The sequence below is a fragment of the Caulobacter sp. GW821-FHT11E11 genome, assembly GCF_058808315.1.
This window is the reverse complement of record NZ_JBXARO010000001.1, coordinates 662209-774312: the sequence shown is the minus strand read 5'-3', so window position 1 is coordinate 774312 and position 112104 is coordinate 662209. Positions and strand designations below refer to the sequence as shown.

101 protein-coding genes and 3 pseudogenes (2 of these 104 cut by a window edge) are annotated in these 112104 nt (G+C 67.5%); 45 read left to right on the top strand and 59 right to left on the bottom strand.

All coding sequences use genetic code 11. The features are described from left to right. The 4 genes and pseudogenes from AC1RR5_RS03880 to AC1RR5_RS03865 form a co-directional block, all read right to left on the bottom strand. Positions 1-1004 carry the 5' end (the start) of a chemotaxis protein CheA gene (locus tag AC1RR5_RS03880; protein ID WP_492919767.1) on the bottom strand. The gene continues 1270 nt to the left of window position 1, outside the view, so the window shows 1004 of its 2274 coding nt (coding positions 1-1004); the start codon lies at positions 1002-1004; the stop codon falls past the left edge of the window. Positions 1005-1086: 82 nt separating this feature from the next. After that, on the bottom strand, positions 1087-1452 hold the full coding sequence (locus AC1RR5_RS03875) for a response regulator (RefSeq protein ID WP_099581620.1): 366 nt from the start codon (positions 1450-1452) through the stop codon (positions 1087-1089). Continuing rightward, positions 1449-1736, bottom strand: coding sequence for an STAS domain-containing protein (locus AC1RR5_RS03870; RefSeq protein ID WP_492858095.1), 288 nt, complete (start codon positions 1734-1736; stop codon positions 1449-1451). The genes AC1RR5_RS03875 and AC1RR5_RS03870 overlap by 4 nt, the downstream gene beginning before the upstream one ends. Then, positions 1736-3756, bottom strand: a pseudogene (locus AC1RR5_RS03865) (methyl-accepting chemotaxis protein). The gene AC1RR5_RS03870 and the pseudogene AC1RR5_RS03865 overlap by 1 nt, the downstream one beginning before the upstream one ends. Before the next feature lie 297 nt (positions 3757-4053). Between AC1RR5_RS03865 and AC1RR5_RS03860 the strand changes: the two are divergent. Beyond that, on the top strand, positions 4054-4365 hold the full coding sequence (locus AC1RR5_RS03860; protein ID WP_492919766.1) for a hypothetical protein: 312 nt from the start codon (positions 4054-4056) through the stop codon (positions 4363-4365). A 100-nt stretch (positions 4366-4465) separates the two neighbouring features. Here the strand turns inward: AC1RR5_RS03860 and AC1RR5_RS03855 are convergent, their stop codons facing one another. The 5 genes from AC1RR5_RS03855 to AC1RR5_RS03835 all read right to left on the bottom strand — a co-directional run bounded on the left by AC1RR5_RS03855 (position 4466) and on the right by AC1RR5_RS03835 (position 10264). After that, complete coding sequence (locus AC1RR5_RS03855) at positions 4466-6073, bottom strand: methyl-accepting chemotaxis protein (protein WP_492919765.1); 1608 nt, start codon at positions 6071-6073, stop codon at positions 4466-4468. Positions 6074-6302: 229 nt separating this feature from the next. Beyond that, entirely contained in the window at positions 6303-7451 is a 1149-nt protein-coding gene (locus AC1RR5_RS03850) for an acyl-CoA dehydrogenase family protein (RefSeq protein ID WP_492919764.1), read from the bottom strand. A gap of 66 nt (positions 7452-7517) precedes the next feature. Beyond that, a complete protein-coding gene (locus tag AC1RR5_RS03845) occupies positions 7518-8954 on the bottom strand; it encodes an amino acid permease (protein ID WP_492919763.1) in 1437 nt (478 codons plus the stop codon). A 66-nt stretch (positions 8955-9020) separates the two neighbouring features. After that, the gene (locus AC1RR5_RS03840; protein WP_492919762.1) at positions 9021-10022 is read right to left on the bottom strand and encodes a putative sulfate exporter family transporter; all 1002 of its coding nucleotides are present in this window, start codon (positions 10020-10022) and stop codon (positions 9021-9023) included. Then, entirely contained in the window at positions 10019-10264 is a 246-nt protein-coding gene (locus AC1RR5_RS03835; RefSeq protein WP_492919761.1) for a DUF6356 family protein, read from the bottom strand. Before AC1RR5_RS03835 ends, AC1RR5_RS03840 begins: the two co-directional genes overlap by 4 nt. A 122-nt stretch (positions 10265-10386) precedes the next feature. Here AC1RR5_RS03835 and AC1RR5_RS03830 point away from each other — a divergent pair, with 122 nt between their 5' ends. From AC1RR5_RS03830 to AC1RR5_RS03815, 4 genes are all read left to right on the top strand, one after another. Beyond that, the gene (locus AC1RR5_RS03830) at positions 10387-10854 is read left to right on the top strand and encodes an Lrp/AsnC family transcriptional regulator (protein ID WP_492919760.1); all 468 of its coding nucleotides are present in this window, start codon (positions 10387-10389) and stop codon (positions 10852-10854) included. Between the two features lie 63 nt (positions 10855-10917). Further along, the gene (locus AC1RR5_RS03825; protein WP_492919759.1) at positions 10918-12015 is read left to right on the top strand and encodes a pyridoxal phosphate-dependent aminotransferase; all 1098 of its coding nucleotides are present in this window, start codon (positions 10918-10920) and stop codon (positions 12013-12015) included. 84 nt (positions 12016-12099) lie between these two features. Next, positions 12100-13083 carry a cupin-like domain-containing protein gene (locus AC1RR5_RS03820; RefSeq protein WP_492919758.1) on the top strand — a complete coding sequence of 328 codons (984 nt, stop codon included), beginning with the start codon at positions 12100-12102 and terminating at the stop codon, positions 13081-13083. Between the two features lie 33 nt (positions 13084-13116). After that, complete coding sequence (locus tag AC1RR5_RS03815) at positions 13117-13692, top strand: hypothetical protein (protein ID WP_492919757.1); 576 nt, start codon at positions 13117-13119, stop codon at positions 13690-13692. 6 nt (positions 13693-13698) lie between these two features. Here AC1RR5_RS03815 and AC1RR5_RS03810 read toward each other — a convergent pair whose 3' ends face one another. Continuing rightward, complete coding sequence (locus tag AC1RR5_RS03810; protein WP_492919756.1) at positions 13699-14328, bottom strand: TetR/AcrR family transcriptional regulator; 630 nt, start codon at positions 14326-14328, stop codon at positions 13699-13701. A gap of 274 nt (positions 14329-14602) precedes the next feature. Between AC1RR5_RS03810 and AC1RR5_RS03805 the strand changes: the two genes are divergently transcribed. Both AC1RR5_RS03805 and AC1RR5_RS03800 read left to right on the top strand, forming a co-directional pair. Further along, positions 14603-15445, top strand: coding sequence for a UDP-2,3-diacylglucosamine diphosphatase (locus AC1RR5_RS03805; RefSeq protein WP_492919755.1), 843 nt, complete (start codon positions 14603-14605; stop codon positions 15443-15445). Next, on the top strand, positions 15445-16536 hold the full coding sequence (locus tag AC1RR5_RS03800) for a glycosyltransferase family 4 protein (RefSeq protein ID WP_492919754.1): 1092 nt from the start codon (positions 15445-15447) through the stop codon (positions 16534-16536). Before AC1RR5_RS03805 ends, AC1RR5_RS03800 begins: the two co-directional genes overlap by 1 nt. Here the strand turns inward: AC1RR5_RS03800 and AC1RR5_RS03795 are convergent. The 7 genes from AC1RR5_RS03795 to phnC all read right to left on the bottom strand — a co-directional run bounded on the left by AC1RR5_RS03795 (position 16533) and on the right by phnC (position 23637). Then, positions 16533-16850 carry a hypothetical protein gene (locus tag AC1RR5_RS03795; protein WP_492919753.1) on the bottom strand — a complete coding sequence of 106 codons (318 nt, stop codon included), beginning with the start codon at positions 16848-16850 and terminating at the stop codon, positions 16533-16535. The genes AC1RR5_RS03800 and AC1RR5_RS03795 overlap by 4 nt on opposite strands. Next, positions 16851-18164 carry a hemolysin family protein gene (locus AC1RR5_RS03790; protein ID WP_492919752.1) on the bottom strand — a complete coding sequence of 438 codons (1314 nt, stop codon included), beginning with the start codon at positions 18162-18164 and terminating at the stop codon, positions 16851-16853. Between the two features lie 145 nt (positions 18165-18309). Next, positions 18310-19353 carry a substrate-binding domain-containing protein gene (locus AC1RR5_RS03785; RefSeq protein ID WP_492919751.1) on the bottom strand — a complete coding sequence of 348 codons (1044 nt, stop codon included), beginning with the start codon at positions 19351-19353 and terminating at the stop codon, positions 18310-18312. Positions 19354-19428: 75 nt separating this feature from the next. Then, positions 19429-20688 (bottom strand): OprO/OprP family phosphate-selective porin, encoded by a 1260-nt coding sequence (locus tag AC1RR5_RS03780; protein ID WP_492919750.1) that lies wholly within the window; start codon positions 20686-20688, stop codon positions 19429-19431. Positions 20689-20966: 278 nt separating this feature from the next. After that, on the bottom strand, positions 20967-21782 hold the full coding sequence (phnE, locus tag AC1RR5_RS03775) for a phosphonate ABC transporter, permease protein PhnE (RefSeq protein WP_492919749.1): 816 nt from the start codon (positions 21780-21782) through the stop codon (positions 20967-20969). Between the two features lie 8 nt (positions 21783-21790). Then, entirely contained in the window at positions 21791-22831 is a 1041-nt protein-coding gene (gene phnD, locus AC1RR5_RS03770) for a phosphate/phosphite/phosphonate ABC transporter substrate-binding protein (RefSeq protein WP_492919748.1), read from the bottom strand. Beyond that, entirely contained in the window at positions 22828-23637 is an 810-nt protein-coding gene (gene phnC, locus AC1RR5_RS03765) for a phosphonate ABC transporter ATP-binding protein (protein WP_492919747.1), read from the bottom strand. The genes phnD and phnC overlap by 4 nt, the downstream gene beginning before the upstream one ends. Before the next feature lie 349 nt (positions 23638-23986). Between phnC and AC1RR5_RS03760 the strand changes: the two genes are divergently transcribed. From AC1RR5_RS03760 to AC1RR5_RS03725, 8 genes are all read left to right on the top strand, one after another. Then, on the top strand, positions 23987-25246 hold the full coding sequence (locus AC1RR5_RS03760) for a type III PLP-dependent enzyme (RefSeq protein ID WP_492919746.1): 1260 nt from the start codon (positions 23987-23989) through the stop codon (positions 25244-25246). A gap of 128 nt (positions 25247-25374) precedes the next feature. Then, complete coding sequence (locus tag AC1RR5_RS03755) at positions 25375-27102, top strand: hypothetical protein (RefSeq protein ID WP_492919745.1); 1728 nt, start codon at positions 25375-25377, stop codon at positions 27100-27102. Between the two features lie 90 nt (positions 27103-27192). Then, a complete protein-coding gene (locus tag AC1RR5_RS03750; protein ID WP_492919744.1) occupies positions 27193-28245 on the top strand; it encodes a 1,9-bis(guanidino)-5-aza-nonane synthase in 1053 nt (350 codons plus the stop codon). A 62-nt stretch (positions 28246-28307) separates the two neighbouring features. After that, on the top strand, positions 28308-29081 hold the full coding sequence (locus tag AC1RR5_RS03745; RefSeq protein ID WP_492919743.1) for an acid phosphatase: 774 nt from the start codon (positions 28308-28310) through the stop codon (positions 29079-29081). A gap of 20 nt (positions 29082-29101) precedes the next feature. Beyond that, positions 29102-29890, top strand: coding sequence for an acid phosphatase (locus AC1RR5_RS03740; RefSeq protein WP_492919742.1), 789 nt, complete (start codon positions 29102-29104; stop codon positions 29888-29890). A 35-nt stretch (positions 29891-29925) separates the two neighbouring features. Continuing rightward, on the top strand, positions 29926-30417 hold the full coding sequence (locus tag AC1RR5_RS03735) for a transcriptional repressor (protein WP_492919741.1): 492 nt from the start codon (positions 29926-29928) through the stop codon (positions 30415-30417). Positions 30418-30469: 52 nt separating this feature from the next. Then, the gene (locus AC1RR5_RS03730; protein ID WP_492919740.1) at positions 30470-30643 is read left to right on the top strand and encodes a hypothetical protein; all 174 of its coding nucleotides are present in this window, start codon (positions 30470-30472) and stop codon (positions 30641-30643) included. A 71-nt stretch (positions 30644-30714) separates the two neighbouring features. Next, a complete protein-coding gene (locus tag AC1RR5_RS03725) occupies positions 30715-31659 on the top strand; it encodes a thioesterase family protein (protein WP_492919739.1) in 945 nt (314 codons plus the stop codon). Here AC1RR5_RS03725 and AC1RR5_RS03720 read toward each other — a convergent pair. Further along, positions 31656-32546 (bottom strand): alpha/beta fold hydrolase, encoded by an 891-nt coding sequence (locus AC1RR5_RS03720; protein ID WP_492919738.1) that lies wholly within the window; start codon positions 32544-32546, stop codon positions 31656-31658. The genes AC1RR5_RS03725 and AC1RR5_RS03720 overlap by 4 nt on opposite strands. 70 nt (positions 32547-32616) lie before the next feature. Between AC1RR5_RS03720 and AC1RR5_RS03715 the strand changes: the two genes are divergently transcribed. After that, complete coding sequence (locus tag AC1RR5_RS03715; RefSeq protein WP_492919737.1) at positions 32617-33051, top strand: DUF488 domain-containing protein; 435 nt, start codon at positions 32617-32619, stop codon at positions 33049-33051. A 3-nt stretch (positions 33052-33054) separates the two neighbouring features. Here the strand turns inward: AC1RR5_RS03715 and AC1RR5_RS03710 are convergent, their stop codons facing one another. Continuing rightward, positions 33055-33843, bottom strand: coding sequence for an SH3 domain-containing protein (locus AC1RR5_RS03710; protein WP_492919736.1), 789 nt, complete (start codon positions 33841-33843; stop codon positions 33055-33057). Positions 33844-33931: 88 nt separating this feature from the next. Here AC1RR5_RS03710 and AC1RR5_RS03705 point away from each other — a divergent pair, with 88 nt between their 5' ends. Then, complete coding sequence (locus AC1RR5_RS03705) at positions 33932-34792, top strand: crotonase/enoyl-CoA hydratase family protein (protein ID WP_492919735.1); 861 nt, start codon at positions 33932-33934, stop codon at positions 34790-34792. Positions 34793-34986: 194 nt separating this feature from the next. Here AC1RR5_RS03705 and AC1RR5_RS03700 read toward each other — a convergent pair whose 3' ends face one another. The 6 genes from AC1RR5_RS03700 to AC1RR5_RS03675 all read right to left on the bottom strand — a co-directional run bounded on the left by AC1RR5_RS03700 (position 34987) and on the right by AC1RR5_RS03675 (position 41554). Continuing rightward, a complete protein-coding gene (locus AC1RR5_RS03700; protein ID WP_492919734.1) occupies positions 34987-36417 on the bottom strand; it encodes an alpha/beta hydrolase in 1431 nt (476 codons plus the stop codon). Between the two features lie 76 nt (positions 36418-36493). Beyond that, positions 36494-37255, bottom strand: a complete 762-nt coding sequence (locus AC1RR5_RS03695) for a MipA/OmpV family protein (RefSeq protein WP_492919733.1) — start codon at positions 37253-37255, stop codon at positions 36494-36496. Between the two features lie 67 nt (positions 37256-37322). Further along, on the bottom strand, positions 37323-38561 hold the full coding sequence (locus tag AC1RR5_RS03690) for a pentapeptide repeat-containing protein (RefSeq protein ID WP_492919732.1): 1239 nt from the start codon (positions 38559-38561) through the stop codon (positions 37323-37325). Positions 38562-38674: 113 nt separating this feature from the next. Next, entirely contained in the window at positions 38675-39634 is a 960-nt protein-coding gene (locus AC1RR5_RS03685; protein ID WP_492919731.1) for a magnesium transporter CorA family protein, read from the bottom strand. A 50-nt stretch (positions 39635-39684) separates the two neighbouring features. Then, positions 39685-40389, bottom strand: coding sequence for a CHAP domain-containing protein (locus tag AC1RR5_RS03680; protein WP_492919730.1), 705 nt, complete (start codon positions 40387-40389; stop codon positions 39685-39687). 67 nt (positions 40390-40456) lie between these two features. Next, positions 40457-41554 (bottom strand): acyltransferase family protein, encoded by a 1098-nt coding sequence (locus tag AC1RR5_RS03675; protein ID WP_492919729.1) that lies wholly within the window; start codon positions 41552-41554, stop codon positions 40457-40459. Between the two features lie 130 nt (positions 41555-41684). Here AC1RR5_RS03675 and AC1RR5_RS03670 point away from each other — a divergent pair, with 130 nt between their 5' ends. After that, positions 41685-42473 (top strand): TerC family protein, encoded by a 789-nt coding sequence (locus AC1RR5_RS03670; RefSeq protein WP_492919728.1) that lies wholly within the window; start codon positions 41685-41687, stop codon positions 42471-42473. Between the two features lie 65 nt (positions 42474-42538). Beyond that, positions 42539-44137 (top strand): MDR family MFS transporter, encoded by a 1599-nt coding sequence (locus AC1RR5_RS03665; protein ID WP_492919727.1) that lies wholly within the window; start codon positions 42539-42541, stop codon positions 44135-44137. Here the strand turns inward: AC1RR5_RS03665 and pstS are convergent, their stop codons facing one another. Both pstS and AC1RR5_RS03655 read right to left on the bottom strand, forming a co-directional pair. Further along, on the bottom strand, positions 44138-45139 hold the full coding sequence (pstS, locus tag AC1RR5_RS03660; RefSeq protein ID WP_492919726.1) for a phosphate ABC transporter substrate-binding protein PstS: 1002 nt from the start codon (positions 45137-45139) through the stop codon (positions 44138-44140). It abuts the gene before it with no gap. Between the two features lie 97 nt (positions 45140-45236). Then, positions 45237-47396: a primosomal protein N' gene (locus AC1RR5_RS03655; protein ID WP_492919725.1), complete on the bottom strand. Its 2160-nt coding sequence runs from the start codon at positions 47394-47396 to the stop codon at positions 45237-45239. A gap of 124 nt (positions 47397-47520) precedes the next feature. On the opposite strand from AC1RR5_RS03655, the gene AC1RR5_RS03650 reads away from it, so the two are divergent. The 5 genes from AC1RR5_RS03650 to AC1RR5_RS03630 all read left to right on the top strand — a co-directional run bounded on the left by AC1RR5_RS03650 (position 47521) and on the right by AC1RR5_RS03630 (position 54286). Further along, positions 47521-48198, top strand: coding sequence for a DUF484 family protein (locus AC1RR5_RS03650; protein WP_492919724.1), 678 nt, complete (start codon positions 47521-47523; stop codon positions 48196-48198). Continuing rightward, the gene (locus AC1RR5_RS03645) at positions 48195-49124 is read left to right on the top strand and encodes a tyrosine recombinase XerC (protein ID WP_492919723.1); all 930 of its coding nucleotides are present in this window, start codon (positions 48195-48197) and stop codon (positions 49122-49124) included. The genes AC1RR5_RS03650 and AC1RR5_RS03645 overlap by 4 nt, the downstream gene beginning before the upstream one ends. Before the next feature lie 459 nt (positions 49125-49583). Further along, entirely contained in the window at positions 49584-50102 is a 519-nt protein-coding gene (locus tag AC1RR5_RS03640) for a hypothetical protein (protein ID WP_492919722.1), read from the top strand. 26 nt (positions 50103-50128) lie between these two features. Further along, positions 50129-52138, top strand: a complete 2010-nt coding sequence (locus AC1RR5_RS03635) for a TonB-dependent receptor plug domain-containing protein (RefSeq protein ID WP_492919721.1) — start codon at positions 50129-50131, stop codon at positions 52136-52138. A gap of 153 nt (positions 52139-52291) precedes the next feature. Further along, positions 52292-54286 carry a methyl-accepting chemotaxis protein gene (locus tag AC1RR5_RS03630; RefSeq protein WP_492919720.1) on the top strand — a complete coding sequence of 665 codons (1995 nt, stop codon included), beginning with the start codon at positions 52292-52294 and terminating at the stop codon, positions 54284-54286. 170 nt (positions 54287-54456) lie between these two features. On the opposite strand, the gene AC1RR5_RS03625 is transcribed toward AC1RR5_RS03630, so the two are convergent. Continuing rightward, on the bottom strand, positions 54457-54861 hold the full coding sequence (locus AC1RR5_RS03625) for a hypothetical protein (RefSeq protein ID WP_492919719.1): 405 nt from the start codon (positions 54859-54861) through the stop codon (positions 54457-54459). 89 nt (positions 54862-54950) lie between these two features. After that, positions 54951-56351 carry a dihydrolipoyl dehydrogenase gene (gene lpdA / locus AC1RR5_RS03620; protein WP_492919718.1) on the bottom strand — a complete coding sequence of 467 codons (1401 nt, stop codon included), beginning with the start codon at positions 56349-56351 and terminating at the stop codon, positions 54951-54953. A gap of 240 nt (positions 56352-56591) precedes the next feature. Here lpdA and AC1RR5_RS03615 point away from each other — a divergent pair, with 240 nt between their 5' ends. Together AC1RR5_RS03615 and AC1RR5_RS03610 are read left to right on the top strand one after the other, a co-directional pair. Continuing rightward, entirely contained in the window at positions 56592-57428 is an 837-nt protein-coding gene (locus AC1RR5_RS03615; protein WP_492919717.1) for an alpha/beta hydrolase, read from the top strand. Positions 57429-57518: 90 nt separating this feature from the next. Next, positions 57519-58202 (top strand): AcvB/VirJ family lysyl-phosphatidylglycerol hydrolase, encoded by a 684-nt coding sequence (locus AC1RR5_RS03610; protein ID WP_492919716.1) that lies wholly within the window; start codon positions 57519-57521, stop codon positions 58200-58202. On the opposite strand, the gene AC1RR5_RS03605 is transcribed toward AC1RR5_RS03610, so the two are convergent. From AC1RR5_RS03605 to AC1RR5_RS03550, 12 genes are all read right to left on the bottom strand, one after another. After that, a complete protein-coding gene (locus AC1RR5_RS03605) occupies positions 58199-58660 on the bottom strand; it encodes a putative signal transducing protein (RefSeq protein WP_492919715.1) in 462 nt (153 codons plus the stop codon). The genes AC1RR5_RS03610 and AC1RR5_RS03605 overlap by 4 nt on opposite strands. Positions 58661-58690: 30 nt before the next feature. Next, complete coding sequence (locus AC1RR5_RS03600) at positions 58691-59035, bottom strand: DUF3088 family protein (protein ID WP_492919714.1); 345 nt, start codon at positions 59033-59035, stop codon at positions 58691-58693. Positions 59036-59105: 70 nt separating this feature from the next. Then, positions 59106-60347: a 2-oxoglutarate dehydrogenase complex dihydrolipoyllysine-residue succinyltransferase gene (gene odhB, locus AC1RR5_RS03595; RefSeq protein WP_492919713.1), complete on the bottom strand. Its 1242-nt coding sequence runs from the start codon at positions 60345-60347 to the stop codon at positions 59106-59108. A 57-nt stretch (positions 60348-60404) separates the two neighbouring features. Further along, positions 60405-63368 carry a 2-oxoglutarate dehydrogenase E1 component gene (locus AC1RR5_RS03590; protein WP_492919712.1) on the bottom strand — a complete coding sequence of 988 codons (2964 nt, stop codon included), beginning with the start codon at positions 63366-63368 and terminating at the stop codon, positions 60405-60407. Between the two features lie 176 nt (positions 63369-63544). After that, the gene (gene sucD / locus AC1RR5_RS03585) at positions 63545-64429 is read right to left on the bottom strand and encodes a succinate--CoA ligase subunit alpha (RefSeq protein WP_492919711.1); all 885 of its coding nucleotides are present in this window, start codon (positions 64427-64429) and stop codon (positions 63545-63547) included. Then, on the bottom strand, positions 64430-65629 hold the full coding sequence (sucC, locus tag AC1RR5_RS03580) for an ADP-forming succinate--CoA ligase subunit beta (RefSeq protein WP_492919710.1): 1200 nt from the start codon (positions 65627-65629) through the stop codon (positions 64430-64432). Between the two features lie 256 nt (positions 65630-65885). Next, a complete protein-coding gene (locus tag AC1RR5_RS03575; protein WP_492919709.1) occupies positions 65886-66572 on the bottom strand; it encodes a hypothetical protein in 687 nt (228 codons plus the stop codon). 62 nt (positions 66573-66634) lie between these two features. Further along, positions 66635-70003, bottom strand: coding sequence for a glycosyltransferase (locus AC1RR5_RS03570; protein WP_492919708.1), 3369 nt, complete (start codon positions 70001-70003; stop codon positions 66635-66637). Between the two features lie 88 nt (positions 70004-70091). After that, complete coding sequence (locus AC1RR5_RS03565) at positions 70092-71372, bottom strand: spinster family MFS transporter (protein ID WP_492919707.1); 1281 nt, start codon at positions 71370-71372, stop codon at positions 70092-70094. A gap of 86 nt (positions 71373-71458) precedes the next feature. Continuing rightward, a complete protein-coding gene (locus AC1RR5_RS03560; RefSeq protein ID WP_492919706.1) occupies positions 71459-73699 on the bottom strand; it encodes a TonB-dependent receptor in 2241 nt (746 codons plus the stop codon). A 185-nt stretch (positions 73700-73884) separates the two neighbouring features. After that, complete coding sequence (locus AC1RR5_RS03555) at positions 73885-74598, bottom strand: TetR/AcrR family transcriptional regulator (RefSeq protein WP_492919705.1); 714 nt, start codon at positions 74596-74598, stop codon at positions 73885-73887. 77 nt (positions 74599-74675) lie between these two features. Further along, positions 74676-75179, bottom strand: a complete 504-nt coding sequence (locus AC1RR5_RS03550) for a DUF2306 domain-containing protein (RefSeq protein WP_492919704.1) — start codon at positions 75177-75179, stop codon at positions 74676-74678. A 59-nt stretch (positions 75180-75238) separates the two neighbouring features. Between AC1RR5_RS03550 and AC1RR5_RS03545 the strand changes: the two genes are divergently transcribed. After that, positions 75239-76066: a LytTR family DNA-binding domain-containing protein gene (locus AC1RR5_RS03545; RefSeq protein WP_492919703.1), complete on the top strand. Its 828-nt coding sequence runs from the start codon at positions 75239-75241 to the stop codon at positions 76064-76066. Positions 76067-76071: 5 nt separating this feature from the next. Here AC1RR5_RS03545 and AC1RR5_RS03540 read toward each other — a convergent pair. The 7 genes and pseudogenes from AC1RR5_RS03540 to AC1RR5_RS03510 form a co-directional block, all read right to left on the bottom strand. Next, positions 76072-76722 (bottom strand): annotated as a pseudogene (locus AC1RR5_RS03540) (methyl-accepting chemotaxis protein); the annotation flags it as partial. A 441-nt stretch (positions 76723-77163) separates the two neighbouring features. Then, positions 77164-77868: pseudogene (locus AC1RR5_RS03535) on the bottom strand (Tar ligand binding domain-containing protein); the annotation flags it as partial. Between the two features lie 259 nt (positions 77869-78127). Next, entirely contained in the window at positions 78128-80293 is a 2166-nt protein-coding gene (locus AC1RR5_RS03530; RefSeq protein WP_492919702.1) for a hypothetical protein, read from the bottom strand. A gap of 114 nt (positions 80294-80407) precedes the next feature. Next, a complete protein-coding gene (locus AC1RR5_RS03525) occupies positions 80408-81817 on the bottom strand; it encodes an efflux transporter outer membrane subunit (RefSeq protein ID WP_492919701.1) in 1410 nt (469 codons plus the stop codon). Then, complete coding sequence (locus tag AC1RR5_RS03520; protein WP_492919700.1) at positions 81818-84994, bottom strand: efflux RND transporter permease subunit; 3177 nt, start codon at positions 84992-84994, stop codon at positions 81818-81820. 141 nt (positions 84995-85135) lie between these two features. Next, positions 85136-86317: an efflux RND transporter periplasmic adaptor subunit gene (locus AC1RR5_RS03515; RefSeq protein WP_492919699.1), complete on the bottom strand. Its 1182-nt coding sequence runs from the start codon at positions 86315-86317 to the stop codon at positions 85136-85138. Positions 86318-86370: 53 nt separating this feature from the next. After that, positions 86371-86547 carry a hypothetical protein gene (locus AC1RR5_RS03510; protein ID WP_492919698.1) on the bottom strand — a complete coding sequence of 59 codons (177 nt, stop codon included), beginning with the start codon at positions 86545-86547 and terminating at the stop codon, positions 86371-86373. Positions 86548-86715: 168 nt separating this feature from the next. On the opposite strand from AC1RR5_RS03510, the gene AC1RR5_RS03505 reads away from it, so the two are divergent. Beyond that, the gene (locus AC1RR5_RS03505; RefSeq protein ID WP_492919697.1) at positions 86716-87363 is read left to right on the top strand and encodes a TetR/AcrR family transcriptional regulator; all 648 of its coding nucleotides are present in this window, start codon (positions 86716-86718) and stop codon (positions 87361-87363) included. On the opposite strand, the gene AC1RR5_RS03500 is transcribed toward AC1RR5_RS03505, so the two are convergent. Continuing rightward, positions 87360-88106, bottom strand: coding sequence for a helix-turn-helix transcriptional regulator (locus tag AC1RR5_RS03500; protein WP_454718127.1), 747 nt, complete (start codon positions 88104-88106; stop codon positions 87360-87362). The two genes, AC1RR5_RS03505 and AC1RR5_RS03500, sit on opposite strands and share 4 nt — an antisense overlap. A 92-nt stretch (positions 88107-88198) precedes the next feature. Between AC1RR5_RS03500 and AC1RR5_RS03495 the strand changes: the two genes are divergently transcribed. Further along, positions 88199-89383, top strand: a complete 1185-nt coding sequence (locus AC1RR5_RS03495) for an acyl-CoA dehydrogenase family protein (protein ID WP_492919696.1) — start codon at positions 88199-88201, stop codon at positions 89381-89383. A gap of 119 nt (positions 89384-89502) precedes the next feature. Further along, the gene (locus tag AC1RR5_RS03490; protein WP_492919695.1) at positions 89503-91932 is read left to right on the top strand and encodes a TonB-dependent receptor; all 2430 of its coding nucleotides are present in this window, start codon (positions 89503-89505) and stop codon (positions 91930-91932) included. A gap of 54 nt (positions 91933-91986) precedes the next feature. On the opposite strand, the gene modB is transcribed toward AC1RR5_RS03490, so the two are convergent. Both modB and modA read right to left on the bottom strand, forming a co-directional pair. After that, positions 91987-92661 carry a molybdate ABC transporter permease subunit gene (gene modB, locus AC1RR5_RS03485; RefSeq protein WP_492919694.1) on the bottom strand — a complete coding sequence of 225 codons (675 nt, stop codon included), beginning with the start codon at positions 92659-92661 and terminating at the stop codon, positions 91987-91989. 3 nt (positions 92662-92664) lie between these two features. Then, the gene (modA, locus tag AC1RR5_RS03480) at positions 92665-93414 is read right to left on the bottom strand and encodes a molybdate ABC transporter substrate-binding protein (protein WP_492919693.1); all 750 of its coding nucleotides are present in this window, start codon (positions 93412-93414) and stop codon (positions 92665-92667) included. Positions 93415-93498: 84 nt separating this feature from the next. Between modA and AC1RR5_RS03475 the strand changes: the two genes are divergently transcribed. Beyond that, the gene (locus tag AC1RR5_RS03475) at positions 93499-94269 is read left to right on the top strand and encodes a TOBE domain-containing protein (protein ID WP_492919692.1); all 771 of its coding nucleotides are present in this window, start codon (positions 93499-93501) and stop codon (positions 94267-94269) included. Here AC1RR5_RS03475 and AC1RR5_RS03470 read toward each other — a convergent pair. After that, positions 94266-94715 carry a MarR family winged helix-turn-helix transcriptional regulator gene (locus tag AC1RR5_RS03470; RefSeq protein ID WP_492919691.1) on the bottom strand — a complete coding sequence of 150 codons (450 nt, stop codon included), beginning with the start codon at positions 94713-94715 and terminating at the stop codon, positions 94266-94268. The two genes, AC1RR5_RS03475 and AC1RR5_RS03470, sit on opposite strands and share 4 nt — an antisense overlap. Positions 94716-94814: 99 nt before the next feature. On the opposite strand from AC1RR5_RS03470, the gene AC1RR5_RS03465 reads away from it, so the two are divergent. After that, on the top strand, positions 94815-96254 hold the full coding sequence (locus AC1RR5_RS03465) for an FAD-dependent oxidoreductase (protein WP_492919690.1): 1440 nt from the start codon (positions 94815-94817) through the stop codon (positions 96252-96254). Here the strand turns inward: AC1RR5_RS03465 and AC1RR5_RS03460 are convergent. Further along, positions 96251-96694 (bottom strand): MarR family winged helix-turn-helix transcriptional regulator, encoded by a 444-nt coding sequence (locus AC1RR5_RS03460; RefSeq protein ID WP_492919689.1) that lies wholly within the window; start codon positions 96692-96694, stop codon positions 96251-96253. The genes AC1RR5_RS03465 and AC1RR5_RS03460 overlap by 4 nt on opposite strands. Before the next feature lie 64 nt (positions 96695-96758). Between AC1RR5_RS03460 and AC1RR5_RS03455 the strand changes: the two genes are divergently transcribed. Together AC1RR5_RS03455 and AC1RR5_RS03450 are read left to right on the top strand one after the other, a co-directional pair. Beyond that, a complete protein-coding gene (locus tag AC1RR5_RS03455) occupies positions 96759-97490 on the top strand; it encodes a DUF899 domain-containing protein (RefSeq protein ID WP_492919688.1) in 732 nt (243 codons plus the stop codon). A gap of 59 nt (positions 97491-97549) precedes the next feature. Further along, a complete protein-coding gene (locus tag AC1RR5_RS03450; RefSeq protein WP_492919687.1) occupies positions 97550-98296 on the top strand; it encodes a VOC family protein in 747 nt (248 codons plus the stop codon). Here AC1RR5_RS03450 and AC1RR5_RS03445 read toward each other — a convergent pair. After that, positions 98293-98838 carry a GNAT family N-acetyltransferase gene (locus tag AC1RR5_RS03445; RefSeq protein ID WP_492919686.1) on the bottom strand — a complete coding sequence of 182 codons (546 nt, stop codon included), beginning with the start codon at positions 98836-98838 and terminating at the stop codon, positions 98293-98295. The two genes, AC1RR5_RS03450 and AC1RR5_RS03445, sit on opposite strands and share 4 nt — an antisense overlap. A gap of 11 nt (positions 98839-98849) precedes the next feature. After that, a complete protein-coding gene (gene mtgA / locus AC1RR5_RS03440; protein ID WP_492919685.1) occupies positions 98850-99527 on the bottom strand; it encodes a monofunctional biosynthetic peptidoglycan transglycosylase in 678 nt (225 codons plus the stop codon). Positions 99528-99634: 107 nt separating this feature from the next. Here mtgA and AC1RR5_RS03435 point away from each other — a divergent pair, with 107 nt between their 5' ends. Then, complete coding sequence (locus AC1RR5_RS03435; protein ID WP_492919684.1) at positions 99635-100297, top strand: nitroreductase; 663 nt, start codon at positions 99635-99637, stop codon at positions 100295-100297. Here the strand turns inward: AC1RR5_RS03435 and AC1RR5_RS03430 are convergent. Then, positions 100294-101313, bottom strand: coding sequence for a WD40 repeat domain-containing protein (locus tag AC1RR5_RS03430; protein ID WP_492919683.1), 1020 nt, complete (start codon positions 101311-101313; stop codon positions 100294-100296). The genes AC1RR5_RS03435 and AC1RR5_RS03430 overlap by 4 nt on opposite strands. A gap of 262 nt (positions 101314-101575) precedes the next feature. Between AC1RR5_RS03430 and AC1RR5_RS03425 the strand changes: the two genes are divergently transcribed. Both AC1RR5_RS03425 and AC1RR5_RS03420 read left to right on the top strand, forming a co-directional pair. Then, entirely contained in the window at positions 101576-102022 is a 447-nt protein-coding gene (locus tag AC1RR5_RS03425; RefSeq protein WP_492919682.1) for a biopolymer transporter ExbD, read from the top strand. A 142-nt stretch (positions 102023-102164) separates the two neighbouring features. Continuing rightward, positions 102165-102599, top strand: coding sequence for an ExbD/TolR family protein (locus AC1RR5_RS03420; RefSeq protein ID WP_492919681.1), 435 nt, complete (start codon positions 102165-102167; stop codon positions 102597-102599). Between the two features lie 61 nt (positions 102600-102660). On the opposite strand, the gene AC1RR5_RS03415 is transcribed toward AC1RR5_RS03420, so the two are convergent. Further along, positions 102661-103773 (bottom strand): CobW family GTP-binding protein, encoded by a 1113-nt coding sequence (locus tag AC1RR5_RS03415; protein ID WP_492919680.1) that lies wholly within the window; start codon positions 103771-103773, stop codon positions 102661-102663. A gap of 57 nt (positions 103774-103830) precedes the next feature. Then, complete coding sequence (locus tag AC1RR5_RS03410; protein WP_492919679.1) at positions 103831-104460, bottom strand: hypothetical protein; 630 nt, start codon at positions 104458-104460, stop codon at positions 103831-103833. A gap of 202 nt (positions 104461-104662) precedes the next feature. Between AC1RR5_RS03410 and rplU the strand changes: the two genes are divergently transcribed. The 3 genes from rplU (at position 104663) to AC1RR5_RS03395 (ending at position 106254) form a co-directional block, all read left to right on the top strand. Then, on the top strand, positions 104663-105232 hold the full coding sequence (rplU, locus tag AC1RR5_RS03405; RefSeq protein ID WP_492085020.1) for a 50S ribosomal protein L21: 570 nt from the start codon (positions 104663-104665) through the stop codon (positions 105230-105232). Between the two features lie 31 nt (positions 105233-105263). Next, the gene (rpmA, locus tag AC1RR5_RS03400) at positions 105264-105533 is read left to right on the top strand and encodes a 50S ribosomal protein L27 (RefSeq protein WP_096052697.1); all 270 of its coding nucleotides are present in this window, start codon (positions 105264-105266) and stop codon (positions 105531-105533) included. Positions 105534-105720: 187 nt separating this feature from the next. Next, a complete protein-coding gene (locus AC1RR5_RS03395; RefSeq protein ID WP_492919678.1) occupies positions 105721-106254 on the top strand; it encodes a GNAT family N-acetyltransferase in 534 nt (177 codons plus the stop codon). Positions 106255-106261: 7 nt separating this feature from the next. Here AC1RR5_RS03395 and AC1RR5_RS03390 read toward each other — a convergent pair whose 3' ends face one another. Next, positions 106262-107188: a hypothetical protein gene (locus AC1RR5_RS03390; RefSeq protein WP_492919803.1), complete on the bottom strand. Its 927-nt coding sequence runs from the start codon at positions 107186-107188 to the stop codon at positions 106262-106264. 250 nt (positions 107189-107438) lie between these two features. Between AC1RR5_RS03390 and obgE the strand changes: the two genes are divergently transcribed. The 5 genes in view from obgE to AC1RR5_RS03365 are tightly spaced (at most 58 nt apart) and all read left to right on the top strand, a layout consistent with a single transcriptional unit that may run on beyond the window. After that, complete coding sequence (gene obgE / locus AC1RR5_RS03385) at positions 107439-108503, top strand: GTPase ObgE (RefSeq protein WP_492919677.1); 1065 nt, start codon at positions 107439-107441, stop codon at positions 108501-108503. Continuing rightward, a complete protein-coding gene (gene proB / locus AC1RR5_RS03380; protein WP_492919676.1) occupies positions 108500-109630 on the top strand; it encodes a glutamate 5-kinase in 1131 nt (376 codons plus the stop codon). The genes obgE and proB overlap by 4 nt, the downstream gene beginning before the upstream one ends. A gap of 13 nt (positions 109631-109643) precedes the next feature. Further along, complete coding sequence (locus AC1RR5_RS03375) at positions 109644-111173, top strand: UbiD family decarboxylase (protein WP_492919675.1); 1530 nt, start codon at positions 109644-109646, stop codon at positions 111171-111173. A gap of 47 nt (positions 111174-111220) precedes the next feature. Continuing rightward, complete coding sequence (locus AC1RR5_RS03370; RefSeq protein ID WP_492919674.1) at positions 111221-111787, top strand: hypothetical protein; 567 nt, start codon at positions 111221-111223, stop codon at positions 111785-111787. Between the two features lie 58 nt (positions 111788-111845). Continuing rightward, positions 111846-112104 carry the beginning of a M14 family metallopeptidase gene (locus AC1RR5_RS03365; protein ID WP_492919673.1) on the top strand. 1571 nt of this gene lie beyond the right edge of the window, so only the first 259 of its 1830 coding nucleotides appear in the window; it begins with the start codon at positions 111846-111848; its stop codon lies beyond the right edge, outside the window.

The window sequence follows — 112104 nt, the reverse complement described above, 5'->3', positions numbered from 1 at the left end:
GCGGCGGCGGGCTTGGTGGCCTCGACGACCGGCGCGGGGGCCGGAGCGACGGGCGCGACCTCGGCGACGGGCGCCGGAGCCAGAATTTCAATGACCGGAGCCGGGGCGGGCTCGACGGCTTCAACGACCGGCGCTTCGGCGACGGTCAGCAGCGAGGCCATGGCGTCGTTGACGCTGGCTTCGCCACGGGTGATTTCCAGGTCGCAGTCGCCGTCGACGAATTCGAAGACCTCGCGGATCGCGGCCTCGTCCTCGTCGGTTTCCAGGCGCACGCTCCAGGTGACGAAGGCGGCTTCCGGATCCAGGTTTTCCAGGGCCGGCAGGGCGCTGTCGTCCAGGGTCGCCTTGATCGGACCCAGGCGGTTCAGCTCGCGCAGCAGCAGGGCCGTCTCGTTGGCCTTGCGGTACAGGTCCGACTTCGGACGGATCGACACCGTCCAGACGTTGGAAGCGACCTCGTCGGCGTCGGCGGCCTGCGCCTCGACCGAGATGGTCTGGGGCACGAACACGAAACCGAGGTCGTCGTCATCCATCGCGTCGTCGACGACGGGCGCGGCGGTAACGCTAACGGGGGCGGCCAGGACCTCTTCGACCACGGGCGCGGCGGCGGGAGCCGCGTTCGGGTCGGTCCAGGTTTCCAGCTCGGCGGCCATGGCGGCCGAGGCCCCCATGTCGACATCGCCCAGGCCGCGAGCGGCGCTGACGTGGTCGGCCAGGATGTCCGAAGCGCGCAGCAGCACAGCGGCCAGTTCGACCGTGTTCGCCACGGCGCCAGAGCGCACGGCGTCCAGCAGGGTCTCGAACACGTGGGCGAAACGCACCAGCGGTTCCAGGCCGAAGGCGCCCGCGCCACCCTTGATCGAGTGGACGGCGCGGAACACGGCGTTGACCGTCTCGAGGTCGCCGGCCCCTTCTTCCATAGCCAGGAGACCGCCCTCGAGGTCGGCGAGGAGTTCCTCGCATTCCTGGAAGAAGGTGACCTTGATGGCCTCTAGCTCGTCCATATCCCGTACGTCCTAATTCGCGTCTAGCAACGGGTACTCAGTGAAACTCGGTACTGTCGTCGGGCGGTTTAGGCCCAAACCCTTAGGCAGCCACGCGACGGATCGCGTCGACCAGCTTTTCCGGGTTGAACGGCTTGACGATCCAGCCCGTCGCGCCGGCTTCGCGAGCCCGCTGCTTCTTGGCCGGGTCGCTTTCCGTGGTCAGCACCAGGATCGGGATGGCGCGATAGTCGTCGTCGACCCGCACCGCCTCGATGAAGCCGAAGCCGTCCAGCTTGGGCATGTTGATATCGGTGATGATGATGTCGGGGCGGTGGGCGGAGAGAACCTCCAGGCCATGCTCGCCGTCGACAGCTTCGACCACATTGAACCCGGCGCCGACCAGAGCCATGCGCAGCATGTCCCTCATGGTGCGGGAATCATCGACCGTGAGAACCGTACGCGTCACGATTCAGCTCCTTGGAATTCCGCCGAGAGGAGCGCCCTTTCGGCGCCGAAAAGACGGGTGGTTTCGACAAAGGCCTCGGAAGGCCCCTTAATGGAGAAGAGTTGGCCGTCCTGATCCCAGGCCTTGCGGGCGGCCAGCAGAACCTGCAGGCACAGACCACCGAGGCGACGGACCTGGTCGGCTTCCACGGTGATCGCCGCGCCGCGACGCTCCAGGAGGGCGGCCTTCAGAGGGGCCGCGGCCTTGAGATCCAGGGTTTCAGGCAGCGCGATCGCGGCGGCCATCAGAATTCCTCCCAACCATCCGTAGCGGGGGCTTGAGCGACCGCCGCCGAACCACTGCTCCGGCCCGGACGGGCGAAGGTGTTCAGGCGAGCCTGTTGCTCGGCCACCGGGTTGCGCGCCGGAGCGTGCTGACCCGCGTCGGCCATGGCCGGACGGGCGTAATTCGAAGCGCCGTTACCCACCTGGAAGCGGGCCATCAGGCGGACCAGTTCGCCGGTCTCACCCTTCAGCGAGTGCGTCGCGGCGGTCGATTGCTCGACCATGGCGGCGTTCTGCTGCGTGACCTGATCCATCTGGTTCACGGCGGTGTTCACTTCGTTCAGACCGGTCGCCTGCTCGGCGGCCGAGGCCGCGATCTCGGTGACCAGGGCGTCGATCTCACCAACCTTCGCCACGATCCGTTGCAGCGCCTCGCCCGTCTGGCCGACCAGGCTGACGCCTTGGCTGACCTGCTGGGTCGAGCTGGAGATCAGAGCCTTGATCTCCTTGGCCGCTTCGGCCGAACGCTGAGCCAGGGCGCGAACTTCCTGGGCGACGACCGCGAAGCCGCGGCCCGCTTCACCCGCACGCGCGGCTTCGACGCCAGCGTTCAGGGCCAGGAGGTTGGTCTGGAAGGCGATTTCGTCGATCACGCCGATAATCTGGCTGATCTGCTTGGACGAGTTTTCGATCTCGCCCATGGCCGACACTGCCTGATGAACGACCTGGCCGCTATGCGTCGCTTCGCCACGCGTCGTCGAGACCACGTCCGAGGCTTGGCGAGCGCCCGAGGCCGTGCGGCGCACGGTGGCGGTCAGCTCATCCAGGGCGGCGGCGGTCTCTTCCAGACTGGCGGCCTGTTGTTCCGTACGGCGCGACAGATCGTCCGAGGCGTGGGCGATTTCGTCGGCGCCGGTGCGCAGGCCGTCCGTCGAGGCGGCGATGACCTTCATCGTCTCCTGCAGCGAGCCCATGGCGCCGTTGAAGTCGGTCTTCAGCTTGGCGTAGTCGCCCGGGAAGTCGGCGGTGACGCGGAACGTCAGGTCGCCCGAGGCCAGCTTCTCCAGGCCCTCGGCCAGGCTGCTGACGACGGTCGAGGCTTCCTTGGCCGAGGCGGCCGCGGCGGCTTCCTTGGCGCGGCGTTCGTCGGCCGTGAGGGCGGCCGACTTTTCCTGCTCGGCGCGCAGCGTATCCAAGTGCAGCTGGTTGTCGCGGAAGACCTTCAGAGCCGAGACGATGGCGCCCAGCTCGTCGCCGCGCGTCAGCTTCTCCAGATCGATGGCGTTGTCGCCCTTCGACAGCTTGTCGGTGGCGCCGGCGATGTCGTTGATCGACTTGCGGGTCGTCATGACCGTGAACCAGGCCAGACCACCGACGGCGGCCAGGGTGATCAGCGACATGACGATCGTGACGCTCATCGCGGCCGTGGCTTCAGCCTGGCGCTTGGTCGTCTCGGTTTCGATCCGCTTGTTGGCGACGGCGACGACCTGGTCGAGCAGGCCGGTCATCTTCGCGTACTGTTCCTCGAACGGCGCGATGAAGCCGACGGCCATGCCGAAGTCGACGCCGATCATGCCCGACACGGTGTCGATGGCGCTGCGGCATTCTTCGAGCGACTTGATCAGCTCGGCGATCTTGGGTTGTTCGGCGGCGGGGAGCTTGGCCTTGAGCGCGGCCAGGTCCTTCTTCACCGAGTCGGTCTCTTTCAGGATCGCCGCCATGCGGGCGTCGTTCCCGCCCACATCGATGTTGCCCGCCTTGTGGGTCAGCACCGTGTAGAGCTCGCCGTTGATGTTCGAGATGCGCTTGGAGATCTTTTGGATCTCCATGTTCTGGCGCATGTCGCTTTCAACGACCTGTTTCAGAGCGGCCGACTGGCTCTTCTGAACAACGATGGCGCCGCCCGCCATCAAGGCCAGCATCAGCAATGCGAATGCCGGTGCGAAGCCGATCTTTATAATCAACGGCAAATCGACGAGACGAATCCGTTTCATCGCGAGGTCCCCTCCAACCAGCGCTCCGTCCCACGGATCGCCAACATGAGAGGGGATAATCCCCATAGAGTCCTAACAGACTCTGACTTGGTAAACGCCAATTCGACATAATAGTTCGAGGTGGTGTCGAACGGGTCGTTTCGTCGCAGGCCCGCGCGCGGCGAATCTATAAAGACAGGAGCACCTCGCGAGAGTCGGACGGCCGCTCGCGGATGGTTACCTGGCAGTAAACCTTCAATATTCTTCGCCGACTCAGATTCTCTTAACTTGAACCTGCGAAAAGGCTCCTGCGTCCGGTTGGCGCAGCGTCCACAGGACGGGACATCTTTACTAGGAGCAGCGGGATGAAATATCCGATCGCTATTGCCGCGGGAATCGCTGGCAGCTTTTTCGTCGTTCAGGCCGCTTCGGCCGCCGGCGGTTTCGAAGACCAAATGGGCCGTTGCCTGCAGCAGTTCGCGAACACCCGCGACGCCGCGCAGGTGATGCTGGAATGCAGCGCCGCCGACGGCAAGCTGTCGGACTGCAAGGTCGTCGACAACAGCGCCGCTGGTAAGGGCTTCGACAAGGCCGCCATGTGCATCGCCGAAAAGCTCCCGATGGGCGCGAAGACCGGCACCGTGAAGGTTCCGTTCCGCTTCCCGGGCGGCGCGTAAGCTTCTTCTCCGCTCAGGGGAAACAAAACGCCCTCGCCGACTCGGTCGGCGGGGGCGTTCTGCTGTCTGGAGACCGCCGAACACCTTCGCGCCCTATACTCTAGAACTCTTCCCACTCATCCTTGATCGCCACGGCGGCATTGCCGCGGGCGACCGGCGCAGAGGCGCCCGGACGAACGGTGGGACGGGCGGCGGGGCGAACCGGAGGCGCGGCGCGCGTGGGCTCGGGCCTGCTCACGGCGACGGCCTGGCTGGCGCCAGAAACCCGGAAACTGGCCACCTGCTTGATCAGTTCGGCGGTCTGACCCTTGAGGGAGTGGGTCGCGGCCGTCGTCTGCTCCACCATGGCGGCGTTCTGTTGCGTGACCTGGTCCATCTGATTGACGGCCGTGTTCACTTCATTGAGGCCCTGGGCCTGCTCCTGGGCCGAGGACGAGATCTGGACGATCAGCTCGTCGATCTCGGCCACCTTGGCGACGATGCCGCGCAGGGCTTCGCCGGTCTGACCCACCAGACCCACTCCGCGATCGACCTGGGCGGTCGAGTTGGCGATCAGGGTCTTGATCTCTTTGGCAGCGTCGGCCGAACGCTGGGCCAGGGCCCGGACTTCTTGCGCGACGACCGCGAAGCCGCGACCCGCTTCCCCCGCCCGCGCGGCTTCGACGCCCGCGTTCAGGGCCAGCAGGTTGGTCTGGAAGGCGATCTCGTCGATCACCCCGATGATGTTGCCGATCTCGCGCGAGCTCGTTTCGATCTCGCCCATGGCCGAGACGGCCTGGTCGACGACGACGCCCGAGCGCTCGGCCTCGGCCTTGGCGCCGGCGACGACGTCCTGGGCCTGCTTGGCGCCCGACGCCGTGCGGCGGACGGTCGAGGTGATCTCGTCGAGCGCCGCGGCGGTCTCTTCCAGGCTGGCGGCCTGCTGCTCGGTGCGGCGCGACAGGTCGTCGGCGGCGACGCCGATCTCGTCGGTGCCCGAGCGGATGCCGTTGGTGGCTTCCGACACCCGGCTCATCGCCTGCTCGAGAATGCCGACCGCGTTGTTGAAGTCGTCCTTCAGCTTCTGGAAGTCTGGCGTCACCTCGGCGCTCAGGCGGCCGACCAGGTCGCCCTGGGCCAGGCGGTCCAGCGCGTCGCCCAGGGCCTGGACAACGGCCTTCTGGCTGGCCTCGTTGGCCAGGCGCGTGCTTTCCAGACGCTGCCGCTCGGCCTCGATGGTCTCCAGATAGATCGAGATGGCGAAGTCCATGTCCAGCATAATCGCCTTGATCAGGCTGCTGACCGCGTCGCCGGCCTTGGCGGGGTCGCCCTTGGCCATGAAGCCCTTTGGCCACTGCTCGTCGATCACGGCGCGGATCAGGTGCTCGCTGACCGTCGCATAGCCGCCGATGTACCAGCGCGGCTCCAGGCCGATGCGGGCATGGGTCTGGCCGATGGTGCGCACGGCCTTGACGTAGGTCTCGTCGAACTCGGCGCGCGAGATCAGGTCCCAGTGCGACTGCTGGCGGCCCGAGGCGGCCTGCATGTGCTTCTCGTCGCCGAAGAACTTGCGGGTTTCCGGGGTCGAGCGGACCTTGGCGTAGAAGGCGTCCAGCGCCGGGCCGATGGTCTTGCGGATGACGGGCTGCAGATCACGCAAGGCGCCACGCGCCTTGTCGTCCAGGCCCATGAACGCCACTCGTTCGTTGATCGCGTGATCCTGGCTCAAGGCCGCCCCCGTTTCAAAATGCGGGAGCAGGCTCGTCTGGCATGCTTAATGCCAACTTAAATATTCGCGCCCGACTGGCGGCAAGGTGACGCACACGGTGTGGGGGCGAGCAGACACAACCAAATAGCGATGTTCTTGAAAACCTTTGCGTAGACTGAGGAATTCGTCCCCCCACGCGACATTCCAGCACGATTATGCTTGCGACATCCTGCCGCAGTGTCCGAGCGCCCTAGCCTCCCCGTTTCAGGGTTTCGCGGGCGATGACCAGTTGCTGGATCTGGCTGGTGCCCTCGTAGATCCGGAAAATCCGCACGTCGCGGTACAGCCGCTCGATTCCATAGTCGGCGACATAGCCGGCCCCGCCGAACACCTGCACCGCGCGATCGGCCACGCGGCCGACCATCTCCGAGGCGAACAGCTTGGAGGCCGCCGCCTCCAGGGTGACGCCGACGCCGGCGTCGCGCTTGCGGGCCGTGTCGAGGACCAGGGCCTTCGCAGCCAGCGCCTCGGTCTTGCTGTCGGCGATCATCGCCTGGATCAGCTGGAAGCTGGCGATCGGCTGGCCGAACTGCTTGCGCTCGCTGGCATAGGCCACGCAGTCGGCGATCAGCCGCTCGGCCACACCCACGCAGACGGCGGCGATGTGCAGGCGGCCGCGATCCAGCACCTGCATGGCGACCTTGAAGCCCTCGCCCTCCTCGCCCAGGCGGTTCTCGACCGGCACACGGACATTGTCGAAGGTGACGTCGTGGATGTGGGCGCCCTGCTGGCCCATCTTCTTCTCGGGCTTGCTCACGGAGAGCCCCGGTAGGCCGCTCGGCACCAGGAAGGCCGAGACCCCGCCCCCGCCCTTCACGTCGGGATTGGTGCGGGCCATCACCGTGAACAGCGAGGCCTTGCCGGCGTTGGTGATGTAGCGCTTGGCGCCGTTCAGGACGTAGTGGTCGCCTTCCAGCGTGGCGCGGGTCTGCACGGCGGCGCTGTCGGAGCCGGCTTCCGGCTCGGTCAGGGCGAAGGAGGTGATGGTCTCACCGGACGCTATGCCTTCCAGCCACTTGGCCTTCTGGGCGTCGTTGCCGAACATGACGAGGCCCTGGCTGCCGATGCCGACATTGGTGCCGAACACCGAGCGGAAGGCCGGCGAGGCGCGGCCCAGCTCGATGGCCACCAGCGCCTCTTCCTCCATGTTGAGGCCCAGGCCGCCGTATTCTTCGGGGATGGAGAGGCCGAAGAGGCCGAGGGCCTTCATCTCCTCGATCACGTCGGCCGGGACGGCGTCGTCCTCGGCGACCTTGGCCTCGATGGGGCGCAGGCGCTCGGCCACGAAGCGCGCCACCGTCTCGAGCAGTTGCTCGCGGGTTTCCAGATCGAGGGCCATGCGCTTCTCCCGGTCAAACACTTGTTTTGACCGGGACTGTAGCGACGGCTTCGGAGAATGGAAGCCTTACCCTGCGGCCTTCTCGGCTTGCGCCAGCACACTCTTGCGGACGCCATAGGCGAAGTAGACCACCGCCCCGATGATGTGGGCGTACAGGAAGTAGGTCTGGGTCTTCACCGGCAGGCTGTAGAACAGATACAGGCACCCCAGGATGCCCAGGGGCGCGACGACCTGCCAGATCGGCGTGGAGAACACCCGCGGACGGTTCGGCTCGCGCAGCCGCAGCACGATCACCGAGGCGCCGACGGCGATGAAGGCCGCCAGGGTGCCGGCATTGGCCAGCTCGGCGATGTCCTTCAGCGACAGGAAGCCCGACAGCACCGCCGACAGGGCGCCGGTCAGCAGGGTCATCAGCACCGGCGTGCCGGTCTTGGCGTTCACCCGCGACAGGGCGCGCGGCAGCAGGCCGTCGCGGGCCATGACGAAGAAGATCCGGCTCTGGCCGTACATGAAGGCCAGGATCACGGTCGGCAGGGCGACGACGGCGGCCAGGGCCACCAGCTGGGCCATCTTGCCGTGCTGCAGGCTCTCCAGGATGAAGACCAGCGGCGCTTCGCTCTTGGAGAACACCTCGGTGCGCGAGGCGCCGATCGAGGCGGCGGCGACGATCATGTAGATGGCCGTGCAGGCGGCCATCGAGCCGACGATGCCGATGGTCAGGTCGCGCTTGGGGTTCTTGGTCTCCTCGGCGGCGGTCGACACCGCGTCGAAGCCGTAGAAGGCGAAGAAGATCAGGCTGGCGGCGGCCATCACGCCGACCTTGGCGGCGTCCGGGCCCGCGCCGGCGGGGACATGGGCCTGGAAGCCGCTCGGCATGAACGGGGTGAAGTGGCTGGCGTCGAAGGCCGGCAGGCACAGGGCCACGAAGATGATCAGGGCGATGATCTTCACGAACACCAGGACCATGTTGACCGTGGCGCTCTCGCGGGTGCCCAGGGCCAAGAGGCCCGCCACCGCCATCGAGATGATCACGGCCGGCAGGTTGACGACGCCGCCCTGGTGGGGACCGGCCAGCAGATAGTCGGGGAAGCCGGCGGCCGCGAACAGGCCGTGGGCGTGGGCCGACCAGCCGACGGCGACCGCCGCGCAGACCAGGGTGTATTCCAGGATCAGGCTCCAGCCCACGAACCAGGCGACCGGCTCGCCCATGGCCGCGTAGCTGTAGGTGTAGGCGCTGCCCGCCGCCGGCATCAGGGTCGACAACTCGGCGTAGCAGAGCGCGGCGCAGGCGCAGACCGCGCCCGCGATCAGGAACGACAGGATCACGCCCGGCCCGGCCAGGCCCGCGCCCACGCCGGTCAGGGTGTAGATGCCGGTGCCGACGATGGCCCCGACGCCCAGGGCCACCAGGTGGTACCAGCTCAGGGTCTTTTTCAGCTGGTGGCTGTCCGCGTGTCCCGCGGTGATGGTGTCGATCGCCTTGCGGCGCGTCCAGAAGCTCAAGGAAGGTCCCTCCGACTCGTGAACGGGACCATGGAGCCGCTTTCGTGCTCCGCCAAGCCTTGATTGTTAGAAGAAAATTCTCGTCAGGGCGTAGGCCAGGACGGCGACGGCGACTGTGACCGTTCCCAACATCAGGGCCAGCTTCGGCTTGACCTCCAGCAGGGCCTTGGGACCGAGCTTGGCCGAGATCGCGCTGACGCCGGCCAGCAGCAGAAAGCTGGAGCAAGCCATAAGCGTGGAGACCAGGGCGGCAGGGATGAGGTTCAGCCCGCGCGCGGCGGCAAGGGCGAAAAAGCCCAGCACGAACAGCGGCGGGGCTTTCAGGCCTGAAACGACGCCGCCTTCCTTGCTGCGCATCAGCATGAAGCCGATCAGCATCACCGCCGGGCCCAGCCAGACGATGCGGGCCAGCTTGGCCAGGGCCGCCGTGCTGGCGGTCTCGGGCGACACCGAGGCGCCCGCGCCGGCCACCTGGGCGACGTCGTGGATGGAGAGGCCGAAGAACACGCCGGCCTGGTGGGCGGTCAGGCCCAGGGCGTTGGCAAGCGGCGGATAGGCCAGCATGGCGACGGTCGAGAGCAGGTTCACGCCGACGATGACCAGGGCGGTCGTGCGCTGGTTGGCGGGGCTGGCGGGCGCGGCTTGCGAGGCGGCCAGGGCGGCCGAGGCGCCGCAGATCGAGCAGGCGGCGGCGGCGATCAGAGCTTCGGCGAACGGCAGGCCCAGCGCCACGCCGGCGGCCGCGCCGATGGCGAGCCCCCCGAGCACCACGACGCCGCTGGCCAGGATGGCCGGCCCCCCCAGGGCGGCGAACTCGGCCCAGCTGATCTGGGCGCCCATCATGGCCACGCCCAGGCGCAGACCCGGCTTGGCGAAAACATCGAGACCCGCGCCCAGCTGCGCCTGCAGGCCCAGCGCGCCCAGCATCATGCCCAGCACCACCGCGATCAGCGGCGCGGGGGCGTGCAGGCTCGTGGCCAGCAGCTTGGCCAGCACCGCCAGCAGCACCCCGGCCACGAGGCCAGGGCCCAGGCGGCCGGCGCTCAGCTTGAGCGTGGCCGAGGTCATCCGCGAACGGTCTCGCCGGCGGTGAAGTGCTTGTCGGCGCGCTCACAGCGGTTCGACAGCCGCTCGTTCAGGCGGCGGACCGTCTGGCTGCCAGTGCGCTCGAAGGCGAAGGGCAGGATGCCGTGGACGATGCAGGCCAGACCCGCGCCCAGCAGGGTGAAGCCGAAGCTCCAGGCCACGCCCATGTGCTCGCCATAGCTTTCGCCGACAGCCTTCGGGTGACGGGTGAACGACAGGTCCATGGACGCCTCGCGGGGTTACCGAGGCTCCCTAGGATGGCGAGGATTCGAAGAAAGGCATTACTGGATTGCGCGTCGATCCGAGCGTAGAGAGAATTCCATTCTTCGATTACGGGGTTCTGGAGATGATCGATCTCGATCAAATCGATCGGCGCATCCTGGCCATTCTCCAGGAAGACGCCACGGTCGCCATCGCCGACATGGCCGAGCGGGTCGGCCTGACCCAGACGCCGTGCTGGAAACGGGTCAAGCGCCTGCAGGACGCCGGCGTCATCACCGCCCGTGTCGCCCTGCTGGACCGCGAGGCCCTGGATCTGGGCCTCACTGTCTTCGTGGCCGTGAAGACCGGTCGCCACGACGAGGACTGGCTGGAGACCTTCGCGGCCGGCGCTCGCGCCCTGCCGGAAGTGGTCGAGTTCTACCGGATGAGCGGCGACGTCGACTATCTGCTCAAGGTCGTGGTCCGCGACATCGCCGCCTATGATCGCTTCTACAAGCGCCTGATCGCCACCGCGCCGCTCACCGACGTCTCGTCCAGCTTCGCGATGGAGCAGATCAAGTTCACGACGGCCCTGCCGATCTGCCCGACCTAGATCTGTCGTGAGCCTGTCACCGACCGCGTTCAACTAGGCGCGGCTTTGGTGGAGTGACGGCTCATGGATGCGACCCGGCGTGGACTTCTGATCGGCGGCGCGGCGCTCGCGCCTTCGCTGGCCCTGGCCGAGACCTCAGTCGACCCGACCGCCCCGCCAGCCATCCGCGCCCATCTGGGCGTCACCGAGAGCCCGTTCGGCCCCGCCCCCGCCGCCCGCAAGGCCGCCGCCGACGCTCTCTTGGAAACGCCTTACTACGCCTGGGCGCTGGAGCCGCCGCTGGTCAAGCTGATCGCCCAGCGCGATGGCCTGCAGCCCGCGCAGGTCGGCCTGTGCAACGGCTCGCTGGAAGCCCTGTCGCTGCTGTCGACGGCCTTTGGCAAGACCGGCCCGGTCGTCTCGGCCCAACCCAGCTACGCCACGCCCCTGCTCTATGCCGAGCGCCAGGGCGCCAAGCTGGAATGGGTCCCGCTGGCCGCCGACCAGCAGATCGACCTGCCGGCCCTAGCCGCCCGCGCTCAAGCGACCAACGCCGGCGCGGTCTATGTCTGCAATCCCAACAACCCGACCGGCCTGCTGCTGGACGCCGACGCCCTGCGCGCCTTCTGCATCGAGGTCGCCAAGACCCGGCCGGTGATCGTCGACGAGGCCTATATCGAGATCAGTCCCGATCCGGTGCGCAACTCGATGATGGACCTGGTCCGCGAAGGCCACGACGTGATCGTCGCCCGCACCTTCTCCAAGGTCTACGGCATGGCCGGCCTGCGCGTGGGCTTCATCGCCGCCCGCCCCGACCGGGTGAAGACGCTCAAGAGCATGATCCCGACCCACAAGGGCCGTCCGGGCCTGGCGGCGGCGGCGGCCTGCTATGGCGACCAGGCCTATCTGGCCGGCGCCACGGCCTATCTCGAGGGCTGCCGGAAGAAGATCTACGCGATCTGTCAGGCCAATGGCCTGAAGTCCCTTCCCTCGCACGGCACCTATGTCTTCGTCGACTGCGGCAAGCCGAACCTGGCCTTCCAGAGGACCCTGGCGGCGATGGGCGTCGAGGTGAGGGTGTTCGACAGCCCCGCCCACCCGACCTGGATCCGCGTCGGCACCGCCAGCCCGGCCGAGTTGGACTATTTCGCAGGCGTGCTGCCCAAGGCCCTCAAGGCCTAGGCGGGCTGGCGGGAACGCCCTATTGGTCAGACCTCGTCTGATCAGTGACCTGTCATGCCTGTTGTCGAAATGCCCGTTGGCGAAATGAGTGGGGTCGACGCCGACCGCTTCCACGCCGAGATCATCCCGGCCGCCCAGCCGGTGGTGTTCCGGGGCCTGGTCGCGCACTGGCCGGCGGTTCAGGCCGCGCGCCAGGGCGACGAGGCCCTGTTCGACTACCTCGCCCGTTTCGACCGCCAGGAGCCTGTCGGCGCCCTGATCGCCCCGCCCGAGGCCGCCGGGCGGTTCTTCTACAATGACGACCTGAGCGGCTTCAATTTCCAGGGCGGCCGCGCGCGGTTGTCCAAGAGCTTCGAGTTCCTGCTGGCCAATCGCGAGGTCGAGCGGCCCGCGACCCTGGCCGCCCAGTCGATCTCGACCCGCGCCCACCTGCCGGGCTTCAGCGACGAGAATGTCTCGCCGCTGCTGGCGCCCGACGTCGAGCCGCTGTTGTGGCTGGGCAACCGGGTGATCGTCGCCGCCCACCAGGATCCATACGAGAACCTGGCCTGCGTCGTGGCCGGCCGCCGCCGCTTCACCCTGTTCCCGCCGGAAGCCATCGCCGACCTCTATATCGGCCCGTTCGAAAAGACCCCCGGCGGCCCACCGATCAGCATGGTCTCGTTCGACGAGCCAGACCTGGAGCGCTACCCGAACTTCGCCCGCGCCCTGGACGTCTCCCAGGTGGTCGAGCTGGAGCCCGGCGACGCGCTCTACATCCCGTATCTGTGGTGGCACCACGTGCGCTCGCTGGAGCCGGTGAACCTGCTGACCAACTACTGGTGGGCCAGCGAGGCGGCCGGACGCGGCCAGGCCATGGACGCCTTCCTGCACGCCGTGCTGGCCCTGCGCGCCCTGCCGCCGCACCAGCGGGCCGCGTGGAAGAGCACCTTCGACCACTACATCTTCGGCGACCCCGACACAGCGACGTCGCATCTGCCGAACAACGTCCACGGCATGCTGGGCGAACTCAACGAAGAGGACGCCAAGCGCATCCGCCAGATGCTGGGGAAAAAGCTCTCCGGTTGACGGCGAGCCGCCGGCGTGGCTCAACTTTCGGTTATGAAAAACGCTCGCCGCACGCTGTCGCTTCTGGCCGCCGCCGTCACCGTGGGCGCGGTCGGCATCCAACAAGTCCGCGCCGCCGCGACGGTCGAGGCCGACTATTACAGCCCGCTGGAAGCGTTCGGCGACGTCTGCATCAAGTCGACCGACCACGGCGAGATGCTGCGCAAGGTCAGGATCAAGGGCTGGGAACCCCTCCAGGGCGACGCCGTCCCGGCGATGGTGCGCGGCAATGACGTCGTCCGCCTCGCCGAGGTGCGCCGAGGCCAGATCGCCGGCCAGCCCGTGATCCTGACGGTCGGGGACTATACCGGCACGTCGTACTGCGAGGTCTACTTTCCCTCGACCGACACCGCCGCCATGCAGAAGCAGCTGCGCTACATGAAGGTGCTGGGCTCGCCGCTCAGTCTGCCGGACTTCAAGGGTCCGCTGAACGTCCCCGAAGGCTGGAGCGCCATCGGCTGGCATCGCGTGGTCGGCCAGGATTGGCGCGCCGTGCACTACAGCTTCGACCCCGACGGCCAGGGTCCGAATGCGGCCTGGCAGTCGATCGAAATCACTCGGAAGAGCTAAGGCCGTCTATTCCGGCCAGAGGTCCTGGATGTCGCCCTTGCGGTTCAACATGTGGGTGGCGCGCTTGATGACCTGTAGCAGGCGCTCTTTCCGGCCGTCCTTGTCGTAGGTCAGGGTCGAGCGGGCCAGGCCTTCCAGCATGAAGCGGGCGAGGTCGCGGCTGGCCTGGAAGCGCGGGCCGGCGCCGGCGTGCAGGATCTTCACCAGATCGTCGCCGGCCTGGGCGCGGTCGAACTCGGCCTGGGCCGGGGCCAGCAGGGCGTGGATGGCCGGATCGGTGCGGCCGGCGGCCTCCAGCTCGGCGAAGGCCATGAACGGGACCGAGTGCAGCAGGTCCCAGTAGCTGTCGATCGCGTGCTCGGTGACGTCGGCGCCGCTGGGCACGCTGCCGGCGGCGGTGCGGAACAGGGTCGAGCGCTCGGCCTGGATATGGGCCACGGCGGCCTCGACCAGGGCCTCGCGGGTCGGGAAATGGTAGAGCATCGCCCCGCGCGTCAGGCCGGCCGCATCGGCGATCGCCGGGTTGGTGGCGGCATGATAGCCGATCTCGGCGATCAGGCGCATCGCCTGGTCCAGAATCCGCGCACGGGTCTTCTGCGACTTCGGGGTGTCCTTGGCGAGGCGAGCGGCGTCCATCGGGGTGACTTAGTGCGGTCGATGTTGCACCGCAACAGCTAGCCCAACCCCAAGCGGCAAAAGGGGTTGCTATTGCGTCCAGTTTTTTGACGACTGCGCTGAAATTGAGCAGTTCACGGGCTTACGTGGGGGAGGCTGAACCGCGACAACGGCAAATCGGCCGCACCACCATTTCATTAAAGCGACACGCAATCAGCTTAATCGCCAGCCGTTGGCCGCTATCTTCCGATCCGGGGACGGACTGATATCGCGGCGCCACAACGGGGGTTCGACCATGAGCGCCGACGTCGCCGTTCGCCGCTACCGTTCCGTCTTCATCAGCGACCTGCACCTGGGCACGCGCGGCTGCCAGGCAGAGCTGCTGCTGGACTTCATCCGGCATATCGAGTGCGAGAAGCTGTATCTGGTCGGTGACATCATCGACGGCTGGAAGCTACGCAGCGGCTGGTTCTGGCCCCAGGCCCACAACGACGTGGTCCAGAAGATCCTGCGCATGGCCCGCAAGGGCACCGAGGTCATCTACGTCCCCGGCAATCATGACGACCGCATCCGCGACTTCTGCGGCGTCCACTTCGGCGGCGTCATCGTGGCCCGCGACGTGATCCACGAGACGGCTGACGGCAAGCGCTACCTGGTTGTCCACGGCGACGAGTTCGACGGCGTCGTCCAGCACGCCAAGTGGCTCGCCTTCCTCGGGGATTGGTCCTATAGAACCATCCTCATGCTGAACACTGTGGTGAATCGCCTTCGGCGTCGCCTGGGGTTCGGTTACTGGAGTCTCTCGGCCTATCTGAAGGTCAAGGTGAAGAACGCGTTGCATTTCATCGAGAACTTCGAGGCCGCCGTGGCCGACGAAGCTCGGCGTCGGGGGGTGGACGGCGTGATCTGTGGTCACATCCACAAGGCCGAGATGCGTGACATCGACGGCATCCGCTACATCAACGACGGCGACTGGGTCGAAAGCTGCACGGCCCTGGCCGAGCACGCCGACGGTCATCTCGAGATCCTGGAATGGGCCAAGCTGCGGTCGTGGTCGGTGATCGATCGCGCGCGTTCGACAACCGCCTCAGCTGCTGACGGGATCGAAGAGCCGTTGCCGGAGCCTGCCGCCGCCTGATGCGAATTCTGCTTGCGACCGATGCCTGGGAACCTCAAGTCAACGGGGTGGTCCGCACCCTGAGCCGGGTGACCGAAGAACTGCGCGCCCTGGGCCACGAGGTCGACGTCGTCAGTCCGGAACAGTTCCCGACCTTCCCGCTGCCGACCTATCCCGAGATCAAGCTGGCCATCGGCGCCTACGAGCCGGTGCAGGAGCGCTTCAAGTCGTTCGAGCCCGAGGCGATCCACATCGCCACCGAGGGTCCGATCGGCCTGGCCGCCCGTCGCATCTGCCTGGAATGGAAGCTGCCGTTCACGACCAGCTACCACACCAAGTTCCCCGAGTACGTCTCGGCCCGCCTGCCGCTGCCGCTGGCGGCCGGCTACACCTACATGCGCTGGTTCCACAAGCCGTCGGGCCGCCTGATGGTGGCCACGCCGACCATGCGCGACGAACTGGCCAAGCACGGCTTCCGCAACCTGTCGCCCTGGTCGCGCGGCGTCGACACCGACATCTTCAAGCCGCGCGTGGCAGGCGATCCCGACATCTTCGAGGGCCTGGCCCGTCCGATCTTCCTCAATGTTGGCCGCGTGGCCGTCGAGAAGAACATCGAGGCCTTCGCCAGCCTGGACCTGCCCGGCACCAAGGTCGTCATCGGCGACGGCCCGCAGCGCGAAGAGCTGGCCGAGAAATATCCCGAGGTGAAGTTCCTGGGCGCCAAGTTCGGTGACGAACTGGGCCGCTACTTCGCCGGCGCGGACGTCTTCTGCTTCCCGTCCCTGACCGACACCTTCGGCCTGGTGATCCTGGAAGCCATGGCCGCCGGCGTGCCCGTGGCGGCCTTCTCGGCCCCTGGCCCGGTGGACATCATCCCCGGCTCCAACGCCGGCGTCCTGGCCCCCGGCCAGACCGACGGCCTGAAGGAAGCCTGCCTGGCGTGCCTGGACCTCGACCGCGTCGTGGTCCGCAAGTTCGCCGAGAAGTTCTCGTGGCGCTCCTGCGCCGAGGAATTCTACCGCAACCTCCAGCCCTATCCCGAGCCGGAGAAGACGCGGTTCTGGCGGCGTCTGCGCCGTCTGGCGCGCCTGCGGAAGAAGACGGCGGCCTAGGCGCCGCCCGCCCCGTCTTCGGGCGGTTTCGCCCGATAGCCCGCGCGCTCGAACGCCTCGCCGACCAGGTGCATGAAACCCACGCCGTAGACGATGGGCGCCATCCCCAGCAGCGTGACGGCCAGGGACCGTGCGTATCGCGCCGTGTCGCTGAAGCCCGAAAGGGCGAACACGAAGGTGGTGGCCCCGACGGCCAGGCCCACGATGCTCAGGGTCGGCAGAACGGCGTCACGCGCCGCGCGCCGGCCGATCGCCCTGCGCGCCTCGGGCGGCGCCGCCGCCCGTATCTCGGCCAGGCGCTGACGTAAGCCCACCTACCCCTCCAGGTCGCCCTTCTTGCGCTTGCACGGCTTGACGATGACCTTGTCGATCCGCGAGCCGTCCATGTCGACGATCTCCAGGTCGAAGGCGCCGATCTCAAGGTGTTCGCCTTCGGAGGGGATGCGGCCCAGGCGGTCCAGGATCAGGCCGGCCACGGTGTGATAGCCGCCATCGGCCTCGAAGTTCTCGCCCAGGTGATCGTTCAGTTCCTGGATGTCCAGGCGGGCGTCGATCAGCCAGCTGCCGTCGTCGCGGCGGATGATGCGCTTCTCGTCGTCGGCGTGGTCCTCGGGGAAGTCGCCGGCGATCATTTCCAGCAGGTCCAGGGGCGTGATCGCGCCCTGCAGCGAGCCGAACTCGTCGACGACCAGGGCCATGTGCAGGCTGGTCTGTTTGAAGACCGCCAGGGCCTTGAGCAGCGACATGGTCTCGGGGATGGCCACCGGCTGCTGCACGTGGGCCTTCAGGTCCAGGGGCTCATTCGAAAGGCAGGCGTCCAGCAGGTCCTTCTTGAGCACCACGCCGATGTCGCCGTCGAGATCGTCCTCGGTGGCCACCAGGATGCGCGAGTGGGCGCTGGCGCGGATCTCGCTGAGGACGGTCTCGGGGCTGTCGGCCAGCGACACCCAGAAGAGGTCGCGGCGCGGGGTCATCGCCACGCGCACGGGGCGGTCGCCCAGGCGCAGCACCTCGTTGATCATCGCCCGCTCCTCGGGCTCGATCAGGCCAGCGTCGGCGCCTTCGGCCAGGACCGCTTCCATCTCCTCGGTAGTGACGCCGTTGTTACGCTCGTCGCGCACGCCCATCAGCTTGAGGACGGCGGCGGTCGAGACGGTCAGTAGGGTCACGAACGGGCGCAGCACCATGGCCACCACGGCCAGGAACGGCGACATCTTGCGGGCGATGACGTCGGGGAACATCAGGGCTAGGCGCTTGGGCACCAGCTCGCCCAGGATCACCGAGACATAGGTCAGGCCGATGACCACGATCGTCGTGGCGATGGCTTCGGAATATTTGGCCAGGGCCGGGACGCTGGTCTCGAGCCAGGTATCCAGCGCCGCGGCGATGGTGGCCTGGCCGTAGGCGCCGGCGAAGATGCCGATCAGCGTGATGCCGACCTGGACGGCCGACAGGAAGCGCGTCGGGTGCTCGGCCATGTCGAGGGCCAGCCTGGCGCCCCTGTCTCCCCGCTCGGCGAAGCCTTGCAGGCGAGCCTTGCGGGCCGAGACGACGGCCAGCTCGGACATGGAGAAAACCCCGTTCAACAGAACGAGGAGGAAGACGACGGCGAGCGCGACGAGAATCATGGCCCTGCAGGGTCAAGGACGCGGGCCCGGACGGCGACCGCGGCGCGGGCGTGGGGAGGCCCGGCGGGTTCACTATACAAAGAAAAACGCCGCGGCCCATAGGACCGCGGCGCTCATCATACTTTGAAGTCTTCCAGGTCGCCGATTAGGCGGCCGGACGCGGCATCGTGGTCTTCTTGGCGACCACGTCCTTCTGGGCCTGGTGCTGGCCGGGGGGCAGCGGGATCAGACCGCGGCCTTGCAGGTAGCCGCCACGGCCCGTCGCGGCGTCCGAGGTGAACTCCTTCAGGAAGTCTTCCAGGCCCGGGGTCACGCCGATGTTGGCCTTCTTCACGTAGATGAAGAGGGTGCGCGACAGCGGATACGAACCGTCCGAGATCGTCTGGGCCGACGGCTTCACGCCGTTGACCGAGGCGCCCTTGATCTTGTCCATGTTCTCTTCGAGGTACGACCAGCCGAAGACGCCGACCGAACCCGGGGTCTTGGTCAGGGTGCCGACGATGGCGTTGTCGTTTTCACCGGCGTCGATCCAGCCGTCGCCGCGCAGCGGGTCGACCAGACCCTTGAACTTCTTCTCGTTGTCCGAGCGGATCGCGTCCAGGGTCGGATACTTGCGGGCGCCGGCCTCGATGGCCAGTTCCACGAAGGCGTCGCGGGTGCCCGACGTGGGCGGCGGGCCGTAGACTTGGATGCGGTTGCCCGGCAGGCCGCCGGCGACGTCGTCCCAGTTCTTGTTCGGGTTGGCCACGAACTGGCCGCCCTTCAGGACCGTCTTCGAGAGACCCATGTAGAGGTTCTCGGTCTTGAAGTTGTAGTCAGCGCCGTCCTTGTCGGTGGCGATGACGATGCCGTCGAAGCCGATACGGATCTGGATGATGTCCTTGATGCCCTTCGACGCGCAGGCGTCGAATTCGGCCTTCTTCATCGGACGCGAGGCGTTGGCGATGTCCGGGAAGCCTTCGCCGTTACCCGAGCAGAACAGCTTGATGCCGCCGCCGGTGCCGAGGCTTTCGACCTTCGGAGCCTTCTTGCCCGACTTCTTGGCGAAGTTTTCGGCGGTGCGGGTGGCGAACGGGAACACGGTCGACGAACCGGCGGCCCAGACGTAGTCGCGGGCGGCGTGAGCGGGAGCGGCGGCCAGGCCCGACAGGGCGACGGCGGCGGCCGCGCAGGACAGGAGCTTCTTCATGGTCAGTTCCTAAAGGAATGAAGCGACAGGTGATCGGGCGGGCCCATCAGGACCCGCCCGGAAGCGCGGCGTGTCTTAGAAGTCCAGCTGGGCGCGCAGCTGGAATTGCTTGATGTCGTAGTCCTGGTTCAGGCCGACGTTGTCCGACTTGCCGTCGGTGTAGTTGGCTTGGAAGCGGACGTACGAGACCGGGTAGTAGTTCAGGCCGAGGGTCCAGCCCGTGTACTTGCCGGCTTGCGACGTGGCGGTCTTGACGCGCAGGGTGTCGTAGGCGTCGCCCAGGTCGGCGTAGTCGTAGCGGACGGCCAGCTCGATGCCGCCCATGCCGCCGGCCGTGACCGGGTTCAGGATCTTCGGACGCTTGAACTCGCCAGCGGCCGGATCGTAGTTGCGCATCTCGCCGGTCGGCCAGAACGAAGCGAAGGCGTAACCCACCTTGACCTTCGGGTCGGCGCCGACGCCAGCGCCGCCGATGCGGGTGACGTCGATGTTCGAGTACTCGCCCTGGACCGAGAACGGACCGTGGACGTAGGCGCCTTCCAGAGCCAGCGTCTTGTCGCGGTTGCCGATGGCGCCCGTGGTGTAGAACGTGGTGCCGTTGGTGTAGGCGGTCGTCGTGCGGCCCGTGTAGGCGAAGGCGCCTTCATCACCGCGGTTGCGGTAGCGGTACGAAGCGGCGACGTGCAGCTTGTCGGTGTCGGTGTTGATCGGAGCCCAGTGAGCGCGGGCGGTCAGGCCGAAGCGCTCCTTGCTGTCGGCGCCGGCGTTGGCGACGTCGGCGGTGTTGATGCTGTTGCCTTGGACGGCGAACGTGGCCGAGTAGTTGAAGCCCTGGTACTTGGCGACCGCGCTGACCAGGTAGCTGTCGACGCCGAAGTCACCGTACGGACCACGGTCCATGAAGGTGATGAAGCGGGTCGAGGTCAGGTTTTCGAGACCAGCGGCCTTGATGTTCCCGAACAGCAGCGAGACTTGTTCGTTCGGCTTGTACTCGATGACGACGTCGTCCCACGAGGCCGCGCCACCGTTCACCCAGCCGCCTTCGGCCTTGTAGGCGAAGTAGTTGTTCAGCTTGCCTTCGACGCCCAGGAACACCTGGCGACCGCGCCAGTTGCTGGTCTTGAAGTCGCCGCCGGGGCCGTCACGGCTGACGTCCTGGTTGACGTAGTCCACCAGGATCCGACCACGGAACTTGAACGCCACGTCGTCATTGCTGAACTGCGGAGCGCCGCTCCACTTGTAGCTCATGTCCTGGGCTTGGGCCGCGACGCCCAGACCCAGGGCGAGCGCGACGCCCAGCGCCGAACCGGCGACCAGCGAGGTCTTGCTGCTCATGTGAGATATCCCCTTGAAGGTGCCCCTGCCTCTCTCACCCAGTCGTGGGCGGGATCAGGATGTTTGCGGGCTTACCGAGGGGGCGTGACGGTTCCGCCACCGATTTATGACAGGCCGACGACAAGCCTTTTCAAGGCGTTAAGCTGTGTCTCTGGCGCAACAAACCGAAAATGGGGAGCGGCCTGAAAACTCCGTCCACCGACGGCTATGGGTGCAAAACAAAACCGCCTCCCTCGCGGGGCGAGGGAGGCGGCTTCGGGCTGCGAAAGCAGGAAGGTCTACAGCAGACGCGTACGGATGATCTGCGACAGCAGGTCGATCAACGACACGGCCACAACGATGACCAGCACGATGCAGCCGGTCTGGTCGTACTGGAACGCGTTGACGCTATCGAGCAACACCTGGCCGACGCCGCCGGCGCCGATCAGCCCCAGCACGGTGGCCGAGCGGCTGGACGATTCGAAGCGATACAGCGCGTAGCTGGTCCACAGCGGGGCCACCTGCGGGATCACGCCCCAGACGACTTCCTGCAGCTTCACCGCGCCGGTGGCCCGCACGCCCTCGACCGGCCCCTTGTCGATCGACTCGACGGCCTCGGCGAACAGCTTGGCCAGCACGCCGCCGGTGTTGAACATCAGGGCCATGACGCCGGCGAAGGGGCCAAGGCCCACGGCGGTGATGAAGATCAGCGCCACCACCAGGTCGGGAATCGAGCGGATCAGGTCCAGGATCCGGCGCACCGGCTGCTGGATCCACACCGGCGTGATGTTGCGCGCGCCCAGCAGGCCCAGCGGGATGGCGACGATGATGGCCAGGAACGTGCCCCACAGCGCCATCTGAATCGTCTGCCACATCTTGCCGACGTACAGGCCCCAGTCGGCGGCCATGAACGCCTTGGGATCGGTGAACGGCGAGAAGAAGCCTTCGGCGAACTCCCGCATCCGTCCCGCCTCGCTGAACAGCTGCGGGAACTTGTCGATCTCGGCCGGCTTGAAGCTGATGATCAGCAGCATGGCCACGCCGCCCCAGATCAGGGCGTCGAAGGCCATGGCCGTCGTCGACCGCTTGGGCGGGGCCGGAATGGTCTCGCTCATCGAGGGCCTCAGTTGGCCGCGGGAGCCACGACGGGCGCAGCCAGGCCGGCCTTGCCCTCGGCGGCGACGCGCTCGGCCTTGATGCCGTCCAGGGCCTTCTGGGCCGCGGCGATCTTGGCCTGGTCGCCGGTTTCCCTGGCCAGGCCCAGGCCTTCCAGCGCTTCCATCTCGCGGACCACCAGCAGGTGGCTGTTGTCGGCCGGCTTGAAGCCGCCCATCGACAGCTTGGCCAGGTTGGCGCGCTGCGTGGCGGCCTCGGGCGTGTCGCCCTGGCCGTAGGTCAGGAAGAACTGGCGCAGCTTTTCCTTCACGGCAGGGTCCAGGTCCTTGCGCCAGACGATCGGATCCTCGGGCAGGGTCGGCGATTCCCAGATCACCTTGACCTTGCCGGTCTTGTTGTCCGAGCGGGCGGCGTTCAGGCGCAGGGCCGTGGTGTTGTTGGTCGAGGCGTCCAGCTTGTGGTTGGCCACGGCGGCCAGGTTGGCGTCATGGCTGGCGCTGAGCACGGTCTTGAAGCAGTTCTCGGGCTTCACGCCGGCCGGGATGAACACGTAGGTCATCGGCGCCAGGGTGCCCGAGGTCGACTTCTTGTCGCCGATGCCGAAGTTCAGCGCCTTGTCGCACTTCAGCAGGCCTTCCAGGGTCAGCTTGCTGTCGGCCGGGACGATGATCACCGACTTGTAGCCGTCGGTGCCCGACGGGTCGAAGGTGCGGGCGAAGACCTCGCCGCCCGAACGGCGCACGGCTTCCAGGCCCGACTGGTTCGAGAACCAGCCCAGGTCCGTCTGCTTGGCGCCCATGGCGACGATCAGCGACGAGTAGTTGGATGAGAAGAACGGCTTCACCTTGAGGCCGGTCTGCTTTTCCATGTCGGCCAGGATGGGCTTCCAGTAGCCCTCCATGTTCTGGGCCGACTCGGTCGACAGGATCGAGAAGGTGACCGTGTCCTTGGCGGCCGACGTGGTCGCGGACTTCTGGCCGCACGCGACGAGCGTGAGGGCCGAGAGGCCGGCGGCGGCGATGGCGAAAGCCGAACGGCGGCTGATCATTGCGGGGCTCCTTCCCAGAACACGTCCTCGAATTCCGGGCCGTAGATATCGATGAGTTGTTCGCGCTTCAGGCCCTCGGCCGGGCCGTCATAGACCTTCTGCCCGGCCTTCAGGGCCACGACCCGGTCGCAGTAGCGCAGGGCGTAGTCCACCTGGTGCAGAGTGACGACGACGGTCAGGCCGTCGGTCTTGTTGAGATCGCGCAGGATCTCCATGACCTTGCGGGCAGAAACGGGATCCAGCGAGGCCACCGGCTCGTCGGCGAGAATGATCTTGGCCTTCTGGACCAGGGCGCGGGCGATGGCGCCGCGCTGCTGCTGGCCGCCAGACAGGGTGTTGGCGCGCTGGGCGGCGTAGTCCGCCACGCCGACACGGGCCAGGGCCGCCATCGCCGCCTCGCGGGTTTCCTTCGGCCAGGCCCCGAACAGGCCCCGCACGAACGGGATGCGCCCCAGCGAGCCCAGGGCCACGTTGGAGAACAGCGACAGCCGGCCGACCAGGTTGAACTGCTGGGCGATGAAGCCGATGCGGATGCGCGCCTTGCGCACCTCACCCGACACCTTGCCCTTGGCCTGCACCGGTCCGCCGAAGGCGGTGATGACGCCCCCCTCTTCCCCTTTGGCACCCTCATCGATGGTCTGCAGACCATCGATCGAGCGCAGAAGCGTGGATTTCCCGGAGCCCGAAGGGCCGATGAGCGCAATCATCTCGCCCCGACCGACGTCGAGGGAGACTTGGTCCAGCGCTCGCCTCGACCCGAAGGTCTTGGACGCGGCGCGGATCGAGAGAACTGGGTCCGACGTCATGGTCGGGGCGAATCCTTAACGTGGTTTCGGTGCTTGGGAAATGCGATCTCCGGTTTGGGGAAGGTTCGCAATGGATTTGTGACAGCCCGAGCCTCTTATCGGGTTCGGATGCCCCCCATCCGAACCCGATAAGAGGCTCGGCGTTTTTACTTGGAGCGCGCTCGGGCGGCGAAACCGCTCACACTTTCGCCTCGCGCGCCCCCTGGGCCAATTCGCCTCAAACCGGGGCCGCAAAAGGGACTTTACATCCCGGAACAATGCCCCTATCTCGCTCGGCTCCGGCGGACCCGAAGTCCTAAACGCTGCTAACGCCGGCCTGGGTTTAACTTCCAACAGGGGGTTACGTGAATTGCGCACGTACCAATCTCCCCTGGACCTGGTCCGTGAGCGGTCACCGGAACGTCCCGTCGCACTCGTGCGGCCTGACGCGGTTTCCGTAGCTGCGCGCTGGTTCCAGTCCGAATTTAAGGGCGACGTCTTTTATGCGGTGAAGGCCAACCCTTCGCCGTGGGTGATCCGTGAGCTGGCGCAAGCCGGCGTCCGGTCCTTCGACGTCGCATCGCTGAACGAGATCGAACTCGTGGCTCAAGAAGCCCCGGGCTCGCGCATGGCCTTCATGCACCCGGTCAAGAGCCGCGCCGCCATCTCGGCCGCGTATTTCGACCACGGCGTGAAGACCTTCTCGTTCGACACGCACGAAGAGCTGGCCAAGATCCTGGACTCCACGGGCCAGGCCAAGGACCTCAACCTGATCGTCCGCATGGGCGTGCAGGCCGAGGGCGCGGCCTACAGCCTGTCGGGCAAGTTCGGCGTCGAGCCGCACAACGCCCCGGGCCTGCTGCTGGCCGCGCGTCGCGCCACGCAGGACCTGATGGGTCTGAGCTTCCACGTCGGCAGCCAGTGCATGCGCCCGACGGCGTACCAAGCCGCGATGGCCCAGGCCTCGCGCGCCCTGGTCCGCGCCGGCGTGCTGGCCGATGTCGTCGACGTCGGCGGCGGCTTCCCGTCGATCTATCCGGGCATGGCCCCGCCGGAACTCTCCGAGTACCTGGCGGCCATCGACCGCGGCTTCTCCGAGATGATGGTCCACGAGAGCACGCAGCTCTGGTGCGAGCCGGGCCGCGCCCTGGTGGCCGAGGCCTCGTCGCTGCTGGTCAAGGTCGAGCTGAAGAAGGGCGACGCGCTTTATCTGAACGACGGGTCGTACGGCTCGCTGTTCGACGCCGCGCACATGAAGTGGCCCTTCCCGGTCAAGCTGTACCGCAAGAACGGCGAAGTCGTGGAAGAAGGCCTCAAGCCCTTCCGCTTCTACGGCCCGACCTGCGACAGCGTCGACCACATGCCCGGCCCGTTCTACCTGCCGGAAAGCGTCGACGAGGGCGACTACATCGAGATCGGCATGCTGGGCGCCTATGGCGTCGCCATGTCGACCCGCTTCAACGGCTTCGGCGAGACCGACACCGCGGAAGTGCAGGACGCTCCGATGGCCTCGATGTACGGCCTGGCCAAGCGCTCGATCCCGGCGGTCCGCCAGGAGAACGAGGAGCGCAAGATCGTCCGCTTCTCGCGCCCCAAGGGCGCGGCCGGCAAGCGCAAGCGCCGCCGCTAAGGCGGACTAGCTTTCAAGAAGAGGCGGGACCGAAAGGCTCCCGCCTCTTTTTTTCGCCGCAGACCTCAGCCTAAGGTGGAGCTGGGCCGCCTTCGAGCACGCCCACATCGTGGCGTAGGGAGCGTGGCGTGAAGCTTTGGCGCGAGACGATACGAGGCTGGCCGCTCGCGATCGTGGTTCTGCTGCTCGTCTCCGGCCTGCTGTTGGCCCAGCCGCTGGCGCACGGCGCGGGCTGGAGCCACAGCTACATATTCAACGCCGCCTGGACGCTGGAATTCGGCGACGCCCTGAGCCAGGGCCGGCTACCGCCCCGCTGGCTGTATGGCGGATTCCACGGGCTGGGCGCGCCGTCGTTCTACTACTACCCGCCGCTGGCCTTCTACGTGACGTCGCTGGTGAGAGCGCTGTCGGGCGGCGACCACGCCCACGTCCTGGCCTGGGCCTCATACGCCATGACCGCGGCCTCGGGCCTGACCATGTTCGCCTGGCTGCGCGGCAAGACCGGCGATGCCTGGGCTCTGGCCGGGGCCGTCGCCTACATCCTCGCGCCCTATCACCAGGTCGACTATTTCGTGCGCGGGGCCCTGGGCGAGACGGCGGCCTATGCCGTGGTCCCGTTCGCGATGCTGGCGCTGGAGCGGACGGCCGCCTCGTGGCGCTGGATCCCTGGCCTGGCCTTCGGTTACGCCCTGCTGATCACCGCCCACCTGGTCATCGCCATGCTGGTCAGCGTCGGAGTGATCTCGCTGTATGCGGCCTGGCTGGTCTGGAAGGCCCCGGCCGATCAGCGCCTGGCCGTCGCCGCGCGCGGGGCGGCCGGCGCCCTGCTGGGCGTGGCCATGGCCGCCAGCTACCTCGGTCCCGCCGTCCTGATGCAGCGCTACGCCTCGCTGAGCTGGATGTGGGTCACCGCGCCCTACGATCCCTACAACTGGGCCCTGCTGCGGCCGGATCTCTGGCCCTTCCGGCCGTTTTCCGACGCCATGGCCTGGCTGGGCTGGGGGACCGGCGCCCTGGGGCTGGCGGCGATCCTGGCCGTGGCCGGGCGGACGCTGCCCGAGCGCCTGCGAGAGGCGGCGCTGTGGGGCGCGATCACCCTGGCCGGCTGGCTGCTCTACGCCCTGCCCTGGGTCTGGCACGGCCCCACCGGCCTGCTGCTGGGCAAGGCCCAGTTCGCCTACCGCCTGCTGCTGGGCATGGAGTTCGCGGCCGTCACCGCCGTCGTCCTGGCCGCCGCCGGCGGTCGCTGGCTGCGCGTGCTGGTTCTGGCGTTGCTGTGCCTCGTCCCGCTGAAGCACGGCCTGGACATCAATCGCGAAGACATCGCCATGCACCGCGAAGGCCGGGGCGACCACAACCAGTTCATCAGCGACCAGATCTCCACCCGCTTCAGTCCGCAGGAGCACCTGCCCGCCGGGGTCGACCTCACCTCGCCGCGTTTCCGCGACCTGAAGACGATGAGCGGCTTCGCCGATCTGCCCGACGCCGCGCCGACCGATCCGTCGGCGGCCCGTATCGTCCGCACCGGCTCGACGCGCGACGGCACGGTGGTCGTGGCGCTGGAGGCCGACCGCCCGACCCGCATCGTGCTGAAACGCTTCTATTTCCCGACCTGGCGGGCCTATCGCGTGCAGGACGGCAAGGACCCCGCCGTGGCCGTCGCCCCGTTCGGCCGCGAGCGCCTGCTGTCGTTCGAGGCCGACGCGGGGTCTCACATCTACCGGATCAGAATCGAGCGTTCGGCGTTGGAAAAGGTCTGCGACACCCTTTCCGTTCTGGCGATCCTGGCCGCTCTGGCGCTTTTGTGCCCCAGCGTCATGGAAAGACTTAAAAAATTTCGCAAAGCGGCTATATAGCCGCCCTCATTGAACACCCTCTCGCCGGTCGCTCCGTCCCGGCGTGCCTAACGGGTCACGACGGGCGCTCACCTTCAGAGGATCCTCTGTATGAACGCTCCCGTTCCGAACAACCAAAAAGCCGAACTGCTGCAGAAGACCGTCGAGCACATCGACATCGCGTCGTTCGACGCCCGTCCGATCATCGACGCCATGCGCAAGATGTCGTTCAGCTCGCGCGACACCGCCCGCGCCGCCGACATCTTCAACATGGCCCTGGCCGACAAGGGCTGCTCGCCCTGGCTGATCCTGGCCGGTTCGACCTCGGCCGGCGGCTGCATGCACGTGTACCGCGACATGGTGAAGAACGGCATGATCGACGCCGTGGTCGCCACCGGCGCCTCGATCGTCGACATGGATTTCTTCGAAGCCCTGGGCTTCAAGCACTACCAGGCCGCCGGCCCGGTCGACGACAACGTGCTGCGCGACAACTACATCGACCGCATCTACGACACCTATATCGACGAGGAAGAGCTCCAGAACTGCGATCACACGATCCTGGAGATCTGCAACCTGCTGGAGCCGCGCGCCTACTCGTCGCGTGAGTTCATCTGGGAGATGGGCAAGTGGCTGTCGGAAGGCAACGCCAAGAAGCCCGGCTCGCTGATCCAGACCGCCTATGAAGAAGGCGTGCCGATCTTCTGCCCGGCCTTCGTCGACAGCTCGGCCGGTTTCGGCCTGGTCAAGCACCAGAAGGAACGCATCGCCGAGGGCAAGCCCTACCTGATGATCGACGCGGTCGCGGACTTCCGTGAACTGACCGACATCAAGATCGCGGCCGGCACCACCGGCCTGTTCATGGTCGGCGGCGGCGTGCCGAAGAACTTCGCGCAGGACACCGTCGTCTGCGCCGAGATCCTCGGCGTCGAGGCCGACATGCACAAGTACGCCATCCAGATCACGGTCGCCGACGTGCGCGACGGCGCCTGCTCGTCGTCGACGCTGAAGGAAGCCGCTTCGTGGGGCAAGGTCGACACCACCTACGAACAGATGGTCTTCGCCGAAGCCACCACGGTGGTGCCGCTGATCGCCTCGGACGCCTACTGGCGCAAGGCCTGGGAAGGCCGTGAAAAGCCGCGCTGGAACAAGCTGTTCGGCAAGTAAGCTTGATCCGACTCTAACGAAAATGCAGGGTCCCCGGAGTTGCTCCGGGGGCCCTTTTTCATATGCGTGTTCTGGCCCTCGTCGCCGTCCTGACCCTGACGGGTTGCGCCACGCTGAGCGGGGACGCCGCTGCGCCCAGCCGCTACCTGGCCAAGAGTGTCTATGACGCGCGCGCCCATCTGGATCCGCCGCCCGCCAAGGGCTCGCCCCAGGCGGAGAAGGATCGCCAGATCTTCCGCGCCACCCGCGCCCTGGAAGGCTCTCCGCGCTGGTCCCTGGCCCAGGCCGACAATGTCGAGGAGAACGTCCTCGACGGCTTCTCCTGCGCGCTGGGCTTCACCCCGACGAGGGCGAGCACGCCGAAGCTGGCGGCCATGCTGCTGCGGGTCAGCGGTGACGTGCGCCCGGCGGTGGCGGGGCCGAAAATGAAGTACCGCCGACCGCGTCCGTTCCGCTCCGAGAACGGTCCGCTGTGCATCAAGCCCGGCCTGGGCTTCTCGCTGTCGCCCGACTATCCGTCCGGCCACTCGACCTGGGGCTGGACCGTGGGCCTGATCCTGGCCGAGGCCGCGCCCGATCGCGCCGAGGCCATCCTGGCCCGCGCCCGGGGCTTTGGCGAAAGCCGCATCGTCTGCGGCGTGCACAACGCCAGCTCCGTCGAGGCCGGCAAGCGCAACGCCGAAGGCCTGTTCGCCGCCTTGTGGGCCTCGGACGCCTTCAAGGCCGACCTGGCCGCCGTGCGCGCCGAGCTGGACGCCGCCCGCGCCAAGGCGACGCCTCCCGAGCCGGGCCGCTGCACCGCCGAGGCCAACCTGCTCAGCGCGCCGCTGCAATGACCCGACCGAGGATCCCGTCCATGCGCATCAAGCTCGCCCTGGCCGCCGGCGCGGCGATGGTCGTCGCCGCCTCCAGCCTGGCCTTCGCCCGCCAGGACGCCCCCGCGCCGAAGGGCTACCTGCCGGCCGGCGCCATCGACACCGCCCAGGTCCTGCCGCCCGCGCCCAAGGAAGGCGAGCCGCGCTACGAGGCCGACCGCAAGGTGTTCCTGGCGACCCGCGCCCTGAAGGACAGCCCGCGCTGGACCCCGGCCCAGAACGACGTCGACGAACGCAAGATCGTCGCCGACTTCAGCTGCGCCCTGGGCTTCACCCCCGATCCGCAAAAGCTGCCAAAGCTGACTGGCCTGCTGATGAAGCTGCGCTTCGACGTGATCGACGCGGTCAACAAGCCCAAGGACCTCTATCAGAGGAAGCGCCCCTACCTGATCGACGAGGGTCCGATCTGCGTCGACAAGACCGCGGGCCTGGCCAAGAGCCCGGACTATCCGTCGGGCCACACCACCTGGGGCTGGACCGTCGGCCTGATCCTGGCCGAGGCCGATCCCGCCCACGCTACCGCGATCCTGACCCGCGCCCGCGCCTTCGGTGAGAGCCGCGTGGTCTGCGGCGTGCACAACGCCAGCGCCGTCGAGGCCGGTCGCACCAACGCCTCGGCCCTGGTCGCGGCGTTGCATGGCTCCAAGGCCTTCCGTGACGACCTGGACGGCGTGCGCGCCGAACTGGCGCAGGTTCGCAGCAGCGCCGTTGCAGCCCCCGCCGCCCAGTGCTCGGTCGAGCAAGCTCTGGTCGCGAAAACCCCGTGGTAGTTGCGAACATGTTCGCGGGCCTCTACCTCTAGGCCATGGCCCATACCGGTTCCGCCTGCGGACACGATCATCACAATCACGGCGTCGCGGGCGCCGCGCTCGCCGCCGAACTCCACGCGGCCGAAGCCCGCTGTTCGGCCGCCGAGCAGCGCCTGACCGCGCCCCGCCGCCGCGTGCTGGAACTGCTGCTGCAGGCTGGCCAACCGGTGAAGGCCTATGACCTGATCTCGACCTTCGGGGGCGACGGCCCGCCGGCCAAGCCGCCGACCGTCTATCGCGCCCTCGACTTCCTGGAGAAGCAGGGCTTCGCCCACCGGATCGAGAGCCTCAACGCCTATGTCGCCTGCCGCAAGGAAGCCGACGGCCACGCCGCCGCCTTCCTGATCTGCGACTGTTGCGGCGCGACCCGCGAGATCGAGCCCAAGGCCAGCGCCGAGATCATCGCCGCCGGCGCCGCGGCCGGTTATGCCCTGACCGCCGTCACCATCGAGGCCCACGGCCTCTGCGCCGATTGCCAAGGCGCCTGATCGGAACCTCCCCCGCCGCGCACGGTTGTCTTTAGGCAAAAGGGAGATCGCCATGGCGCAGCAGTCCAATACCGACGGCCGCGAGAAGAACGAGGCCGAACCGCTGGGCGACTTCACGGCGCTGGGCGGCAAGAAGGCTGTCGAGAAGACCGGCGAGGAATCCCGCAAGCGCGCAGGGCCGGATGGCCCCGACGCCAAGGAAATCGGCGACACGTTCAAGCGATAGCGCCGCGATTGCGGAGCTCGCGCGAACCCCGCTAGACTCGAACGACCGTTCACCCTCGTTCGAGACGCCGTATGACCGCTGAAGTCCTCCCCGGCGTCGAGATCTGGCGCGGTGGCGTCAACACCTGGGACTGCGACGAGATGGGGCACATGAACGTGCGCCACTACGTCGTGCGGGCCATGGAAGGCCTGATCGGCATGGCCGCCGAACTGGGCCTGCCGCACGCCTTCTCGCCCTATGCCAACGCCACCCTGCTGGTGAAAGAACACCACATCCGCTTCCTGCGCGAAGCCCATGCCGGCGCGCCGCTCACCATGCTGGGCGGGGTGATCGAGATGGGCGAAACGGACGCCAGGATCCTGCAGCTGCTGATCCACCCGGCCTCGGGCGAACTGGCGGCGACCTTCCAGACCACCGTGATCCACGCCACCCCCGGCGAGGGCCAGCCCTTCCCCTGGCCCCGCATCGCCCGCGAGCGCGCCGAGGCCCTGAAGGTCGAGGTCCCGGAAAAGGCCCGCGCCCGCAGCATCGACCTTTCCGCTTTTGAGCCCACCGCCAGCCTCGAGCGCGCCGACCAGCTGAACCTGTCGCGCATCGGCCTGGGCGGTTTCCTGCCATCGGACTGCGACGTCTTCGGCCGCATGCGCGCCGAGCAGTTCATCGGCCGCGTCTCGGATGGCATCGGCGCCTTCATCCATCCGTTCCGCGACGTGGTGGTCGAGCATGCCGAGTACAAACCGGCCCGCATGGGCGGCGCGGTTCTCGAATACCGCATCGCCTACCTGGCCTGGCCACGCGCCGGCGACCGCGTCGACATCCGCTCGGGCCTGGTCAGCACCGACAGCCGTACGATGCGCGTGGCCCACTGGATGCTCGACCCGGCGACGGGCGAGCCGTGGGGCGCCTCCGAGGCGGTGGCGATCACCTTCGACCTGGACGCGCGCAAGGTGGTGCCGGTGACCGACGCGGCGCGGACAGCTCTGGCCAAGCACGAGGTCGAGGGGCTGGCGCTCTAAGCCGTCGCCATATCGAACAGCGCGTCCCGCACCACATCCGGCCGCTCCATGGGCAGGAAGTGGCTCGTGCCCTCGATCACCTCGATCCGCACATCCTTGCCGCGCCGCGCGAAGCCGTCGCCGGCCATGCAGGTGGAATGCTTCTCGGCCTTCAGGATCCGCACCGGGGCCTTCACCTGGCGCACCGCGCGCCAGGGGTCGTGGGCCTGGGCGGCGTAGTTCGAGGCTTCCCAGGCAGGCGCGCAGGCCAGTTCGACCTGGCCGTCGTCGCGCTCGACGAAGCCGCCAGCGACATAGTCGGCCAGCATGGTCTCGGGCCAGGTCTTGAAGGCGCCTCGGCCCTTGTAGCCGGCGAACACCGCCTCGCGGCTGTCGAACACCGCCCGGCGGCGCAGGGCCGACTGGACCAGCGGCATGTGTTTCCACAGCCGGCCCGAGGTCCACGGCGCCCTGGCGCACAGGGTCGCCAGCCACGGCATGATCACCGGATCCAGCAGAACGAGGCCCTTCACCCGGTTCGGGCGCTCGGCGGCCGTCAGCAGGCTGACCGTGCCGCCCATCGAGTGGCCGGCCAGCACCAGCGGCGGTCCGTCCAGGGCGTCGAGCAGGCCGATCAGGTCATCCCGCAGGTCGCGCCACGAACGGCGGCCGTCAGGATTGACCGCCAGGGTCGTGCCGCCATGGCCGCGCTGGTCGATGGCCAGGACCCGCAGGCCGGCCGCCAGAGGCGACAGCAGCACGCGGTAGGTCTGGGCGTTGAAGCCGTTGGCGTGCACGAAGACGACGTCGATCGGCCGATCCGTCGGCCCGAACTCCAGGGCCGCGATCTCGCCGCCGGGGACGGCCACGGCGCGCTTGCGAGGTTCGCGAAAGACGGCCGCGTCCATGGGCGTGGCTCCTTGAGACTGATGGGCGTTAAGGTAGGCCCGCGACGACCGCGCGTCCATGGAGACACGGATGAATAAGCTTGCCACCATCGGCTACGAGACCAGCACCCAGGGCGGCATGATCGAGCGGCTGAAGGCGGCGGATGTCCAGCTGGTGATCGACGTCCGCGCCGTGGCCAGCTCGCGCAAGGCCGGCTTCTCCAAAACGCTGCTGGGAAGCAGCCTCAAGGACCAGGGCATCGACTATCTGCACCTGCGCCCCCTGGGCACGCCCAAGCCCGGCCGCGAGGCCGCGCGGGCGGGGCGCATCGACGAGATGCATCAGATCTTCAACGCCCACCTGGAAGAGCCCGAGGCCGTCCTGGCGCTCGCCCAGGCGACGGAGCTGGCCAAAACAAAAAGGGTCGCCCTCCTTTGCTACGAGGACGACCCCAATTGCTGTCACCGCCAGATCGTGGCGGATCGCATCCGCCAGACCCTGAAGTGCGAGGTGGTGGACCTCTAGACCTTAGGCCTGGGTCACCTGCCACTCACCGCGGTTGTCCTTGCAGGCGCTGTAGCGCTGGCTGGACGTCCCCTGGCCGCCGCCGGCGACCGAGGCGTCGATCACCCGGCAGCTGGCGACCTGCTGGCCGGTCGGGCGCACCAGCGAGGCAGCGGCGTAGCCGACCGCGTAGCCGCCGCGGCCCACCAGCACCCAGCCGCCCGTCGGGGCCACGCCCAGGGCGTCGAAGCTTTCACCGGCCGCGACCTTGCCGACCACCTTGGCCTTGGTCGACGGGCCGCCGCGCAGGTTGGCGTTCGAACTGGCGACATAGGCGCCGCCGGCGGCCTCATAGCTGGGCAGGCTCTGCACGCCCGAGGCGTAGCGCAGCGAGCGACCGTCGACCGGCGGGCCGTAGCTGGACGAGATCACGCTGATGCGGCCCGAATTGCCGGTGCGGCTGTTGGACCAGGTCTGGGCGACGCCGGTTTCCAGGGCCTTCTTGGTGGCCTGCTCGGCCAGGGCTGCGTCGGTCGACTGCATGCGGCAGCCGATATAGCCGCCCGCCGCCGCGCCGGCGGCCGCACCGACCAGGGTCCCGATGGTCTTGTTCTTCTTGGAGACCTTGTTGCCCAGCAGGGCGCCGGCGGCCGCGCCGATCAGGGCCCCGCCTTCCTGCTTGCCGCCCGAGCCTTCGCAGGCGAACAGGCCGCCCAGGCCACGCGATTGGGCCAGCGCCGGCGCGGGCGCGGCGGCCAGCCCACCAACCGTGGCGGCAATCGCAAGAGCGGCGGAGAATTTGCGGGTGGTCATGGCGGAGTTCCTCTTCCGTCAGGTCAATGTTGTCGCCGCCCTCGCCCCGGTCGATAGTCCGTTATCAATGATAAGGGAGAACCCGGGCATGAGCGGTCAAGATCAAGCGGACTATAGCTGTTTCAAGGTCGAGATCGAGGCCGGTGTCGCGCACATCCAGTTGAAGCGGCCCGAAGCCATGAACACCATGACACGGCCGTTCTGGAACGAGCTTCCCGCAATTGTAAAACATATTGACGACAACGCGCTGGCGCGCTGCATCGTGATCTCCTCTACCGGCAAGCACTTCAGCGCCGGCATGGATCTTTCGGTGTTCACCGACGACGAGAGCGTTACCGCTACCCGCGACGGCGACCGCTGGGTGGCCGCCGAGAGCTTCCGCCGCTTCGTGCACGTGCTGCAGGACAGCTTCAGCTGCCTGGACAAGGCCCGCATGCCGGTGATCATCGCCATCCAGGGCGGCTGCATCGGCGGGGCGGTCGACTTCGTCAGCGCCTGTGACATCCGCTACGCCAGCGCCGACGCCTTCTTCCAGATCCAGGAAATCAACATCGGCATGACCGCCGACGTCGGCACCTTCCCGCGCCTGTGCAAGCTGATCCCCGAGGGCTGGGTGCGCGAACTGGCCTACACCGGCCGCCGCCTGCCCGCCCAGCGCGCCAAGGAGATCGGCCTGGTCAATGAGGTGTTCGACACCCACGAGGCCCTGGTCGACCACGCCCTGGCGACCGCGCGCGAGATCGCGCAAAAGTCGCCCCTGGCCGTCGCTGGCAGCAAGGTGATGATCAACTACGCCCGCGACCACACCATCGCCGACGCCCTCGACTACATCGCCACCTGGCAGACCGGCATGTTCTCGGGCCCGCACATGGCCGAGGCCTTCACCGCCAAGGCCCAGAAGCGGGACGCGGTGTATCCGGACCTGCTGCCGCTGAAGAAGAAGATGTAGGGGGCGAAGAGCTCCCTACTGTCAAAAATTACTCCGTCATTCCCGCCCTTGTGGCGGGAACCCCTCTATTCGCCGCACGTGCAGGAGGGGCGGACTGCTCAGCAGTTCGCTAGCGCCTCACGTGTCAGCTGAACCAGGGTTTCCCGCCACAAGGGCGGGAATGACGGTGATTTGGGTAGTGGCTTCAGCACCCACTACTCGTACGTGAACATCATCGCCTCATCCGCCGCCGGCAGGCAGCTGCGGTCGACGGGTTTGGTCGGGTCCTGGAAGAAGGACCGGATCGCCTTGCGGGCACAGGGGCTGCCGCGGCTGACGCCGTGGGTGGCGTTGGTGACGATCACCACCTGCGAGCCCTGGTAGCCCTTGGACGCGCTTTTGGTCAGTTCAGGCGGGCAGCCGGGGTCGATCTCGGCGGCCAGGAACAGGGTCGGGATGGCGGTCTTCACCGGGGCCTGCTCGACAGGCGAGATCGGTCCGACATCGATGGCCTTGCAGACGTCGTGGATGCGCTGCATCGACACCACCATCAGGCGGGCGACCGGGTCGTTCTCCGTGCCCTTGGCGACGTCCGCGCGGGCCTCGAACGGGATCTCTTCCTTGCACAGGTGGGTCATGAACTGGCCCTCGCTGTAGTAGTCGCGGCTCTCGACGAAGTCGGCGACCGGCGAGACGTCGCCCTGGATGATCTTCCACAGGTCGCGCGGCAGCACGCCGGCGGTGAAGTAGCTGGCGTCCATCAGATAGCCGCCCAGGTCGTCGGCGTTGTAGGTCTTGCCGTTGATGGTCTGCGGGCCGGCCAGCCAGCGCTCGGCGACCACCGCCAGCTTGGCCTTCAGGTCGGGATACCGCTTGGCGCACTCGGCCACGACCGCGCACTTGGCCATGACGATGTCGATCGAGCTGGAGACCATGGCCGGACCGCCGATGGTCCAGTCGGCCTCGGGCGGCCAGGGCGAGTCCTGGACCACGGCCCGCACGCCCTGCGGCGCGTGGGTCTGGATCGCCGCCTCGATGCGGGTGCCGTACGAGCCGCCGAACAGGTCGATCAGCGGCAGCTTCAGCACCTGGCGCAAGTCCTGGACGTCCTTGGCCACCTCGACGGCGTTGTAGCGCGACAGGTTCACGCCCTTGGCCTGGAAGGCCTTGAGGCAGGCGACGATGCCGTCGGCGTCCTTGTCGGACGGCGGGCCGGCGTCGGTCAGGTTCGTGCCCGGGCAGTCCAGGTTAGGGTTCGACAGACCCCCGCCGCGCTGGTCGATGAAGATCCAGTCCTGGTCGGCGGCGACGAATTCGCGCGAGGTCTTGCTCTTGAGCATGCGCGGCAGGCCCTTCAGGGCCGAGCCGCCGGGACCGCCGTGCAGATAGACCACCGGCGGCAGACCGGCCTTGGGTTGGGCCGCCCTGACGATGGCCACGGCCACCGTGATGCGACGGCTCTTGGGATCGCCGCGCGTCTCGTCGACGACCAGGTTGCCGCATTGGACCTTGAGGTCGACGTCCTTGTAGTCGCCGACGCAGGCCGTCTTCACGAAGCGCGGGGCGGCGGCGTGGGCGGCGCCCGCCAAGGCGGTGAGGGCCAGCGCGCCGGTGGCGGCAGCGGCGATCCAGGACAGGCGCGACATCGAAGACTCCGGTGGTTTCGCGTGCATCAACACCAAGGTTAACGCCCACCGCAAGGCTTCAGTGCACGGATATCCGCTAGAACCGGTAGGAGACCGACAGCACCGCCGACGGCTGTGTCGGGTCGAAGACGATCGGGCTCTTCCGGGCGTCGCCCGTCAGCTTGCTCACCGAGGCCGTCGCGCCCAGGCTGACCTGATCGGTCAGGCGATAGCTGGCGGTCAGCGAGGCCGAGACGTCCTTGATGCCGCCGCCGGGCCGATAGGCCGCCAGGCCAGAGCCCGTCGCCTGGGCGGCGCTGACGCCGAAATAGCTTCGGGTATAGGCCCCGTCGGCCCAGGTAGCGCCGATGCTAGGAATGATGGCCAGCCGGTCGGAGGGGCGGAACGGCATGGCCAGGGTCGCATCGACCAGCGCGCCATCGATATCGCCCGACAGCACCTTGGTCGCGCCCAGGCTGGCCACGAGCATGCCGGCCTTCACGTCGGCCGAAATCCGCGCTCCGGCCCCGCCCGACACCCGGCCGATGCCGGCCGGCGCGTCGCGACGGCGGTAACCCGGCACGAAGGTGACGCTGGCTCCGACATCCACGGTGTCGCCATCGACGAGGTTGGCCCCGATCCCCCGGCGCGCGCTAGCGAAGAAGCGGCCGTACTTCAGGTCGATCACCGGGAACGGCAGGACGCGATAGTCCTCGGCGCCTTGGTAGGCCGGGGCGTAGATCACTGCGCCGCCGACGACGGTACGGTTTTGGCCACGATCTTGGGCGCCGGCCTTAGTGGCGAGGCTCACGGCGGTGAGCACGCAGAGCAGCGTGATTGGGGTCAGGGCGTGGATCATACTGCCTCCCTACAGAAGTCTCGTGTCGGATCACCGACAGATACGACTGCAACGCAGAGACAGATGCTTAGGCGCCGCTAAAACCGGTCGGCATTTCGGCCCCGGTCAGGTCGGCGCCGTCCAGCTTGGCGCTGGAGAGATCGGCCTCGATGAAGCGCGCACGCTGGGCGCTGACGCCGCGCAGATTGGCGCCGCGCAGCACGGCGCGGGTCAGGTCGGTGCGGATCACCCGGTCCTCGCCGATCTTCAGCGGCCCCAGCTTGGCGCCCGAGAGGTCGGCGCGGGCCAGCTGGGCGTCCATCAGCCGAGCGCCGCGCAGGTCAGCGCCCTTCAGCTTTGTGCCGCGCAGGTCGGCGCCGGCCAGGTTCGCGCCTTGCAGCTGGGCGTTCTCCAGGTCCATGCCGAAGAACACCGCCTTGGGCGCGTAGAGGCCGCTGAGCCGACGATCCTTCAGGCGCTTGAGCGGGCGGAAGTCGACGTCGGTCAGCACCCCGACCTTGCCGTCGCGGCCATCGGTCTTGCAGAACAGCTCGTGGGCCTCCAGCACCTCGTGCAGGGGCTGGTCGTCGACATAGATGATCGGCGGCGGGGCGCGTAGCACCTCGGTCAGGTCGGCGTCGCGCAGGTCCGCGCCGCTGACGTCGACGCCCACCATCACCGCGCGGCGCAGGGACACCTGGGACATCTCGGCATTGTGCAGATTGGCGCCCGACAGGTTGACCCCGTCCATGCAGGCCTTGGTCAGCTTGGCGCCCTGCAGGGTGACGTTCGACAGGTCGGCGTCGGTGAAGTCGGCCTGGCGCGCGAACGCCCCCGACATCTGGGCGCCATTCAGGTTGGCCCCCTGCAGCATGGCGTAGTCCAGCTCGCCCGGCCGCTTGGAGTGCTCCAGGATCCGCAGGCCCTTCTCGTCGTCCTGCACGGCGGTGACGCCCTCGCGCAGGTCGCAATTGGCCAGGTTCGCGCCGCCCAGGTTCGCGCCGCGCAGGCAGGCGCCACGCATGTCGCAGCGCGACAGGTCGGCGTCGCGCAGGTCGCTGTCGCGCAGGTCGGTCCCGTACAGGGTCGCGCGCGTCAGCTTGGCGCCGCGCAGCGATGCCCCGCCCAGCAGGGCGCCCGTCAGGTCGGCTTCGGAGAGATCGACCCCATCCAGCTCGTAATTGTTCAGATTGACGTACTGCAGCACCGCGCGCCGGCCCTTGGGCAGGCCCTTGATGTAACGCCCATGCGCTTCCACCATCTCCCGCACCACAGAGGCGTGAAGATTGCGGATCAGGCTGGGTCGTGAGGACGCGGCGGTCGACATCGTGCGGTCTGAAGACGCTCGGAAGGAAGCTGATGGGATACGCGGGAAACGACGCTCACCGTGTCACATCAGCTTTAAGCAAACGTTCAGACCGCGGCCGAAAGTCGCGGTTTCTAGAGCCAGCCCTTGCGCTTGAACCACAGCAGCGGCGCGCCGGCGGCCAGGATCATCATGCCGAGGGCCATGGGGTAGCCCTCCTTCCACTGCAGCTCGGGCATGTGGACGAAGTTCATGCCGTAGATGCCGGCCACCAGGGTCGGCGGCAGGAAGATCACCGAGAAGACCGAGAAGACCTTGAAGATCGAGTTCTGCTCGATGTTGATCAGACCCAGGGCCGCGTCGAGCAGGAAGGTGATGTTGCCGGCCAGGTAGCTGGAGTGGTCGGTGATCGACTGGACGTCGCGTTGCAGCGATTTCAGGTGATCGCGCAGGTCCTTGGAGCCGTCGAACTGCTCGGCCAAGGCCGCGAAGCTGATCAGGCGGGCCAGGCTGACCAGGCTGTCGCGGGCCTTGGAATTGACGTTCTGCGACCGGCCCAGACGGTTGAGGATCTGCTCGAAGGCCGCGCCGCGCGGGCGGCCGAAGATGGCCTGGGACTGCATCTCGACCTCGGCGGCGGTGCGCTCGAGGATGTCGGCGGTGCGGTCGACGATGGCGTCCAGCAAACCCAGGAAGGTCTGCAGGCCGTTGGGGCACAGGCTGGGCTGGCGCTCGGCCTGGGCGGCGAACACCGAGAAGGCGCGCGGCTCGACATAGCGGATGGTGACCAGGCGGTTGCCGGCCAGGACGAAGGTGACGGGAGCCGCTGTCGGCAGGTCGCCGTCGGCATTGACCAGCACCGTGGCGGTCATGAACGTGCCGCCGTCCTCCTGGTAGAGGCGCGAGGAGGCCTCGATCTCAGCCATCTCTTCACGGGTGGGCAGCAGCAGGCCGATCGACTGCTCGACGGCGACTTCCTCGGCGCGGGTAGGGTCGACCAGCTCGATCCAGACGGCGTCGGCGGGCACGCGCCAGTCAGGCGACAGGCCACCGGCTTCGAAGCCCGGAGCGCCGTGACGGAGAATTCTCAGCATGGTCGCGCGTCCTGGCTACAGGCCGGGTGTGCCCCGGCCCGTGCTCTAGGTCAACGCGGCGCGTTTTGCTTGTTGTTGCTGCTGTCGTTCGACGAACCACCATTGGCGGCGGCATCGAGCAGGGCGGCGATACGATCGGTCGAGTCGGCGGCCTGGCCGATGATGTCCAGCGGCGAGGAACGGACCGAATTGGCCACCTGGTTGGCGGCTTGCTTGGCGGCCGAGACCACGGCGTTCTGGGCCATGGCGATCTTGCTGGTCGCGACGGCGATCGTGGTCGCCTGGGCGTCCTGATAGATGAACCCGTTGGTCGGATAGACGCTGGTGCCGAGGTCGCGGATCGGGTCGTACCAGACCTTGACCTGCGTCCAGTCGCCGTTGGGCGAGACGTCGACGACGGTGACGTCCTTTTCGATCTGGCCGCGATCGCCTTCGATGATCGACCAGTTGGCGTGGGTCACCTGGATGACCCGGTCGGTCAGCACCTGGCTGACGAAGGCCACGTGACCGAGATTCATGCGCGCGGTAGGCTTGAACGAGAGAACCGAACCGATCTTGGGAACTGAGCCGGTGTCGTACTTGCCGGCGGCCTGCGACCACCACGTCCGGGCGTCGCCGAAGATCTGGATGCCCGACATCAGACGGGCGAACGGCACGCACTGCCAATAGCCGTCAGCACTGGCCGTCACCGGCGCAAAGCTGATCATGGCGGCAGCGGCCAGGGAACCCAGCAGGGCCCTTGTCCGTTTCGTCATGCTGTGGGTACTCCCCCGCGTCACTGGGCTAAGGGATAACCCTGCCAGCGACTGGTGAAAAGAGTGTTTATGCCGCACCTGCGAGGGCCAAGCGGCGCCGTTTCCAGCTCGAAGCCCAGGTCTTCATGCGCTCGCGGCACGGATTTTCTATGAAATGATAGGAGATCGCCGACAGCGGGACCAGCGCGGCTACAATCGCGATCCAGACCAGCAGCGGCAACTTGTCGCTCTCGATATTGAAGAGCTTGGCCACGGCATTGATGGCCAGGATCTTCCACGGGATGCAGATCATGTAGGTCGAGTAGCTGATCTCGCCGAGATAGACGAAGACTGACTGTCCAGCAAACTCGAAACCGGCCTGGGCGAGGCTCGCGACCATGAAAATCAGGCCGCCAAGAAGCATCACAATAACCAGATCGGGGGCATTAAATTGCACCGCGCCAAGCGTGGCCATGCCCAATAAAGCGGCGCCATAGCCGCTGAGTCGGCTGGGGAATCGCCCCGAACGCCACAGGGCGTGCAGGGCGCAGCCGAGCGCGAAGCACGGCACGATGCGCAACGCGCCCCACGCGATGGTCGCTTCCGTCAGCGGGAAACCGGCCACGGCCTCGAAGGCCGGATAGAGCGCAGCGATGAAGGCCAACGCCCCCAGAACCGCCGCCACCGGGCGATCACGCAGCTTCCAGGCGGCGAAGGCGAAGGCCGGGAAGCTCAGGTAAGCGAACCACTCGGCCGAGATCGACCACGAGGCGTGGTTCCAGCCCGCCACGGGCGCGAAGCCCCAGGCATGGACCAGCAGCAGATTGGCCGGCAGGGCCTTCCACGACAGGATGTTGGGATCGACGTTCAGGCCCGCGATCGTGCCGGCGGCCGCCATGGCCCCGACGCCGACCAGGGTGGCCAGGTGCAGCGGATACACCCGCGCCAGCCGGTTCCACAGGAAGTCGCCGTAGCGGAACCGCCCCTCCCCGAAGCCACTCAGATAGACGTGGCACAGGATGAAGCCCGACAGCACGAAAAAGGCCTCGACGCCCAGATAGCCCTTGGTCGCGATCATCGGCGTGAAGCCGACGTCCAGCTTGGGCCAATAGTGGAACATCACCACCCAGAAGGCGGCGAAAAACCGGAGAGCGGTCAGGGGCTTGATATTCGCGCCGTCTTGCATTGACGTCGTTCCTTAAGGGCCCGCCTTCCCATCCCCCACGGTGGAAAGATCAGCATTACCCGCCTATCTCGCTGTGTTACATGTACGCATACGCGAACGACGGCTTAGCCGATAACCATAGAGAGGACCGATGAACGAACTCCTTAGCCTGGCCACAGACCCGGCCGCCTGGGCCGCCTTGGTGACCCTGGTGGTGATGGAAGTGGTCCTGGGGATCGACAACCTGGTCTTCATTTCGATCCTCTCGAACAAGCTGCCGCCCGAGCACCGCACGCGGGTTCGCCGCATCGGCATCTCGCTGGCGCTGATCATGCGCCTGGTCCTTTTGTCGACCATCGCCTTCATCGTCGGCCTGACCGCGCCGGTCTTCGACCTCGGCATCACCGGCCCCGTCGGTTCGCATGGCGAGCCCGGCTTCGAGACCGCCTTCTCGTGGCGCGACCTGATCCTGATCGCCGGCGGTGTCTTCCTGATCTGGAAGGCAACCAAGGAGATCCACCACTCGGTCGACCCCGGCAAGAGCGACGACGTGCTGGAGAAGGACAAGGCCACCCAGGTCATCTCCAACGTCGGCGCGGCGATCTTCCAGATCATCCTGCTGGACCTGGTGTTCTCGATCGACTCGATCCTGACCGCCGTCGGCATGACCGATCACCTGCCGATCATGGTCATCGCCGTGATCATCGCCGTCACCGTGATGCTGCTGGCCGCCGACCCGCTGGCCAACTTCATCAACAACAACCCGACGGTGGTGATGCTGGCCCTGGGCTTCCTGCTGATGATCGGCACCGTGCTGATCGCCGAGGGCTTCGGCGCCCACGTGCCCAAGGGCTACATCTACACGGCCATGGCCTTCTCGGCCGGCGTCGAGGGCCTGAACATGCTGTCGCGCAAGCGCGGGGCTAAGAAGGACCACTAAGGCCTACTGCCCGTCATGGGAGCGTGGTAGTCGGACCGCCCGGCTATCACGCTCTCAAGGCCCTGATGACCTCCCAAACCTCCACTGGCCAAACCTTTACCGACGCCGAGCGCCGCCTGACCCTGACGGCGCTGATGATCGTGTTCCTGCTCAGCGCGCTCGATCAGACGATCGTCTCGACCGCCATGCCGCGGATCATCTCCGAGCTGAACGGCCTCAATCTGTATTCGTGGGTGACCACGGCCTATCTGCTGACCTCGACGGTGATGGTGCCGATCTGGGGCAAGCTGGGCGACATCTTCGGGCGCAAGCCGGTGCTGATCACCGGCATCTCGATCTTTCTCGCTGGCTCCTGGCTGTCGGGCCTGGCCGGCGAGTTCGGCACGGTGCTGGGCATGCCCGGCATGGTCCAGCTGATCGTGTTCCGCGCCCTGCAGGGCATCGGCGGCGGGGCGCTGTTCACCACCGCCTTCGCCATCATCGCCGACCTCTATCCGCCCCGCGAGCGGGGCAAGTTCGCCGGCATCTTCGGCTCGGTGTTCGGCCTGGCCAGCGTGCTCGGCCCCATCATCGGCGGCTATTTTACCGACCACGGCACGGTGCAGATCGGGCCCCACCTGGTCGCTGGCTGGCGCTGGGTGTTCTACGTCAACCTGCCGCTGTCCTTGCTCTCGCTGTTCATGGTCATCGTGAAGATGCCCAAGCTGGAGCATCGCCGCTCGGGCAAGATCGACTTCCTGGGTGCGGGCCTCTTGATCGCCGCCTTCGTGCCGCTGCTGCTGGCGCTCAGCCTGGGCGGCCACAACTTCGCGTGGTCGTCACCGCAGAGCCTGGGCCTGTTCGCTCTGGCCGCCGTGTCGTTGGCCGCCTTCGTCTTCGTCGAGATGAAGGTCAGCAACCCGATCCTGCCGATGCACCTGTTTCAGAACAAGGTGTTCACCACGGCCAATACGGCCGGCTTCCTGATCTCGATGGCCTTCATGGGCGTGGTGATGTTCCTGCCGCTGTTCCTGCAGCTGGGCCGGGGCGTGCCGGCCACGATCAGCGGCATGACCATGCTGCCCCTGATGGCGGGCCTGATCATCAGCAGCACGATCGCCGGCCAGATGGTCAGCAAGACCGGCCAGTACAAGCCGTTCATGATCGCCGGCGCCTCCATCCTGCTGGTCGCGGTGTTCCTGCTGCACGACCTGTCCAAGATCCACAGCCTGCCCCTGCTGTGCGCGTTGCTGGCCTTCGTCGGCCTGGGCCTGGGCCCCGGCCAGAGCCTGTTCAACATCGCCACCCAGAACGCCGTCGATCCGCGCGACATCGGGGTGGCGACCAGCTCCAACCAGTTCTTCCGCCAGATCGGCTCGACCGTCGGCGCGGCCCTGGCCGGCGCCCTGCTGACCGCGCGCCTGGCCAGCCTGCCGGGCGGAGGCTTGGACCTGGGCAAGCTGGAAGGCATGGCCGTCCAGGCGGCCGCTCAGGGCAAGGCCGCCCACGCCGATCCGGTGCTGCAGGGCGCGCTGATCAACGCCGTCAGCGGCGTGATGGTCGCGGCCCTGTTCGTGATCGCCGCGGGGCTGGCGGTGATCCTGATGATCCCCGCCCTGCCCCTGCGCTCGCACCAGCCCGCCGCCGGCGCGCCGGTGCTGGACAAGGACGAGCCGACGAACTGACTACTTCCAGCGCGCCTGGACGGCGCTCTTCACCGAGGCCGGCACGGGCGCATAGCCCAGGGCGGTGATGTCGGCGTCGCCGCTCGTATAGCCCCAGGTGAAGAAGTCGCGCACCCGCTTGGCCCGGTCGGGCGCGGCGTCATCACGCAGCAGGCCGTAGCTGACCAGCACCAGCGGCCAGGTCGCCTTGCCCGGCCGGTCCAGGGTCTGGACGCCAAAGCCCTTGGTCGCCGTCCACGGCGCGCCGCTGGCGAAGGACGAGAAGGCGGCCGGCGACGGCGTCACGAACGCCCCGTCATGGTTCTTCAGCGCCACCAAATCCAGCTTGTGGTCCAGGGCATAGGCGTATTCGACGTAGCTGATCGTGCCCATGGTGCCGGACATGATCTCGCTGATCCCGGCATTGCCCTTGCCGCCCAGGCCGATCGGCCAGGCCACGGTCTCACCGGCGCCCGGACCGGCCTTCCACTCGGGACTGACCGACGACAGGTAGCTGGTCAGCAGCAGGCTCATGCTGGCGGGATCATTGCGGTGGGCCACGGTGATCGGCCAGTCGGGCAAATCAAGGCCCGGATTGAGAGCCTTCAGCGCCGGGTCGTTCCACTTGCTGATCTTGCCGAGGAAGATCGCCGCCACGGCCGGCGCGTCCAGCTTCAACTTGCCACTCTCCAGGCCCGGGACATTGGTGACCAGCACGGTGCCGCTGATCACGAACGGGAATTGGGACAGCCCCTTGGCCTTCAGGTCGGCGTCCGAGAGCGGCATGGCGGTGACGCCGAAGTCGGCGGCCTTGCTCTCGATCTGGCTGATGCCGAAGGCCGAGTTCTGGCCAGTATAGGCGATTGGCTCACCGCCGGCCTTCTGGTAGTCGGCGATCCAGGCCTTGAAGAGCGGGGACTGGATCGAGCCGCCGGAGCCGGTGAGCGGCGCCGTCTGGGCGGATGCGGAGCCGACAACGGCCAAGCTGAACGCGAACGCCACTGATGCGAGAACCGACTTCATGGGCTTCCTCCAACCGCGACGGGTTCATCCCATCGTCAGGGGCCGGACAGTGGGCGCATAGCCAAGGTCGGGGGAATGTGGCGCGAGGCCGCACGATCTAGAGGAAGCTGTAGGGGTCGACGTCAATCACAACGCGAACGGAGTTGGGGACTTTGGCCCGCGCCCGCCAGGCGGCCATGAAGCCCTGCAGGTCGACATTGCGCTCGGCCCGGACCAGGAACCGCTTGCGGCGGCGGCCACGCACCAAAGCCAGCGGCGCGTCGGCGGGACCGAACACCTCGACCCCCTCGGCATTGGGGATCACCGCCGCCAGGGCCTCGACATAGGCGTCCAAGGCCGCGCCGTCGGGACCCGAGGCGATCACCGCCGCCAGGCGGCCGAAGGGCGGCAGGCCCGCGTCCTGGCGCATGCCCATCTCGGCCTCGATGAAGGCGTCGCGGTCCTGGGCCTTCAGGGCCTGCATCACCGCATGGTCGGGGGAATAGGTCTGCAGCAGCGCCCGCCCTGGCTTCTCGTGACGCCCCGCGCGGCCGGCGGCCTGGGCCAGCAGCTGGAAGGTCCGCTCGCCGGCCCGCAGGTCACCGCCGCGTAAGGACAGGTCGGCGTCGACCACGCCCACCAGAGTCAGGTTCGGGAAGTTGTGGCCCTTGGCCGCCGCCTGGGTGGCCACCAGGATATCGATCTCGCCGGCCGCCATGGTCGCCACCAGGGCCTTGGCGGCTTCGGCGTCCATCACCGTGTCGGACGAGAACACCGCCACCCGCGCGTCGGGGAAGATGTGCCGCGCCTCCTCCTCGACCCGCTCCACGCCGGGGCCGATCGAGACGAGGCTGTCCTTGGCCCCGCAGTGCGGGCAGGCGTCGGGCTTCTTCATCGAGAAGCCGGTCAGGTGGCAGACCAGCCGCCCGGTATAGCGGTGCTCGACCAGCCAGCTGTCGGTGTCGGGCGACTTCATCTTCTCGCCGCAGGCCTTGCAGAGGACCAGCGGCGCATAGCCCCGGCGGTTCAGGAACAGCATGGCCTGCTCGCCGCGCTGCAGGGTCACGGCCATGGCCTTGATCAGCGGCGGCGACAGCCAGCGACCCGGCTCCGGCGGCGTCTGCCGCATGTCGACCAGATCGATGTCGGGGAGCTGCGCCGCGCCGTGGCGGGCCGACAGGCGCAGCCAGCGGTACCGGCCGATCTGGGCGTTGTAGAGGCTCTCCAGCGACGGCGTGGCCGAGGCCAGCAGCACCGTCGCCCCCTCGATCTTGGCGCGGGCCACGGCCAGGTCGCGGGCCTGGTAAATGAAGCCCTCTTCCTGCTTGAACGAGCTGTCGTGCTCCTCGTCGACCACGATCAGGCGCAGTTTCCTGAACGGCAGGAACAGCGCCGAGCGGGCCCCGACCACGATGCGGGCATTGCCGCTGGCCACGGCCTCCCACACCTGCCGACGACGTGGCGGCGAAACGCCGGAATGCCACTCGGCCGGCAGGGCGCCGAAGCGTTGCTCGAAGCGGGCCAGCACCGCCTGGGTCAGGGCGATCTCGGGCAACAGGATCAGGACCTGGGCGTCGGGGTCCTGGAGGGCCGCCGCGACGCTCTCCAGATAGACCTCGGTCTTGCCCGAGCCGGTCACGCCGTCCAGCAGCGCTGCCTGGAAGCCGCCGGCGTCCAGCATCTCGGTCAGCACGTCGACGCAGGCGGCCTGGCCAGGGTTCAGTTCGCGGGGCGGCAGGGACAGGTCCGGCTGCGGCAGGCCGCGATCGGGCTCCACGAAGTCGACCGCCAGCACGCCCTCGTCGACCAGCCCCTTCACGACGCCGGCCGAGACGCCGGCGGCCGAAGCGAGCGCGGCGCCCGACAGCTTCACGCCCTCGGCGGCGGCCAGCACCTTCAGGCGCGCCGGGGTCATGCGGGCGGGCTGGGTTCCGGTCAGGACCAGCACCTTGTCGGGCTTGGGCGGCGGATGGCGCAGACCGCGCAGGGCCATGGCCAGCGGCCAGCCGGGCAGGTCGACGGAATAGCGCGCCGCCCACTCGACGAAGGCCAGAACACCGGGCGGCAGCGGCGGATCGTCGACCTTCTCCAGGATCACTTTGAGCGGCCGGTTGCCGCCGGTCCCGTCGCGCAGGGCGGTGACGACGCCGCGAATCACGCGCGGCCCCAAAGGCACGGTCACGTGGTCGCCCAGACTCAGATCCAGGCCTTCCGGCTCGGCGTAGTCGAAGGCCTCCGGCAACGGCATCGGCAGTAGAACGGAGGCGATACGCGGCATGGCGCAGACCTTCTGCCGCGAAACCGTCCCCAGGTCGAGAGCGGCCCTCGAGGTCGTCATCAAGCGGACATTAACTGTCTTGCCCGCTTCATCGGCCGCTAGAGTTTTTTCCGTGGGGACGACGATGAGCGACGCGACCAACGCAAGCCGGAAGCCTGTCGACGCCGAGAGCGTGCGCGACTTCCTGCGCGTCCAGCCCGAATTCCTGCGCCAGGACGAGAACCTGCTGGGCGAGCTGGGTCTGCGGGTCGATGCCGCCAATGTCGTCGACTTCGGCCCCCGCGCCCTGGCCCGCGCCGCCGCCGCCCACAAGCGCGAGGCCAGCGTCCGCCAGGCCATCGAGGCCAATGCCCGCGCCAACTATTCAGCCCAGGCCCAGACCCACGCCGCGGTCATCGATCTGCTGGACGCCCGCAACCATTCCGACCTGGCTCGCCGCGTCGACGAGATGGCCCGCGGCCGATTCGGCCTGGCCGCCGGGGTCGTCGCCCTGGAAGGCCCAGACCGCGTCCCGGCCGGCTGGTATGTCCTGGCCGAGGGTCAGGTCGACATGATCCTGGGCGAGGCGCCGATCGCCCGCATGGGCTTCTTCGCCCCCGCCCTGCCGCTGTTTGGCGAGCAGGCCGAGACCATCCGCAGCATGGCCCTGGTCCGCATGGCCGTCTGGGAGCCGCGTCGCGAAGCCCTGATCGCCTTCGGCTCGACCGATCCCGAAGGCTTCTCGGCCGACATGGGCACCGAGCTGGTGAACTTCCTGGCCCGCGTGGTCGAGCGCACCGCCGAACGCTGGCCCGTCCTGTGACTTCAAGCGTCAGGTCTGGGCGCCAGGCCTACGCCGCCTGGCTCGACTACCTGACGCTGGAGCGCCGGGCCTCGCCGCGCACGGTGCGGGCCTATGGCGACAACGTCCTGGCCTATCTGAACTTCCTGGAACGCCATCGCGGCGAGGCCGTCAGCCTCTCCGCCATGAGCGAGATCTCGGCCGCCGACCTACGCGGCTACCTGGCCTTCCGCCGGCAGGGAGAACACGCCCTGGCCCCGCGCTCGATCAGCCAGGCCCTGTCGTCGATCCGCGCCTTTCACAAATATCTGGACCAACGCCACGGCGTGGCCAACGCCGCCGTCGCGCTGGTGCGCGGCCCTCGCCTGAAGATCGGCCTGCCGCGTCCCGTCTCCGAGGACCAGGCCCGCGACCTGATCGAGCAGGCCGCCGACGACACCGAACGTGATCCCTGGGAAACCGCTCGCGACGAGGCGGTGCTGACCTTGCTCTGGGGCTGCGGCCTGCGGATCTCCGAAGCCCTCTCCCTGACCTGGTCGGACGCGCCGCTGGGCATGTCGATGCGCATCACCGGCAAGGGCGGCAAGACCCGGATCGTACCGGTGCTGGACGCCGTACGCGACGCCATCGCTGTCTATGTCGACGAGTTGCCGTTCGTGCTGGGCCCCGACGAGCCCCTGTTCCGGGCCAAGCGCGGCGGGCCGCTGTCCCCGCGCCATGTCCAGGGCCTGGTGCAGACCCTGCGCGGTCGCCTGGGTCTCTCAGACCGGGTGACGCCCCACGCCTTCCGCCACGCCTTCGCCACTCACCTGCTGGGCGCCGGCGCCGACCTGCGCGCCATCCAGGACCTGCTGGGCCACGCCTCTCTGTCGACGACCCAGCGCTACACCCAGGTAGACGCCGCCGGCCTGCTGGCCGCCTACCAGGCCGCCCATCCCAAGGCCTGACGTCCCGCTCCGCCGCCGCAACCGTTCGAAGAGTTCTGCGGCCAGCCGCAATTCGAGATAGGCAGCGACCCCAAAACCGGTAGTGTTTTCAAGGGGTGCGACAATCCGTCAGGCCGAGCGTCTTCGCGGGGCAGACGCAACATTTCACGACATGATCGTCCGCCCACGGCCTTGCAGATAATCCAGTTGGTTGACCAGCCCGTGCGCTGAAACGGCAATCTCTGCTTTAGAACCGCCACTGAACTCTAAGACAAGATCAGCCATCACTCTCAAAACGATTGTCACAATCTCGGTATTCATTCCACCGCGAGAAAATACGCGCAAATCAAGACCTGATCATTCTGCCCACAATATTATACATAACGCCGTTCTTCGATTCTCGGTTACTCACTATTTACGATCCTCGGCCGATCTCCGCCCTGTAAAGCCCGGAAGAACCTCGGGCAGGGGATAAACAGAATGTCGAAAAAGACGAAGGCCGGCGCCTGGGCGCTGACCACCCTCGCGCTCATGGCGCCACTCGCCGCGCATGCCGATCCGGCCAAGGACGTGCTGATCGCCGGCCGCGCGCTGACCTTCCTGGAAAACGGTCCGACCGGCAAGGCGACCCTGGGCATCGTCTTCGATCCGTCGAAGCCCGCCTCGGTCGCCGAGAAGAACGCCGTCGTGGCCGCCATCGGCGGTGGCCTGAACGCCGGCGCCGTGACGCTGGTCGCCAAGCCGGTCGAAGCCGATGACGTCGGCGGCGTCTCGGGCGTCGCGGCCCTCTACGTCACCAAGGGCGTCAATGTCGGCGCCGCGGCCAAGGCCAAGAAGCTGATCACCATCGGTTCGGACGCGGGCTGCGTCTCGAGTGGTGCGTGCGTCATGGCCGTCTCGGCCGACCCCAAGGTGGAAATCGTGGTCAGCCGCTCGGCGGCCGCCGCGGTCGGCGCGGTCTTCAAGGCCGCCTTCCGCATGATGATCCGCGAAGTCTGATCCCCAAGCTCCGAAAGAGAACCACAATGAAAACGACTCTCTTCGCCGGCGCTTCGGTCGGCCTCCTCCTGCTGGCCTCGGCCGCTAACGCCCAGTCGATCGACTACGGCGCCATGGAGCAGCTGTTCAACGAACCGGTTACCACCAGCGCCACGGGCTCGCCGCAGCGCTCGACCGAAGTTCCGGCCGCGATGGAAATCATCTCCGCCGCCGACATCCAGCGCTCGGGCGCCACCGACCTGCCGACCATCCTGAGCCGCGTCGCCGGCCTGGACGTGATGAGCTGGGGCGCCGCCGGCGCCGACGTCAGCGTCCGTGGCTATGACCAGGCCATGTCACCGCGCCTGCTGGTGCTGATCAACGGCCGCCAAGTCTATCTCGACCACTACGGCTACACCGCCTGGGCCACCCTGCCGGTGCAGCTGGACGAAATCCGCCAGATCGAAGTCGTGAAGGGCCCCAACAGCGCCCTGTTCGGCTTCAACGCCGTCGGCGGCGTGGTCAACATCATCACCTTCAACCCGAAGTTCGACGCCCGCAACGTCGTGACGGCCCGCGCCGGCACGAACGGCTTCGGCTCGGTCTCGCTGGTCCATTCGTTCAAGCTGGGCGAGCGCTTCTCGGGCCGCCTGTCGGCCGGCGCCAGCCAGGAAGACGAATGGAAGAACACCAGCGCGACGATCAACAATCGTCTGCTGCATGATCCGGCCCGCGTCTCGGCCAACCTCGACACCGTCGCCCAGCTGACCGACAAGACCGAGCTGCGCATCGAAGGCTCGTGGTCGAACAGCCAGATCAGCGAGTTGATCTCGAACAACAGCTACTCGCCGACCAAGTACGTCACCGACTCGATCAAGGCGACCCTGGCCTCGGAAACGCGCTTCGGCTCGCTGCAGGTCTCGGCCTACCAGAACGACCTGACCGCCAAGCACATCGTCGTCGGCCAGCCGGCCCGCTTCGAGAACACCGTCCAAGTCGTCAGCGTCCAGGACCTGTTCAAGGTCGGCGCCAAGCACACCTTCCGCGTCGGCGGCGAGTACCGCAAGAACGAGGTCAACACCGCCCCGATCGTCGGCGGCAAGGTGTCGTACGACGTCTGGTCGGCCTCGGGCATGTGGAACTGGGCCGTGACCGACAAGCTGTCGACCACCCTGGCCGTCCGCTACGACAAGCTGTCCCTGGAGCGTTCGGGCGTGTTCCCGACCGGCTACCCGCCGGTGACCAACGCCTACTGGGATCGCGAGATCAAGAAGACCAGCTACAACGCCGGCGTCGTCTATCGGCCGACGGGCGTGGACTCGCTGCGCCTGACCGCCGCGCGCGGGGTGCAGGTGCCGACCCTGGTCGACCTGGGCGCCGTCCAGGCCAAGGTCAGCGTCGGCCCGGCCACCGTGGGCGTCATCGGCAATCCGACGCTGGAACCGACGATCGTCACCAACTACGAGCTGGCCTACGACCGCGCCCTGCCGGCCCTGAACGCCAAGGTCGGCGTCGCGGTGTTCACCCAGAAGTCGGAAGACGTGAAGGGTCAGCCCTCGTCGGGTCAGCTGGACATCGCCCCGACCGCCGTCAGCCTGCCGCTGCTCAGCTACCGCAACATCGGCGACTCGAAGATGAGCGGCTTTGAAGTGAAGGCCTCGGGCAAGCTGGACGGTGGCTTCCACTGGAGCGGCGACTACACCTACACCGACGTGAAGGACGAACCGCTGGTCGGCTTCAACCCCGTCCTGCGCCTGGCCGCCTACGCCCGTACGACCCCGTCCTACCGCGCCAATGTCGCGCTGGGCTGGGCTGAGGGTCCGTGGGCCGCGGACGGCTTCGTCCACTTCGTCGGCAAGGCATCGTACTACAACACCGCCTCGGTCCTCATCCCGATCGACGCCTACGCCACGGTCGGCGGCCGCGTCGCCCGTGAACTGGGCCAAGGCTTCACCGTCGCCCTGAGCGGCCAGAACCTGCTGAAGGACCGTCAGGTCCAGACGACGGGTCTGGAAGCCGAGCGCCGCGTGCTGATCGGCCTGACCAAGGCCTGGTAAGACGGCCGTGGGGGCGCGACATCGCGTCGCGCCCCCACGGATCTCGCCCCAAATCAGGGACGAAAGCATCAGCGTTAACGGCCATTTCATGCCGTCTCCTCACACTGTGCTGGAATTCGCGGCGGGTCATGGTGCTCGCCAGATGAGGCTCCGATGAAGTTCGACGACCTGAAGATCTCCACCAAGGTGGCTTTGCCCGCCGTTATCCTCACCTTGGTCGCCCTGGTGATCGTGGGCATGGGCGCATGGCAGGCGCGCAAGGTCGAGGCCAACACCAAGGTCCTCGTCGAGCAGCGCGCTCCGGCCGAGCTGGACGCCGCGCGCTTCAACCGCCGCGTCGCCTCGATCGGCTACGCGGCCTATCGCTCGGTCTCCTATCCGGGGACCTCGCCCGAGGCCCAGGCCGCCAGCAAGGACATCGACGCCTCTTACAAGGAAGCCAAGACGCTTCTGGCCGCGATCAAGAAGTCCGATCCCGCGACGGCCAAGACGGTCGCCGACTACGCCCAGCGCCTCGAGAAGCTCTACGCCAGCGCGCGCCAGGGCTCGGATCTCGGCCTGATGGACGCCAACGAAGCCGCCACCATGGTGCTGGCCGTGATCGATCCGGACATCGCCAAGATGACCGCTGACGTCAGCACCTTCACCAACACCCACAGCGCCGAGACCAAGGCCATGGTCGAGAAGGCTTCGAAGGAAGCCACGGCCGGCACGGTGTTCTCGATCCTGTTCGGCCTGATCGCCGCCGGCGCGGCCCTGTTGCTGGCCCTGTGGATCGGCTCCAAGAAGATCGCCGCCCCGCTGGCCAATACCGCCAAGACCATGGAAGTGCTGGCCCAGGGCAGCGTCGACGTCGAGGTCAAGGGCGCCGAGCGCAAGGACGAAGTCGGCGCCATGGCCCGCTCGGTCCAGGTGTTCAAGGACAACGCCCTGGCCCTGCGCACCGCCGAAGCCGCCCAGCAGCGCGCCAGCGCCGAGACGGAAGCCGAGCGTCGCCGCAACCAGGAAGTCGCCGAGGCCGCCGCCAAGGAGCAGGCCTTCGTCATGGAAGCCATCGCCACGGGCCTGACCCGCCTGTCGGACGGCGACCTGACCTACCGCCTCGATCAGCAGTTCCCGGAAGCCTACAAGCGCGTTCAGAACGACTTCAACGGCGCCATCGCCCAGCTGGAAGAGGCCATGGGCACGATCGTCCACGCCGCCAGCAGCATCGGCGCCGGTTCGGACGAAATCGCCTCGGCCGCCGACGACCTGTCGCGCCGCAGCGAGCAGCAGGCCGCCAGCCTGGAAGAAACCGCCGCCGCCCTGGACGAGATCACCGCCACGGTGCGTCGCTCGTCGTCGGGCGCTCAGGAAGCCTCGCGCGTGGTCGGCTCGACCCGTTCGGACGCTGAACGCTCCAGCGTCGTGGTCCGCAACGCCGTCGACGCCATGAACCAGATCGAGAAGTCGTCGCAGTCGATCAGCCAGATCATCGGCGTCATCGACGAGATCGCCTTCCAGACCAACCTCCTGGCCCTGAACGCCGGCGTCGAAGCGGCTCGCGCCGGTGAAGCCGGCCGTGGCTTCGCGGTCGTCGCCCAGGAAGTGCGGGCCCTTGCCCAGCGCTCGGCCGACGCCGCCAAGGAGATCAAGACCCTGATCTCGACCTCGTCGCAGCAGGTCAACCAAGGCGTCAGCATGGTCGGCCAGACCGGCGATGCCCTGCAGGCCATCGTCGGCAAGGTCAGCGAGATCGACGCCCTGGTCAGCGAGATCGCGGCCTCGGGCCAGGAGCAGGCCACCGGCCTCAACCAGGTCAACGCCGCCGTCAACCAGATGGACCAGACCGTCCAGCAGAACGCCGCCATGGTCGAGCAATCGACCGCCGCCTCGCACGCCCTGAAGGGCGAGGCCGGCAATCTGATGCAGATGATCTCGAAGTTCCGCGTCGGCGCCTCGGGCGGTTCGGCCAGCGTTTCATCGAGCCGTCGCTCGGCCCCGCGTCCCGCCGCCCCGGCTCCGTCGCGTCCGGCCGCCCCGGCCCCTAGCCGTGCGCCGTCGCTGGCCAGCTCGACCCATCGTCCGGGCGCCAACCCGGTCGCCGCCGCCCAGGCCAAGCTGGCCAAGGCCGTCGGCGCCTCGAGCGACGACTGGGAAGAATTCTAAGGCCCAGCGCGACAGCCGAAAGTGGCCGCCGGTTTCGGCGCCCGTCGCGCGGCAAAAAAGAGTTTAGTGCGCGTACCGCCCGCGTTTAGGGCGTTCCTCCCCTCGAAAATCCCTGGCCCCGCCTCCCTCTAGAGCGGGGCCTTTTTCGTGGGTGGCGGATACGAAGGAGCCTAGCGCTCGGTCGCTCCCGGCTGGATCGGCACAGCCACCGCGCAGCCGTCGACCAGACGCGACACCGCGCGCTCACCATGAGCCTTGGGCATTTTCGACAGCGGCTGGAGCTTCAGCGCCTCGGGGTTGGCGGCGAACTGGGGCGGCGCATTGCAGCCCGAGATGTGCGGATTGCTCAGAAAGCCCGCCGGCGGCCGCGGCTTGGCCTTGAAGACACTTTGCGAGGCGATCTTGAACCGTCGCGGGCGCGCCGGATCGGCGGCCCTGCGCGGCAGTGGCAGGATCAGATCTCCAACCGACTGGGCGGTTCGATCCAACAGGCGGGGCGCGCTCAGATAGCCCTTCAGGCTGATCTCGGGGACCGCCTGCAGCGTGACGGCAAGGGCCAGGGCAGAAAGAAACATGGCGGGGCTCCGTTCCCGAAACCCCGCCACTCTACGTCCGATTGACGAACGCGGTTATCACTTATCGTAAAGGCCGGTTACGCTTGGCCTTAGGCCTGCATCATCCAGCCTTCGACGCCCATCGACGCCTGACGGAAGGCTTCCGAGCGGGTCGGGTGCGGGTGGCAGGTGCGGGCGACGTCTTCCGACGAACCGCCGAACTCCATGGCCACGCAGATCTCGGCGATCATGTCGCCGACGTTGGGACCCACGGCGTGCGCGCCCAGGATGCGGTCGGTCTTGGCGTCGGCCAGCACCTTCACGAAGCCATCGGTCTCGTGGTTGATCTTGGCGCGGCTGTTGGCCAGGAACGGGAACTTGCCGACCTTGTAGGCGACGCCCGCAGCCTTCAGCTCGTCCTCGGTCTTACCGACCGTGGCGACTTCCGGCTTGGTGTAGATCACGCCCGGAATGATGTCGTAGTTCATGTGACCGGCCTTGCCCGCGATCAGCTCGATGCAGGCCACGGCCTCGTCCTCGGCCTTGTGGGCCAGCATCGGACCCGAGGTCACGTCGCCGATCACCCAGATGCCGTCCACGCCGGTCTTGTAGTGGTCGTTGGCGATGACGCCGCGCTTGTCCGGCGTGATGCCGACCGTCTCCAGGCCCAGGCCTTGGGTGAACGGACGGCGGCCGATGGCAACGAGCACGTAGTCGGCCTCGATGGTCGTGGCTTCGCCGCCGGCGACCGGCTCGTGGGTCAGCTTCACGCCCTTGGCCGAAGCCACGGCGCCGGTGACCTTGGCGCCCAGCGAGAACTTGAAGCCCTGCTTGGTCAGGATCTTCTGGAACGCGGTGGCGACCTCGGTGTCGGTGCCGGGGACGATGCGGTCCAGATATTCGACGACGGTGACTTCAGCGCCCAGGCGCTTCCACACCGATCCCAGCTCCAGGCCGATGACGCCGGCGCCGACCACGATCAACGACTTGGGCACTTCCGGCAGCGAAAGGGCGCCCGTCGAGTCGACGATGCGGTTGTTGTCGACCGTGACGCCCGGCAGCGGGGTCGGCTCCGAGCCGGTGGCGATGACGATGTTCTTGGTCTCGAGCACGGTTTCCGAACCGTCCTCGGCCTTGACCACGACCTTGCCGGGTCCGTCGATGCGGCCCCAGCCCTTCACGTAGTCGACCTTGTTCTTCTTCATCAGGAACTCGACGCCCTTGGTCAGGGCTTCGACGCTTTCGGCCTTCTGGGCCATCATCTGCACGAGGTTCAGCTTCGGCTTGACCTCGATGCCCAGCTTGGCGAACTCGCCGCCGGCCGCGGCTTCGTAATATTCCGAGGCGTGCAGGAGGGCCTTCGACGGCATGCAGCCGACGTTCAGGCAGGTGCCGCCCAGCTTGCCGCGGCCTTCGACGATCGCGGTCTTCAGGCCCAGCTGGCCGGCGCGGGTCGCCGCGTTGTAGCCACCGGGACCACCACCGATGATGACGACGTCGTACTGAGCCATGGGTCTTTCGCCTTCAGGACGCGCCGATAGCGGCGCCGGACAAAATATAAGGCCTCGCCGGCCATATTGTCAGACCTCTGGAGGCGCGTGTTCCTTAGAGGGAAGCGGCTCAAAACGGAACCCGCTTTCGACGTCCGCGCCTTTGAAAATCAAGGGAAATGGACGGTTCGTGCAAACGGCTTCCCCATCGCGCGCGACGCAGCCTAACCTCGCCCGTCCATCGGGAGAGAGAGTAGCGTCGTGTTGAAGTTCGCCGTCCTGGCCCTGGCGCTTGTCTGCGCGCCTGCCCTTGCTTCCGCGCAAGCTTCCGAAGGAACCCCGATCGTCATCGGCCAGTCGCTGACGATGGAGTCGAAGATCCTGGGCCAGACCCGGCGGATCAATGTCCACCTGCCGGCCAGCTACGGCAAGTCGGGCAAGACCTATCCGGTGCTCTACATGATGGACGGCGGCGAGAAGGAGGACTTCCCGCACATCGCCGGCCTGGCCCAGCTGGGCGAGCTGTCCTGGACCTATCGCGAGATGATCGTGGTCGGGATCGAGGGCATCGACCGTCGCCACGACCTGACCCACCCGACCCGCGTGGCCAAGGAAAAGGCCGACTATCCGACCACCGGCGGCTCGGACGCCTATCGCCGCTTCCTGGCCGAGGAGCTCAAGCCCTGGGTCGCCGCCCGCTATCGGGCCAGCGGCGAGAGCGCCATCATCGGCGAGAGCCTGGCGGGCCTGTTCGTGGTCGAGACCCTGCTGAAGCAGCCGACCCTGTTCGACGCCTATATCGCCGCCAGCCCCAGTCTGTGGTGGAGCGATCAGGCCCTGGCGCGCGGCGCGGCGGCCGACATCGCTAAATGGCCGGCGCTGGGTTCGCGAAAGCTCTACCTGACCATCGGCGACGAAGGCACGACCATGCAGGCGGGCGTCGACAAGGTGGTCGCCGCTATCGGCGCGGCCAAGCCGGCGGGCCTGACCCTGGTCTACGATCCGATGCACCAGGAGCACCACAGCACCGTCTACCATCCGGCCGCCCTGAAGGCTTTCCGGACCGTGTGGCCGGGCCCCCGCCCCGAGGCGAATTGAACTCCCGCGCCCCGAAGGAAACTAAGCTTCGCCACAAGCCTGACACCGGTCCGCCTGGAGAGCGCCACGCGAGCGTGACGTCATAAGGGCATGACCTCGCGTGTCCGTCTCCTCGCCGCCTTCGCCGCCCTGGCCCTGACCGTCGGCGTACCCCTCGCCGCCCCGGCCAAGAGCCACGAGATCCCGATCGCCAGCGCCAAGGCCGGCGACACCCTGGCGGTGCTCTATTCGGGCGACGGTGGCTGGGGCGCGCTGGACCAGAAGGTGGCCCGCCACCTGGCCGACAACGGCGTGCCGACGATCGGCGTCAACTCGCTGACCTATTTCCGCACCCGGCGCTCGCCCGAAGGCGCGGCCCAGGACCTGGCGGACGCCTTGCGCGCCTATGAGGGCCAGTGGGGCCGCCAGAAGGTGGTGCTGATCGGCTATTCGTTCGGGGCCGACGCCCTGCCGGCCATCCTGCCCCAGTTGCCGACCGAGCTGCGCGCCCAGGTCAGCCACATCGTGCTGATCGGGACAGGCCCGAGCGGCGACCTGCAGTTCCATCCGGTCAGCTGGCTGAACCTGGCCGCCCGAGACGCCTTCCCGGTTCGCCCAGCCATCGCCGCCCTCAAGGACGTGAAGATCACCTGCGTCTACGGTGACAAGGAACGGGCCGACATCTGCCCCACCCTGCCCGACACCGAAGTCGCCAAGATCCGTCTGCCCGGCGGCCACCACTTCAACGGCGACTACGCGGCGCTGGGCGACGCGGTGCTGCGGGCCAGTCGCTAGATCACGACCAGCAGGAAGGCGATCGCGGCCCATAGGCCGTAGGCTAGTCCAAGCAAGGCGATCGTCACCGCCGTCGCCCTTAACGCCGGCCGCCCCGCCAGTCGGCGAGCGGGGACGAGCAGCAGCGCCCAGACCCAGCCCATCAGGACGCCCACCAGCAAGGCCAGCGCCGCTCGCAGCCCATTTCGGAAGGGCTGTGGCGCGGCGGTCGGTTCGGCCTCGTCCGGGTCGAGATCGGGCGCCGTGGTACGCAAGCTCGCGACCAGGGCCTTGGCTTGCTCGGCTTCGCTCTCGGGCGCCCAGACACGGAATCCGCCCATGGCGATGGCCATGGTGAAATCAGCGCCGCCCCAATGCTCGTTCTGCACAAGCACGGGATAGCCGTCGGCGCGCAGGCGAGCGGCCACGATCTGGGCTTCCTGCAAACCGGCAAAACGCGCGACTTCCACAAGGCTCATGAGCGAACTCCCAAGCCGAGCTTGGACCGACTACAGCGGCGCCGGCAAGTCGTAGGTCGCCGCCAGCCAGCGGGTGATCGGGCGGGCGTCGCTGAGGAAGCTCAGGCCGTTGGCCGACTGGATCTCGCCATGCGGGCCGGCGTCGGGCGCAGCCTCGGCAAGGATCAGGGTCGGGGCATTCTGGTGCTCTTCGCCCAGACGGTCGACCAGGGCCGGGCGCGGGCGGGGATAGTCGACGCGGACGATATCGAGCACGTCGCGCAGCTGCGGGTAGGCGGCCAAGTAGCCCTCCATCATCGCGCAGTCGGGGCAGAAGCGCTGCCGGCCTTCTTTGTCGAAACCCATCGGTAGCAGGTAGAGCGTGGGCTTGGCCATCGCAGACTCCAGAAGCGAAGAAGCCCGCCGGTAAGGGCGGGCTTCTCGTTGGTTCTTAGAAGGAGGTCTCTTAGAGGTCCAGCAGCAGGCGCTGCGGGTCTTCCAGGGCTTCCTTGACCTTGACCAGGAAGGTCACGGCGCCGGCGCCGTCGACGACGCGGTGGTCGTAGGACAGGGCCAGGTACATCATCGGGCGGATCTCGATCTTGCCGTTGACGACCATGGCGCGTTCCTTGATCGCGTGCATGCCCAGGATGCCCGACTGCGGCGCGTTCAGGATCGGGGTCGACATCAGCGAGCCGTAGATGCCGCCGTTGGTGATCGTGAAGGTGCCGCCCTGCATGTCTTCGATCGACAGCTGGCCGTCGCGGGCCTTCTTGCCCAGCGCGCCGATGGCCTTTTCGATCTCGGCCAGGTTCAGCGCGTCGGCGTCACGGACGACCGGAACCACCAGCCCCTTGTCGGTGCCGACGGCGACACCGATGTCGTAGTGGTTCTTGTAGACCACGTCCGTGCCGTCGATCTCGGCGTTGACGTCCGGGATCGCCTTCAGCGCGGCCACGACGGCCTTGGTGAAGAACGACATGAAGCCCAGCTTCACGCCGTGGCGCTTTTCGAAGACGTCCTTGTACTGGCTGCGCAGAGCCATCACGGCGCTCATGTCGACCTCGTTGAAGGTCGTCAGCATGGCGGCGGTGTTCTGGGCTTCCTTCAGGCGACGGGCGATCGTCTGACGCAGGCGCGTCATCTTCACGCGCTCTTCGCGCTCGTGCAGGGCGCGCGGCGCGGCCGGAGCAGCGGCCGGAGCCGGGGCGGCGGCGCGAGCTTCCAGGGCGGCCAGAGCGTCGCCCTTGGTCACGCGACCGTCCTTGCCGGTGCCCGCGACCTTCGACAGGTCGAGGTTATTCTCGGCGGCGATGCGGGCCGGCGCCGGGCTGACCGGCGCGGCGGCCACAGGAGCAGAAGCAGGCGCCGCGGCGGCGACCGGAGCCGGAGCCGGGGTCGGCGCGGGGGCCGGAGCCGGAGCCGGAGCAGCGGCCTTCGGCGCGGCGGCGGCCGGAGCGGCCGACGCGGTCGCGCCTTCGGTCACGACGCCCAGGATCGTGCCCGGAACGACGGTCGCGCCTTCTTCGGCGCCGATGGCCGACAGCACGCCGTCAGAGGGCGAGGCCACTTCCAGCGAAACCTTGTCGGTTTCCAGCTCGACGAGGATCTCGTCCTTCTTCACGGCCTCCCCGACCTTCTTGGTCCAACGGGCGACCGTCGCTTCGGTGACGGATTCGCCGAGGGCGGGGGTGTTGATGTCGGCCATGGGGCTTTCCAGGTCTCTCTTGTTTGGTCCGGCGAGATTAAAGACGAAGTCCGACGCTTACGCGAAGGCCTCGTTGAGGAAGGTCTCGAGCTCTTTCAGGTGGCGGCTCATCAGGCCCGCGGCGGTGGACGCCGAGGCCGGACGACCCACATAGCGGGCGCGCTTGGCCTTGATGTCCAGCTTGTCGAGCGTCAGCTCGATCCACGGATCGACGAAGGTCCAGCCGCCCATGTTCTTGGGTTCTTCCTGGCACCAGACCAGGTCGGCGTTCTTGAAGCGGCTCAGCACGCCCATCAGCGACTTCAGCGGCCACGGGTAGAACTGCTCCAGACGCAGCAGATAAACGTCGTCGCGGCCCGTCTTGGCGCGCTGGTCGACCAGGTCGAAGTAGACCTTGCCTGAGCAGACGATGACGCGCTTGATCTCGGCATCGGGCTTCAGCGTGATCCCGCCCACGTCGCAACCGGCCTCGGCGCCGTCCACCATCACGCGGTGGAAGGTCGAGCCTTCGGCGAAGTCTGCGATGTTCGAGACGGCGCGCTTGTGGCGCAGCAGGCTCTTGGGGGCCATCACGATCAGCGGCTTGCGGAACTCGCGGTTCATCTGGCGACGCAGGGCGTGGAAGTAGTTCGCCGGCGTCGTGCAGTTGACGACCTGCATGTTGTCTTCCGCGCACGACTGCAGGAAGCGCTCGAGGCGCGCCGAGCTGTGCTCGGGGCCCTGGCCTTCGTAGCCGTGCGGCAGCAGCATGACGAGGCCGCTCATCCGCAGCCACTTGCGCTCGCCCGAGCTGATGAACTGGTCGATGACCACCTGGGCGCCGTTCACGAAGTCGCCGAACTGGCCTTCCCACAGGGTCAGGGTGTTCGGATCGGCCAGCGAGAAGCCGTATTCGAAGCCCAGCACCGCCTCTTCCGACAGGGCCGAGTCGATCACTTCATAGTGGGCCTGGCCGGGGCGGATGTTGTTCAGCGGCGTGTAGTGCTCCTCGGTCGTCTGGTCGATGACGTCCGAGTGGCGCTGGGTGAAGGTGCCGCGCACCGAGTCCTGGCCCGACAGGCGAACCGGGAAGCCCTCGTCGAGCAGGGTGGCGAAGGCCAGGTGCTCGCCGGTGCCCCAGTCGATGCCCTCGCCCTTCTCGATCGCCTCGCGGCGGTTGTCGATGGCGCGCTTGACGGTCTTGTGGGCGTTGATGCGGTCCGGGATCGTGGTGATCTGACGGCCCAGCTCCAGCAGGCGGGTCTTGGGGAAGGCGGTCTTGCCGCGACGGTCCTCGTCGCCCGGCAGCGCCAGGCCAGCCCACTTGCCGTCCAGCCAGTCGGCCTTGTTGGCCTTGTAGCTCTTGCCGGCGTCGAACTCCTTGTCGAGGAAGCTCTCGAACTCGGTGACCCAGGCGTCCGACTCGGCCTGGCTGATCAGGCCCTCGCCGATCAGGCGGTTGGCGTACAGTTCGCGGGTCGGCGGGTGACCTTTGATCTTGGCGTACATGATCGGCGACGTCATGGTCGGATCATCGCCTTCGTTGTGACCGAAGCGGCGATAGCAAACCATGTCGATGACCACGTCCTTGCCGAACTTCTGGCGGTACTCGGTCGAGACCTTGGCCGCGAAGACGACGGCTTCGGGATCATCGCCGTTCACGTGGAAGATCGGGGCTTCGACCATCAGCGCCATGTCGCTGGGATACGGCGAACTGCGCGAGTAGCGCGGGCTGGTCGTGAAGCCGATCTGGTTGTTGACGATGAAGTGGATGGTGCCGCCCGTGCGGTAGCCCTTCAGGCCCGACAGGGTGAAGCACTCGGCCACCACGCCCTGGCCCGCGAAGGCCGCGTCGCCGTGCAGCAGCAGCGGCAGCACGTGGCCGCGGCCGGCGTCCGGCTGTTCGCGCAGGGTGAAGGCCTGCTTGGCGCGGGCCTTGCCGATCACGACCGGGTTGACGATTTCCAGGTGCGACGGGTTCGCGGTAAGCGACAGGTGGACCTTGTTGTCGTCGAACTCACGGTCCGACGAAGCGCCCATGTGGTACTTCACGTCGCCCGAACCCTCGACGTCCGAGGGGACCGACGAGCCGCCTTGGAACTCGTGGAAGATGACGTGGTAGGGCTTGCCCATCACGGCGGCCAGCACGTTCAGGCGGCCACGGTGCGGCATGCCCAGGACGATGTCCTTCACGCCCAGCGCGCCGCCGCGCTTGATGATCTGCTCCATGGCCGGGACCATGGATTCACCGCCGTCCAGGCCGAAGCGCTTGGTGCCGGGGAAGCGCTTGTGCAGGAACTTCTCGAAGCCTTCGGTCTCGATCAGCTTCTTCAGGATGGCGACCTTGCCCTCCTTCGAGAAGGTGATTTCCTTGTCGCGGCCCTCGATGCGCTCCTGCAGCCAGGCCTTCTCGTTCGGATCCGAGATGTGCATGTACTGCACGCCGACATTGCCGGCGTAGGTGCGGCGCAGGATCGACAGGATCTCGCGGATCGTCGAGGTCTCCATGCCCAGCACGAAGTCCAGGAAGATCGGGCGGTCGTAGTCGGCGTCCGAGAAGCCGTAGGTGGCCGGATCCAGTTCCGGGGCCGGCTTCGGCGGCTCAAGACCCAGCGGGTCGAGATTGGCGGCCAGGTGGCCGCGCATCCGGTAGGCCCGGATCATCATGATGGCGCGCAGGCTGTCCAGCGTGGCGGCGCGGACGGCTTCGGCGGAGGCGCCGGGCGCCTTGCCCTCGACCGCCTTGGCGATTTTGGCTTCGACGGCGGGGGCGACGCTGGCCCACTGGCCGTCCAGGGCCGACAGCCAGTCGGGGCGAACCGACGGCACTTTCTTGGGGGTCCAGGCCGGGTCCTGCGCCGCGCGCTTAACCTGGTCGGCCTGCTCCTGCAGGCTGGCGAAGAAGGCGTTCCACGAGGGATCGACCGATCCAGGGGCCTCCGCCCACTGGGCGTAGAGGTCTTCCACGAACGCCGCATTGGCGCCGTAGAGGAAGCTGGTCTCGGTCAAGACCTGGTTGATGATGCCTGCGTCGTCCGCCATCGTTCTTCGCCTTCGATCCGGTGCTCTACGGGAGCGCTACCGCACTGCCCGTAAATATAGTCTCTCAATCACCCGAGCGCCCGTCCGCTTGGCGGGGCCCAGGTGATTTTTTCGGATCGTCGACTGGCGGTCGCAAAAAACCTGGGCCCCGCGCGGGGCGGGGTTTCGGTATCTATTTAGCCCTTCAGGACTTCCAGCAGGGTCTCGCCCAGCTTGGCCGGCGACGGCGAGACGCGGATGCCCGCCTCTTCCATCGCCGCGATCTTGTCCTCGGCGCCGCCCTTGCCGCCCGACACGATGGCGCCGGCGTGGCCCATGTGACGACCGGGAGGCGCTGTGCGGCCGGCGATGAAGCCGACCATGGGCTTCTTGCGACCGCGCTTGGCTTCGTCCTTCAGGAACTGAGCCGCTTCTTCTTCGGCCGAGCCGCCGATTTCACCGATCATGACGATCGACTTGGTGGCTTCGTCGGCCAGGAACAGTTCCAGGACGTCGATGAACTCGGTGCCCTTGACCGGGTCGCCGCCGATGCCGACGGCCGTCGTCTGGCCGAGGCCCGCGTTGGTCGTCTGGAACACGGCTTCATAGGTCAGGGTGCCCGAACGCGACACGACGCCGACCGAGCCTTCCGAGAAGATGCCGCCTGGCATGATGCCGATCTTGCACTGGTTGGGCGTCAGGACGCCCGGGCAGTTCGGGCCGATCAGGCGCGAACGCGAACCGGCCAGAGCCTTCTTCACCTTGACCATGTCCAGCACCGGGATGCCTTCGGTGATGCAGATGATCAGCGGGATCTCGGCGTCGATGGCTTCCAGGATCGAGTCGGCGGCGAAGGGCGGCGGGACATAGATCACCGAGGCGTCGGCGCCGGTGCGGTCCTTGGCTTCGGCGACGGTGTTGAACACCGGCAGGCCGATGTGGGTCTGGCCGCCCTTACCGGGCGTGACGCCGCCGACCATCTTGGTGCCGTAGGCGATGGCCTGCTCGCTGTGGAACGTGCCTTGAGCGCCGGTGATGCCCTGGCAGATGACCTTGGTGTGCGAACCGATCAGAACCGACATTTAGCGGGCGCCCTTCACAGCGGCGACGATCTTCTCGGCGCCGTCAGACAGATCGTTGGCGGCAATGACGTTCAGGCCGCTTTCCGAGATGATTTTCTTGCCGAGTTCGACGTTGGTGCCTTCCAGGCGGACGACCAGCGGAACCTGGAGACCGACTTCCTTCACGGCGGCGATGACGCCTTCCGCGATGATGTCGCAGCGCATGATGCCACCGAAGATGTTGACCAGGATGCCCTTCACGGCCGGATCGGCGGTGATGATCTTGAAGGCCGCGGTGACCTTCTCCTTCGAAGCGCCGCCGCCGACATCCAGGAAGTTGGCCGGCTCGGCGCCGTACAGCTTGATGATGTCCATGGTGGCCATGGCCAGGCCGGCGCCGTTGACCATGCAGCCGATTTCGCCGTCGAGGGCGATGTAGGCCAGGTCGTACTTCGAGGCTTCGATTTCCTTGGGGTCTTCTTCGCTCTCGTCGCGCAGTTCCTTGATGTCCGGGTGACGGAACAGCGAGTTGCCGTCGAACGACAGCTTGGCGTCCAGGACCTTCAGGTGATCGTCGGCGGTGACGATCAGCGGGTTGATCTCCAGCATGGCCATGTCCTTGGCCATGAACGCCGTATACAGCTGGTTCAGCAGCGCGGCGGCTTCCTTGGCCAGACCGCCGGTCAGGCCCAGGGCGTTCGCCAGGGCGCGCGCGTGGGTCGGCCACACGCCGGTCGCCGGGTCGATGGTGAAGGTGTGGATCTTCTCGGGCGTCGAGTGAGCGACGTCCTCGATGTCCATGCCGCCTTCGGTCGAAGCGACCACCGAGACCTTGCTCGAGGCGCGGTCAACGAGAAGCGACAGGTAGAATTCCTTGGCGATCGCCGCGCCTTCTTCGATGTAGAGGCGGTTGACCTGCTTGCCCTTGGGGCCCGTCTGGTGGGTCACCAGCACGCGGCCGAGCATTTCCTCGGCGTTGGTGCGGACTTCCTCGACCGACTTGACGACGCGGACGCCGCCCTTGGCGTCGGGGCCCAGGCCCTCGAACTTGCCCTTGCCACGGCCACCGGCGTGGATCTGGCTCTTCACGACGAAGACCGACGTGCCGAGCTTTTCGGCGGCGGCGGCGGCTTCATCGGGCGTGAAGGCGGCGAAGCCGCGCGGCACGGGAGCGCCGAACTCGGCGAGTACGGCTTTGGCTTGATGTTCGTGGATGTTCATGTGGGCCCGGTCTCGACGACGGCTTTCTGAAATGTGGCCGGGTTATAGGAGCGCTATTTCGCAGGCGCAACCGCGTGACGACGATAAGGTGAAGGCTTGCGCGCTTATCTTATCGTCTGGGACAGCGTCGCCACGGGTTTAGGCGGCCCTGGCAAGGGAAACCCTTGACCCGGCGAAACTGTTACCGGTCACACTTTTTCAGTGATGAACCGCTGTCCACCGGTGTCAGAGCCGCTCGGCGATCGCGCCGGCTATGTCAGCGTTGTCGGCCCGGATCCTTGAAGAAGATCAGGATCAACGACAGCACCGCGACGGCGTCCCGATCCTTCGATCCCTTGGGCGGCAGGTAGGCGGTCGGCTGCATGGCGGCCAGGTCCACGCCGCCGATGTCGACGCCGTCGCGGCTGAAGACATAACCGATGGTCGCGCCGCCGCCGATCGGCATGCCGCCGACCTGCTCGGTGCGCGCCCGGACGTTCAGGCCGCCAAAGCGCAGCTCGGCCGCGCGCTGCGGCTGCTGCAGGTTCTTGAGCAGGCCGCCGCCCTTAGAGCTGGCCAGGGCGAACGAGGCGTCCGCGCCCGCGCCGGGACCGGTGAGCGTGCAGAAGAACTGCAGCTTGTCGCGGTCGAAGGTGATCCAGCCCAGGCCCAGCCGGCTCTGGCCGCCGCCGCAGGCGACCTCGACCGGACCCAGACCTGGCCCGTTGACCGTCATCTCCACGCTGGCCTTGCCGCCCTCGAAGATGCCGGTGACCGAGCTCTTGCTGCTCTTGACCGTGGCGTTGCCGTCGTACTCGCCCAGCTGGAAGCCGGGCCGGAACAGGCTGGGGCCCTTCTTGCCCGACAGCTTGACCTTCTCGGTCCCGGCGGGCGCGGCGGCCTGGGCCGGCGCGGCCAGGGTCAGACCCATGGCAAGCGAAACGGCGATGGCGGCGATCTTCATGGCAAGCTCCCCCGAGCGTCGGCTGGACGACGCGGCGGAGCTTGCCATAGATCGGCGTTATCTCAACCTTTCGGTGAAACCGACACGGTCGCTCGACGCTCCAGCTTGCCCCAGCCGACCCGGCCGCCGCGGATGGCCATGACCACCGACTTGACCACGACGTAGTACATCAGCTGGCGATAGCCGAACCGCTGCACCGGCAGGAACGGCAGGTCGGCCCACGGCGCGCGCTTCTCCAGGGCCATGCCCAGGGCGCCGGCCGACAGATCCACGGCGATGAAGATCGCCCAGTAGGCCAGGCCCAGCAGCATGTCGTCGGGCCGCCACTCCACTGGATGGGCCACCGCGCCGTAGAGGCCGGCGACCAGGCTCCAGATCACCGCCAGGTCGACGAGCGGCGCGGCCACGGCTAGGATGATCTGGAATAGCCAGATCTGCGGCAAGGCCACGAAACCCAGCACCGGCGTCTTGGCGCTGAACATCGCCTTGCGATGCTTCCACACGCATTGCAGCGTGCCGAACGACCAGCGGAAGCGCTGCTTGAGCAGACCGCCGACGGTGTCGGGCGCCTCTGTATAGGCGCGGGCCTCGGGGTCGAAGGCCACCTTCCAGCCGGCGCGTTGGCAGGCGATGGTCAGGTCCTGGTCCTCGGCCAGAGTGTCGGCGGGATAGCCGCCCAGGGCGTCGAGTACACTCTTGCGCCAGGCCCCGACGGCGCCTGGCACCACAGTGACCGCGCCCAGGGCCGACAGCGCCCGGCGCTCCAGGTTCTGGGCCGTGACATACTCAAGCGCCTGCCAGCGGGTGACGATGTTCAGGCGATTGCCGACGATGGCGTTGCCGGCCACGGCCCCGACGTCCGGATCCTGGAACCAGCGGGCCAGGCGGCCGATGGTCGAGGGCGGAAACAGGGTGTCGGCGTCCAGGGCCACGACGAATTCGCCCTTGGCCACGGCCAAGCCGCGATTGACCGCCCTCGCCTTCCCGCCATTCTCGAACGACAGCAGCGTCACGCGCGGGTCGCCCGCGAAGTGATCCCGCACCTCCTGGGCCGTGCGGTCCTTGGAGCCGTCGTCCAGGACCAGAACCTCCAGGTTCTTCCACTCGCTCTCCAGAATCCGGGCGATCGAGGCGGCGATCACCTTCTCCTCGTTGAAGCAGGGGATCAGCACCGAGACGAGCGGACCGTTCTCAGAGTCGAGATCGGCCGGCTCCTCATGCGTCCAGAAGCGGTGGACCAGGGCCAGGCTGGCCAGGAACACCAGCCGCGCGACGCCGAGGAAGATCGCCGTCACGAACAGGAAGGTCATCGCCGCTTGCGTCCAGCGGAAGAAGTCGAAGCCCAGCCGGTCGATGGCCAGGTCGACGGCGGTGCGCGAGGTCGGCGGCATCACCTGCTGCGGGCTCATGCCGGCCAGCTCGCCGACCGTGACCAGCCGATAGCCCCGCGCGCGGATTTGGTCGATCAGCTCGGGCAGGGCCGCCACCGTGCGGCTGCGGTCGCCGCCGGCGTCGTGCAGCAGCACCACCTGGCCGGGGTTGGCGCCCGGGTTGTCCAGGCGATCCAGGATCCGGTCGATGATCTGCTGCTTGGTCGGCTTCTGCCAGTCGTCCGGATCGATCCGCAGGCCCACGGTCATGTAGCCCAGGGTCTGGGCGATCACGAGCGGGGCCACCTCGTGCGGGGTCGACGGCTCGGCGTCGCCGAAGAACGGCGGACGGAACAGCCGCATCGAGCGGCCGGTGATCACCTCGAACAGGCGCTGGGTGGCGTTCAGCTCGACCTGCACCTGGGCCAGGGGCGTCTCGGCGATGTTGGGGTGGGTCCAGCTGTGACCGCCGACGTCATGGCCTTCGTCGACCTCGCGCTGCACCAGGTCGGGGCGGCGCTGCATGTTCTGGCCGATGACGAAGAAGGTGGCCGAAGCCTTCTTCTGCTTGAGGATGTCCAGGATCTTCGGCGTCCAGCGACCGTCAGGGCCGTCGTCGAAGGTCAGGGCGACGAGGCCCTTCTTCTGGCCGTAACGCTCGATGACATAGCTGGAGGGAATGACGTCATAGGTCTCGCCGGAGACTAGGCCCGTGTCGGGATCGAACTCCAGCGAGCGCTTGCCGGGCGTCGGCAGCTGGGCGATCCGCAGCACCTCGCCGCCGCCGTCGAAGTCGACCCCCTGCCCGTTGGCCAGGGTCGTCAGCCCCGCCGCCGAGGCCTGGCCATAGGCCTTGCCCAGCACCGACCAGACGCCCGGATCCTCCATGCCCATCCGCCACAGGCCATAGCCGCGCGGCTTCCACGGGTCGGAGACCTTGACCTGGTTGAACAGGGTGACCGCGTCCATGAACCAGACGACGTGGTTGTCGCCGCTGTCGTCCGTGTACTGGTAGGTCGGGTTCAGGGCGTCGTCGTCCATGCGGATGGTCGCCCCGGCGTCCTGGGCGTTGCGCATGGCTTCGTGGAAGGTGGTCGGGGCGCCGGACGCGCGCGAGCCGTTCTTGTTCAGCACCCAGTCGTAGCCATAGGCGCCCAGGGCCAGCACCGTGCGGTTCGGGTCCAGGTGGGCGAAGCGCTTTTCCAGCTCGGTCTCGTACCAGTCCTGGCCGGCGTTGGGGCCGGGATCGCCCAGGGCGTAGTGCTGGTCATAGGCCATCAGCACCAGAGTGTCGGACGCGGCCTGCAGGCGCTTGAGCGGCCAACCCTCCTCGTCGAACGGGGCAGTGACCCAGACCTCGCGGCCGGCGTCCTTCAGGGCCGCGCGGGCCTCGTCCAGGAATTTCGGGTAGGCCGCCAGCCCCTTGGCCGACAGCGCCTCGAAGTCGAAGACATAGCCGCCATAACCGCGCTGGGCGGCCAGGGTCACGAGGTTGGAGATCAGCTTGGCGCGGGCCAGCGGATTGGCCAGCAGGGCGTCGGCCAGCGGCCCGTCGAAGGCGGCGTTGGCCGAGTTGTGGACCAGCGGCAGCACGGCCGGCTTGTTCGGGGCGGCGGCGATCCGCGCCACGCCCTCCGGGTCGTCGGTGACGTCGATGTCGCCGCGCGAGCCGTTGATCGCCACCCACTGCGGCGAGACCACGTCCAGCTTGTCGATGTTGCGGCGCAGGGACTCGCGGCTGTCCTCGTCCCACGAGACATAGAAGCCGACCGACAACGGCCGCGCGGCGGCGTCGTTGGTCGCACCCGCCTTGGGGCGCGGGACGCGACGCCAGGTCTTGGCCGAGGGCTTGAGCTTGTGCGCCGTCTCCTGGTGTAGGGACGTCAGGACGTGTGGGTCCTTCAGCGGCGCGACCGGCAAGTGCGGGGCGAAGGCCAGGGTGGCCACAAAGCCGGCCACCACCGCGGCGATGGCCGAGATGACGATCCCGAGGACCAGCTTGGCCCGCCGCTCACGCTTGCCCGTGGGGTCGTGAAAGATGTGGCGGTCGTCAGGAGTCATGGGGCGCGCGCTCTGGATTTTCGCGGCAGATGATCCCCGATCTTGACCGAAGCGTGGCGGTGGAAACCTTGCGGCATTCCGTCGCTGGCTACTCGACCCAATCCTTCTGTAGACGCCGCGAGGCCAGGATCAGGAGGGCCGCCGCGCCAATGTAGAAGGCCAGGCCCCAGTAGATGGCGTAGCGCATCGACTCCGCGCCGTGGACCGGGGCCAGCTTGTCGGAGACGAAGCCGAAGAACCAGTAGCCGACGGCGATGCCCAGCAGGTTGTTGATCAGCAGGAACAGGGCCGAGGTCGTGCTGCGCATGGCGGCCGGCGCCAGGTGCTGGACGGCGGTGACCACCGGACCCAGCCAGGCCAGGTTCAGGCCCGTCGGGATCAGGAACAGTACGAAGGCCACCGGCAGCGCCTTGGCGTTCATGGCCGCGAAGAAGCAAGGCAGGGCGATCAGGAAGCAGATGGCCGGGGCCAGGGCGTAGGCGCCCTTGGACTTGCCGCCGAACCGGTCGCCCAGCCAGCCGCCCAGCCAGATGCCGGCCACGCCGCCGAAGAAAGCGATGGCGCTGTAGTAGATCGAGGTCTCGACCAGGGTCAGGTGCAGGCTGCGGATGAAGAACGACGGCAGCCAGAAGGCCACGCCATAACCGCAGACCGACGAACAGGCCGCGCCGAACGCCAGCAGCCAGAACGACGGTTTGGGCAGAACAGTCTTCAGCACTGCGCCGAAAGCCGGAGGCTTTGCGGCCTCAGCAGGTGAAGTGTCGAAGCCGCCGCGCGGCGGATCCTTGACCACCAGCTTGAACAGCGGCGCCAGCAGCACGCCGGCCAGGCCCACGGCGACGAAGGCCATGCGCCAGTCGATATAGGCCGCGATCAGCCCGCCGAAGAGCACGCCCAGGGCCGAGCCCAGCGGAATGCCGAAAGAATAGGCCGCGAGCGCTCTCGCCCGCTGGCTCTTGGGGAAATAGTCGGAGATCAGCGAATAGGCGGGCGGCACGCCGCCGGCCTCGCCGACGCCCACGCCCATGCGGAACAGGAACAGCGACCAGAACCCGCCGGCGAACCCGCAGGCCACCGTGAAGCCGCTCCACACGGTCAGGGCAGCGGTCATGATCCACGTGCGGCTGAAGCGGTCGGCCAGCCAGGCGATCGGCACGCCCAGGGTCGTGTAGAGCGCCGCGAACGCCAGCCCGCCCATCAGGCCCAGCTGGGTGTCGGTCAGGTGCAGCTCGTTCTTGATCGGCTCCTTGAGGATGCCGAGGATCTGCCGGTCCAGGAAGTTGAAGGTGTAGGCCAGGATCAGCATGGCCAGGACCACGTAGCGATAGCTCGCGGGCTTCTCCGCCGCCTGGTTCGCGTTCTCGCTCATCACCTGCCCCCGTTACGCTACAGCTACATAAAGAAAGGGCGGGGCCTGTTGCAGCAAGCCCCGCCCTAGCACGTCGCCTAGATAATTTAGAAAGCCAGCTCGACCGAGGCGGCCACGGTGCGCGGCGGGCCGTAGAAGCCGATCACCGAGTTGTTGTAGGTGGCCCCGGCGAAGTTGTAGCCGCCGGTGCGGTACTTCTCGTTCGTCAGGTTCTTGCCGGTCAGGGCCAGCTTGTAGTGGCCGCCCGGGGCGGTCCAGATCGCCGTCAGGTCCACCAGGGTGAAGGCCTTCTGGTCCAGGGCAGGCAGCGGCTGCTCGAACTGCTGATAGCTGTCGCGGTAGCTGACCATCGGGGTGATGGCCAGATTGCCGCCGGCCAGCTCACCGCGCCAGGTCAGGCTGACATTGCCCGTCCATTCCGGGGTGTTCTGGAAACCGTACAGGTCGGCGACGTTGATCACCTGACCGGTGGCCAGGGTGGTCGACGGGTTCAGCGGGTTGGGCGCGCCGGCCGGCACGAAGCGGCTGAAGGTGTCGTACTTGGCGTGGATATAGCCCAGCGCGACATTGGCCGAGAGGCTTTGGCTGAGGCGCGCATTGGCCTCGAACTCGGCGCCGTACAGGGTGGACGCGCCGGCGTTGTCGACCGAGCTGGCGATGCCCGAGGGCACCACGACCTGGGTGGTGACCTGCTGGTCCGTGTACTTCGACAGGAAGACCGCCGACGAGAACGAGACCTTGCGATCCAAGACGAAGCCCTTCAGGCCGGCTTCATAGGTCTTCACGACTTCCGGCTTGTAGCCCTGCGTGGTCTGCGGGGTGATGAAGGCGTCGCCGCGCATGTCCCAGCCGCCCGACTTGTAGCCCTTCGAGAACGAGGCGTAGGTCGTCAGGTCATCCGACAGCTCGTACGAGGCCGAGATCCGCGGGGTGAACTGCGAGAAGGTCTTCTGCGCATTGTAGTTGGTGCGCACCTGCAGGATCGGACGGTTGGTCCCGCCCTGATACGGCGACGGCGTCGCGCCCAGATAGAAGAAGCGGAACACGCTGGCGCGCTTGGAGTCGCGCGTGGCCCGGGCGCCCAGCGAGACCTTGAAGCGGTCGGTCAGGTTGGCGCTGAAGTCGAAGAACGCCGCGAAGCTCTGGGTGTTGACCTTGCCGCCGTCGGCGATCGAGACGCCCAGGTTGCCGGCGATGGTGTCGAACTCGCCCGAGGCCTGGCTGTTCATGTAGTACAGGCCAAAGACGCCCTGGACGTTGTCGTCCGCATAGACCGCCTGCAGTTCCTGCGAGAACGAGTTGTCGTCATAGGTGGCCGGCACGTCCAGCGTCGGCAGCGGGGTGCCGTCGAAGTCGATCAGGGTCTGGGTGTGGCCCTTGCGGCTGGCGGTGATCGACTTCAGCGTGATCGCGTCGGTGACGTTGTACTCACCGGTCAGCGACAGGCCCTTGGTCGTCACGTGGTTCTTGTCGCCCAGGCCCGCCTTGGTGTCGTAGATGTCGAGGATCGGATAGGTCCCGACCGTCGGCAGGGTCTCGCGGTGACCGTGGCGCGGGTTCGAGTCGTCGGTGACGTGGTCATAGGCCAGGCGGAAGAACAGGTCTTCGGTCGGCTTCCACTCGGCGCTCAGGCGATAGGCCTCGACGTCCTTGTTGTAGTGCTCGGCCCCGGTGGTCAGGTTCTTGCCGTAGCCGTCGCGCTTGTAGAGGGCGTACGAGCCGCCCACCGACAGGCCGCCGCCGACCGGCGTCTGGCCCGAGACCAGCAGGTCGGTCTGGTTGTAGCTGCCATAGGTGCCGCGGATCTTGCCGCCGGCTTCGTCGCCCAGCTTCTTGGTCACGTACTTGATGGCGCCGCCGATGGTGTTGCGGCCGTACAGCGTGCCCTGCGGGCCGCGCAGCACTTCGATGCGCTCGATGTCGAAGATGTCCAGCACCGCGCCTTGCGGGCGGTAGATGTAGATGTCGTCGACATACAGGCCGACGCCGGGCTCGTAGCCCCACAGCGGATCCTGCTGGCCCACGCCGCGGATGTAGCTGATCAGGGTCGAGTTCGAACCGCGGGCGGTCTGCACCGTGATGTTCGGGGTGGTCTGGGACAGGACGGTGATGTCCGTGCCGCCCGAGCGCTCCAGCTTCTCGGCCGAGAAGGCCGAGACGGCGACCGGGACGTCCTTGAGGCTTTCCTCGCGACGACGGGCGGTGACGACCACCTCCTCGACGCTCGCGGTGTTTTCACCAGCCGGCGCTTCCTGCGCCGCCGCGACACCAGCGATCGTGCTCCATGCCGCGCCAGCCAGCAGCGCAGCCTTCCACATCGAAGTCATGGGTTTCCCCTCCCTTGCGTTCCGCCCTTCCCGAGCCGGATCCGTCTTGTGCGGACGCGTGCTGGGACCCTCGCCAATTCATCGAACAGCGAATTGCAAGCACCATCACCCGAACCGATGACGGACGCCAGCATTTTTTCATCAGGTGATGAAAAAGGGTCGGGGACGGATCTTCTGGGTAGGGATCAGGCCTTGCCGGCCTTGGCGATGACGGACTCGAAGCCGGCCGCGCAATACGAGAACAGGCGCTGGCGGACCGCCTCCAGGTCGCTGGAATGGCACTCGCCTTCCGACAGCGAGTCGATCCGTCCGGTCTCGGACAGCGACAGCATCATCGATCCGGTCAGGAACTGGTAGCACCAGTAGAGGTCGCGATACTCGGCGTGGGGACGCAGGGCCTTCAGCGTCTCGACCAGCTGGTGGACCACCGGGTCGAAGAACCGAGCCATGGTCTCGCCGCCCCAGGCCGGCGTGTTGTTCACCTGGGCGACCAGGGCGAAGTAGCTTTTCCAGCCCGCGCCGCCGTCCTGGGAGATGCGCAGCAGCGGATCGATGAAGGCTTCGATCACGCCCTCGACCGTCATGGTCGCCGCGTCGTGGGCCTTCACATAGGCGTTCATCGACGCCTCGCGGGCCTGGTTCAGGATCTCGGCCCGGCGCAGGAACACCGCATCGAACAGCTCGCGCTTGGCGCCGAAATAGTAGTGGATCAGGGCGGTGTCGACGCCGGCCTCGGCCGCCACCTGGCGGGTCGTGACCCCGTGGAAGCCGTGGCGCGCGAACAGCCCCTCGGCCGCATCGAGGATGGTTTCCTTCAGGTCCAGGCCCTTGGCCTTGGACGGTCGGCCCCGCCCGCCGGCGCGGGCGCCGGACTTGGTTGAGGGCTTGGCTGCGGTCATGAAGTGAGGTCCGCCCTGAATTGCGCTCCGTCCTCGGATAGGCGCAACGCAGCGGCGCTGGCAAGACCGGCGTTTTATCAACCCAGAAAGACCGACCACATCAGGCGGCCCGGGATGAAGGTGAAAAGGCCCGCCAGCAGCAGCCCGCCGACGAACATCGCGGTCATGGCGCGGCGGTGGGCGGAGACCTTGCCGCGCCGGATGGCGTAGACCGCGCCGGGCAAGGCCACGATCGTCCAGCCCGACAGCAGGTGGATGAAGCTGAAGTGGCCGTGGTTGATGCCGCGGATGAACAGCGAGCTGACCGCCGTGATCCCCATGGCGATCACCCAGGTCCAGCCGAGGACCTTGTGCAGGTTGGTCCCCTTCACCCGCATCATCAGCACGATGCCGATGGCCAGGGCCGTCAGGGCGGCGGTCAGGTGGACCTGGATGATCGTCGGCGCGGCGACGATGAGCGAGACGTCCGGCGCGTGCGGCTTCAGCGAAACGACGGCGGCGATGACGATAGCGGCGCCGACGCCCAGGGCGGCGTTGCGGACACCCGCTGCTTGCGAAATTGACTTGCCGTGCGCGGCCATCTGCCTTCACTCCCGATCGTGGCGGGCCAGAGCGCCTCGCCGTCGGGAACCTGAGTGGAGTGGGCGGGCCTGTGCCTCAATCGACGTTGCGCCAGTCGCCGGCTTCGTTTCGCCAACGGTTTGCCGACGCCGTTCACGCTTCGCGAACGGTCATGACCGCCAAGGAGAGCCTGCGCGGTTTCGCGGTGTCGGCGGCGGCCGGGGTGTTCCTGGCGCTGCTGGGCGCGTTCGGCACGGACGAGGTGCCGTTCGGGATCCGGGTCGCCTACTGGGCGGGCCTGTGCTTCACCGGCGCGATCGTCGGCACCGCCGTCAGCCACACGATCGGCCGCGATGGACGGGCGGACGAGAAGCCCTGGCGATACGGCGCCCTGACCGTGATCGGGGTCACCCTGCCCTTCACCGGCGTCGTCTGGCTGGTCAGCGACCTGACCTTCTATGGCCACCTGAGGCCCAGCGGTGGGATGACCTACCTGCTGCCGGTGTTCATCGTCACGGTGGCGATGACGGCCCTGAACTTCCTGGTCCAGCGCACTCCGCCCGAGACCCACGCCGCCCAGGCTGGCGCGCCCGCGCCGCGGTTCCTGGATCGCCTGCCTGCCAAGCTGCGTGGCGGCGAGCTGTGGGCCGTCGAGGCCGAGGACCACTATCTGCGCCTGCATACCTCGCGCGGCCAGGACCTGATCCTGATGCGGCTGTCCGACGCCGTGGCCGAGCTGGAAGGCATCGAGGGCGCTCAGACCCACCGCTCGTGGTGGGTCGCCAAGGACGCCGTCGAGGACGCCCGACGCGGCGACGGCCGGGCGATCCTGCGGCTGAAGGGCGGCGCCCTCGCCCCCGTCAGCCGCGCCTACTCGAAGGCCTTGCGCGACGCCGGCTGGTTCTAGGCGGCGCGGGCGCCAGGCCGCGAACGCGTCTGCTGCCCGACGCTGAACTGGCCCATCAGTTGGGTCAGGTTGTCGGCCTCGCGCGAGAGGGCGTGGCTGGCGGCCGTGCTCTCCTCGACCATGGCGGCGTTCTGCTGGGTGGCCTGGTCCATCTGGCTGACGGCGCTGTTGACCTGTTCCAGGCCCGTGGCCTGCTCCTGGGCCGAGGCGGCGATCTCGGCGACCACGCTGTTGATCTGGGCGACCTGGGTCACGATCCGCGTCAGGGCCTCGCCGGTCTTGCCGACCAGCTCGACGCCGGCGTCGACCTGCTCGGTCGAGGCGGTGATCAGGGCCTTGATCTCCTTGGCCGCTTCGGCCGAGCGCTGGGCGAGAGCCCGCACTTCCTGGGCGACGACCGCGAAGCCACGGCCCGCCTCCCCTGCACGCGCGGCTTCGACACCCGCGTTCAGGGCCAGCAGATTGGTCTGGAAGGCGATCTCGTCGATCACGCCGATGATGTTGCCGATCTGGGCCGAGGACTTCTCGATCTCGCCCATGGCCTCGACCGCGGTGGCCACGACCTGGCCGCCGTTCTCGGCGTCGGACTTGGCCGCCCCGACCACGCGGCGGGCTTCCTTGGCGCCGTCGGCGGTGCGCTTGACTGTGGCGGTGATCTCTTCCAGCGCCGCGGCGGTCTCTTCCAGACTGGCGGCCTGCTGCTCGGTGCGGCGGGCCATGTCGTCGGAGGCGTTGGTGATCTCGCGGCTGCCGGCGCGGATGCCGTCGGCGTTGCCGACGATCACCGTCATGGCGTCCTGCAGCTTGCCCACCGCGCCGTTGAAGTCGGCGCGCAGCTTCTCGTACTCGACCGGCAGGGCGTCGTTGACGCGATAGGTCAGGTCGCCCTGGGCCAGATGCGACAGGCCGACCCCGAAGGATTGGACCACCAGTTGCTGCTGCTCGGCGATGGCCTTGGCCGCAACGGCCTGGCGCTCGGCTTCCGAACGTTCCTTGGCGGCGGCAACCTCGGCGTCGGCGCGCAGCTTGGCGATGGCGTTTTCCTTGAACACCTGGACCGCGCCGGCCATCTGGCCCAGCTCGTCCTTCTGGCCCACGGCCGGCACCGTGATGTCGTTGTCGCCGCCGGCCAGGCGGCGCATGGCGGCGGTCATGGCCTGCAAGGGCGCGCTGACCTTGGCGATCACCACATGGGTGGCGAAGGCCATCAGGCCCGCCGCGGCCAGGGCGATGACGGCCATCACGCCGGTGGCGATATTGCCCGCCGTCTTGGCGGCGACACCATCCTCGTGAGCGACCCGCGTCTGCAGGTCCACCAGGGCGCCGACATTGGCGGTGACGGGATCGATGGTCGGATAGAGCTTTCCGTCGACGAAGGCCTGCAGCGCAGCGGTATCGCCGGACTTGAGCAAGCCTTGCAGGGTCTCGACCGTGGCGTCGGCGGCCGGCATGGCGGCGGTGACCTGGTCTGCCAGCGCCTTCTCCTCGTCGGTCATCTGGGTGGCCGCGTAGACCTTCCAGTTCTCGGCGATCGTCGACTTGGCGGCCGCGACGTTCTCGGCGGCCTTGGCCATCGGCAGTTCGCCCGACCGCGCCTTGTGGGCGCTGTCGACGATATTGACCGCGTACATGTCGCTGACGGCCTTCAGCTGTTGCATCGGCTCGACGCGGTCGGTGATCACCGACTGCATGCGCTGGTTGGCGACGCTATTGGCGACAAAGCCCGCCAGGCCGATCGCGGCCATGCCCACGCCCAGGGCCGCCAGGCAGCTGAGCAGTCTCGTCTTGATGGTCAAGGTCATCGGAAGGTCCCCGCTTCATCGCGAAGAAACCCGCCGATCGTTAACCAAAACCTTCACCGCAACCGGGCGTAGGAGGCCCTGTTCGCGGGCTTTTCGCGGCCTGCCCAGAACTTAGGCAGACCCCGGAAACGAAATTCCCTTAACCCTGTCGCACCGCCGATTAATCGTCGATAAGCCGGCATTTCGGAGGGAAATCTCACCGCAGCAACCGGTGACATCGCCCTCCATGCGACAGACCGCCGCACTCGCCGAAAGGTCGTCAGCCGTAATGGATGTCGACGCTGGCGGAGGCGTTCCCGACCGTCAACCCCGTCACCCCGACCAGGCGGATCAGGCCGTCGCCGCTGTTGGCCCCGACCGTGGCGTCCTGGTGGTAGATGTAGGTGTCGCCGTTGAACTCGAACACGCCCGTGGCGTTGGGCGCCACCAGGGTCGAGACGTTGATCAGGGCCTGTTCCAAGGTCGTGGCCGAACCGGCGCTGAGGCCGGTGACCACGGACGGGATCACCACGCCCAAGTCGATATGATCCACGCCCTTGGCGAAGTCGGTGATGGTGGCATAGGTCGTCACCTTGCCGTCCGTGATGCCCAAGTTCGAGAAGCCCGGCGAGGCGAAGCCGTCCTGGTAGATCTTGAAGGTGTCGGAGCCGCCGCCCAGGGTGTAGGTCGACACGGCCGCGCCGCGCAGATAGGCGGCGACGCTGTCGTTGTAGCCGGACAGCACGACGGTGGTGGCGCGGCCGTCCGTGCCACCCGGACCGATGGCGGTGATATCGACGCCCGCCGACGCGGAGGCGTCCAGGCTGTGCGTCTCGAAGAAGGAGCCGTTCGCGAAGTTGCCGAGGAAGCCGACGGTCAGCCGGCCCGTCCCCGTGACGACGATCTGGCCATCGAGGCCACGGACGTTCATCGAGTTGACGTTCTTCAGCACGCTGTCGCTCTGCACGTGCAGGATCAGCGGCCCGTCGTTGTTGCTGACATACAGGTTGGTCGGCGTGGCGTTGCTGCTGGTCACGCCGTTCAGATAAGCGTGGACGGAGCTGGCCCCGACCGACTGAGAGGACGACCCGCTGAATATCAGGTCGGTCTGGTAGTTGGCCGTGAACGCCCCGCCGCTGACGCCGTCCATCTTCAGCGCCACGCCCCAGTTGACGTTGTCGAGCCGCACCGAGGTCGACGATGCGCGCAGGGTGACGTCCTGCAGGCCGGTATAGCCGGAGACGACGAGCGGGGGCGTGAACGTGCCCGCGGGCACCGTGTAGGACGGCTTGAAGTTCTCGAGCACCAGGTGCTCGACATTGGTCACCTTGATCTTGTCGACGGCGGTATCTTCCGAGCCCATCACCAGGGTGTCGTCGCCCACGCCGCCGTCGACGACCGCGCCGTTGATCATCTTGGTGACCGTGATCAGGTCGTTGCCCGCCCCGCCGCTGATCTTGCCGTTCGGCGCGCCGCCCAGGACGTCGACCGCGGCGTTCAGTTGGGCGACGGTGATCGTGTCGTTGCCGTCGCCGCCATCGATATAGCCGCCGACCGTGCCCGAGAAGGTCACCGTGTCATGGCCGCCGCCGGCGGCGACCGAACCGGTGAGATCGCTCCCGGTGATGGTGTCGTTGTTGGCCGTCGAGCGCAGGGCGGGCGTCGCCGCGTCGGGCGCCACGCTCTGGTTGGCGGTCACCGCGATGGTCGCTCCAGCCGCGAAGGTCGGCTGCTGGCCGTAGGTCCCCAGCAGGTCGGTGAAGAACACCGCCTGGCCGTCGTTGGCGAGGTCGGCCAGGAAGGCGTCATTGGCCTTGGCGTACGAGCCGATGTCTTCCTTGGCCGCCGCCGAGAGCAGCCAGCCGACCATGGCGGCCTTGGCGCCAATGCCGCCGGCGCCGTCACCGCCATACGCGGCGAAGTACTCGGCGCGGGTGTAGGTCCCGCCCAGGCCGTTGGGCACCTGGCTGTTCAGCAGCTCGTCGACCTTGGCCGCGCTCGGCGTGAAGCCGAAGATCTCGGCATAGGCCTTGGCCGTGGCCTCGCTCAGGCTGAGCGCGCCATAGGCCGCCGAGAACCGGGCCGCGCCCTCGCCGTTCTTGCCGAGATTGACCGCGAAATTGATGAAGCGGTTGTCGGAATTGAAGCTCTGATAATAGGCCGAGTTCAGGTTGTTGGCGTTGCCGCCGGTCGGCGAGACCAGATAGTCCAGCCCGGCCTGCTTGGGCGTGTAGCCGGCGAAGAAGGCGTAGGACAGCGTCGCCACCGAGGTCGAGGTCGCGACCATTCTGCCGATCTCGGCGCGGGCGTCGGTCAGGCTCAGCGTCGCGGCGTCGACCTGGTCGGCCAGGGTCTGCAGCTTGGCGAGATCCGCCGTCGAGATGCTGGAGAACTTGATGCGGGAGACGTCCGCATAGGCGGTCTCGAGAACTTGAAGCGTGGCCATAACTCAACCTCCGGCATTGCAGGCGCCATGAGTATTGAATTTGCTGTACGATGCAAGCTTGGCCGTCAAAATAAATGAAACCCGGCCGCCGAGGCGGCCGGGATCACGTGGGCCTTAGGCCTTCCAGCCGCCGCCCAGGGCCTTGTAGATGGCTACGACGTCGGTGTTGACGCCGGTCTCGGCGACGCTGAGAGCGTCCTCGGCGGCCAGCAGGGTGCGTTCGGCGTCCAGCAGCACCAGGAAGTCGATGCCGCCTTCCTTGTACTGGATCCGGGCCAGCTCGGCCGCGCGGCGCGAGGCGGCCGCCTGGTCGGTCAGGCTCTTCAGCTGGGCCTGCTGCTGGCTGTAGGAGACCAGAGCGTTCTCCAGGTCCTCGAGCGCGCGCAGCACCGTCTGGTCGTAATTGGCCAGGGCCGCCTCGTCGCGCGCCTTGGCCGCCCGCAGGCGAGCATGGGCGCTGCCCAGGTCGAGCGCCGGCCAGCTGACGCTGGGGGCCACCGACCAGGCCTGGCTGGCGGCGTTGCCGAAGCCCGCCGAGGTCCCCGACAGGAAACCGACGAAGCCCGTCACCGAGACACGCGGGAAGAGGTCGGCCGTGGCCACCCCCACCCGAGCGGTCGAGGCCGCCAGGCGACGCTCGGCCGCCTGCACGTCCGGACGGCGACGCAGCAACTCTCCGGCCTGGCCGATCGGCAGGGCCGTGATCAGCGGACGGGTGTCCTCCGCCTGCGGGACCAGCAGGGCGTCCAGCGCGCCGGGGCGCTGGCCGGTCAGCACGGCCAGGCGGTAGTTGGCGCGCTTCTCGGCCGTGATCAGGCCGGGGATCGCCGCCTCGGTGGCGTTCAGGCGCGCCTGGGCCGAGGCCACGTCGATCGGGCTGCCGGCCCCGGCGTCGAACCGCACCTTTGTCAGGCGGACGGTCTCGCGCTGGGTCTCGAGGTTGCGGTTGGCGACCTTCAGGCGAGCCTGGGCGCCGCGCAGTTCGAGATAGTTGCGGGCGACCTCGGCCGCGACCGTGACCTGGGCGTCGCGCAGTTCGGCCTGAGCCGCGCCGGTTTCCGCACCCGCCGCCTCAACGCCGCGACGCACACGCCCGAACAGATCGATCTCCCACCCGGCGTCGAAGCCGGCCTGGTAGCTCTGGTTCTCGACCCGCTGGGTGGTGAAGCCCGGCTGTTGCTGCTTGCTCTTGGTATAGGTCCCGTCGGCCGTGACATGCGGCAGGAGGTCGAGCTTCTGTTCGGAGAACAGGGCCCGGGCCTCGCCGACGCGGGCGACGGCAATCTTCAGGTCGAGGTTGGCGGAGAGGGCCTGGCCGACCAGCTGGTCCAGCACCGGATCGCCAAAGGCCTTCCACCATTCGGCTTCCGGATTGGCGGCGGTGAAGACGGCCGGGTCGGCGTTCTGGAAGGCCGCCGGCGGGGTCGCCGGCGCCTTGTAGTTGGGCCCCACCGCGCAGGCGGCGGCCGTCAGGGAGACGCCGGCGATCAGCGCGGCGCGCAAGGTGTTAGCGAGGACAGACATTTAGTGCGCCTCCACGGGCGAGGTCAGCGCCGCCTTCTTCGCGGCCTTGCGGGCCGTGGAGCGACGGATGACGTAGTAGAAGACAGGCGTCAGGATCAGGCCGAACAGGGTCACGCCCAGCATCCCCGAGAACACCGCCACGCCCATGGCGCGGCGCATCTCGGCCCCGGCCCCGTGCGACACCACCAGGGGGTAGACCCCCATGATGAAGGCGATCGAGGTCATCAGGATCGGACGCAGGCGCAGGCGGCAGGCCTCCAGGACCGCCTGGAGCGGGCTGTCGCCATGCTCCTCGCGTTCCTTGGCGAACTCCACGATCAGGATGGCGTTCTTACACGCCAGCCCCACCAGCACGATCAGGCCGATCTGGGTGAAGATGTTGTTGTCGCCCTTGCTGATCCACACGCCGGCCAGGGCCGACAGCAAGGTCATCGGGACGATCAGGATGACGACCAGCGGCAGGCTCCAGCTTTCGTACTGGGCGACCAGCACCAGGAAGGCCAGCAGCACGCACAGCGGGAAGATGAAGATCGCCGTGTTGCCCGCCAGGATCTGCTGGTAGGTCAGCTCGGTCCACTCGTAGCCCATGCCGTTGGGCAGCTCGGACTTGATGATGTCCTCCAGGGCCTTCTGGGCCTGGCCGGTCGAGTAGCCGGGCGCCGGGCCGCCGTTGATCTCGGCGGTCAGGTAGCCGTTGTAGTGGCTCTCGCGGTCGGGACCGGTCGCTTCCTTGAAGGAGACGAAGGCGCCCAGCGGGATCATCTGGCCTTGGCCGTTGCGGGTCTGCAGGCGCAGCATCTGCTCGGGTTGCAGGCGGAAGCTCTGATCGGCCTGGACGTTGACCTGGTAGGTGTGGCCGAAGCGGTTGAAGTCGTTGACATAAAGCGAGCCCAGATAGACTTGCATCGTCTCGAACAGGTCGGTCAGGGACACGCCCTGGGCCCGGGCCTTTTCACGGTCGATGTCGGCCTGGATCTTCGGAACGCTGACCTGGTAGCTGGAGAAGATCCCCGCCAGGGCCGGGTCCTTCTGGGCCTTGGCGATGATGTTCTGGGTGGCGTTGTACAGCTCCTGCGAACCCATCCCCGCCTTGTCGACGATCTGCATCCGGAAGCCGCCGATGGTGCCCAGCCCCTGCACGGACGGCGGTGGGAAGACCGCGATCTGGGCGTCGGGAATGGCGGCGAACTTCTGGTTCAGCTCACCCACGATGGCGGGCGCCGACAGCTCGTGGCCCTTGCGGTTCTTGAAGTCGTCCAGCGGGAAGAACACCGCGCCGGAATTGGGGCTGTTGATGAAGCCGTTGGCCGACAGACCGGGGAAGGCCACCGAGTGCTTGATGCCCGGCATCTTCATGGCGATGTCGCCCATCTGCTTGATCACCGCCTCGGTGCGATCCAGCGAGGCCGCGTCGGGCAGCTGGACCACCGCCACGACATAGGCCTTGTCCTGCTGGGGCACGAAGCCGCCCGGCGTCCGCGAGAAGGCGAACACCGTCAGGATCAGCAGGCCGCCATAGATGGCCAGGGCGGCGGTGGAGCGGCCCAGGGTCTTGGCGACGCCGGCGACATAGCCGTTCGAGGCCTTGGCGAAGAAGCGGTTGAACGGGTTGAACAGCCAGCTCAGCGAGGCATCGATCAGCTTCTGAAAGCGATCCTTGGGCGCGTCATGCGACTTCAGGAGCACCGCGGCCAGGGCCGGCGACAGGGTCAGGGAGTTGATGGCCGAGATCACCGTCGAGATGGCGATGGTCAGGGCGAACTGACGGTAGAACTGGCCCGACAGGCCGCTGATGAAGGCGGTCGGGATGAACACCGCGCACAGCACCAGGGCCGTGGAGATGATCGGCCCGGTGACCTCGGTCATGGCCTTTCGCGTCGCCGCGGCGGGCTCGAGGCCGTTGCTGATGTTCCGCTCGACGTTCTCGACCACGACGATGGCGTCGTCGACGACGATGCCGATGGCCAGAACCAGGCCGAACAGCGTCAGGGCGTTGAGGCCAAAGCCCAGCATCAGGAGGATGGCGAAGGTGCCGACCAGGGAGACGGGCACGGCGATCAGCGGAATGATCGAAGCGCGCCAGCCCTGCAGGAACAGCACCACCACCAGCACGACCAGAATGATCGCCTCGATCAGGGTGTGGATCACCGAGTCGATGCTTTCCTGCACGAAGGCCGTGGTGTCGTAGATGATCTCGTAGTCGACGCCCTCGGGGAAATCCTTCTTCAGCTCCTTCATCGTCTTCTTGACGTTGGCGGCCATCTCCAGGGCGTTGGAGCCCGGGCGCTGGAACACCGGCACGGCGACGGCGGACTTGTTGTCCAGGAGCGAGCGCAGGGCGTAGTTGTCGGCGCCCAGCTCCACGCGGGCCACTTCGCCCAGGCGGGTGATCTGGCCGTCCTCGCCCGAACGGACGATGACATTGCGGAATTGCTCTTCGTCCGTCAGGCGCCCGGGGGCGTTGACCGAGAGCTGGAATTCGGCGCCCGAACCGGCGTTGGGCGGCGCGCCCAGCTGACCGGCGGCGACCTGGACGTTCTGCTCGCGCAGGGCCCGCACGACATCGCCGGCGGTCATCTGCAGGGCGGCCAGCTTTTCAGGATCCAGCCACACGCGCATCGAGTAAGCGCCCGCGCCGAAGATCTGCACGTCGCCGACGCCGTCGATCCGCTTCAGGCGGTCGCGGACGTTCAGCTGCGCGTAGTTGCTCAGATAGAGCATGTCGTAGCGGTTGTTCGGCGAAATCATGTGCACGACCAGGGTCAGGTCGGGCGAGGCCTTGTTGGTCGTCACGCCGATGCGCTGGACCTCCTGCGGCAGCTTGGGCAGGGCCTGGGCCACCCGGTTCTGCACCTGCACCTGGGCCTTATCCAGGTCAGTGCCGAGCGCGAAGGTGACGGTCAGGATCATGGCCCCGTCGGAGGCCGACTGGGACGACTGGTAGATCATCCCCTCGACGCCGTTGATGGCCTGTTCCAGGGGCGCGGCCACCGTCTCGCCGATGACGGACGGGTTGGCGCCCGGATAGGCCGCGCGCACCACCACGGTGGGCGGCACGACCTCGGGATATTCGCTGATCGGCAGGTTCGGCAACGAAACCAGGCCGGCGATGAAGATGATGATGGAGAGCACGGCCGCGAAGCGCGGTCGGTTCACGAAGAACTTCGAGAAATTCATGGCGGAGCGCCTTGGGGAGGAGCGGATACGGGTACGCGTCGGGCGCAAGGGCCCCCTCCCCGCCTGATGGCGGGCGACAGAAACCACTCGAACCCGAAAAAGACGCCCGGCTCAGACACGCGAGCCGGGCGTACGCTTCAGTTAGTTCTGGCCGGTCGACCGGGGGGCCTGGGCGATCGGGCGACCGCCGGCTTCCAGCTGCGACAGGTCCGCCAGGTCGGTCTTGACCTTGACGGGAGCGACGGTGTCGCCCGGCTTGACCTTCTGCAGGCCGCCGACGACCACCCGGTCACCCGGCTTCAGGCCGGTGCGGATGATGCGCAGGTTGCCGGCCAGCGGACCGACCTCGACCGTGCGGTACTCGGCCTTGTTGGCGCTGTTGATGACCACGACGTAGCGCTTGCCCAGGTCCGTCGCGATGGCGCGGTCAGGCGCAAGAGCGACCTCTTGCGTCTCGGCGCTGACCAGGCGGATGCGGGCGAACAGGCCTGGCGTGAAGCGACCGTCGGCATTGGCAAAGATCGCCCGGCCGTTGATCGTGCCGCTCTTGGCGTCCAGGGCGTTGTCGATAAAGGACAGTTTGCCGACGTGCGGATAACCGTCCTCGGTCATCAGGCCCATATACACTGGGCCGTTCTTGCCGCGCTCAGCGGCGGCGTACTTCAGGAAGGTCTGCTCGTCGGCGTTGAACTCGGCGTAGATCGGGGTGTCGGACACCACGGTCGTGAGCAGGGACGCCTGGGTGACCAGGTTGCCGCGGGTAATGATGGTCTTGGAGACCCGGCCGTCGATCGGCGAGGTCACGCGGGTCCATTCCAGGTTCAGGCGGGCAGTCTGGTAGGCGGCTTGCGAGGCCGCCAGATTGGCCTGCGCCGCCTTTTCCTCGGCCGACAGGCGATCAAATTCGCTCTGGGCCAGGGCGTTCTGCTCGATCAGGCGACGGCCGCGCTCGCGGTTGACGACGGCGAGATCCAGCTGGGCCTTGGCGCGGGCCACCTCGGCCTGGGCGCGATTGGCTTCGGCCTGGTACGGGCGCGGGTCGATCTGGAAGAGCACCTGGCCCTTGGAGACGCGCGCGCCCTCGGCGAACTGGGCGCCGTCGATGTAGCCGCCGACGCGCGGACGGATCTCGACGGTGTCGACCGGCTCGAGGCGGCCGGTGAAGTCGTCCCACTGGCGCAGGGACTTGAAGGCGACCTCGGCGACGGTGACCTGCACCGGCGGCGGGGCGGCGGCCTCCTGCTTGGCCTGGGCCGAGCAAGCGGCCAGCACGGCCACGGCGGCCAGGCCGGCGAAGGACGTGATGACGGGTTGAATACGCATGGGGGAAAGCCCTGTCGGACGGTGAAGCGGGGAGGTGGTTTGGTAGATTCTTGTCATTCCCAGACGGGCCGCCGGGCGGTGCGTCGGGTGCTGTGGCCGAGGGTCCGAACCGTGGACCAGCCCCGGACGGGCTCGGCCTTGGACTTGAAGAAGCCCAGGAAACCCTGGCCAGAACGGGGTGCGCTCTTGGCCTGGAGGGCGTCGTCGTAAACGTTTGTTTGCGGTGGCATTGGCGCGCGCTCCATTTTTGGGGTTTAAGAGAGGAAATGTCGCAGCGGCTGTTACTTGACCCGGGCGACTGGAAGGCCGATTTAGGATGTGACGAGACCGTTCGGTATCATCTCCATGGCGGAGAGATACTGACCGGTAACTCCCACGTCAAGGAGAGCACTGCCAAAATGGCGACAAGAAATTCTGGGGACGTTGTCGGGGGCGACACGGAAACCGCTGCGGGGGTCACCCCGGGAGCGCCCGTGTCCAAGCGTCCCGCGCGGGACCGGATCTTCGAGACCGCCCGCGAGCTGTTCTATCAGCACGGCATCCGCGCCGTCGGCGTCGAGACCATCGCGTCCGAGGCCGAAGCCACCAAGATGACGCTGTATCGGAACTTCCCGTCCAAGGACGAGCTGGTCGCCGAGGTCCTGCGCGAGCAGGAGCGCGAGTACTGGGCCTGGTGGGAAAGCGTGACGGCCTGCTGCTGCGCCGAACCCCGCGCCCAGCTGGAAGCGATCTTCGACGCCTTCGAGACCAAGGCCTGCAACGCCGACGTCCTGGGTTGTCCGCTCTCGAACGCCGCCATCGAGCTGCACGAGGAAAACCACCCGGCCCAGGTGGTCTCGGTCAATTACAAGAAAGAGCTGTACCGCCGGATCAACGCCCTGACCCGCGCCGCCGGCGCCAAGGACGACGACCTGGCCGACTCCCTGATGCTGCTGATGGAAGGCGCGTCGGGGGCCCGCGTGACGCTGGGCGCCGGTGGTCCGGTCAAGGCCGTGGCCCGCTCAGCCAAGGCGCTGATCAGGTTCCACCTGGACGGCTGTTACTAGGGCGCAGCCCCGATATAGCCCAGGCCCGCCGCACGGTGGATCGCCTGGGCTCTGCCGGCCACCCGCAGCTTCAGCGCCGCGTTCTGGACGTGGAAGCGCACGGTTGGGCCCGAGATGCCGATGATCTGGGCGATGTCGGCGTCGGTCTTGCCGGCCGCCGCCCACTTCAGGCACTGGACCTCGCGCTTGGTCAGCCGCACCGGCGGGGCGTCGTCGTCCTGGCCGTCGCGATAGGCGCAGACCAGCCGCAGGGCCGCGCCGTGCAGGTCGTCGGCCCGCGCCGCATAGAGCGCCGGCAGGTCAGCCACGGGCTCGGAAGCCGCCCAGACCACCGCCCCGATCACCCCGCCCGTCAGATAGGTCGGCGCGATGATCGCGGCTTCGATGCCGAAGGCCTGGGCCGCCTCGCGCACCTCGATCGCCTCCAGGCGCGGCAGCGGTCTCCAGCTGGAGAACCGGCCCTGGTGATAGAAGAACGGTTCGGCCGAATAGCGCGCCGCCAGGATGAACGGCGCCCGCAAGGCGAAGGCTCGGTCGCGCCAGTAGCGCACGGCGTTGTCCAGCCATTCGAAGGTCGTCTCGGCCAGCGGCTTGCCGTCCTGGCCCAGCATCGGCTCGGGGCTGGAGATGTCGGCGCTGGCGGCGACGTAGGGCAGGCCGATCTCGCGGCCCAGGGCCGACACCCGCTCGGCCAGGACCGTGACCCGCGCCAGGCGCTCGCCGTCATCGACCTTGGTCAACATGGAGCCGCCTTCCCTATCGGTTCCGATAGCTTGCGCGCCGCCCCCGCCGTTTCGCAAGTTTCCCCGACGATGCCGGACGGAAGGAAACGCGGGTGGATCTGGAGCTGTCGCCTGACGACCTGGCCTTTCGCGACGAGGTCCGCGCCTTTCTCGGCGCCAAGCTGACGCCCGAACTTCGGGAAGCGGGCCGGCGGATGACCAGCGTCTTCTGCGACAAGCTCCACAGTCTGGCCTGGCAGCGCATCCTGCACGCCAAGGGTTGGGTCGCCCCGACCTGGCCGGTCGAGTATGGCGGTCCCGGCTGGACCGACATCCAGCGCCACGTCTTCCAGGCCGAGTGCGCCCGCGCCGGCGCCCCGAACCTGGCGCCGATGGGCCTGCGGATGGTCGCCCCGGCGATTATGGCGTTCGGCAGTCCCGAGCAGAAGACCCGCTATCTGCCGCGCATCCTGTCGGGCGAGGACTACTGGTGCCAGGGCTATTCCGAGCCGGGCTCCGGGTCGGATCTCGCGTCCTTGAGGATGAGCGCAGTTCCCGACGGCGACGACTACGTCCTGAACGGCTCCAAGATCTGGACCACCCACGCCCACTGGGCGAGCCACATGTTCTGCCTGGTTCGCACCTCGACCGAAGGCAAGCCGCAGGCCGGCATCACCTTCTTGCTCGTCGAGATGGACCGGCCCGGCATCCGCGTCGACCCGATCGTCACCCTGGCCGGCGAGCACGAGGTCAACCAGGTGTTCTTCGACGACGTCCGCACGCCGATGGCCGACCGCCTGGGCTCTGAGAACCAGGGCTGGACCGTCGCCAAGCACCTGCTGGAATTCGAACGCGGCGGCGGCTACGCGGCTGGGCTGCATGCCGGCCTGGAACGGCTACGAAGCATGGCCGACGCCGAGGAGCTGCTCGACGACCCCCACTATCGTCGCCGTTTGGCCACAGCCGAGATCGACGCCCTGGCCATCGACATGACCGAGCGGCGTGTGCTCAGCGCCCTCGCCACCGGCGGCAAGCCCGGCCCCGCCTCGTCGATCCTGAAACTCCAGGGCTCCGAGCAGCTCCAGCGCCTGGACGAACTGGGCGTCGACGCGCTGGCGACCTACGTCGCTCCGCACCAGCCTAACGCCCGCGAGGCCGGCTCGAACGAGACGCCCGTCGGCCCCGAGCACGGCCTGACGACCATGGCCCGCTACCTCAACAATCGCGCCGCCTCGATCTATGGCGGCTCCAACGAGATCCAGCGCGACATCATCGCCAAGCTGGTGCTCGGCCTATAGTCGGGGGTTGTAACGGCGCCTCACCTATCGATTCCGATAGCTTGTTACGCGAGTTGGCGAACCGCACGCTCCTTTCAAAGCCAAGCCCAATGCAGGCATGGCCAGAGGGAGGTAGACGGATGCCAGGACCTACGCGCCTGACCATGAGCGTGTCGGCGCTCGCCCTGCTGATGGCGGTCCCCGCCATGGCCCAGACGACGCCGCAAAAGCCGGAAGAAAGCCTGACGATCGACACCCTCGTGGTCACGGCCCAGCGCCGCGAGGAAACCGCCAACAGCGTCGGCATGCCGATCCAGGCCTTCAGCGGCGCGGCCCTGCAGCAGCTGCGGGTCACGGACCCGAAGGACCTGACCACCGTCGCCCCCAGCTTCACGGTCAGCCAGAGCTACCAGGGCGTGCCGACCTATACGCTGCGCGGCATCGGCTTCAACACCATCAACCTGTCGGCCACCTCGACCGTCGGCACCTATTGGGACGAGGTCGCCTACGCCTATCCGTTCATGAACACCGGCCCGGTCTTCGATCTGGAGCGTGTCGAGGTGCTGAAGGGCCCGCAGGGCACCCTGTACGGCCGCAACACCACCGCCGGCCTGATCGATTTCGTGACCGCCAAGCCGACCGACCAGTTCGAGGGCTCGCTGACCGCCGAGGCCGGCAACTACAAGACCTACAATCTCGAAGGCTATGTCAGCGGCGGCCTGGGCGACCGCGTCCAGGGCCGGGCGGCCTTCCGCTCCGAGCGCAGCGACAAGGGCTGGCAGGTCAGCAACAGCCGCGGCGAGCGCCTGGGCAAGGTCGACCGCGACGGCTGGCGCCTGTCCCTGGCCATGCAGCCCACCGACAAGGTCGAGGTCGAGGCCAGCTACTCTGGATGGCGCAACAAGTCCGACACCGTCGCGGCCCAGGGCATCGGCTTCACGCCCGCCACCGCCGCCAGCCCGTTCAACGCCCCGGGCCTCGTGAGCTACATCGCCGCCAACAACCCGACCAAGGCCAGCCAGGCCGACTGGGCGCCGCTCAGCACCCGTGGCGTCGACATCGGCGTCGGCCTGGGCATCAAGGATCCCCTGCGCGAGAACGACCAGTTCCACGCCGGCAAGCTGAAGGTCTCGTGGGACGTGGCCGACAAGGCCCGCCTGGTCTCGCTGACCAGCTTCAACCGCCTGGAGCGCAAGGCCGTCTTCGACTGGAGCGGCGCGCCCTACGAGGTGCTGATCCAGCAGGCCCACGGCGACATCAAGTCGTTCGCCGAGGAGCTGCACCTGGAGGGCGTCACCGACAAGGGCTCGTGGCTGGTCGGCGGCTACGTCGCCCGCGACAAGATCTATGACAGCAACCGCACCCTGCTGGGCCAGAACGCCAATGTCGGCACGATCCGTTATGTCGGCTCGACCCTGCTGGCCACGCCGTTCAACAGCTTCGGCTACACGCCCCTGCAGATGAGCCAGGCGTTCCGCACCTATGAGGACGTCGGCAATATCGAGACCAAGACCTGGAGCCTGTTCGCCAACGCCGACCACCGCCTGACCGACACCCTGAAGCTGACCCTGGGCATCCGCTACAGCCAGGACAAGCAGGACTATGTCGGCTGCTCGCGTGACGCCGGCGGCTCGATGCTGGTCAACGTCAATGTCGTCAACCGGGCGCTGTTCGCGGCCGCCTATGGCCTGGTCGCCCCGATCACCCAGGGCGGCTGCAACACCTTCGATCCGGCGACCAAGAGCTTCGGCTTCGTGAAGTCCAAGCTGGACGAGGACAACATCGCCTGGCGCGCGGCGCTGGACTGGCAGGCCGCCGAGGACGTGCTGGTCTACGGCTCGATCTCGCGCGGGGCCAAGGCGGGCGCGACGCCGATCAACGCCGCCAACATCTCGACCCAGAACGCCCCGGCCACGCAGGAACTGCTGACCGCCTACGAGGTCGGTGTGAAGGCCGGCCTGTTCCAGCGGCGGGTGCAGGCCAACCTGTCGGCCTTCTATTACGACTACACCGACAAGCAGCTGAGCGTGTATTTCGCCGACCCGATCTATACGGCCCTGTCGCGCCTGGCCAACGTGCCCAACGGCGAGGCCTATGGCCTGGACGGCGACATCACCTGGCGCGCCAGCCGCTCGCTGACCCTGATCGCCTCGGCCACCCTGCTGCACACCGAGGTCAAGGGCTATACCGGCATCAATGCCGCCGGGAAGTCGCAGAGCTTCGACGGCCGGCCGTTCCTGTACAGCCCCAAGTTCCAGGGCGGGCTGACGGCGCTGTTCCACCATCCGATCGGCGACAGCCTGCAGCTGAACGCGGCCCTGAACGGTCGCTGGCAGGACAAGTCCTATGCCGACCTGGAGGGCAATCCGCTGTTCGTGATCGACAGCTACGGCATGCTGAACGCCAGCATCGGCATCGGCGCGCCGGACAAGGGTTGGGACCTCTCCATCTGGGGCCGCAACATCACCGACGAATATTATTGGAGCGCCGTCAGCAGCAACGCCAACGTGGTGGTCCGCTTCCCCGGCAAGCCCACGACCTATGGCGCATCGCTCACCTGGAAGTTCTGAGCACCTTTCCGATCTCGGTTACCTGGAGCGCGGCGGCGACGTCGCGCTCCTCTTTTATGTCCGGGTGCGCAGCAGGATCTTCGAACGCGCTTCCAGGCCCAGCAGGGTGAACAGCACCACGAACGCGAAGACCAGCAGCATCAGCGACAGGCGATGCGCCTCGTCCCACTCCAACCCCTCGACCAGGCGGTAGATCTCTGTCGACAGCACCGTGGTCTCGCCGGGAATATTGCCGCCCAGCATCATCACCACCCCGAACTCGCCGACCGTGTGGGCGAAGACCAGGATGGCGGCGGCGACATAGCCGGGGATCGCCAGCGGCAGGGCCACCCGCCAGAAGCTCTGCCAGCGCGAGGCGCCCAGGCAGGCGGCAGCCTCCAGCGGCTCGTCGCCGATGGCCAGGAAGGCGTTGCGCAGCGGCTGCACGGCGAACGGCAGGGAATAGATCAGCGAGCCGATCACCAGGCCCTCGAAGGTGAAGGCCAGGGTCCGGATGCCGAACGGCTGGAACAGCACCATCAGCGGGCTCTTCGGCCCCAGCGCGATCAGCAGGTAGAAACCCAGCACCGTCGGCGGCAGCACGATCGGCAGGGCGACCAGGGCCGTCACCGGCGTGCGCAGGGCCGAGCGCCCTCGCGCCAGCCACCAGGACAATGGCGTGGCCAGGACCAGCAGCAGGATCGTGGTGATCCCCGCGAGCTTGCCCGTCAGCCACAGAACTTCCGTCATGGGTTAGCGGACCTCGTAGCCATAGCGCTTGATGATCGCCTTGGCGTCGCCGCTCTTCAAGAACTTGAGGAAGGCCTTGGCCGCCTCGCTGTCAGCGCCGGTCTTCAGCAGCACGGCCTGCTGGTCGATCGGGGTGTGGTTGGCGGCCGGGACCACCCAGCGCGAACCGCCCTGCTCGGTGATCACCTGCGACAGGGCCACGAAGCCCAGCTCGGCCGCGCCGGTCTGGACGTACTGGAACGCCTGAGTGATCGACGAGCCCTGCACGATCTTCGGCTTCAGGGCGTCGTACAGCTTCAGCTTGGTCAGGGTCTCGACCGCCGCCTGGCCATAGGGCGCGGCCTTGGGGTCGGCGATCGACAGCTTCTCGAAGTTGCCCTTGGCCAGCACCGCCCCCCTGCCGTCCACCAGGCCCGGGGTCTTGCTGTAGAGCACCAGGCGACCGGTGGCGTAGGTGAAGCGCGAGCCGGGAACCGCCAGGCCCTCGGCCTCGGCCTTCTGCGGGCGCTCGACGTCGGCCGACAGGAACACCTCGTACGGCGCGCCATTGGCGATCTGGGTGTAGAACTGGCCAGAGGATCCGAAGCTCAGCGCCGCGTCATGGCCGGTCTTGGCCTTGAACTTGGCGGCGATCTCCTTGGCGGCCTCGGTGAAGTTGGCCGCCACGGCCACCTTGGTCTCGCCGGCGAAGGCGGTTCCACCCAGCGCCACGGACAGCAGAGCGGCGATCAGCATCGGACGGCGGGCGATCATCTGGTAATCCTAGGCTCTCTAACGTGTTCTTGGCGCTGCGGTTATGCAGCTGAACTACATAACGACGAAATCGAAAGCCGACCAGTGAGCAGCGAAACCGACTTCAGCGCGTCCCTGATCCTCAAGCGCGGCGGCTTGGCGCGTGTGGGCCTGGAGCGCATCGCCCTGCTGGAAGCCGTCGCCCGCCTGGGCTCGATCAGCGCCGCCGCCAAGGAAGCCGGCCTGTCGTACAAGGGCGCCTGGGACGGGGTGCAGGCGCTGAACAACCTGTTCGACGCGCCTCTGGTCGCCGCCGCGCCGGGCGGCAAGAGCGGCGGGACGGCCGAGGTCACCCCGCGCGGCCAGGCCGTGATCCGCGCCTTCCGCGCCGCCGAGCGTGAGATCGGGACGGCCTTCGCGCGGCTGGAGGCCGACCTTTCCGGCGACGCCGAACTGCTCTGGAGTCTCGGCCTGCGCACCAGCGCCCGCAACGCCCTGCGCGGCGTGGTGACGGCGGTCGAGGGCGACGGCGTCACGGCGACGGTGACCCTCACCTTGGGCGAGGGGCTAACGCTCCGCTCCTCGATCACCCGCCGCAGCGCCGAGGATCTGGACCTCGCGCCCGGCCGCGCCGCGATCGCCCTGATCAAGTCCAGCTTCGTGCGGATCGGCGAAGGCGACAGCGACAACCGCCTCCCCGGCGAAATCATCGACCGCGAGGCTGGCGAGACCTCGGCCGAACTCACCATTGCCCTGGCGGCGGGCAAGAGCCTGACGGCGACACTGAAGCCGGACGACGCGGCGTGGGCGCTGGCGGTCGGCGCCAAGGTCGAGGCGCGGATCGCCGCCGCCGACATCATCCTGGCGGTCGACTAGCCCTTCAGCGCCGCGTTCGCGCCGTCGACAAACTTGCGCAGCAGCCGGCCCAGGTCCTTGAGCTCCTGGTCGCTCCATTCGGCCATCATCGGCCCGACCAGCCGCTGACGCGCCGCGTCCAGCCGCTCGACCAGCTCAGCGCCCTTCTCCGTCACCGCCGCCTCGCGAACGCGCTTGTCGGTCGCGCCGGGCCGGCGTTCGACCAGGCCCAGGCTCTCCAGCTTGGCGACCTGGCGACTGACCACCGAGTGGTCGCGGCCGGCCAGATCGGCCAGCTCGACGACGCCAATAGGTCCTTTCTTCCCGATCCGCCCCAGCAAAGGGAACAGCGCCCGGTCCAGCGACACGCCGGCCTCGCGCAGCAGCAAGTCGTCGGCCTGGGGCCGGTTCAGGAAGCCGGCGAGGTCCATCATCGCCGAATGAATGTCGCGAAGCTCGGATTTCATCCGTGCATTTTGCACATTTTTGATTGACGTCGTCCAGCCTCGGATTTATGTGCCTTTTGCACGCGATTTATGTGCATCTTGCACACGAAGGATTTCGAGATGACCCTCACCACCCCAGAGACGACTGGCGTGCTGATCGCCGGCGCCGGCCCCGCCGGCCTGACCCTGGCCATCGACCTGGCCCGCCGGGGCGTCGCCTTCCGCCTGATCGACAAGGCCCCGCAAGCGTTCCAGGGCTCGCGCGGCAAAGGCATCCAGCCGCGCAGCCTGGAGGTGTTCGAAGACCTGGGCGTCCTCGCCCCGATGCTGGCCGCAGGCGGCCCCTATCCGCCGGTGCGCAACTACGCGGCCGATGGCAGCTTCGAGGAGACCGCGATAGGTGAAGGCGCGACGCCTTCTCCCGCCGAGCCCTACGCCGCGCCGCTGATGCTGCCGCAGTTCCTGACCGAGACCATCCTTCGCCAGCGCCTCGCCGACCTCGGCCACGCCCCCGACTACGCCGCCGAGCTGACCGGGATTGACCAGGACGCCGACAGCGTCACCGCGACCCTGGCCGACGGCCGGACACTGCGCGCCCGCTGGCTGGTCGGGGCCGACGGCGGCCGCAGCTTCGTGCGCCACGCCCTGGACATTGGCTTCCCCGGCAAGACCATGCCGGGCCTGGCCATGGTCGCCGACACCCGGCTGACCGGCCTGACGCGCGACGCCTGGCACGTGTTTGGAACCCGCGAGACGGCCCAGGTGTCATTCTGCCCGCTGGCCGGGACCGACCTCATGCAGATCCAGGGCCACGCGCCCGCGAACGGCGAACCGGGCCTGACGGTCGAGGGCCTCAACACCTTGATCCGTGAACGGACGGGCCGGGACGACATCGTGGTCCAGGAGCTGTTCTGGGCCTCGGTCTATGGCCTCAACGCCCGCCTGGCCGACCGCTACCGGGTCGGGCGGGTGCTGCTGGCCGGCGACGCGGCTCACATCCATCCGCCCACGGGCGGGCAAGGCCTGAACACCAGCATCCAGGACGCCTACAACCTCGGTTGGAAGCTGGCCGCTGTCCTGGCCGGCGCGCCGGAAAGCCTGATCGACACCTACGAAGCCGAGCGTCGCCCGATCGCCGCTGGCGTGCTGGGCCTCGCCACCGACCTGCTGGCCAAGGCCATGACCCGCCAGGGCATGAAGCGCGGTCGCGAAGCCCGGCAGTTGGACCTCGGCTACGAAGGCTCGACCCTGTCGCTGGATCTCGGCGTCGAAGCCAAGGTCGCGCCCGGCGACCGCGCGCCGGACGCGCCGTGCCAGGGTCGGCGCGTGTTCGAGGTGCTGGCCGGCCCGCACTGGACCCTGCTGGGCGAGACCCGCATCGCGCCGCGCCCAGGCCTCGTCGTCGCGGACCTGGTCGATACGGACGGTTGGTTCGCCGACGCCTACGGCCTGCCTGCCGGCGGCTTCGTGCTGGTGCGGCCCGACGGCTATATCGCGACGATCGGCAAGACCGGCGACGAAGCGACTGTCGAGGCCTATCTGGCCAAGGTCGGGTTCTAGGCCAGCGCCTTCAGCCCGGCGCGCAGGGCGTCCCCGCCCCCGGCCAGCTCCACGTCGAGCTGACCGTGCTCGCGGGTCCAGATCGGCACGGCCTGGGCCAGCACCGCTCGCCCCGCGTCGGTCAGGGTCAGCACCCGGGCGCGGCGGTCCTTGGGGTCGGAAGCGATGATAAGTAGGCCGCGCCGCTCCAACGGCTTCAGCGCCGCCGTCAGGGTGGTGCGGTCCATGGCCAGCAGGGTCGCGACCCCGCCCATTCCCGCAGGCTCGGGCCGGTTCAGCGACATCAAGAGCGAGAACTGGCCGTTGGTCAGGCCCACCGGCCGCAGGGCCTCGTCGAAGCGGCGGGCCAGGGCGCGCGCCGCGCGCTGGACGTGCAGGCAAAGGCAAGTGTCCCGGACGTGAAGCGTCGTCTCGAAGGGAATCACGGCTGGCTTTGACATGGCCTATTTATGTTGATATCAACGTTTTTAGTCAAGCAAAACCGGTCAGTTTACGGAGCACGTGATGTCGCACGCCGTGGTGTCTCGAGAAGAATGGCTGGACGCGCGTCGCGCCCTGCTGGCCAAGGAAAAGGCCCACACCCGCGCGCTGGACGCCCTGAACCGCGAGCGCCTGGCCCTGCCCTGGGTCAAGCTGGACACGGACTATGTCTTCGACACCGATAGCGGCAAGAAGACCCTGGCCGAGCTGTTCGACGGTCGCAGCCAGCTGATGGTCTACCACTTCATGTTCGGGCCCGAGTGGGAGGCGGGCTGTCCCGGCTGCTCGTTCCTGGCCGATCACCTGGACGGGACCCTGCCGCACCTCAACAATCACGACGTCACGCTGATCGCCGCCTCGCGCGCGCCGCTGGAAAAGCTCCAGGCCTACAAGCGCCGCATGGGCTGGCGCTTTCCGTGGGTGTCGTCGTTCGGCAGCGACTTCAATCACGACTTCCGCGTCTCGTTCACGCCGCAGGAGCTGGCCGGCGAGACGGTGACCTACGGCTATGTCGATATCCCCGTCGCCCAGGCCAATGACGAGTTGCCGGGCCTGTCGGCCTTCTATCGCGACGAGGCCGGCCAGGTGTTCCACACCTATTCGACCTATGCCCGCGGGGCCGAGGAGCTGCTGGCCACGATGATGATCCTCGACCGCGCGCCGCTGGGCCGCAACGAGGAAAAGGACATGGACTTCATCCGTCGCCACGACGAGTACGAGACCGCGCCTAAAGCCGGCTGCTGCAGCGCCGCCTGATGATCCGATCCTGGAGCGCCTTCGTCGAGGCGCTGCCCTCCCCATTGAGAGAGACCCCCATGGCCAACGACTTCTGCTGGTTCGAGCTGGTCACCACCGACACCCAGGCGGCTGGCGACTTCTACAAGAAGGTCATTGGCTGGACGACCGAGATGTCGTCGGGGCCGGCCGGTCCGTACACGATCTTCAAGGCGCCCGGCGATATCCACGTCGGCGGCATGCTGGAGATGCAGGGCGTGCCGCCCGGCTGGCTGGGCTATATCGCGGTCGACGACGTCGATGCCTTCGCCAAGAAGGTCGAGGCCGCTGGCGGCCAGGTCCACAAGGCGCCGCAGGACATCCCCGACGTTGGCCGCTTCGCCGTGGTCGCCGATCCGCAGGGCGCGATGTTCGTGCTGTTCAAGGACACTTCGGCCATCCCGCCGCCCCGTCCCGCGCCGATGTCGCACGGCTCGCTGGGCTGGGGCGAACTGCACGCGACCGACTGGGAAAAGGCCTTCGAGTTCTATGCCGGCCTGTTCGGCTGGAAGAAGCACGACGCCGTCGACATGGGCGAGATGGGGACCTACCAGACCGTCGGCCTGGACCAGGCGTTCGCCGGCCTGTTCAACAACCCCGACCTGCCGAACGGCCCCTACTGGCTCTACTACTTCGGCGTCGACGGCGTGGACTCGGCGGTCGAGCGGGTGAAGGCCCATGGCGGCGAGGTCCTGATGGGTCCGATGGAAGTCCCCGGCGGCGCCTTCGTGGTCAATGCCAAGGACCCGCAGGGCGGCTACTTTGCTTTCCTGGGAATGCGAGGTTAGCGGCGGCGCGCCCGCCACTGATCGACCGTCTGGCCCCACAGCTCGACCTTGCTGGCCTCATGCGGGGCCGGCAGCTTGCCCGGTCCGCGATTGGTCGCGCCCAGGCGGATGGCGACCTGCTGCGAGGGGACGTTCTCCGGGTCGATGCAGTGGATGATGTCGGTCCAGCCCAGGTGGTCGAAGGCCCAGTCCATGGTCGCCGTCGCCGCCTCGACCGCATAGCCCTTGCCCTGGGCCGACGGCAGCAGACCCCAGCCGACCTCGTCGCCAGGCCAGCCGTCGGGCCGCCAGGGACCGATGCGGCCGATCCAGTCGCCGCTGGCCTTCTCGATCACCGAGAACATGCCAAAGCCGTGCAGCGCCCAGGACCCGGCCATCGAGGCCATGCCGCGCCAGACCAGGGCCCGCAGCTGGACGCCGCCGATGAAACGGGCGGCCTCTGGGTCGGCCATCAGCGTAACCCAGGCGTCCAGATCGACATCGGCCGGCGGCCGCAAGATCAGCCGTTCGGTCTCGAGCGTGGGTCCGGGCGCGACGGCCATGCTCTTCTCCCCTAGTCCACGCACTCGGCCAGGCCCGTGCGGCGCACCGCGCCGGAGGCCTTGCCGATCTTCTTGCTGCGCTTGGCGACGTACTTGCCCGGCTTGATCACCTTCCACTTCAGCGGACTGGGCAGGATGGCCGCCAGGCGCGAGGCCTGGGCCTGGCTGAGCTTGTCCGAGCCGACCCCGAAATAGCGCTGGGCGGCGGCCTCGGCGCCATAGATGCCCGAGCCGTATTCGATGGAGTTCAGATAGACCTCCATGATCCGCTTCTTGCCCCAGAAGGTCTCGATCAGCACCGTGAACCAGGCCTCCAGCCCCTTGCGGACGTAAGAGCGCCCCGGCCACAGGAAGACGTTCTTGGCCGTCTGCTGGCTGATGGTCGAGCCGCCGCGGATCTTCTTGCCGGCCTCGTTGTTGGCATAGGCCTTCTGCAGGGCGTTGAAGTCGAAGCCGTGGTGCTCGCAGAACCCGGAGTCCTCGGCCGCGATCAGGGCGCGCGGCAGGGCTGGGGAGACCTTGTCGATCCCGCGCCAGCGATGGTCCAGCCCACGCCCCTCCACCGCCCGGATCACCATCAGCGGCGTCACCGGCGGCGGGATGAAGCGATACAGGATGACCGTCACCACCGGCCCAGCCACCAGCACGATGAACAGAGCCAGCGCGATATTCCGCAGAAGCCGCCGCACGAATGAGTCCCCGAAATCCTAGTTGTCTTTACCTGACGGACGGATGCTAACCAGACGCAGCGCCGCTGTCGCGATGCATAAATGCACAGGGTTTAAGGGAGCCTTCGATGGACGTGATCGACGCCGTCAACCGCCGCATGTCGGTGCGCGCCTTCAAGCCCGATCCGGTCGACGCCGCCCTGGTCCGCGAGCTGCTGGAAGCCGCCGCCCGCGCCCCGTCGGGCGGTAATCTTCAGCCCTGGCGGGTCCAGGTCGTGGCCGGCGAGCCGCTGGAAAAGCTGAAGGCGACCATGCTGGCCCGCGTGGCCGCGCCCGATCCCACCGAATACGACGTCTATCCCGCCAATCTGTGGGAGCCGCTGCGCAGCCGCCGCTTCCAGGTGGGCGAGGACCTGTATGGGGCGCTGGGCATCCCGCGCGAGGACAAGCTTGCGCGCCTGCAGTGGTTCTCGACCAACGGCCAGGGATTCGGCGCGCCGGTGCAGCTGTTCTTCTCGATCGACCGCCGCTGCGGCCCGCCGCAATGGAGCGACGTCGGCATGCTGATGCAGACCTTCATGCTGCTGGCGATCGAGCGCGGCCTGGACACCTGCCCGCAGGAGTTCTGGTCGCACTACAACAAGATCGTCGACGACCATGTCGGCCTGCCCGAGGGGCATATGCTCTTCTCCGGCATGGCTCTCGGCTATCGCGACGAGGCCGCGCCGGTGAACAATTTCCGCTCCCAGCGCGCGCCGCTCGAGGAGTGGGCGCAGCTGAAGGGCTTCTAGCCCGCGAACTCGCGCGGGCCGCTGATGTCCGGGATCGCGATGACGCCGGCCTCGCCGCCTTCGTCGCCCCAGGCCAGCCACTTGCCGTCGGCGCTGGTCGACAGGGCGCTGATCGAAGCGCCTTTCTCGGCCTTCACGGTCTCGATGCGGCCGTTGCGCATGTGCGCGGCCCAGATCTTGCCGTTGTCCTGGGCGGCGAAGCACACCGGATGCTGGTCGATGCCCGCCACCCGAACGACCATCGAATCACGCGAGAAGCCGATCTCGGCGGCTTCCTTGCCCATCGGGCCGTTGGCGCCCGCGAACGGCCAGATCACCGCGCCCGAGGCGCCGGCCGTGGTCAGCAGGTTGCCCTTGTCGAAGAAGGCCACGCTCTTGATCTTGGACGGATAGCCGCCCATCCGCATGTCCTTGCCGTCCGACAGGCGCCAGCCGTGCAGCTGGTTTTCCTGCATCGACGAGATCAGAAACTTGCCGTCCGGGCTGAAGGTCGCGGCGATGTGGCTGCCGGCCCACTTCAGCAAGGTCGGCTTCTGGTCGGCGATGCGGGCGTACCAGAGATAGGCCCCGCCGTAGGAGGCAGAGGCCAGGCGACGGCCCTTGGGTTCGAAGGCCAGGCCCGACACCGTCTTCTCGTGCGTGAAGGTGCGCGTGAAGGCCGGGTCGGCGGCGTCGCGGACATGGACCTCCTTGCCGGCGGTGAAGGCGATCAGGCCAGAGGCGGCGCTGGTCGCCACATGCTCGATCCACTTGTTCTTCACCTCGGCGACCAGCGTGGCGATCACCTCACCCTTGTCGATTCGGCTCCAGACGACCTTGCCGTCGTCGCCGCCGGTGACGATGCCGACGCCGCTGGGGTGGACCGCGGCGGCCAGAACCGCGCCGTCATGGGCCTCGACCGTGACGAATCCCTCCTCGGTCTGGAGGCGGACCGTGCCGTCGCCCAGGGCGAACATGGCGCGGCCGGAGCGGTCGAACAGGGCGTCGGTGACGAAGGCGTCGAAAGAAAAGATCATGCGCGCGAGATAAGGCGCCGGGCCCTCGACGACCAGACTCTTTCCAAAAGCCCGCCCACAGGGCCGGTTTCGCGCCTCAGGCGAACCCATGCGCGACAAGGCGCCTGTTCGAACAGCGTTCGACAAAAAAGACTCGAAAAGGGGTTGCCATTGCGGCGCGTCGTCGGGCTTTACTTCCGCGCCCGTCTGCGCCAGACGTGGCTAGGTAACGACATTTCAGGCGCGCCCCGAGCGGCGCGACCTTCTGGGAGACAGTCAGGCTATGGCGGCTAAACTTGCTGGCGGCGGCGGTGGCCGTTATTCGCTGGGCCAGAATTCCGAAATCAACGTCACGCCCTTCGTGGACATCCTGCTGGTTCTGCTGATCATCTTCATGGTCGCCGTTCCGATGGCCGTGACTTCGATCAAGATCGACCTGCCGCCGGCAGTTCCGAACCTGACGAACGAGAAGCCGAAGGAACCGGTCTTCATCTCGATCCAAAAGTCGGGCGCGATCTTCATCGCTGAAAAGCAGACCAGCCTCGACAACCTCGAGGGTGACCTGAACGCCAAGTTCGCCGCGACGGGCCAAGCCGGCCCGAAGGACGATCAACGCGTCATGATCCGCGCCGATGCCGACGTCCTGTACGCCGACTTCATGGGCGTGCTGAACCAACTGCAGACCGCGGGCTGGTTCAAGGTCGGCCTGATCAACGAAGACCTGCACTAAGGTCCTCGGCGACAGCCAAGAAAATCAGGGGCCCGGCGGCGACGCCGGGCCCCTTTTTCGTGCCCGGAACACTCCGCTTTACAATTGTAGAAACAAGCGCAATCTACACTTGTAACTTCACGGAGAGAAAGGGTACCCAGCCATGGCGGTCAAACTCTCGGGCGGCGGCGGGCGCTATGCCGTGCGCCAGAACGCCGACATCAACGTCACGCCCTTCGTCGACATTCTGATGGTGCTGCTGGTGATCTTCATGGTCGCCGTGCCGACGGCCGTGACCTCGATCAAGCTGGACCTGCCGCAGGCCTCGAGCCAGGTCACCCCGGCTAAGCCGGTCGCGATCGCGATCCAGACCTCGGGCGCGCTGTTCCTGGCCGGCCAGGCGACCCGGCTGGACACCCTGGCCCGCGACCTGAACGCTCAGTTCACGGCGACCGGTCAGGCCGGCCCGCGCCAGGACCAGCGCGTGATGATCAGCGCCCAGGCCGACGTGCCCTACGAGGCCCTGATGGGCGTCATCAACAAGGTCCACGACAACGGCTGGACCAAGGTCGGGATCATCAACGAAGACCTGCACTGACAGACAAGAAAGCCCCGGAGCGTCGGCTCCGGGGCTTTTGCCTTGCACGATTTGGCGAGCCTTAGGCCGCCGTCGCTTCGAAGCCGGCGCGCAGTTCGGCTTCGTCCAGGTCGCGGCCGATGAACACCATGCGGCTGTAGCGCTTGTCCTGCTCGGTCCATTCGCGCTGGAAGTCGCCTTCCAGGATCATGTGCACCGCCTGGAAGACGAGACGCTTGTTCTCGCCCTTCACGTCGATGATGCCCTTGGCGCGCAGGATGTCCGGACCGCGCTTGGCCAGCAGCTCGTTGAGCCAGACGGTGATCTTCTGGCCGTCGACGGGTTTGTCCAGGGTCAGGGAGATGCCCTTCACGCCATCGTCGTGGATGGCGCTGGCGTGGCCATGGTCGTGATCATGGTGGTGATGGTCGTGACCGCAGTGTTCGTCATGCACGTGGCCGTGGTCATGATCGTGGTGGTGATGATCATGGCCGCAATGCTCGTCATGCACGTGACCGGCCTCGCCGTGGGCGGGGTTCAGGAAGTGCGGCTCCAGCTCGGTGATCCGCTCCAGGTCGAAGCTGTGCTTGCCCAGGATGGCGTCCAGCGGGACGTTGGAGCGCTGGGCGCGGTGGATCGGAGCCAGCGGGTTGATGCGGCGGATGCGGGCCTCGACGTGGCGCAGGTCGTCTTCCGAGACTAGATCGGTCTTGTTCAGCACGATCTGGTCGGCGAAGGCGATCTGCTCGACGGCTTCCTTGCTGTCGCCCAGGCGCAGCATGATGTGCTTGGCGTCGACGACGGCGGTGACCGAGTCCAGCGCCGTGCGGGCCTTGACGTCGTCGTCAACGAAGAAGGTCTGGGCCACCGGGCCCGGATCGGCCAGGCCGGTCGTCTCGACGATGATGGCGTCGAAGCCGCCCTTGCGCTTCATCAGGCCCTGGAGAACGCGGATCAGGTCGCCGCGCACCGTGCAGCAGACGCAGCCGTTGTTCATCTCGAACACTTCTTCGTCCGCGCCGACCACCAGGTCGTTGTCGATGCCAACCTCGCCGAACTCGTTGACGATCACGGCGTACTTCTTGCCGTGCTCCTCGGTGAGGATGCGGTTGAGCAGCGTGGTCTTGCCGGCGCCGAGATAGCCGGTCAGCACGGTGACGGGGATCTTGCCGGGAGCGGGAGAAGCTTGGGTCATGGCCGCTATTTAGGAGGCCAAGGCGCGGAGTGAAAGCGGCTTACGTCTTGAAGCCCGTTACGTCTTGAAGAATGCGACGGCGACGCCGACCAGGATCAGGGCCCCGCCCAGGATGGCCTCTTCATAGCGCTCCACCCACTGCAGCCCCAGGCGCTTGAAGCCCGCCAGCGACAGGCTGGTGAAGATCAGCATGCCGGCCGAGGTGGCGGCCATCAGCACCGCGCTCAGCACCAGGAAGGCCTGCCAGCCATGCTGCATGCCGGCCAGGTAATAGGGCAGGAAGGCCTCGCACGGCGACAGGGTCAGCAGGGTGACGAGCGCGATGATCGCCGCGCGGTCCGAGGCGTAGACGCGCCGGCCAGCCTCGGGGACCGCGTGGTTGTGCTGCCCGCGCACTATATAGAAGAGGCCCACGGCGACCATCAGGCCGCCAACGACCCAATGGAACAGGCCGCCCAGCTTGGGCTCCAGCGCCAGGCCTGCGACCACCAGGCCAAGGCCCAGGGCGATGGTCAGCCCCACGTGGCCCAGGCCCGCTAGCAGGGTCACGCCCAGGGTGCGCCCCGTGGACCATTTCTGGGCCCGACCGACCAGCACGAACGGCAGCCAATGCGTCGGCAGGGCCGCGTGCAGGAAGGCCACGGCAAAGCCCGTGGCGGCGATCGAGGCGAAGAAGGTCGAGTTCACGCACGGCATATAGCGTGTTATAAAGTAACACACCAGGGGGTTCCGACGATCTTGTCGCGTTTCCTCCGCAACGGCCGTTGAATCCTCGGGGACGGCGTTGACTCTCAGCCCTGCGGCTGTATAAGTCGCGCCCTCTTCGCCCGCCGGGTTCCCGAGCGGGCGATCCCTATTTTGCGAACGCACGTTTTTAAGGCGCTAACCTATGTACGCGGTGATCAAAACCGGCGGCAAGCAGTACCGGGTTCAAGCCGGCGACCTGCTGGTTGTCGAAAAGCTCGAAGGTGAACCCGGCGCTGCCGTGGCCTTCGGTGAAGTCCTGATGCTTGGCGAAGGCGAGGCCGTGACGGTCGGCGCCCCTACCGTGGACGGCGCTGTCGTCTCCGGGACCCTGCTCGAAACCCGCAAGGGTGAGAAGGTGAAGATCTTCAAGAAGATCCGTCGCCAGGGCTATCGCCGCACCCGCGGTCACCGCCAATTCGAATCCGTCGTGCGCGTCACGTCGGTCGTCGGCGCTGGCCTGGAAGCCAAGTGGGAAGGCGCTATCGACCTGACCCCGAAGGTCATCCTGAACGCTCGTGCTCGTGGCCTCGGCGACGCCGCCGTTCCGGCGACGATCCCGACCGCTTCGGAAGCTGCTCCGGCCGCTCCGAAGAAGGCCGCCAAGGCTCCGAAGGCTGCTGACGCCGCCGTCGAGCCCGCCGCCGAAGCCGCCCCGAAGAAGAAGGCCGCCCCTAAGAAGGCCGCCGCCACCACGGAGGAAGGCGAAGCCTAAGGGCGACGCCTTCTAAAGGTAGGAGAGCAAGATGGCTCACAAGAAATCAGGCGGCTCGTCCAGCAACGGTCGCGACTCAGAGTCGAAGCGCCTTGGCGTGAAGAAGTTCGGCGGCGAGAAGGTTCTCGCCGGCAACATCCTCGTGCGTCAGCGCGGTACGAAGTTCTATCCGGGCACGAATGTCGGCATCGGTAAGGACCACACCCTCTTTGCCCTCGTGCAAGGCGCTGTGGGCTTCGTGACCAAGAAGCATAACCGCACGTACGTGACGGTGACTCCGGCCGCTCAACCGGCCGAGTAAGCACGAACCAGAGTTTTTCGGATCGTGCTTCATCTCTGAAGACGATCCGGACAGACGATCTCTAGCGGGGAGTCCGGAACGCCGGGCTCCCCGCTTTTGTTTTGTCTCGCCGCCTTCTGAACAAGCTTCGCCATGGCGGTGTCACGGTCTCCAGCCAAGAGAGGCCGAGGAACTCTGGGAGGCGCCGATGTGCGTCATCGAAGAAAGACCCGTCATCGAGACGCAGCGGCTGACGCTGCGCGCGCCGGCCAAGGCCGATGTCGCGCGCGTGGCGACGTACTGCGCCGATCACGACGTGGCGCGCATGACCACGCGCATGCCCTGGCCCTACACCCACGCCCATGCCGAGGACTTCGTCGCCCGTTGCGGCGTGCAGGATCGCTCGCGCGACAACACCTTCGCCATCCATTTCGGTGATGAGGGCATGGTCGGCACGCTGGGCATGTTCACCACCGCCGAGGGCGAGATCGAGCTGGGCTACTGGATTGGCCGGCCGTACTGGGGCCGTGGCTTCGCGACCGAGGCGACCCGAGGCGCCCTGAGCTGGGCGCGGGAGCGCTGGAAGAAACGCTACGTCACCGCCGGCCACTTCGCCGACAACGACGCCTCGGGCCGCGTACTGGTCAAGGCCGGCTTCCTGTACACCGGCGTCGTCGAGCACAAGCCGTCGATCGCGCGCGGTGAACCGGCGGCGACGCGGATGATGGTGTGGCTGGCCTGAAAGGGCCTTAAGCCGCCCGGTGCGTGTGGATCACCTTCTGCGGACCTTCGCGGAAGCGCTTTTCAGCCGTGGTGATCCGCTCGCACAGGGCGTCCAGATCGCTCAGCAGCGAATAGGTGGCGTAGATGGGGATCTCCATCAGCGCCACCTGCGCGCGCGGCATGAACTCCGTGTATTTCTTCCACGCGATGTGGTTGTCGCGGGCGGCCATGGCCCGCTGGCCCAGCGGATTCCACAGGTCCAGGTCCATCAGTTCGTCGCGGCACTGCTTCATGACCGGCAGGGCGATGTAGAGGAACAGGAAGGTCGGGGTGGCGGCGCGGCCGAACTGCGGCTGCACCTGCAGGTGCCAGATGCGATAGGCCTCGAAGAAGCCGGCCTTGCGCACCGGATCCGGCGGCAGCCAGGTGGCCTGGTCGTTGATCAGGTCGTTGACGACGCCCGAGCGCTTGACCAGCTCGTCGGCGCTGGTGCCGGACGGCATGGTCTTGGACAGGGCGGTGACCGGAATGGCCAGGCGCTTGGCGACCTCGGTGTAGGACACCTGGCGGCCGGCCATCGGCGTGAACTGGCCGAACGACGGCGCGTTCGGGGCGCTGGCGCGCTTCTGGGCGGCCATCTGGTGCATGACCAGCTGTTCCTCGCGCTGCTTTTCAGCGCGCAGGCGGTCGAATTCGATCTCGTGGGCGGCTTCTTCTTCAGCCGTCATCCACTTGGCGCGGCCGGGACCGTAGGTGCGCTCGTAGCGATTCAGCAGGACCAGGCTGTGGCCGGCCGAGGGCTTGAGGCCCACTTCGGCGACGAACGTCTTGAACTCGCGCCACTGCGGCGCGATGCCGGTGCCCCGCCCGATCAAGATGTTGCGGTGGACCGAGGCCTCGACGCTATACTTACGATGAAGCTCCTGCGTCGACAAATCGCGCAGATCCTTCATCAGTATCGCGTTGGTGTCTTCTACCGTAGCCAAGGTCAGCCTCCCATTCCGCCGAGAGAAACGACGGTTACGCTGCCAAGACACTTTGTCGCACTCTGTGTTTTAACATTTCGTCACGACGACGAACAGCGGTCACGCTTTTTAACGCGGCCAAGCGCCACAGTTCGAAAGACCGGTCTGGATACCGTAGCGTAAGCCTCAGAAGCCATTTTGGCTCGACGCATGGGACGCCTTGGGACTAAAGAGCGCCATGAAATTCTTGGACCAATGCAAGATCTACATCCGCTCGGGTAACGGCGGCGGCGGATCGGTGTCGTTCCGCCGCGAGAAGTACATCGAGTACGGCGGCCCGGACGGCGGCGACGGCGGTCGCGGCGGCGATGTATGGATCGAGGCCGTCGAAGGCCTCAACACCCTGATCGACTACCGCTACCAGCAGCACTTCAAGGCTGGCACGGGCATCCACGGCATGGGCCGCGCGCGCCACGGCGCCGCCGGCGACGACGTGCTGCTGAAGGTTCCGGTGGGCACCGAAATCCTCGAAGAGGACAAGGAGACCCTGATCGCCGACCTGGACCACGCGGGCGCGCGCCTGCTGCTGGCCAAAGGCGGCAACGGCGGCTGGGGCAACCTGCACTTCAAGGGTCCGGTGAACCAGGCCCCGAAATACGCCAATCCCGGCCAGGAAGGCGAAGAACGCTGGATCTGGATGCGGCTGAAGCTCATCGCCGACGTCGGCCTGGTCGGCCTGCCCAACGCGGGCAAGTCGACCTTCCTGGCCGCCGCCAGCGCCGCCAAGCCCAAGATCGCCGACTATCCCTTCACCACCCTGACCCCGAACCTGGGCGTCGTGGACCTGTCGACCGACGAGCGCTTCGTCATCGCCGACATTCCCGGCCTGATCGAGGGCGCGTCGGAAGGCGCGGGGCTTGGCACCCGTTTCCTCGGTCACGTCGAGCGCTCCGCCACGCTGATCCACCTGATCGACGGCACGCAGGACGACATCGCCGGCGCCTACGAGACGATCCGGGGCGAGCTGGAAGCCTATGGCGAGGACCTGGCCGACAAGGCCGAGATCCTGGCCCTCAACAAGATCGACGCCCTCGACGAGGAAACCCTCGCCGAGAAGATCGCCGAGCTGACGCAAGTGTCCGGCATCAAGCCGTTCCTGGTCTCGGGCGTCTCGGGCCAGGGCGTCACCGAACTGCTGCGCGCCGCCTACAAGCAGGTGCGCATCCGTCGCGGCGAACTCGAGGCGGATATCGACGAGGACGAAGACCACATCGAGGAGACCCCCGGGGGCTGGACGCCGTGAGCCAGGCCGCCGGGGCGTTCTCTAGCGCCCGTCGCATCGTGTTCAAGGTCGGTTCGGCCCTGCTGGTCGACGCCGAGACGGGCCGCGCCAACCGCGCCTGGCTGGAGGCGTTCTGCGCCGACGCCGCCGCCCTGCGCGCCGCCGGCAAGCAGGTGTTGGTGGTCTCGTCGGGCGCCGTCGCCCTGGGCCGCCGCCGCCTGGGTCTCGTGGGCCGCAAGACCACCCTGCCGGAAAAGCAGGCCGCCGCGGCCGCCGGCCAGAGTCTCTTGATGCATGCCTGGGAAGAGGCCTTCGAGCCGCACGGCATCGGCGTCGCCCAGATCCTGCTGACCCGCGACGACACCGAGATGCGCCGCCGCTGGCTGAACGCCCGCGCCACCACCGAGACCCTGATGGGCCTGGGCGTGGTGCCGGTGGTCAACGAGAACGACACCGTCGTCACCGAAGAGATCCGCTACGGCGACAACGACCGCCTGGCCGCCCGCGTGGCCCAGATGGCCGGCGCCGACCTGCTGGTGCTGCTGTCGGACATCGATGGCCTCTACACCGCCGATCCGCGCAAGAACCCCGACGCCGCGCACATCCCGCTAGTCAGCGAGATCACGCCCGAGATCGCCGGCATGGCCGAGGGCGCCAACGCTGCCGCTGGCGTGGGCACTGGCGGCATGGCCACCAAGATCGCCGCCGCCCGCATCGCTCGCGCCGCCGGCTGCGCCACCCTGATCACCCTGGGCTCGCGCCCGCGCCCTCTGGCCGCCATCGCCGACGGCGAGAAGGCCACGCTGATCGAGGCCAACGCCTCGCCCGCCGCCGCCTACAAGGCCTGGATCGCCGGCTCGCTGGCCCCTCAGGGCTGGGTGACGGTCGACGCCGGCGCCGCCAAGGCGCTGGCCACCGGCAAGAGCCTGCTGGCCGCCGGGGTGCGCGCCATCGAGGGTCCGTTCGACAAGGGCGACGCCGTCCGCGTGCGCGACGAGACCGGTCGCGAGGTCGCCCGCGGCCTGGTCCGCTACGACAGCGCCGACGCCCACCGCATCGCTGGCCTGCGCTCCGACGCTATCGAGGCCGAGCTGGGCTTCACCGAAGGCCCGATGATCCACGCCGACGACCTGGCCGTCGCGAACTAGTTCGAGAGTCCCCATGGCCTACCGTTCCTTGCGCGAATTCATCGACGTCCTGGAGGCCAAGGGCGAGCTGGTGCGCGTCACCGAGCCGGTCTCCAGCGTGCTGGAGATGACCGAGATCCAGACCCGCCTGCTGGCCACCGGCGGTCCGGCGGTGCTGTTCGAGCACGTGCTGCTGCCCGACGGCTCGCGCTCGTCGATGCCGGCCCTGGCCAACCTGTTCGGCACCGTCAAGCGCGTGGCCATGGGCGTGACCCTTGGCGGCGAGCCGCGCACCACCGCCGGCGAGCTGCGCGAGGTCGGCGAGCTGCTGGCCTTCCTGCGCCAGCCCCAGCCGCCCAAGGGCCTGAAGGACGCCATCGACATGCTGCCCCTGGCCAAGACGGTCATGAGCATGCGCCCTGGCACGGTGAAGAAGGCCCCGGTGCAGGAGGTCGTCCTGACCGGGGACCAGATCGACCTGACCAAGCTGCCGGTCCAGACCTGCTGGCCGGGCGAGCCGGCGCCGCTGATCACCTGGCCGCTGGTGGTGACCAAGGGTCCGGGCAAGGACCGCGAGGACGACTTCAACCTCGGCATCTACCGCATGCAGGTCCTGTCCAAGGACAAGTGCATCATGCGCTGGCTGGCCCACCGCGGCGGGGCCCAGCACTACGCCCGCCACAAGCAAGCTGGGCGAAAAGAGCCCCTGCCCGCCTGCGCCGTGCTGGGGGCTGATCCCGGCACCATCCTGGCCGCCGTGACCCCGGTGCCCGACACCCTGTCGGAATACCAGTTCGCCGGCCTGCTGCGCGGGGCCAAGGTTGATCTCGTGCCGGCCAAGACCGTGCCGCTGATGGTCCCAGCCCACGCCGAGATCGTCATCGAGGGCCACGTCCTGCTCGACGAGTTCGAGGACGAAGGCCCCTACGGTGACCACACCGGCTACTACAACAGCGTCGAGAAGTTCCCGGTCTTCCAGGTGACGGCGATCACCATGCGCAAGGACCCGATTTATCTCACCACCTTCACCGGCCGGCCGCCGGACGAGCCCAGCGTGCTGGGCGAGGCGCTGAACGAGGTGTTCATTCCCCTCATCCGCCAGCAGTTCCCCGAGATCGTCGACTTCTGGCTGCCGCCCGAGGGCTGCAGCTACCGCATCGCCGTGGTGTCGATGAAGAAGGCCTATCCCGGCCACGCCAAGCGCGTGATGCTGGGCGTCTGGAGCTATCTGCGCCAGTTCATGTACACCAAGTGGGTGATCGTCGTGGACCACGACATCAACGCCCGCGACTGGAAGGACGTGATGTGGGCGATCAGCACCAAGATGGATCCCGCCCGGGACATCACGGTGATCGAGCACACGCCCATCGACTATCTCGACTTCGCCAGCCCTGAGAGCGGCCTCGGCTCCAAGATCGGTCTGGACGCCACCGACAAGTGGCCGCCCGAGACCAAGCGCGAGTGGGGCGAGGAGATCCGCATGGACCAATCGGTGGTGGAGGCCGTCACCGAAAAGTGGGCGCGGCTGGGTTTGCCGGGAGACGGAACGCCGATCTGGAAGTAGCGTCGCCTGAGTCGGCGCTCGGGGGAGCCTCGACGCCGGGGGGGCTGATGGACGCGATCGAGATCTTCTACGGCGCCTATGGGGCCTTGCTGGCGCTCGCCATCGGCAAGCTGATGACCTCGGTCGCGGGCCTGATCCGCAGGCGATCCGACATCCGCATCGGCTGGCTGACGCCGCTTCTGATCCTGTTGCTGCTGCTCGACATCTGCAGCTTCATCAACAGCGCCTCGCGCCTGATGGGGCTGGCTGACCTCAGGCTCAGCATCGTCTCGACCGGCATCCTGGCCTGCGCCGTCTACTATCTGGCCGCCGCCCTGGTCGCGCCGGAGGACTTCGCCGCCTGGCCTGACCTCGACGCCTATTACGACCGCCACAAGCGCCTGGTCGTCGGCGCGATCACCGTGGCCAGCCTGCTGGGCTTCGAGCTCAGCTCGGCGCTGGTCAAGGGCTTCGCCGAAACCTTCCAGGCGCGCTGGATGGGCCTGCAGGCCACGCTGCTGCTGGCCTTCTACCTGCTGGTGATCGCCCTGTTCGTGGTCCGTAACCGGGCGGTCAATGTGGTGCTGCTGGCCATACTGAACGCAATCTTCGTGGTGGTGATGTTCACCTTCTAGGCCGGCTTTGGCGGCGGGCCTCTTGCCACGCCCGCGCGGAACGGCGACGACAGCGGACATGCGCCGCTCGCTGATCATCGCCTCCGCCCTGCTTGCCCTGGGAGCCCCCGCCATGTCGCAGACCCCGTCGTCCAAGGCTCCCTGGGATCAAGCCTTCCTGCCGCCCGCCCCGCACTGGCAAGGCGCCAGCCAGGCCCTGATCCGCGACAAGTCCGATCCGTGGGTGACACCGTTCGAGGCCGACGCCGACCACGACTTCTCGCCGACCTATGTCGACACCCGCGCCTGGTTCGACCGGCTGGACAAGGTGTCCAAGC

What these genes read in the sequence shown, in the direction of transcription:
- AC1RR5_RS03450 (WP_492919687.1), top strand. Translation starts at nt 97,550, where the DNA reads ATGGCCAACGACTTCTGCTGGTTCGAGCTGGTCACCACCGACACCCAG.
- AC1RR5_RS03860 (WP_492919766.1), top strand. Translation starts at nt 4,054, where the DNA reads ATGAAATATCCGATCGCTATTGCCGCGGGAATCGCTGGCAGCTTTTTC.
- AC1RR5_RS03425 (WP_492919682.1), top strand. Translation starts at nt 101,576, where the DNA reads ATGGCGGCTAAACTTGCTGGCGGCGGCGGTGGCCGTTATTCGCTGGGC.
- AC1RR5_RS03600 (WP_492919714.1), bottom strand. Translation starts at nt 59,035, where the DNA reads ATGGCCAAGCCCACGCTCTACCTGCTACCGATGGGTTTCGACAAAGAA.
- AC1RR5_RS03490 (WP_492919695.1), top strand. Translation starts at nt 89,503, where the DNA reads ATGCCAGGACCTACGCGCCTGACCATGAGCGTGTCGGCGCTCGCCCTG.
- AC1RR5_RS03395 (WP_492919678.1), top strand. Translation starts at nt 105,721, where the DNA reads ATGTGCGTCATCGAAGAAAGACCCGTCATCGAGACGCAGCGGCTGACG.
- AC1RR5_RS03505 (WP_492919697.1), top strand. Translation starts at nt 86,716, where the DNA reads ATGGCGACAAGAAATTCTGGGGACGTTGTCGGGGGCGACACGGAAACC.
- AC1RR5_RS03825 (WP_492919759.1), top strand. Translation starts at nt 10,918, where the DNA reads ATGGATGCGACCCGGCGTGGACTTCTGATCGGCGGCGCGGCGCTCGCG.
- AC1RR5_RS03590 (WP_492919712.1), bottom strand. Translation starts at nt 63,368, where the DNA reads ATGGCGGACGACGCAGGCATCATCAACCAGGTCTTGACCGAGACCAGC.
- AC1RR5_RS03415 (WP_492919680.1), bottom strand. Translation starts at nt 103,773, where the DNA reads ATGACCCAAGCTTCTCCCGCTCCCGGCAAGATCCCCGTCACCGTGCTG.
- AC1RR5_RS03530 (WP_492919702.1), bottom strand. Translation starts at nt 80,293, where the DNA reads ATGGCCACGCTTCAAGTTCTCGAGACCGCCTATGCGGACGTCTCCCGC.
- AC1RR5_RS03625 (WP_492919719.1), bottom strand. Translation starts at nt 54,861, where the DNA reads ATGTTTCTTTCTGCCCTGGCCCTTGCCGTCACGCTGCAGGCGGTCCCC.
- sucD (WP_492919711.1), bottom strand. Translation starts at nt 64,429, where the DNA reads ATGTCGGTTCTGATCGGTTCGCACACCAAGGTCATCTGCCAGGGCATC.
- AC1RR5_RS03810 (WP_492919756.1), bottom strand. Translation starts at nt 14,328, where the DNA reads ATGGACGCCGCTCGCCTCGCCAAGGACACCCCGAAGTCGCAGAAGACC.
- AC1RR5_RS03800 (WP_492919754.1), top strand. Translation starts at nt 15,445, where the DNA reads ATGCGAATTCTGCTTGCGACCGATGCCTGGGAACCTCAAGTCAACGGG.
- AC1RR5_RS03820 (WP_492919758.1), top strand. Translation starts at nt 12,100, where the DNA reads ATGAGTGGGGTCGACGCCGACCGCTTCCACGCCGAGATCATCCCGGCC.
- AC1RR5_RS03835 (WP_492919761.1), bottom strand. Translation starts at nt 10,264, where the DNA reads ATGGACCTGTCGTTCACCCGTCACCCGAAGGCTGTCGGCGAAAGCTAT.
- rplU (WP_492085020.1), top strand. Translation starts at nt 104,663, where the DNA reads ATGTACGCGGTGATCAAAACCGGCGGCAAGCAGTACCGGGTTCAAGCC.
- AC1RR5_RS03610 (WP_492919716.1), top strand. Translation starts at nt 57,519, where the DNA reads ATGACCTCGCGTGTCCGTCTCCTCGCCGCCTTCGCCGCCCTGGCCCTG.
- AC1RR5_RS03455 (WP_492919688.1), top strand. Translation starts at nt 96,759, where the DNA reads ATGTCGCACGCCGTGGTGTCTCGAGAAGAATGGCTGGACGCGCGTCGC.
- AC1RR5_RS03680 (WP_492919730.1), bottom strand. Translation starts at nt 40,389, where the DNA reads ATGACGAAACGGACAAGGGCCCTGCTGGGTTCCCTGGCCGCTGCCGCC.
- AC1RR5_RS03420 (WP_492919681.1), top strand. Translation starts at nt 102,165, where the DNA reads ATGGCGGTCAAACTCTCGGGCGGCGGCGGGCGCTATGCCGTGCGCCAG.
- AC1RR5_RS03715 (WP_492919737.1), top strand. Translation starts at nt 32,617, where the DNA reads ATGAATAAGCTTGCCACCATCGGCTACGAGACCAGCACCCAGGGCGGC.
- AC1RR5_RS03740 (WP_492919742.1), top strand. Translation starts at nt 29,102, where the DNA reads ATGCGCATCAAGCTCGCCCTGGCCGCCGGCGCGGCGATGGTCGTCGCC.
- AC1RR5_RS03605 (WP_492919715.1), bottom strand. Translation starts at nt 58,660, where the DNA reads ATGAGCCTTGTGGAAGTCGCGCGTTTTGCCGGTTTGCAGGAAGCCCAG.
- AC1RR5_RS03815 (WP_492919757.1), top strand. Translation starts at nt 13,117, where the DNA reads ATGAAAAACGCTCGCCGCACGCTGTCGCTTCTGGCCGCCGCCGTCACC.
- AC1RR5_RS03870 (WP_492858095.1), bottom strand. Translation starts at nt 1,736, where the DNA reads ATGGCCGCCGCGATCGCGCTGCCTGAAACCCTGGATCTCAAGGCCGCG.
- AC1RR5_RS03630 (WP_492919720.1), top strand. Translation starts at nt 52,292, where the DNA reads ATGAAGTTCGACGACCTGAAGATCTCCACCAAGGTGGCTTTGCCCGCC.
- AC1RR5_RS03685 (WP_492919731.1), bottom strand. Translation starts at nt 39,634, where the DNA reads ATGCTGAGAATTCTCCGTCACGGCGCTCCGGGCTTCGAAGCCGGTGGC.
- AC1RR5_RS03435 (WP_492919684.1), top strand. Translation starts at nt 99,635, where the DNA reads ATGGACGTGATCGACGCCGTCAACCGCCGCATGTCGGTGCGCGCCTTC.
- AC1RR5_RS03720 (WP_492919738.1), bottom strand. Translation starts at nt 32,546, where the DNA reads ATGGACGCGGCCGTCTTTCGCGAACCTCGCAAGCGCGCCGTGGCCGTC.
- AC1RR5_RS03465 (WP_492919690.1), top strand. Translation starts at nt 94,815, where the DNA reads ATGACCCTCACCACCCCAGAGACGACTGGCGTGCTGATCGCCGGCGCC.
- AC1RR5_RS03555 (WP_492919705.1), bottom strand. Translation starts at nt 74,598, where the DNA reads ATGACCGCAGCCAAGCCCTCAACCAAGTCCGGCGCCCGCGCCGGCGGG.
- AC1RR5_RS03785 (WP_492919751.1), bottom strand. Translation starts at nt 19,353, where the DNA reads ATGAAGAAGCTCCTGTCCTGCGCGGCCGCCGCCGTCGCCCTGTCGGGC.
- AC1RR5_RS03850 (WP_492919764.1), bottom strand. Translation starts at nt 7,451, where the DNA reads ATGGCCCTCGATCTGGAAACCCGCGAGCAACTGCTCGAGACGGTGGCG.
- AC1RR5_RS03790 (WP_492919752.1), bottom strand. Translation starts at nt 18,164, where the DNA reads ATGATTCTCGTCGCGCTCGCCGTCGTCTTCCTCCTCGTTCTGTTGAAC.
- AC1RR5_RS03830 (WP_492919760.1), top strand. Translation starts at nt 10,387, where the DNA reads ATGATCGATCTCGATCAAATCGATCGGCGCATCCTGGCCATTCTCCAG.
- AC1RR5_RS03805 (WP_492919755.1), top strand. Translation starts at nt 14,603, where the DNA reads ATGAGCGCCGACGTCGCCGTTCGCCGCTACCGTTCCGTCTTCATCAGC.
- AC1RR5_RS03690 (WP_492919732.1), bottom strand. Translation starts at nt 38,561, where the DNA reads ATGTCGACCGCCGCGTCCTCACGACCCAGCCTGATCCGCAATCTTCAC.
- AC1RR5_RS03665 (WP_492919727.1), top strand. Translation starts at nt 42,539, where the DNA reads ATGACCTCCCAAACCTCCACTGGCCAAACCTTTACCGACGCCGAGCGC.
- AC1RR5_RS03575 (WP_492919709.1), bottom strand. Translation starts at nt 66,572, where the DNA reads ATGAAGATCGCCGCCATCGCCGTTTCGCTTGCCATGGGTCTGACCCTG.
- rpmA (WP_096052697.1), top strand. Translation starts at nt 105,264, where the DNA reads ATGGCTCACAAGAAATCAGGCGGCTCGTCCAGCAACGGTCGCGACTCA.
- AC1RR5_RS03700 (WP_492919734.1), bottom strand. Translation starts at nt 36,417, where the DNA reads ATGTCGCGCCTGTCCTGGATCGCCGCTGCCGCCACCGGCGCGCTGGCC.
- AC1RR5_RS03515 (WP_492919699.1), bottom strand. Translation starts at nt 86,317, where the DNA reads ATGCGTATTCAACCCGTCATCACGTCCTTCGCCGGCCTGGCCGCCGTG.
- modA (WP_492919693.1), bottom strand. Translation starts at nt 93,414, where the DNA reads ATGATCGCCCGCCGTCCGATGCTGATCGCCGCTCTGCTGTCCGTGGCG.
- phnC (WP_492919747.1), bottom strand. Translation starts at nt 23,637, where the DNA reads ATGACGTCGGACCCAGTTCTCTCGATCCGCGCCGCGTCCAAGACCTTC.
- AC1RR5_RS03745 (WP_492919743.1), top strand. Translation starts at nt 28,308, where the DNA reads ATGCGTGTTCTGGCCCTCGTCGCCGTCCTGACCCTGACGGGTTGCGCC.
- phnD (WP_492919748.1), bottom strand. Translation starts at nt 22,831, where the DNA reads ATGATCAGCCGCCGTTCGGCTTTCGCCATCGCCGCCGCCGGCCTCTCG.
- lpdA (WP_492919718.1), bottom strand. Translation starts at nt 56,351, where the DNA reads ATGGCTCAGTACGACGTCGTCATCATCGGTGGTGGTCCCGGTGGCTAC.
- AC1RR5_RS03655 (WP_492919725.1), bottom strand. Translation starts at nt 47,396, where the DNA reads ATGCCGCGTATCGCCTCCGTTCTACTGCCGATGCCGTTGCCGGAGGCC.
- AC1RR5_RS03635 (WP_492919721.1), top strand. Translation starts at nt 50,129, where the DNA reads ATGAAAACGACTCTCTTCGCCGGCGCTTCGGTCGGCCTCCTCCTGCTG.
- AC1RR5_RS03500 (WP_454718127.1), bottom strand. Translation starts at nt 88,106, where the DNA reads ATGTTGACCAAGGTCGATGACGGCGAGCGCCTGGCGCGGGTCACGGTC.
- AC1RR5_RS03675 (WP_492919729.1), bottom strand. Translation starts at nt 41,554, where the DNA reads ATGCAAGACGGCGCGAATATCAAGCCCCTGACCGCTCTCCGGTTTTTC.
- AC1RR5_RS03445 (WP_492919686.1), bottom strand. Translation starts at nt 98,838, where the DNA reads ATGGCCGTCGCGCCCGGACCCACGCTCGAGACCGAACGGCTGATCTTG.
- AC1RR5_RS03430 (WP_492919683.1), bottom strand. Translation starts at nt 101,313, where the DNA reads ATGATCTTTTCTTTCGACGCCTTCGTCACCGACGCCCTGTTCGACCGC.
- obgE (WP_492919677.1), top strand. Translation starts at nt 107,439, where the DNA reads ATGAAATTCTTGGACCAATGCAAGATCTACATCCGCTCGGGTAACGGC.
- AC1RR5_RS03375 (WP_492919675.1), top strand. Translation starts at nt 109,644, where the DNA reads ATGGCCTACCGTTCCTTGCGCGAATTCATCGACGTCCTGGAGGCCAAG.
- AC1RR5_RS03695 (WP_492919733.1), bottom strand. Translation starts at nt 37,255, where the DNA reads ATGATCCACGCCCTGACCCCAATCACGCTGCTCTGCGTGCTCACCGCC.
- sucC (WP_492919710.1), bottom strand. Translation starts at nt 65,629, where the DNA reads ATGAACATCCACGAACATCAAGCCAAAGCCGTACTCGCCGAGTTCGGC.
- AC1RR5_RS03570 (WP_492919708.1), bottom strand. Translation starts at nt 70,003, where the DNA reads ATGACTCCTGACGACCGCCACATCTTTCACGACCCCACGGGCAAGCGT.
- AC1RR5_RS03750 (WP_492919744.1), top strand. Translation starts at nt 27,193, where the DNA reads ATGAACGCTCCCGTTCCGAACAACCAAAAAGCCGAACTGCTGCAGAAG.
- phnE (WP_492919749.1), bottom strand. Translation starts at nt 21,782, where the DNA reads ATGAGCGAGACCATTCCGGCCCCGCCCAAGCGGTCGACGACGGCCATG.
- AC1RR5_RS03470 (WP_492919691.1), bottom strand. Translation starts at nt 94,715, where the DNA reads ATGAAATCCGAGCTTCGCGACATTCATTCGGCGATGATGGACCTCGCC.
- AC1RR5_RS03710 (WP_492919736.1), bottom strand. Translation starts at nt 33,843, where the DNA reads ATGACCACCCGCAAATTCTCCGCCGCTCTTGCGATTGCCGCCACGGTT.
- AC1RR5_RS03550 (WP_492919704.1), bottom strand. Translation starts at nt 75,179, where the DNA reads ATGGCCGCGCACGGCAAGTCAATTTCGCAAGCAGCGGGTGTCCGCAAC.
- AC1RR5_RS03370 (WP_492919674.1), top strand. Translation starts at nt 111,221, where the DNA reads ATGGACGCGATCGAGATCTTCTACGGCGCCTATGGGGCCTTGCTGGCG.
- AC1RR5_RS03510 (WP_492919698.1), bottom strand. Translation starts at nt 86,547, where the DNA reads ATGCCACCGCAAACAAACGTTTACGACGACGCCCTCCAGGCCAAGAGC.
- AC1RR5_RS03705 (WP_492919735.1), top strand. Translation starts at nt 33,932, where the DNA reads ATGAGCGGTCAAGATCAAGCGGACTATAGCTGTTTCAAGGTCGAGATC.
- AC1RR5_RS03565 (WP_492919707.1), bottom strand. Translation starts at nt 71,372, where the DNA reads ATGAGCGAGAACGCGAACCAGGCGGCGGAGAAGCCCGCGAGCTATCGC.
- AC1RR5_RS03460 (WP_492919689.1), bottom strand. Translation starts at nt 96,694, where the DNA reads ATGTCAAAGCCAGCCGTGATTCCCTTCGAGACGACGCTTCACGTCCGG.
- AC1RR5_RS03640 (WP_492919722.1), top strand. Translation starts at nt 49,584, where the DNA reads ATGTCGAAAAAGACGAAGGCCGGCGCCTGGGCGCTGACCACCCTCGCG.
- AC1RR5_RS03725 (WP_492919739.1), top strand. Translation starts at nt 30,715, where the DNA reads ATGACCGCTGAAGTCCTCCCCGGCGTCGAGATCTGGCGCGGTGGCGTC.
- AC1RR5_RS03390 (WP_492919803.1), bottom strand. Translation starts at nt 107,188, where the DNA reads ATGAAGGATCTGCGCGATTTGTCGACGCAGGAGCTTCATCGTAAGTAT.
- AC1RR5_RS03520 (WP_492919700.1), bottom strand. Translation starts at nt 84,994, where the DNA reads ATGAATTTCTCGAAGTTCTTCGTGAACCGACCGCGCTTCGCGGCCGTG.
- AC1RR5_RS03730 (WP_492919740.1), top strand. Translation starts at nt 30,470, where the DNA reads ATGGCGCAGCAGTCCAATACCGACGGCCGCGAGAAGAACGAGGCCGAA.
- AC1RR5_RS03735 (WP_492919741.1), top strand. Translation starts at nt 29,926, where the DNA reads ATGGCCCATACCGGTTCCGCCTGCGGACACGATCATCACAATCACGGC.
- pstS (WP_492919726.1), bottom strand. Translation starts at nt 45,139, where the DNA reads ATGAAGTCGGTTCTCGCATCAGTGGCGTTCGCGTTCAGCTTGGCCGTT.
- odhB (WP_492919713.1), bottom strand. Translation starts at nt 60,347, where the DNA reads ATGGCCGACATCAACACCCCCGCCCTCGGCGAATCCGTCACCGAAGCG.
- AC1RR5_RS03780 (WP_492919750.1), bottom strand. Translation starts at nt 20,688, where the DNA reads ATGAGCAGCAAGACCTCGCTGGTCGCCGGTTCGGCGCTGGGCGTCGCG.
- AC1RR5_RS03560 (WP_492919706.1), bottom strand. Translation starts at nt 73,699, where the DNA reads ATGACTTCGATGTGGAAGGCTGCGCTGCTGGCTGGCGCGGCATGGAGC.
- AC1RR5_RS03525 (WP_492919701.1), bottom strand. Translation starts at nt 81,817, where the DNA reads ATGTCTGTCCTCGCTAACACCTTGCGCGCCGCGCTGATCGCCGGCGTC.
- AC1RR5_RS03840 (WP_492919762.1), bottom strand. Translation starts at nt 10,022, where the DNA reads ATGACCTCGGCCACGCTCAAGCTGAGCGCCGGCCGCCTGGGCCCTGGC.
- AC1RR5_RS03670 (WP_492919728.1), top strand. Translation starts at nt 41,685, where the DNA reads ATGAACGAACTCCTTAGCCTGGCCACAGACCCGGCCGCCTGGGCCGCC.
- modB (WP_492919694.1), bottom strand. Translation starts at nt 92,661, where the DNA reads ATGACGGAAGTTCTGTGGCTGACGGGCAAGCTCGCGGGGATCACCACG.
- AC1RR5_RS03650 (WP_492919724.1), top strand. Translation starts at nt 47,521, where the DNA reads ATGAGCGACGCGACCAACGCAAGCCGGAAGCCTGTCGACGCCGAGAGC.